This window comes from Roseateles sp. NT4 (assembly GCF_051857475.1).
GTDB lineage: Bacteria > Pseudomonadota > Gammaproteobacteria > Burkholderiales > Burkholderiaceae_C > Pelomonas.
On record NZ_JBPZGZ010000001.1, the window covers coordinates 1,176,231 to 1,288,602 of the forward strand.

Genomic DNA, 112,372 nt, shown 5'->3' on the forward strand with positions numbered 1-112,372 from the left:
CGCCGGTGGCGTGCTCATCGGCCGTCGCCAGCCCGAGGTGCCCAGCGACAGCCGGCTCGCCGGCGTCGAGGCGCGCTTTCAGGGCACGGGCGAGCTGGCACTGCTGGACCGCAGCGGCGGCCGCGTCATCGCGGCGCGCTCGGCGGTGCGCTGGCTGGTGGCGGCACCGCAGATCACCGGCCTGCGGCTGCGCGGCCGCGGCCGGGTCACGCTGCAAGGCTGGGTGATCTCGGCCGGGCGGGCCATAGAGGCCTTGCTGAACCAGCCGCCTTTTGCCAGCCTGTCCCTGCCCGTCGACGGCGACCAGCCCTGGTACGCCGGCGGTGAAGGCCCCGCCGCAGCCCTGGCCCGGGCCGAGCAGGGCGCGCCGCGGCGCTGGACCCGCCCCGACCGGCCCGACGGCCCCTTCGACGCCCTGCCCGCCAGCGCCGAGCGGGCCCGCGTTGCCGCCTTCCAGGCCGACCTGGACGACGACGCGCTGCGCCTGGTGAGCGACGCCACCCGGCCGCCCTCGCTGGTGCAGCGCCCGCACCTCTGGCCCGCCGAAGTGTCCGCGGATGGCAAGCGGCGGCCCTGGCAGCGCGCCACCGAGTGGGTGCAGGGCAGCCTGCTGATGAAGGCGTTGGATGTCGGCGCCGGACGCTATCTGGGCACCGCCGCGCTGCTGGACGACCTGCTGGTGCCCGCCGATCCCTTCCAGGCGCCGGGCGCACGCGGCTGGCTGGCGGCCGGCCTGTTTGCCGTCGGCCCGGCCATGCGCTTCGAGCTGCCCGACCCCGATGCGATGGAGCTGCGCCTGATCGAGCGGCTGATGCAGCTGCAGCCGGGCCTGCGCCGCCCGGCCGAGCTGGCGGTGCAGCGCCACGGCCTCACGTTGCGCGCCTTCGTCGCCACCGCGCTGGCCGCGCCGCCGCCCGACCTTCCCGCCGCGCCCCAGGTGCTGCTGGGCGATGCCGGCTGGCAGCGCGAGGACGAAGGCCCGAGCACGCGCTTTCGGCAGCAGTTGCGCATCACGACGCCGCCGCTGGCGACGCTGGTGGCGCTGGGCCGGCTGGAGGCCGACGGCTGGCGCACCCGCCACGACGCCGTGGACCTGACCACAGCCACGCCGGACGCCGACCCCGCCCAGCGCGCCGCCCCGCGCATGCTGGGCAACACCGAGACCCTCGCCGACGGCGGCTACGGCATCGTGCCGGACAGCGACATCGCCGCCGACGGCGCGCCCTGGACCTACCGCGTGGCCCTGGCCGACGTGTTTGGCCGCTTCGGCGCTGCTGCCGATATCGTCGTGCCGACACCGCCGCGGCCGCCCGTGCCGCAGCCGGTGCTGCGTTCCCACCTGGAACTGGCCGAGTGGGCCGCCGGCGACGCTCCCGCCGTGGCCGGCAGCGTGCGCTGGACGGTGGCGGTGCCGGCCCTGCACGAGATGACGGCGGGCTCGCGGCCGCTGGCTCGTGTCGTCATCGATTTCGACGGTGCACTGCAGGATGCGCTGGCCCCGCAGGACGGTGGCCTGCTGCACTTCGACTTCGGGCTGCCGGCCCTGCTGCCGATGGAAAGCCGCGCGCTGACCGCGACGGCGAATTTCGAGGATGACGAAGGCACGCCGGGCCCCACCGTGGCGCTGACCATCGCCATCCACGACCCGCGCTCGCCCCCGGTGCCGCAGACCGGTATCGCCATCGTCTGGAGCAGCCGCCCGGCGCCGGCCACCGATGTGGAATTTCGCCTGCGATTCACCGGCGTGCCCGGAGCCCGCTACCGCGCCTATCTGGCGGATGCGCGCGGCCTGGACATCGCGCTGATGGACGGCGAGCGGCCGCGCACGCGCGCCGAGGTGGCCGTCGACGGTGCGCAGCAGGGCCTGGCGGGCCTGGGCCTGCGCGACCGCTTCCGGCTGCTGACCGACACGCCGCTGCAGCCCGGTGGCGACGGCCGCGTGCTGTTCGACACGCGCCTGCCGCGGGCGCTGGAGACGGTGCAGTTCCTGCGCTTCGTGCCGCTGAGCAGCCAGGGCAACGAGGCGGCTTTCGAGAGCTGCCCGCTGCTGCCGGTGGCCGTGCCCAGCGACCGCCGCCCGCCCGCGCCGCGGGTCCAGACGCGTGTCGACCCGGTCAGCGGCGTGGCCACGGTCACCGTGACGGCGCTGGGGCTGGACCTGGTGGCGCTGCGCGCCGCCGAGCCGGGCCTGTTCAACGAACCGCCCGCGGACGACGCCCAACCACCCGAGTACCGCCTGCGGCGTGCCAGCGGCGGCGTGCCCGACGCGCTGTACGCCCGCGAGATCGGCCGCGGCGTGCTTCAGCGCGACGGCGACCAGTTCAGCGCCGCGGTCGACGATTCGCCGACGCCCGAGGGCCTGAGCGCCTATGTGCGCTACCACTACTGGGCCGAGGTGCGCATGCCGCCCGAGCGGCGCCTGCCGCCCGGTGTGGACGAGATTGCACTGCCCGCCGGCGCCATCGAGCCGCTGCAACCTGCGCAGCGGCAGAACGCGCCGGGCGCCTTCAGCAGCGCGTCGGCGCCAGCCATGGCGCTGTTCCTGCCGGCGGCTGTGCCGCTGCTGCCGGACGGCAGCGTGACGGCGACGGTGGGTGCTGGCGCTGCGGCCGGCAGCTGGCGGCTGACGCTGGCGATCCGCGGCGGCCCGGTGGCCCACCCGCGTGCGGTGGGCGGCTTCACGGTGCAACTGCATCTGAAGCTGGATGACGGCAACTGGACGCCCGAGGCCGACCCGGTGGCGCTGGAAAGCGGCGCGCTGGACCTCGTCATCGAGCGTGCCGAACCGGCGGTGCCACCCGTGCCGGTGTTGCAACTGGCCCTGGTGCTGGTGGACCCGGTGGGCCGCGAGGCGCCGCCGCTGAGGATGGAAGCAACGCCGGTGTGACAGCCCGGACGGACGGGGCGCGGGTTGACAGGGAGTTGGATTTAACCGACACCACGCCATCGCCAGCGACGCTATGGTGCCGCCGCCATGAGCTCCAAAGCTTCCCTCCGCCTCTGGGACATCTCTCCCACCGTCGCTCCCGACGCGCCCATCTTTCCGGGCGACGAGCCCTACAGCCTGCGCTGGACGGCGCAGCTGTCGCCCGGCTGCCCGGTCAACCTCAGCGCCATCACGATGAGCCCCCATGTGGGCGCGCACGCGGATGCGCCCCTGCACTACGCCAACGACGCGCCGGCCATTGCCGACGTGGCGCTGGACACCTATCTCGGCCGCTGCCGCGTCATCCACGCCATCGGCGCCACGCCGCTGATCACGGTCGAGCATCTGCAGCACGCTGAAGCTGACCTGCCGCCGCGCGTGCTGGTGCGCGTCTGCGAACAGGCCGACACGGTCTGGAACCCGGCCTTCACGGCCTATGCCCCCGAGGCCGTGGAATGGCTGGCTGCGCGCGGCGTGCGCCTGATCGGCATCGACACACCCAGCGTCGACCCGGCCGACTCCAAGGTGCTGGACAGCCACCAGCAGCTGCGCCGACACGACCTGCGCGTGCTGGAAAACCTCGTCCTCGACGACGTGCCCGCAGGGGACTATGAACTGATCGCCCTGCCACTCAAACTCCAAGGCGCCTGTGCCAGCCCGGTGCGCGCCATCCTGAGGGAATTGCCATGAACATCGATGACGCCAAGCGGCTCGACGCCGCCGACCCGCTGCGCAGCCTGCGCGACCTCTTCACCCTGCCCGAAGGCGTCACCTATCTGGACGGCAACTCCCTGGGTGCCCTGCCCAAGGCCACGCCCGAGCGCATCCAGCACGCGGTGGAGCAGGAGTGGGGCCAGGGGCTGATCAAGAGCTGGAATGCTGCCGGCTGGATCGACCTGCCGCGCCGCCTGGGCGACCGGCTGGCGCCCTGGCTGGGCGCGCGCCCGGGCGAGGTGCTGGTGGCCGACTCGACCTCGGTCAATCTCTACAAGGTGCTGCACGCCGCCCTGCAACTGCAGCAGGGCAAGCGCCGCGTGGTGGTCAGCGAGCGCAGCAACTTCCCGACCGACAACTACATCGCGCAGAGCGTGGTGCGCGCCCATGGCGGCGAGCTCATCCTGACCGAGTCGCCCGAGGACATCCCGCCGCTGCTGGACGAGCACTGCGCCGTGCTGATGCTGACGCATGTGAACTACCGCAGCGGCCGCATGCACGACATGGCCCTGCTGACGCGCTGGGCCCACCAGGCCGGCGCCCTCGCCGTGTGGGACCTGGCGCACAGCGCCGGCGCCGTGCCCATCGACCTGCTGGGCGCTGCTGCCGACTTCGCCATCGGCTGCGGCTACAAATACCTGAATGGCGGCCCCGGCGCGCCGGCCTTCGTGTGGATGCACCCGCGCCACGAGGGCCAGGTCTGGCAGCCGCTGACCGGCTGGCTGGGCCACGCCAACCCCTTCGACTTCGACAGCGAATACCAGCCCGCCCCCGGCATCCAGCAATACCAGTGCGGCACGCCGGCGGTGCTGGCCATGACCGGCCTGGACACGGCGCTTGACGTGTTCGACGCGGCCCAAAAGCTGGGCGGCATCAAGGCGCTGCGCAACAAGTCCCTGGCACTGACCGAGGCCTTCATCGACAAGGTGGAGGCCTGCGTGCCGGGCGCGGAGATCGCCACACCGCGCGACGCGGCCCAGCGCGGCTCTCAGGTGTCCTTCGCGCTGCCCAAGGGTGTGGACGGCTATGCGGTCATGCAGGCACTGATTGCCCAGGGCGTCATCGGCGACTTCCGCGCCGGCCAGCCGGAGCTGCTGCGCTTCGGCTTTGCGCCGCTGTACAACGGCTTTGCCGACGTGGCGCGCGCAGTCGATGTGCTGGTCGACATCCTCGACAAGAAGACCTGGGACGCACCCCAGTTCACGTCTCGCTCCAAGGTGACCTGAGCATGTCCGACGTTCAACACCACGGCGCCCAGCTCGATTTCTCCAAGGACATGAGCTATGGAGACTATCTCCAGCTCGACGCCATCCTGAACGCGCAGAAGCCGCTCTCGCCCGACCACAACGAGATGCTCTTCATCGTGCAGCACCAGACCTCGGAGCTGTGGATGAAGCTGATGCTTCACGAGTTGCAGGCGTCCATCGCCAATGTGGCCGCCGACCGCCTGCCCGAGGCCTTCAAGATGCTGGCCCGGGTGTCGCGCATCATGGAGCAGCTCGTCCACGCCTGGGACGTGCTGGCGACGATGACGCCACCCGAGTACAGCGCGGTGCGGCCTTACCTCGCCAAGAGCAGTGGCTTCCAGAGCGCTCAGTACCGGCGCATCGAGTTCATGCTCGGCAACAAGAACGCCGCGATGCTCAAACCCCATGAGCATCGGCCCGACCTGCTGGCCCAGGTGAAAGAGGCCTACGAGGCGCCGTCGCTCTACGACGAGGCCTTGAAGCTGATGGCCCGCCGCGGCATCGCCGTGCCGGCTGCCAACCTCGACCGCGACTGGACCCAGCCGCATGTGGCCGACGAAGGCGTCAAGCAGGCTTGGCTGACCGTCTACCGCGCCCCCGAGAAGAACTGGGACCTGTATCAGATGGGCGAGGAACTGGTGGACCTGGAGGACGCCTTCCGCCTCTGGCGCTTCCGCCATGTGACGACCGTGGAGCGCGTCATCGGCTTCAAGCGCGGCACCGGCGGCACCGGTGGCGTCAGCTATCTGCGCAAGATGCTGGACGTGGTGCTGTTCCCGGAGCTGTGGGCCCTGCGCACCGAGCTGTGAGATCAATCCCCTACGTCGCCTAGGGGCTTCCACATCTAAGCGGGAGGGAGCTCCGTTCCTGCCGGCTGAGACACATGTCGTGCCTCGCTCGCAACGAACTGGAGACCCCATGAACCTCATCGCCCGCACCCTGCTGGCCCTCGGCGTGGCCGCCACGGCCCAGGCCCACGCCGCCGCCGAAACCCTGTTCAACACGGCGCCCTTCCTCGGCTCCACCGCCAACCCGGCGGACGGCGTGCGCACCGTGTTTGCCGGCCAGCAGCGCAGCATCGCCACTTTCGACCCGACGACCGACCGCTTCGTCTTCGACCTCAGCAAGTTCAACGCGGGCAGCTCACTGAACTTCGCCAGCGCCACGCTGGCCGCACCGCCGGCAGCGGGCAGCAACGTCATCGTGCTGAACGAGTTCGACGACGACAACAACCCGGCCACGGCCTTTGGGGCCGGCAATGCCGCCAACCTGATCGCCAGCCTGGTGACGACGGACGGCGCCGGCTTCTTCATGTATTCCAACAGCGCCCTGGGCGTGAACCGGCTGGTCTATTCGAGCAACCTCAATGTCGCCACGGCCGACCTGTCCATCCTCGCCCGCATCGAAAGCCCCAAGGGTGCTGCCGCACCGGGCGCCCTGGCAGGTTTCGGCGCCGACAACTTCGTGGCGACCGTGCCGGAGCCCGGCAGCTATGCGCTGATGCTGGGCGGGCTGGCCGCCATGGGCTGGGTGAGCCGGCGCCGCGCGCAGCAAAACTGATCGACACTGCCGCGATGCCCGCAGCGCCCGCCGCCACCGACCGCCTGGCCTTCTGGCTCGGGCAGGTGGCCCTGGGCGACCAGCCCGCCTTCGAGCAGCTCTACCAGGCCACCAGCGCCCATCTGCTGGGCGTGGCCCTGCTGGTGCTCAAGCGCCGCGAGCGCGCCGAGGAGGTGCTGCAGGAGGCCTTCGTCAACATCTGGCACAACGCCGGTGGCTATGCGCAGACGGGTGCATCGCCCATGAGTTGGCTCATCACCATCGTGCGCAACAAGGCGCTGGACCATCTGCGCAGTGGCCGCCACGCCGATGCCCACGAGGCACTGGACGACCACGAGGCCCTGCCCAGCGACCGCCCTGACCCGCTGGCCCTGCTGGCCGAGGCCAGCGGCACGATGGGCGTACGCGCCTGCCTGGACAGCCTGGACGCGCCGCTGCGCCAGAGCCTGGCCCTGGCCTATTACGAAGGCCAGACCCATGACGAGGTGGCCCGCCACCTGCGCGCGCCGCTGGGAACGGTCAAGACCTGGCTCAGGCGCGGCATCGAGAGGCTGCGCGCCTGCCTGGATGGATTGGGGCGCCACCCATGAACTACCTGCGCCCCGAACTGCTGGACCGGCTGGCCGGCGCCCATGCGCTGGGCACGCTGAGCCCGCGCGCCGCGCGGCGCTTCGAGGCCGTGCTGCGCGACTCGCGCGAGGCCCGCGCGGCGGTGACGGCCTGGCAGGAGAAGCTGAACCAGCTGGCCGTCAGCGTGCCGCCCGTGCAGCCACGGCCGGCGGTCTGGCAAGCCATCCAGCGGCGCATCGCACCCACGCCGCAGCGCCGCCGTCAGCCCTGGTGGTGGCCACTGCTGGGGGCGGCCTTCGGTGTCGTGATGGCCGTGGGCATCGTGCGCCAGCAGCCGGAGTGGGTAGGCATCACGCCCGAGTCCGGCGAGACGCTGGCACCGGCCTATGTCGGCATCCTGACCAACGAGGCCAACGAGCCCGTCGTGCTGGCCTCGTCGCTTCGTCATGGCAAGGTTCTTACCTTGAAGATGCTCAAGCCCGTGAAGCCCCCGGAAGGCCAGGTCGCCCGGCTCTGGGCCATTCCGTCCGACGGCCGACCGCCGTTTGCCCTCGGCACCGTGCCTGCCGGCAGCAAGGCGCGCCTGGAACTGACAGCCACCAGCGAGGCCCTTTTCTCCAAGGTCGGCCGCCTGGCCGTCAGCTTCGAGCCCCCAGGCGGCGGCGACCAGCCCGGCGGTCCTTTCGTGCTGAGCGGGCATTGCGTCAAAGTGTGGGAGGCATTGCCTCCGGCATCCAAGCCCGCCGGCTCCTAAAATCCGGCACCGTTTCAGCCGACAAGGTCCGCCACCATGGACACACGTACCCACGAGACCCGCCTGCGCATCGAGCGCATTCGCGATGCCCTGATTGCCAACGGCGTGCATGCCGTGCTGGTGCCCTCCAGCGATCCGCATCTGTCCGAGTACCTGCCGGGCCGCTGGCAGGGCCGCGAATACCTGTCGGGCTTCACCGGCTCGGTCGGCAGCCTGGTCGTCACGCGCGACAGCGCCGCCCTCTTCGCCGACAGCCGCTACTGGACCCAGGCCGAGGCGCAGATCGCCGGCAGCGGCATCCAGCTCGAGAAGATGGCCACCGGCGCATCGACGATCTACATCGACTGGATCGCCAAGACCCTGAAGCCCGGCCAGGTGCTGGCCGTGGACGGCCAAGTGCTGGGCCTGTCGCTCGCCAATGCCTTGCGCACGGCCATGCAGCGCGCCGGCGTCAGCCTGCGCACCGACCTGGACCTGGTGCAGGCCGCCTGGGACGACCGCCCCGGCCTGCCGACCGAGGCCGTCTACGAACATGCCGCGCCCCAGGCCGCCGTGGCCCGCAGCGACAAGCTCGCCCGTGTGCGCGCCGCCATGGCGAGCATTGGCGCCACCCACCATCTCATCTCCACCGTCGACGACGTGGCCTGGCTGCTGAACTTGCGCGGCTCGGATGTGGAGTGCAACCCCGTCTTCATCGCGCACCTGCTGATCGACGCGACCGGTGGCCGCCTCTTCATCGCCGAGGGCAAGGTGCCGGCCGACGTGGCCGCCCGCCTGGCGGTCGACGGCATCCAGCTCGCGCCTTATGACCAGGCCGCCAAGGCCCTGGCCGCTTTGCCCGCCACGAGCAAGCTGCTGATCGACCCGCGCCGCGTGACCCTGGGCCTGCGCGAAGCCGTGCCGGCCACCGTGGCCGTCGTCGAGCAGATCAATCCCAGCACCCTGCTGAAGAGCCGCAAGACCGCCGCCGAGGCCGTCTTCGTCCGCGAGGCCATGGCCGAGGACGGCGCCGCCATGTGCGAGTTCTATGCCGACTTCGAGGCCTCCATGGCCCGCGGCGAGCGCTGGAGCGAACTGGACATCGACACCAAGCTGACCGCCGCGCGCCGCAAGCGCCCGGGCTTTGTCGGCCTGAGCTTCAGCACGATCGCCGGCTGGATGGCCAATGGCGCCCTGCCCCATTACCGCGCCACGCCCGAGTCCTTTGCCCAGATCGAGGGCAACGGCCTGCTGCTGATCGACTCCGGCGGCCAGTATGTCGGCGGCACGACGGACATCACCCGCGTCTGGCCCATCGGCACCGTCAGCGCGGCGCAGAAGCGCGACTACACCCTGGTGCTCAAGGGCACGCTGGCGCTGTCGCGCGTGCGCTTCCCGCGCGGCACGCTGAGCCCCATGCTGGACGCCATCGCCCGCGCGCCGCTGTGGGAGCACGGCCTGGACTACGGCCACGGCACCGGCCACGGCGTGGGCTACTTCATGAATGTCCATGAAGGCCCGCAAAGCATCAGCAAGGCGATTGCCGAGCCGGCCATGGCCATGGAGCCCGGCATGATCACCTCCATCGAGCCGGGCCTGTACCGGTCGGGCCAGTGGGGCGTGCGCATCGAGAACCTGGTGCTCAACGTTGCCGTCGACACGCCGGAAAAGAACGCCTTCGGCGAGATGCTGGAGTTCGAGACGCTGACGCTGTGCCCCATCGACACGCGCTGCATCGACATCGGCCTGCTGCGCGCTGACGAGATCGCCTGGCTGAACGACTACCACGCGACAGTGCGCGAACGCCTGTCGCCCAAGGTCAGCGGCGCGGCCCTGGCCTGGCTGGTCGAACGCACCCAGCCCCTTTCCGCATGAGGTGCCTGGCCGCGCTGCTGCTGATCGCGGCGGGCGCGGCCGGTGCACAGACGCGCTATGAAGGCCTGTGCGATGCATCGGCCGCGGTGGCGCTGGATGCCAGGCACTTCGTTGTCGCCGATGACGAACACAACAAGCTCAGCATCTACCGACGCGGCGAGGCCAAGGCCGTCGGCCAGGTCGAACTCGACGCCTTCCTGAAGACCGACAAGGAGGCCGACCTCGAAGCGTCGGCGCTGGTCGGCAACCGCATCTACTGGATCGCCTCGCATGCGCGCAACAGCGCGGGCAAGGTGCGTGAAGACCGGCAGCGCTTCTTCGCCACCGACATCCGCGGCACGACGGTCGAGCCCGTCGGCCAGCCCTACATGGGCCTGCTCGCCGATCTGCTGGCCGCGCCGGCGCTGGCACCGTTGAAGCTGTCCGACGCCGCCGGCCGCGCGGCCGAAGCGGCAGGCGGCTTCAACATCGAAGGCCTGGCCGCGGCGCCCGACGGCATCCTGCTGATCGGCCTGCGCAACCCGATTCCGCAAGGGCGTGCCCTCGTCATCCCGCTGCTGAACCCCGCCGAGCTGATCGCCGGCAAGGGCCCAGCGCGCTTTGGCAGCGCCATCCGCCTCGACCTGGGCGGCCGCGGCGTGCGTTCCATCGACCGCGTCGGCACCGGCTATCTCATCGTCGCCGGACCACCGGCCGATGAAGGCAGCTTCGCCCTCTTCCGCTGGAGCGGCAAGCCCAACGACACGCTGGTGCCGGTCAAGGCCGACCTCGGCACGCTGCGGCCCGAGGCGCTGTTTGCCTGGCCGGATGGGCAGCTCACGCTGCTCAGTGACGACGGCGGCGTCATGGTGGGCAAAAAGGCCTGCAAGGATGCGGACAAGAGCAAACGCTCCTTCCGCGCACTGGACATCAGGCCTTAGTCAGCCGCGGATGCCTGAAGGCCAGCCCGGCAAGCGCCGGCAGCAGCAGGGCCAGGGTCGAGGGCTCGGGAACGCTGTTCGTGACGAAGGCCGCACTGGTGTTCACCGGGTTCCACCAGATCGCATTGGTCTTGCCCTGGATGGAATAGGCGAAGGCGGTGATGGCGGGGTTGACGCGATCGAAGACGATGAGGAAATCGTTGACCGCGCCATCGCCGACGACAGCATTCGCGCCGCGCACGATGGCGCCAATGGCGGTCTGCGTCGTGCCCTGGTTGGCGATGCCAACTTCAGCCAGCGTGTACTGGTGGCCGGCAATCTCGATGTCGATGCTGAGGATGCTGGCGATGGGGTCGGCCTTGTTGACCGTGTCCCAGCTCAGCCGGGCATCGATCTCGCCGTTGAAGCCAGGGTATTGCGTGCCGGCATTGGTGAAGCCCGAGGCCTTGAGCTCCAGCGTCACGGGGGCGGCGAAGGCGGTGCCGCCGAGGCTCAGGGCAAGGACGACGGCAGCGCGGGTGAAGACGGATGAAGTGAAGGACATGGGGTGCTCCCGGTTGAAGACATGTCCAAGTTAGAGGCACTTCCCCGCCGCCTCTACCCCCGAGGCGCTGGGGCCTCGCCGGGGAACTGCGGAGCCGGATCGGGCACTACATGTGCGGGGGCGACGTTGTGCAGGGATCGGAGCGCCAGCTCGAGCGCGACATCCATCCCCCCGAAATTGGTGGGCCGAATCCCTACACCGCGGAAGCCGCGGCGTCGCCCTGCTGCACCGACGGATAGGCCCACACCAGGGTCGCGCTGACCAGCAGCTGAATCAGCACGCCGGCGAACACCGGCACGGCACTGTCCGCATGGCCAAGGAAGGGCGCGACCAGCTGCGTGCCCAGTGCACCGGCAGCCAGCAGGGCCAGCACCAGCATGGCGGTGGCGCGCCCCATCTGCGCAGGCGGCACGGCGAGTGCGTCGACAAAGGTGGCCGGGCCTCGGATGGCCAGGGCACCGCAGAAGCACATCCAGTAGGCCGCCACCACCGCATACGGCAGCCACCCGCTCCCTGCCATCAGCAAGGCAGCCGTGCAGGCCACCAGCTGCACCACGCTGCCCAGCCTGACGACACGCGCATGGCCCAGTCGCGCCGCCAGCTTGCCCGACTGCGAGGCGCCGATCATGAAGGAGCCCACGCCCAGCACCTGCAGCAGTGCGAAGGCCGCCGTGCCCAGGCCCAGGGTGTGCTGCAGCAGCTGCGGCGCGCTGGCCAGGAAGGTCAGCAACGCGCCGATGCACAGGGCATGCGAGCCCGCCAGACGCAGATAGCGGCGGTTGCGCAGGATGCCGAGATAACCCGCGTCGTGCTTCATGTCCAGGCCGGGCAGCTTGCGCGGCGCGATCTTCACCACCCAGGGCAGCACCAGCAGGGCCAAAGCCGCCAGCACCCAGAAGGTGCCGCGCCAGTCGGTCACGCGCAGCAGCAGCGCGCCCAGCACCGGCCCGGCGGCCGGCACGATGGCCTCGACCATGGAGATGGCGGCAATGCCGCGCACCACGTCCTTGTCTGCCAGCGTCGCGCGCACGACGGTGGGCGCAACGACGGTCGCCGCCGCGGCCGACACGCCCTGCAGCAGGCGCAGCGCCAGCAGGGTCTCGATGTTGGGCGCGAAGGCGCAGCCCAGGCTGGTCAGCACCAGCAGCGCCAGGCCGATCTCGATGGAGAGGCGCGGGCCGAGGCGGTTCAGCAACTCGCCCCACAGCAGCTGGGCGCCGGCCAGGCCGGCGAGGTAGACGGCGATGGTGGCCTGGGCCAGCGGCACGCTGATGCCCATGCCGGTCTGCAGCGCCGGCACGGCGGGCAGGTAAAGGTCCATCGCGGCCATGCTGACGCCGGTGACAAAGGCCAGCGGCAGGATGGTTCGTATGGATGCGGATGCGGGAAGGGAATGCATGCGGGAGCCTCTTCTTCACAGAGGGCGCCCTTGTTCATGCGTCATCGCCAAGCGTGGCGAGAGCCTCGTCGCTCCCGTCGCAGCACCCCTCGTCGTGACGGCGACGCGGCACTCGCCACGTCACGGTCAATATTCTAGGCAAGGCAAACTGCGGTGATGGACCAGGTGGATATTGCCGTCATCGGCGCCGGCGTCGTCGGCCTCGCGATTGCCCGCGAGCTGGCGCTGCGCGGGCGCGAGGTCGTCGTCATCGAGGCTGCGGGCGCCATCGGCACGGGCATCTCCTCGCGCAACAGCGAGGTCATCCATGCCGGCCTCTACTATCCGGCCGGCAGCCTGAAGGCGCGGCTGTGCGTGCGCGGCAAGCAACTGCTGTACGACTACTGCGTGGCGCGCGGCATCGCGCATCGGCACTGCGGCAAGCTGGTCGTCGCGACGCGCGAGGAGGATTTGCCGCGGCTGGAGAAGATCGTCGCCGGCGGTGCGGCCAACGGTGTCGCCGACCTGCGGCTGCTGAATCGCGCCGAGACGCTGGCGCTGGAGCCCGCCTTGAACGCGGCTGGCGCGTTGCTGTCGCCGTCGAGCGGCATCGTCGACAGCCACGGCCTGATGACGTCACTGCTGGCCGACGCCGAGAACGCCGGTGCGACGCTGGCGCTGGCGAGCCCTGTCACGGGTGGTGTGAGCGAGGGCCAAGGCTGGCGGTTGCGTGTGGGCCCGGACTTCGAACTGGGCGCACGCTGCGTCATCAATGCGGCGGGCCTCGTCGCAGGTCAGGTGGCCGAATCCCTGGGCGTACCCGGTCCACAGCTGCGCTTCGCCCGCGGCCACTATTTCTCGCTGGCGGGCCGAGCGCCCTTCTCACGGCTGATCTACCCGTTGCCGGTCGATGGCGGCCTGGGCGTGCATCTGACGCTGGACCTGGGCGGCCAGGCGCGCTTCGGGCCCGATGTGCAGTGGCTGCCCGACACCGATCCGGCGGCGCTGGACTACGCCGTCGATCCGTTGCTGGCGCCGGCCTTCGAGGCCGAGGTACGCAGCTACTGGCCCGGCCTGCCGGCTGGCGCGCTGCAGCCGGCCTACAGCGGCATCCGACCCAAGCTGACCGGCCCCGGCGAGGCGGCGGCAGACTTTCGCATCGATGCAACGACGCCGGGACTCGTGCAGCTCTTCGGCATCGAATCACCGGGGCTGACGGCCTCCCTGGCCTTGGCCGAAGAGGTCGCCAGCCGGCTTCAGGCCGTGACGCTGAGCTGAGCGTCCGAGCCGGAGGACTGCAGCCAGTTCTTGCTGAGCTGGTCGTAGAGCTTTTGCGCGAGCGCGGCGATGTCGCTGTTGGCACTGCCCTGGCTGCCGTCGGAACTCGCCGTCTGGGCGAGCTCCTTCAGCTGCCCCGCCAGCCTCTCGATCTGCGACACCGTGCCGTCCTGGTTGGCGTCCAGCGGGTCGTAGGTGGTCGAGGTGGAACTGGTGGAACTGCCGCCGGACGATGCTGCTGGCGGCGGGCCGTGCGGGCCCCCTTCATGCCGCTGCGGCTTGCCGGCTTCGAACTCGGCCTTCGACAACTGGCCGTCGCCGTCGGTGTCGAGCTTGGCGAACCTGTCGCTGTCCTCGCTGCCTTCATCGTTGGCCGCACCGCGCGACTGCGCGAATTCCATCGTCGAGGACGGCGGCGGCATCAGGTCGCGCATGCCCTGGCTCAGCTCCTCGCTGTTCAGGCTGCCGTCGCCGTTGCTGTCCATCTTCTTCAACAGTTCGGCGCTGTCACCCGCATGGCCGCTGAGCGGCCCCTTCTCCAGCATGGCCGCCAGTTCGGTGGCGTCGACACTGCCGCTGCCGTCGCTGTCCACCTTGGCGAACATCTTGGCTTCGTGCTCGGCGCGGCGGCTCGAACTGCTGTTTTGAGCGTTCTGCCAGGACCGGTCTGCACCTCCCAGGCCGCTGATCGTGCTCATTGGCTACTCCTTTCAAGGGTTGTGGATCGCCCCGCGGCCCTGTTGCGGCGGGACGATTCATTCTTGAAAGCGCCGGTAAGCCCTACGTATGCGCCATGTGTCGGGACAGACACAAAGCATGGTTCGAGAACCCGAACTGGCCCGTGATGTCGGCCCTGTTCGAGGCTTCCCCATGAGAGCCCATTTCAGCCCTTGGCCGACTGTTTGGCGATGATGACGTCGACCGCGTGTTCGGCCTGCTGCAGCGGCTGGCTCAGGGCCTGGGTCGTGTAGGCCGGCTTTGCCGGTGCCGGCGCACCAAGCACTTGGCCGCCGGTGTCGTGCGTGTCCACCGTCACATCCATGGACAGGCCGATGCGCAGCGGATGTTCGCGCAGCTCGGCCGCATCCAGCGCGATGCGCACCGGCACGCGCTGCACGACCTTGATCCAGTTGCCGGTCGCGTTCTGGGCCGGCAGCAGCGAAAAGGAGCTGCCCGTGCCCGGCGACAGGCCCAGCACCTTGCCGTGGTACTCGACCTTGCCGCCATAGGTGTCGGCTTCCAGCGTCGCCGCCTGGCCGACGCGGATGTTGCGCAGCTCCGACTCCTTGAAGTTGGCGTCCACCCAGAGCTGGTCCAGCGGCACGATGGACATCAGCGCCGTGCCGGGGATGACGCGGCTGCCGACCTGCACGCTGCGCTTGCCAACATAGCCCGACACGGGTGACACGACAGCATTGCGGCGCAGGGCCAGCCAGGCCTGCACATAGTCGGCCCGCGCGGCCAGCACGCTGGGATGCTGGGCCAGCGACACGCCCTGCACGCCGGCCTTGCTGGCGTCAACCTGGCGCAGGGCCACTTCGAGGGCGGCCTGGGCGCTCTTGACGGCCTGCTGGGCGTGGGCGATCTCCTCGGCCGACAGCGTGTTGTCGGCCGCCAGCGGCTGGCGTCGGGCCAGGTCGTCCTGGGCACGCTTGAGGTCCTGACGGCGCAACTCGACGGTGGCCTCGACCTGGGGCACGCCGGCATAGCGCTCGCGCAGCTGGCGCACCGCGCCGCCCAACCGCGCCTCGGCTTGAGCCAGGGCGACCTCGGCGTCCACCGGGTCGAGTTTGACCAGCTCGGCGCCGGCCTGCACCAGCTGGGTCTCGTCGGCGCGGATCTCCGCGACGTTGCCGGTGACCTGGGACGACAGTGTGACCAGGTTGCCGCCGACATAGGCGTTGTCGGTCTCCTCGCGCTTGGACAGCACCAGGGCCGAATAGACGGCGTAGAGCACACCGGCAACGACGAAGAGCGCCGTGATGCCGGCGAGGGCCCAGCGGCGCTTGCGCTCCAGCGGGGGCGGGGTGACGGGTTCGGTGGTGGACATGGTTCAGCTTCCGGAGATGGCGGTAGGCGCTTCGGCATGGAAGCCGCCGCCCAGGGCTTGTGTCAGCGCGACTTCGGTCTGCAGGCGCTGGCTTGTCAGTTGCAACTCGGCCTGGCGCTCGCGCAGCACGGCGAGGCTGGCCTGCACCGTGGTGGCGCGGTCGGCCAGGCCCTGGCGCTGGCGGGCCTGGGCGCTGCGCTGCTGGGCGTCGAGCAGCGTGGCGGCTTGGTGCTGCTGGGCGGCCTGGGCGGACAGGCCTTGCAAGGCGGAGGCAGCCTGCGCCACGTCACGCACGGCATCGAGCACGCGCTGGTCGTAGTCGGCGATCAGCTCGTCGCGCGCACTGCGGGCCTGGCCGAGCTGGCCCTTCAGCGTGCCGGTGCTGAACAGCGGCAGGGCCAGCGACGGACCGATCAGGAAAGTGCGGCTGGCGGTCTTCAGCAGCTTGGGCAGCGTCAGCGAGTCGAGGCCCAGCGAGCCGGCGAGGTTGATGTCGGGATAGAAGGCCGCCTGGGCCGCATCGACGCGGTTCATGGACGCCTCGACCCGCCAGCGCGCGGCCTGCAGGTCGGGGCGGCGGGCCAGCAGCTCGTAGCCGAGATGCTCGGGCAGCGTGGCCTGGCCGATCGGTAGCGCGCGGAGCTGCAAGGTGGCGAGCATGTCTTCGCCATGGCCCAGCAAGGCGCGCAGGGCTTCGCGCTGACCCATGGCGGCGGCCTCGGCCTCGGCGATGCGGGTGCGCAGCTCGGCCAGCCTGGTGGCTTCGGCGCGCGGCTCGTCGGCCGAGGCCAGGCCGTGGGCGACGCGGCGGTTCCTGTCGTCGACCAGGGCCTGCTGGGCCGTGGCCTGCTCGCGCAAGTTGGCGGCCAAGGCCCACTGGCCTTGCAGCTCGAAATACGTGCGCGCCACCGAGCCGGCCAGGGCCTGGCGCACCTGGGCAGCTTCGGCCTTGCGGGCGAACTCCTCGCCGGCGGCCGCGGCCACCTGGGCGCGGTTGCGGCCCCACAGGTCGAAGTCGTAGCGGGCCTGCAGCTTGACGTTGAAGTCGTTGAAGGTGCCGCCGCCTATCGGCGACGGGAACAGGCCGTTGGCCGAATAGCGCTGGCGGTTGGCGTCGGCCATCACGCCGGCCTCGGCACCGGCGGCGGCGCGCGTGACGACCAGGGCCGACTGCGCCGCGTTGACGCGAGCGGCGGCGGCCTCCAGCGACGGGCTGGCCTGCAGGGCGCGGTCGACCAGGGCGTCGAGCTGGGCGTCGCCGTAGCGCGTCCACCAGCGATCGCTGGGCCAGGCGCCGGCGCCCGCTTGTCTGATGTCGGCCGGCAGTTCGGCCGTTTTCACATCGGGCAGCGCGACGGCGTGCGGCTCGGGCGGAATGCTGATGCAGGAGCACAGCAGCAGGGCCGACAGCGTCGCCATCAGCACCGTCAGGGCGAAGGGGTGGTTGAGGGGATTCAGGCGGGGCAGCATGCGCATCACTCCAGCGCCGCGTGGTTGGCGGCGGGGTCGGGAAGGGAAGACTGAGCTTTAGGAGGACGGATCAGCAGCAGCAGCGGGATGATGACCAGCGTGACGAGGAACATCATCCAGAAGTCGTCGATGTAGGCCAGCATCGAGGCCTGCCGCGTGATCTCGGCGTTCAGCAGCGTGGCGCCCGCGACGCCGCCGGAGCCATAGACCGCGGTCACGGTCGGGTCCTGCAGCATGGGGTTGGCGATGTTGATGTGCTCGGTGAGGGACGCGTGGGCGACCTGCACATTGCGCGTCAGGAAGGCCTGCACCAGGGCGATGCCGACGCTGCTGCCGATGTTGCGCACCAGGCTGTAGATGGCGGTGCCGTCGGCACGCATGGCCGGCGACAACGTCGCGAAGGTGGCGGTGCTCAGCGGCACGAAGACCAGGCCCAGGCCGATGCCCTGGATGATGCCGGGCCAGACGATGTCGCTGCGCGACAGCACCAGGGTGTACTGGCTCATCTGCCACAGCGAGAAGGCCGTCAACGCAAAGCCCACGGCCAGCAGATAGCGCACGTCGACCCTGCCGACCAGCTTGCCGACCACCAGCATGGCCACCATGGTCCCGAGGCCGCTGGGCGCCGTGACGAGGCCGGCGATGGCCGCCGGATAGCCCATCAGGCCCTGCAGCATGGACGGCGTCAGCGCCCGCGTGGCGAACAGCACCATGCCGACGATGGCGATGAAGAGCAGGCCGGTCACGTAGTTGGCGTTCTTCAGCAACCGGTAGTCGAAGAACGACTGCCCGGCCGGCTGCAGCGCCGTGTGGGCGATGAAGTAGGCAAAGCTGATGGCCAGCAGCACGGCCTCGATCCACGTCTCGCGGGACGCGAACCAGTCGTTCTGCTCGCCGCGGTCCAGCAGCATCTGCAGGGCGCCGATGGCGAGGGACAACGTGGCGAAGCCGAACAGGTCGAAGCGCATCCGTCGCGCGGGCGCGGCGCCGTGGATGTATTTCCAGACGCCATAGAAGGCCATGGCGCCGACCGGCACGTTGATGAAGAACACCCAGCGCCAGTTGTAGGCGTCGGTCAGCCAGCCGCCCAGCGTCGGGCCGAGGATGGGCCCGATCATGACGCCCATGCCCCAGACGGCCATGGCCTGGCCATGCTTCTCGCGCGGGTTGATGTCCAGCAACACCGCCTGCGACAGCGGCACCAGGGCCGCACCGAACACGCCCTGGATGAAACGGGCGAGCACGATCTCGGTCAGGTTGCCGGCCATGCCGCACAGCACCGAGGCGATGGTGAAGCCGCCGATGGAGGCGAGGAAGATGGTCTTCTGGCCGAAGCGGTCGCAGAGCCAGCCCGTCAGCGGCATGGTGATGGCCGAGGCGACGATGAAGGACGTCAACACCCAGGTGATCTGGTCCTGCGAGGCCGACAGATTGCCCTGCATATGCGGCAGGGCGACGTTGGCGATGGTGCCGTCCAGCGCCTGGATGATGGTCGCCAGCATGATCGACACGGTGATCATGACGCGGTTGGGTTCGGGCGCCACCGCGGCGGTGCCCTGAACGGTGGCAGTCGTCACAGGCTGGCCTCGACCATGGCCTGCAGCTCCTCCAGCAGCTCGGTGGCGGCCTGCAGGCGCGCCTTGTCGATACCGCCGAGCAGCTCCTTGCGGTAGGCATCGGCGGCCGTCTTGACCTTCGCGTAGAGGGCCTGGCCGGCCTCGGTCAGCACGACGTACTTGATGCGCCGGTCGGTCTCCGAGGGCACGCGCTCGACCAGGTCTGCCTTCACCAGGCGGTCCACGATGCTGACGACCGAGGGGCCTTCCACGCCGAGGCGGTTGGCCAGCTCGATCTGCGACAGCGACTCCTTGGACTTGGCGATGTTGGCGATGGCCATCCAGCCCGACTGGCCGACGCCCAGATCCTTCAACCGGCGATCGATGGCCTGGCGCCAGATGCGCGCCGTGTTGTGCAGCGCCATCGAGAAGCGTTCTTCGGTCGAGGCCATGGATTTGTCACCTATTCGTTCGCCAACTAATCGTTAGCTGGCTAATGAATTCTAGGCGATGTGCCAAAGCCGATTCAAGCCGGCCAAGAAAAAGCCCCGCCGAGGCGGGGCCCATGCGTTCAGTGCCGCAGCCGGATCAGATCGCGAAGGCCGCGTCAGCCGCGGCCGTCATGCGCGGCCACAGGGCCAGGCCGCCACTGAGACTCCAGGCCTGCTCATGGCCCAGGCGGCGCAGGGCCTGGGCGGCCTGGGCGCTGCGGTTGCCGCTGCGGCAGAAGAAGACGATGGGGGTGCCGGCCGGCAGGGCCATCCAGCGCGCCAGCGCATTGGGCAGGCCGGACAAGGCCACGGCCTCCAGGCGCACCGCGGCGCCCAGTTCGGGCGTCTGGCCCAGGCGCTGCTCATAGGGTTCGCGCACGTCGACGAGCAGCAGGCCCGGATGCTCCCGCGTCATCTGCGTCAGCGAACTCATGCTGAGCTCGCTGGACGCCAGCGGGCAGGCGCTGTCGACCCGCGCTCCGCAGGCGACGGTCTGGTATTCGGTCAGGGCCAGGCCCTGTTCGAGCAGGGCCTTGGCGGCCGCGAAGCCGGCGTCGTCGACGCGGCCGCTGAGCACATCGGCCAGCAGCGGCTGGGCCGCGCACTCCACTGCCAGCGTGCTGGCGAAGCGATCGTCATAGTCATGCCCCGGCAGCAGCAGCGTCTGCGGGCCGACGGTCAGTTCCAGCCGGCGCAGCGAATGGCCGTAGTCCTGCGGCGCGCTCTGCTCGAAGTCGCTGCGGCCCAGCGCCCCGGGCATGACGGTGTCGCCGACAAAGGCCAGGCGCAGGCTGGCGCCGTCATGCAGCAGATAGGCCGTCGAATCCTGGGTGTGGCCGGGAATGGGCATGCGACTGAGCTTCAAGGCACCGAGCTCGATGGCCTGTGCGCCGCGCGGCCAGCCCAGGCCGTCGACATCGCCACGCGCGCGCCCGGCGGCGGCGAGCAACTCGGGCGCGGACGAGGCGTGGTCGCCATGGCTGTGGGTGTCCAGCACGGCGGCAAGTTCGTATTCCTGACAGTTCAGCCACTGGGCCAGCCGCTCCGTCAGTTCGGGCAGCGGGTCGATGACGACGGCGCGGCGGCTGGCGGCATCGGCCAGCAGATAGCAGCAGGCGCCGTCGACGACAAAGCGTGTCAGGCCGTCGGCCGGCAGGGCCTGGCCCGGGGCGCTCGGGTCCAGGCAGCTTTCGCGCAGCGACTCGCCGCAGATGCGGATGCGCGCGCAGGCCTCGTCGACGAAGCCGGCGTCGGCCACCGGGCCGAAAGACAGCCGCACGGCGGACGCGGTCTGCCAGGCCGGCAGGCCCATGGCTTCGAGCACATAGCTGGGCTGGGCCTTGGAGGCGCTGCAGGCCGAGCCGCCGCTGACGCGAAGTTCGGCGGCGTCAAAGAGATCCAGCAGCAGCTTGGAACTGATGCCGGGCACGGCGAAGTTCAGCGTCGTCGGCAGGCTGAGTTCGGGTGGTGCGTTGAACACGAGGCCGGGGAAGGCCTGCTGCAACGCCGCGGCCAGGCGGTCACGGAAGGCCACCAGCGTGGCGTGGTCGCGGAAGACGCGGCCCTCTTCCAGTGCCGCCAGCACGGCGCCCAGCGCCGCGATGCCGGACATGTTCTCGGTGCCCGAGCGCAGCGCACCTTCCTGACCGCCACCGGCCAGCAGGGGCGTGAAGGGGGCGCCTTCGCGCACATAGAGCAGGCCGATGCCTTTGGGCGCGTAGAGCTTGTGACCGGAGAAAGGCGCGTAGTCGATGCGGCGCTCAGCCAGGCGCAGCGGCAGCTTGCCCAGGGCCTGCACGCCGTCCACCATCCACAGCGCCGGGCTGCCGGCCAGCACCTGCTCGATGCCGTCCAGGTCGCTGATGACACCGGTCTCGTTGTTGGCGGCCATGGTGCAGACCAGGCCGGCGCGTGGCGCATGCTCGCGCAGCCAGGCAAGGTCGTGGCGGCCGTCGCGGCCGACCGGGATGGCCAGCACCTGCAGGTTCAGGCCCAGCAGCGCATTCCAGTGCTTGATGGCTTCGGGCACGGCCTTGTGCTCGGTGGCGCCGTAGAGCAGCAGCTCGGGGCGGGTCGGTGCCTCACGCAGGGCACTGAGGGCGGACAGCACGGCGGTCTGGATGCCCTCGGTCGCGCCACTGAGGAAGAGCAGCTTGCCGCTGCTGGCGCCGAGCACGCGACGGGCCCGGGCGCGCACGCCGTCCATCAGCGCCCTCGCCTTCAGGCCGGTGCTGTGGATGCTGCTGGGGTTGCCGAAGTCCTCGGCCATGGCGGCCATGGCGGCCTCGCGCGCCTGAGGCAGGACGGGCGTGGTGGCATTGGCGTCGAGATAGATTTCCATGGTGCGGAGCGGCGGTTGGAGGCGTTGGTGGCTATTGTTGCCAGCATCGGCTGGAAATGGGTTGCGCCAGATGCACGCAATGCCGCTCGCTTGAGCATGCAATGCTCCGTATCATCGAATTCATGAAATTAGATTCCATAGACCTGCGCATCCTCGACATCCTTCAACAGAATGCCGAGCTGCAGACGGCAGAAATCGCGCATCAGGTCGGCCTGTCGACGACACCCTGCTGGCGGCGCATCCAGCGCCTGAAGGAGGCCGGCGTCATCACCCGCCAGGTGGCGCTGCTGGACGCGCAGAAGGTCAATGTCGGCGTGACGGTGTTTGTCTCGGTGCGCACCAGCACGCACAGCCAGGACTGGTTCGAGACCTTCAAGGCGACGGTGCAGGCCATTCCCGAGGTGGTCGAGTTCTACCGCATGAGCGGCGAGGTCGACTATCTGCTGCGGGTCGTGGTGCCCGACATCGCCGCCTATGACCGCGTCTACAAGCGGCTGACCGCCAGCACGGAGCTCCGCGACGTCAGCTCCAGCTTTGCGATGGAGGAGCTCAAGCTGACGACGGCCCTGCCGCTGGGGTATGTCGGTTGACACCCCTTTGGCTACGAGGTGTTGCAAATTGCGGGCAGCCGCAGTACACCGTCCAGGCACTGCGGCGTTAAGTTCACCGCATTCGATCGCTAGCGAGCCCGCCATGAAGACCCTAGTCCGCGCCTCTGTTGTTGTCGCCCTGCTGGCTGCCCAGGGCCTGGCAAGCGCCGGCCCCCGCTACTACCACCATCACCACCACCGCGGCCCCGGTCTCGGCGGCCTGGTTCTGGGCCTGGCCGTGGCTGTGCCGCTGATCGCCCTGGCCAACCATGCGGACCGCGAGGTGGTCTATGTGCCGCCCCCTCCTCCTCCGCCGCAACCGGTCTACGTCCAGCCGGCTCAACCCGTCTATGTGCAGCCCGCGCCGTCGCGTGCCGTGCCCATCATCTATCCGCGCAACGGCCAGAGCGCTCCGCAACTGGAAGCCGACAGCCGTGAATGCAACCGCTGGGCCACGACCCAGCAGGCGGCCATGTCCGACGCTGGCGTATTCCAGCGCGCCGTCGAAGCCTGCATGGACGGCCGCGGCTACACGATGCGTTGAGCGTCACGACGCGCTGACCCGATTGAACAAGGACCTGGCGGCTTGCGCTTCCAGGTCCTTGTTGCATCAGGGGCTGACGAAGCCGGGACCAACGGCCTAGACTCGGGGCATGCCGGACTACCTCAACACCTATGTCGAAGAGGAAGAGCTGCTCACCTACCAGGGGGCGGATTTCGACGAGGTCTGTCTGGCCGGTCGGTCGGGCGAACCCGGCGCCCAGGTCTGGTGTTGGACGCGACGCGAGGCCGATGGCAACAAGGCATGCTGGCTTCGGCTGATCGTTGCCGTCGACGACAAGGACTCTCCAGCCACCGTCGAGCGCGTCCGAGGCGCCCTGAACCCCCAGCCGGTGACGGATCCCCATCGACCGCTCTGGATGCATTGAGCTCGCTCGGGGCCAGCCCGCCCTGCTCACGGCCAAGTAAAAAGGACCTGGGAGCTTTCGCTTCCAGGTCCTTGCTTATTTGGGGTGGCTGATGGGACTCGAACCCACGACGACAGGAATCACAATCCTGGACTCTACCAACTGAGCTACAGCCACCGCAGAGCCAAAAAGTATAACCTAAAAATCAGGGCGCGCTGGCGGCCGATGCGGGAGCTTCCACCTTGATGACCGCCTTGTACTGCGACTTCAGCGCAGCCAGATAGGCCTGGCCTTCGGCACGGGCCCAGGCGCCGGTGTATTGCAGATTGGCGCGCCTGTCGTCGATGATGGTCGGGTCAGGCGGTTGCAGCTTGTTGATGCGCACGATCAGGTAGCCACCGTCTTCGGCGCTCACACCGACTGCGGTCGGCAGCTTGCTGGCATCGGCACCGAGCACGGCTTCGAGCTGGGCACGCGTGAGATTCGAGGGCTTGGCACGCGACACAGACTCCGCAGCCTCCAGGCCGGCCGTATCGGCCGGGTTGGCCTTGAGCACCGCCAGGCGCGCCTCGCCAGCCTTCTTGGCCTGCTCGCCGGCAAGCTTGCGGACCAGTAGCGCGCGCGCCTTGTCCTTCACATCGGCCAGAGGCGGCACGCGGACCGGGTTGTGCTGGACGATGCGGGCCGACACGAGCTGGTTCGGGCCGGTCTCGACAGCTTCGGTGTTGCGCTTGTTGCGCAGGGCGTCATTGCCGAAGACAGCTTCCAGCAGCTTGGGCGAGGCGAGCGGGCCGGTGGCACCCAGCATGGGCTGGCGCTGCACGGTCGCCGTCTGCAGCTGCAGCTTGAGCTTGTCAGCCACCGGTTGCAGGCTGTCGGACTGTTCGTAGACAAGATTGCCGAACTGCTCGGCGACCTCGGAGTAGCGGCGCTGGGCAAGCTGCTTGCGCACCTCGGCCTCGACCTCGGCACGCACGGCCTCGAAAGGCTTCTTGTCGCCGCCGCGGGTGCCGGTCAGCTGGATGATGTGATAGCCGAAATCGGTCTCGACCAGGTTGCTGATCTCGCCCTGCTTCATCGCATAGACCGCAGCGTCGAACTCGGGAACCATGGCCTTGGGGCCAAAGAAGTCGAGATCACCACCGTTGGCGGCCGAGCCCTTGTCGTCGGAGTTCTTCTTGGCCACGTCGGCAAACGAGGCCGGGTTCTTGCGCACTTCGGCAAGCAACTCCTCGGCCTTGGCCTTGGCCTTGGCACGTTCCGCGGCCGGCGCGCTGCGCTCGGACTTGACGAGGATGTGGCTGGCGCGGCGCTCCTCGGCAACGGCGTAGCGCGAGGCGTTCTGCTTGTAGTAGTCCTGCAGGTCGGCGTCGGTGAACTTGACGTCCTTCTTCAGCGCCTCCAGGTCGAGCATGACGTACTGGATCTTGGCCGACTCGGGCAGCTGGAACTTGGCCGCGTTCGCCGGCTCCTTGTAGAAGGCTTCGATGTCGGCGTCGCTCGGGTTGATCTTGGCGGCGAAGTCCTTGATGTCGAAGCGCTGCAGTTGCACTTCGCGCTGCTGCAACAGTGCGTCGAAGGCCAGCTTGGCATTCGTCGCGGCGACCACACCGGAGGATTCAACACCCGACGTGACCTGGCGCAGCGACAGGTCCTGGCGCAGCTTCTCGACGAAGATGGCCGAGTTCATGCCCTGGGCGGACAGGATGGCCTTGTTGACCGACCCGTCGGGGTTGCGCATGAAAGCGAACTGCGGGTCGCGCTGGAACAGCGTGGCAAGGCGCTCGTCACTGACAGTGAAGTGCTGGTGGGTGGCGGCCGCCTGCATCGTGCGCTCGGTGACCAGGCCTTCGAGGGCCTGACGCTTCACTTCCGGCGTGTCCAGCAACTTGGCGTCCACGCCCGGGTTCTGCCGGCGGATGCGCTCGGCCTGGTCGCGCTGCGCGACGTCCCATTCAGCCTGGGTGATCTTGCGGCCATCCACGCTCGCAACGCCGGCATTGGCACCCCCCATCATGCTGGTATAGCCCTGCATGCCGACAAAGGCGAAGGACGGCAGGATCAGCAGCAGCAGGATGAACTGGAACAGGCGGTTGTGCGTACGGACGAATTCAAACATCTCGGAGCCTTGAGGATCAAACGCGACGAAGGCGAACCGAGGTTCGCCTTCGAGGGGAGTCGCATTCTAAATGCGAGGCGGCTGATGCCGCCCTGGGGTCGGGTGGTGGGCGCTGACGGGCTCGAACCGCCGACAATCTCCGTGTAAGGGAGGTGCTCTACCAACTGAGCTAAGCGCCCGGGAAAACCGGGACCGGCTGAACCTTCAGTTCACGGCGTCCTTGAGCGCCTTGCCGGGTTTGAACTTGGGCACCTTGGCCGATTTGATCTTGATCGTGTCGCCGGTGCGCGGATTGCGGCCGGCGCGCGCAGCGCGCTTGGTGATGCTGAAGGTGCCGAAGCCCACCAGCGAGACGGTGCCGTTCTTCTTCAGCGTCGTCTTGACGCCGCCGATCACGGCCTCGAGCGCGCGGCCTGCCGCAGCCTTGGAGATGTCGGCCTGCTTGGCGATGTGCTCGATCAATTCGGACTTGTTCACTCGTGCCCCCTCATGACGATTCAGCGGACTGTTGAGCCCTGCACCCAGATTGGCTGCAAGACTGCGATGCAGATGTCGTTCCCGCGCACTGCGCAGCCTGTGACAGGCCGACGACAAGCGGCCAAGGTGCGCGCGGGGAAGCGGATTCTAGACGCGCGTCCGGTGGTGGTCAGGGCGGGAAAAGTCCCGATACAACTCGGTGTCCGGCGTGAGCCGGAACGGCGTCCTAGCGGGCCTTGGCGCGGATTTCCGGCAAGGCCTTCTGCAGGTAATAGACCATGGACCAGATGGTCAGCACCACGGCGGCGTAGATCAGCCAGGTGCCCCACAGCCGCGTCGGGATGAGGCCGAAGAGCTGGCCGTCATAGAGCAGGAAGGGGATGGCCACCATCTGCACGGTCGTCTTGAGCTTGCCGACCATGTGGACGGCGACGCTGCGCGAGGCACCGATCTGGGCCATCCATTCACGCAGGGCCGAGATGGCGATTTCGCGGCCCACGATGACCAGGGCGACAAAGGCGTTCACCCGGCCCAGTTCCAGCAGGATCAGCAGCGCCGAGCAGACCAGGAATTTGTCGGCCACCGGGTCGAGGAAGGCCCCGAAGGACGACGTCTGGTTGAGCTTGCGCGCCAGATAGCCGTCCAGCCAGTCGGTCAATGCAACAACGACGAAGAGCACCGTCGCGAACAGGTTCTGGTGCGCCGGTGTCATCTCCAGATAGAACACCCCGACGATCAGCGGGATGGCCACGATGCGGGCCCAGGTCAGCAGAGTCGGCAGCGTCAGGAACATTTCAGTGCCTGCTCGGCCGTCCGGAAGGCACTGACGCCCCCTCGGGGGGCAGCTATCGAAGAGAGCGTGGGGGCCAACATGCTCCGCATTGTGCCCATGTCCCCGCCCTCTTCCTGTGCATCGGGCGCGATTGTGGTTGCCAGCCCTCAGTTCAGGCTGAGCGGCTTGAAGCGCCGGTCTTCTTCGAAAAGAAAGGTTTCGGTGAACTTCCAGGGCTCGGGCATGCGGCGCACGTCGCCAAAGGGCGCCGCGCGGTGGACGGCGTCGATGGCCAGCTGCAGGGTTTCGGGCGCAAACCTGGGTTTGCGAACCACGTTGACCCGGCGCACGCTGCCGTCGGCCTTCACTTCGATTTCCAGCACCACGACGCTCAGCACATGCGAGGGTGCCTTGGTCATGAAGCTGCCATCAGGATTGGCCATGACGAGGCGCTCGGCGGCCTGGCGACGCAGTTCGTCCTGGGTGCGGACCGGCTTGGGGGGCGGCAGTCCGGCGGGTTTGGGCGCCGCCACCACGGTGGGCGACGGCTGCGGCGCAGGCTCAAGAACCACGGCGCGCGGAACGCCATCGGTCGGTATCGCGGGCGCCGGTGCACGCGGCGTTGCCGCGCAGCCGGCCAGCAGCGGACCGATCAGCCAGCGGGCAGCGCGCTTCAAACGGTGCATGGTGGGCACGGCGTTCTCCTCAGGCTTGGATTGTTCTGTCTCGTGCTCGAAGCCAAGTGCGACGGATTTCTCGACTGCACACCGTCATCTGTAGCTCAGTGCAACGCGCGGTAAATCTCTTCGGCAAGGTCTCGCGTTTTGCACTTCAGTGCAGCGCGCGGTAGATTTCCTCGGCCAACTCGCGCGAGATGCCCTTCACACCACACAACTCGTCCACGCTGGCCCCGGCCACCCCCCGCACACCGCCAAAGCGCTGCAACAACTGGGCACGCTTCTTGGGCCCGACACCCGGCACATCTTCCAGGCGCGAGCCTCCGGTGCGCGTCGCCGCGCGCTTGGCGCGCATGCCGGTGATGGCGAAGCGATGGGCCTCGTCACGGATCTGCGCAATCAGCATCAGCGCAGCAGAGTCACGGCCAAGATAGACCTTCTCGCGGCCATCGGCAAACACCAGTTCTTCCAAACCCACCTTGCGCCCCTCGCCCTTCTCGACGCCGGCGATCAGGCTCAGGTCCAGCCCCAGTTCCTCGAAGACCTCGCGCGCCATGCTGACCTGGCCACGGCCACCGTCCACCAGCACCAGGTCAGGCAGCCGGCCGGTGCCCAGCTGGGCAGCCTCGGCCATCTTGCTGTAGCGCCGCGTCAGCACCTGGCGCATGGCCGCATAGTCGTCGCCGCCGGTGATGCCTTCGATGGTGTAGCGCCGGTACTGGCTGCTCTGCATCTGGTGGCCTTCGAAGACGACGCAGCTGGCCATCGTCGCCTCGCCGGCCGTGTGGCTGATGTCGAAGCATTCGACGCGGAACTTGTCGATCTCGGGCGGCGCCAGGTCCAGCGCGTCCACCAGCGCCCGCGTGCGGGCCTGCTGCGAGCCTTCCTCGGCCAGCAGCCGGGCCAGCGCCAGCTCGGCGCCCTTGATGCACATCTCCTGCCAGATGCGCCGCTGACCGCGCGGCTGGGCCTGCACGGTCACGCGGCTGCCGGCCTGGGCGGCCAGGGCCTCGGCCAGCCCTGCATCCACCACCTCGCTGACGATGATGAGGCCGGGCACCGGGGACGCGAGGTAGTGCTGGGCCATGAAGGCCTCCAGCACCTGTCGCTCAGGCGACAACTTCTCCTCGTCATCGAGCTGGATGGCCGTCGCATCGTCGACATGCTTGGGGAAGAAGGCGCGGTCGCCCAGATGCCGGCCGCCACGCACCATGGCCAGGTTGACGCAGGCCTTGCCGCCCTGCACCTTGACGGCCAGGATGTCGACGTCGCGGTCGCGGCCCGTCGCGCTGCTCTCCTCGATGACCTGCTGCTGCAGCACCTTGGACAAGGCCTGGATCTGGTTGCGCACCTCGGCCGCCAGCTCGTAGCGCTGGGCTTCGGCGTAAGCCATCATCTGCTCCTGCAGCGAGGCCATCACTTCATCGGTCTCGCCGCGCAGGAAGCGCTCGGCGCTCTGCACATCGCGCGCGTATTCGCCGGTCTGCCCGGCCGGCACGCAGGGGCCGGAGCAGCGCTTGATCTGGTGCAACAGGCAGGGTCGGCTGCGGTTGTTGAAGACGCTGTCCTCGCAGGTGCGCAGCTTGAACACCTTCTGCATCAGCTGGATGGACTCCTTCACCGCCCAGGCGCTGGGAAAGGGGCCGAAGTAGCGATGCCGCTTGTCCACCGCACCGCGGTAATAGGCCATGCGCGGCCAGGCATGCGAGGTGATCTTCAGATAGGGATAGCTCTTGTCGTCGCGGAACAGGATGTTGAAGCGCGGGTTCAACGTCTTGATCAGGTTGTTTTCCAGCAGCAGGGCCTCGGCCTCGGTGCGGACGACCGTCGTCTCCATGCGGGCGATGCGCGCGACCATCATGCCGATGCGCGAGCCGCCATGGTTCTTCTGGAAATAGCTGCTGACGCGGCGCTTCAGGTCCTTGGCCTTGCCGACATAAAGCACTTCGTCGCGGGCATCGAAATAGCGGTAGACGCCCGGCAGGGCCGGCAGCGCATTGACTTCGGCGGTCAGGCGCTCGCGGGCCTCGCGCGCGGCGGCTTCCATCTCGGCGGTGCGCTTTTTCTCGGCAGCCTCGACGGTGGCGCGCTCATCCTGCTCGGCAGGTTCGGTGGGTGACGGGGTCGGGGTCGACATGCACAGGATTTTGGCCTGGGACAATCCACCTCCATGCTTTGGGACCTCTTTTGCCGCGTCATCGACAACCATGGCGACCTGGGCGTGTGTTGGCGGCTGGCGCGCGACCTGGCCGCGCGCGGCCAGCAGGTACGGTTGTGGGTCGACGACGCCGCAGCGCTGGCGTGGATGGCGCCCGAGCGGCCCGACCGGCGCCACGGCGTTGAGATCCGCCCCTGGCCCGAGGGCGACGTGGAGGCCGACCCCGGCGACCTGGTCATCGAGGCCTTCGGCTGCGAACTGCCGGCGTTCTTCGTCGCCCGCATGGCCGCCCGACAGCCCACACCGCGCTGGATCAACCTTGAATATCTCAGCGCCGAGGACTACGTGGAGCGCAGTCATGGCCTGGCCTCGCCCCAGTTCCATGGCCCCGGCGCGGGCCTGACCAAGCATTTCTTCTACCCCGGCTTCACCCCACGCACCGGCGGACTGCTGCGCGAGCCGGGCTTGCTGGATCGCATCGCGAATTTCGATGGCCACGCCTGGCTGGCCGCGCGCGGCTGGGCGCCTGAAGAGGGTGAGCGTGTCGTCAGCCTGTTCGCCTATGCCAACGAACGCTTGCCGGCCCTGCTGGCTGCCCTGGCCGAACAGCCCACGCTGGTGCTGGCCTGCCCCGGGCCGCTGCAGCCCCTGATCGCCGCCCGCCCCAACCTGCGGTCCATCGCCCTGCCCTATCTGCCCCAGGACGACTACGACCGACTGCTCTGGGCCTGCGACCTGAATTTCGTGCGCGGCGAGGACTCCTTCGTGCGCGCCCAATGGGCCAGCAAGCCCTTCGTCTGGCACATCTATCCGCAGCACGACGACGCCCACCACGCCAAGCTGGAGGCCTTCATGAACCGCTCTGACCTGCCCCAGGCTTGGCGTGCGGTCTGGCGCGGCTGGAACGGCATGACCGCCCTGCCCGCCTCGTTGACCGGCCTGGATGAAGCCGTTGTCCATGCGCCAGGCTGGCGTGCGCAATTGGCAGCGCAACCCGATCTGCTGACGCAGCTGCGGGGATTCTTAGGGGTTTCCAGCTAGAATGTCGGGCTTTGCCGCGCCAAACCGGGATCAAATCCGCTGGAGTCTGGTGCGCAGCTCCTGACTCAATCTCGAGAGAAGACCCCCATGAAACTCGCTCAAGAAATCCGCGCCGGCAACGTGATCATGCAGGGCAAGGACCCGATGGTCGTCCTGAAGACCGAATACAGCCGTGGTGGCCGTGGTGCCGCCACCGTGCGCATCAAGATGAAGAACCTGCTGAACGGCGCCGGCGCCGAGCTGGTCTTCAAGGCCGACGACAAGATGGAGCAGATCATCCTCGACAAGAAGGAGTGCACCTACTCTTACTTCGCCGACCCGATGTATGTCTTCATGGACACCGAGTACAACCAGTACGAAGTCGAGTCCGAGAACATGGGCGACGCCCTGTCGTACCTGGAAGAGAACATGGCCGCGGAAGTGACCTTCTACGACGGCAAGGCCATCTCCATCGAACTGCCCACCAGCGTCGTGCGCGAGATCGAGACCGAGCCGGCCGTCAAGGGCGACACCTCGGGCAAGGTCATGAAGCCCGCCCGCCTGAAGGGCACCGGCTTCGAAGTCGCCGTGCCGCTGTTCGTTGAAAACGGCGACAAGATCGAAATCGACACCCGCACCCACGAGTACCGCAAGCGCGTCTGAGTCACGCTTCGGCCTCAAGCAAAAACGCCCGCTGATGCGGGCGTTTTGTTTTATTCGGCGTCGTCGGAGAGGTCCGGCACTTCCAGCTCGGCATCGATCTCGCTGTCGAAATCGGCGGCGCTGCCCTTGACCGGGATCCAGGGGCGGTCCAGCGGGCGGTAGACGCGGCGCTGCAGGCGCGCCAGGCGGTCCGAGCGCTCGATGGCGTTCATCACCTCTTCGGGAGCGATCAGCATGGCGAAGGGGTCAGCCAGATTCGGGGTGGTGGACAGCATGGTGGGCCTCGTTGTTTGACGATGACTCCACTGTAGGCAGCCGGGCCTTTTCGAAATAGTCGGCTCAGCGCGCTAGCTGCTGTAAGACTTTTCCCTACACGCCTGCTTGCGCGAGAACTATTTGGCAGTGCTGGCGCCCTGCTGGCGCTCCTGCATGACGCGGCGCAGTTCCCTGGCCATCTGATCGCGGCCGCCGCGCTGCGCGAAGTCAGCCGCCGTCAGCTCCTGCTCGTTGGCCGCACGCGGCTCGGCGCCAGCCTTGAGGAGCAGGGGCACCAGGTCGCTGTTGCCATAGCGCGCCGCCATCATCAGCGGCGTCGTGCCGTTCTCGGAGCGGGCATTGAGTTCGGCCCCCTGGGCGATCAGGAAGGCGGCCACGCCGTTGTCCGGCCCGCTGCAGGCGTAGTGCAGGGGTGTCCAGCCCGCGCGGTTGACGGCGGCGCCGCGCTTCACCAGGGCCTCAGCCGCCGGCAGCGAGCCGCGGATGGCGGCAATCATCAGCGGCGTCTCGCCCTGGGCATTGGGCTCGTCGACCTGGGTCAGCGGCGAGGCCAGCAGGCTGTCCAGCGCACGCAGGGAGTCCTCCCGCAGCGCAATGAAGACGGCCTTGCGGCCGCGCGAATCGGCCTGGTTGGGGTCCACGCCCTTGAGCATCAGGCTCAGCACGGCACGGCCGTCGTTCATTTCAGCGGCGATGACGAGTTCGTCGATGGGCGCCGCCTGGGCCGCCAGCGAACCCAGCAGGGCGAGTGCGATCAGCCCGCGTTTCATGCCGTTGCGGGCAGGCCGAACAGACGCCGCGTGTTCGCCGTCGTCAGCGCCGCCAGCTCCTCGACCGGCAGGCCCACGGCGTCGGCCACGGCCTTGCCGACATGGGGCACATAGGCCGGCGAATTGGTCTTGCCGCGGAAGGGCACGGGCGCCAGATAGGGGCTGTCGGTCTCGATCAGCACGCGGTCCAGCGGCAGCAGCTTCAACAGGTCGCGCAGGTCCTGGGCGTTCTTGAAGCTGACGATGCCCGAGAAGGAGATGTAGTAGCCGCGCTCCACCGCAGCGAGGGCGACGTCCGCCTTCTCGGTGAAGCAGTGGAAGACGCCGCCGGCCTGCTCGCCGCCCTCCTCGTCCAGCACGCGCAGTGTGTCGGCGGCACTGGAGCGGGTGTGGATGACCAGCGGCTTGGCCGCCTGCTTCGCGGCGCGGATGTGGGTGCGAAAGCGCTCGCGCTGCCACTCCATGTCTTCGATGCTGCGGCCGTTGAGGCGGTAGTAGTCCAGCCCGGTCTCGCCGATGGCGACGACGCGCGGCAGCGCGGCCAGGCGCACCAGTTCGGCCACGTCGGGCTCGCGCATGTCCTCGGTGTCGGGATGCACGCCCACGGTCGCCCACAGCTGGGCATGTTCCAGCGCCAGGCCATGCACGGCCTCGAACTCCTCCATCTGCGTGCAGATGCAGATGGCCTGATCGACCTGGGCGGTGCGCATCTCGGCCAGGATGGCCGGCAGGTTCTGCTTCAGCTCGGGGAAGCTGAGGTGGCAGTGCGAATCGACAAACATCAGAGGGTTTGCGTGGGCTTGCTCGACGAGATGGCCGTGCCCAGGATTTCCTCGATGCGGACGCGGATCAGCCGCGTCTTCTCGTCGCCCGGGAAGCGCACGCCGACGCCCTGGGTGCGGCCGCCCGATGCATTCGCCGGCGTCAGCCAGGCCACCTTGCCGGCGACGGGATAGCGCTGGTTGTCTTCGGGCAAGGCCAGCAGCAGGTAGACGTCCTCGCCGAGCCGGTAGTCGCGCGTCGTCGGCACGAACAGGCCGCCTTCCGTGAAGGCCGGAATGTAGGCGGCGTAGAGGGCCGACTTCTCCCGGAAGACGAGCTGGATGACGCTGGGCCGTGCCCCGGATGCAGCCCCCTGCCCGCCCACCGTGGGCAAGGGCAGGTTGCCGCCCATCTGGCTGGGCTGGAAATTCGGAGACTTGGAAGTGGGCTCGCTCATGAAGGCCAAGTGTAGTCAGCGCGCAGCCGCCGCGATGGCAGTCTGGGCTTGGGCCACCAAAGCTTCGATCCAGAGGCTGGCGTTCAGGGGGTGATCGGCATGGCGAGCGGCGCGGCGCAGCTCGGCATCCCAGCCCAGCAGCGGCGCGGCGCGCCTGGGCGCCGGCAGGGAAGCCGCGGCGAAAAACTGGCCCGGCCGGCCGTGGCTGCGGCGCACCAGGTCATGGCACAGGCGCTGCAAGGCATCGATGACGCGCGGCGGTGCCCAGTCGGACAGGGCTGCCACCTCACCTCGCGCCACCCGCTTGGGAAGTGCCTGCCAAGCCGCATCGGTCAGGCCGGCCTCATGCCAGGCCAGTGCCTGCTGGGGCCGGCCGCCGGTGGCATCGAGCAGGCCTTCGGCGCCGTCCACGCCCTTGCTCGCCAGCCAGGCCAACGCCGCGGCGCGCTCCGGCAACGGCAGTGGCAAAGGCTGGCAGCGGCTGCGGATCGTGGGCAGCAGGGCCGCGCTGTCATGGCTGGCCAGCGCAAAGCGCAGCAGGCCTGACGGCTCCTCCAGCGTCTTCAGCAGCGCGTTGGCGGCGATGCCGTTCAGCGCCTCGGCCGGGAAGATGACGACCACCTTGGCCTTGCCACGCGCCGAGGTCGCCTGGGCGAAGGCCAGCAGATTGCGCACCGCCTCGACCTTGATCTCCTTGCTGGGCTTGGCCTTGCCAGCCTTGGGCGCATCGGGCTCCTCGAAAGGCAGGCCCAAGGACTCGCGGGCCGAGGCGTCCAGGGCCTCGGGCATCAGCAACTGGAAGTCGGGATGGGTGCCGCTGGCGAACAGCTTGCAGCTGGCGCAATGGCCGCAGGCGGGCTGGGCCTCGGCACGGTTCTCGCACAACCAGCTCTGGGCCAGTTTGACGGCCAGTTCGAGCTGGCCGACACCGGCCGGCCCCTGCACCAACAGGGCATGCGAGCGCGCCCGCGCCAGCGCGTCGGCCAGGGGTGCCTGCAGCCAGGGAAGATCGGCGTTCAGCATGTCGGATAGCGGGCCGCGAGGACGGCCAGCACCTGGGCGCCGACCTGTTCGACGGTGCCGCTGGCGTCGATGCGCACGATACGGCCAGGCGCCTTGGCCGCCCGGTCGGCGTAGCCGGCGCGCACGCGCTCGAAGAAGTCCAGGTCCTGCTGCTCGATGCGGTCGGCCTCGCGGGCGCTGGCGCGGCGGGCAGCAGCCTGTTCGGAAGGCAGATCGAACCACAGCGTCAGCTCGGGCTCGGTGCCTTCCTGCACCCAGTCGGCCAGCGGGTCCAGCACCGACAGCGGCAGGCCTCGCCCGCCGCCCTGGTAGGCGAAGCTGGCATCGGTGAAGCGGTCGCAAAGCAGGGTCTTGCCGGCAGCCAGCGCCGGCTTGATGACCGCCTCGACATGGTCGCGGCGGCCGGCAAACATCAGCAGCAGCTCGGTCAGCGAGCCCATGGGCTGGTTCAGCACGATGTCGCGCAGGGTCTCGGCCAGCGGCGTACCGCCGGGCTCGCGGCTCAGCTGCACATCGGCGCCGCGGGCGCGGAACCAGTCGGCCACCGCCTGGATGTGGGTGGATTTGCCGGCACCGTCGATGCCCTCGAAAGAAATGAACCGACCTGTCACTTGCCGCCGCGCTGGTATTTGTTGACCGCGCGATTGTGCGCGGCGAGGTCTTCGCTGAATTCGCTGCTGCCGTCGCCCCGGGCGACGAAATACACCGCCTTGATGGCCGCCGGGTTCAGCGCCGCCTGCAGCGAGGCCGCGCCGGGCATGGCGATGGGCGTGGGCGGCAGGCCGCCACGGGTGTAGGTGTTGTAGGCGGTGTCGGCCAGCAGGTCTCGCTTGCGCAGATTGCCGTCGAAGGCCTCGCCCAGGCCGTAGATGACGGTGGGGTCGGTCTGCAGCGGCATGCCGACGCGCAGGCGGTTGACGAAGACGGCGGCGACCTTGGAGCGGTCCGAGGACACGCCGGTTTCCTTCTCGACGATGGAGGCCAGGATCAGCGCCTCGTCGGCCGACTTCAGCGGCAGGTCGGAGGCCCGTTTGCTCCAGGCGGCGGCCAGCCGGCCCTGCATGGCCGCGTGGGCGCGCTTGAGCACGGTCAGGTCGCTGACACCGCGGCTGTAGGCATAGGTGTCGGGGAAGAAGCGGCCCTCCGGCGCCACGCCGGGCTCGCCCAGGGCCGCCATGATGTCGGCGTCGCTCATCTGCGCGGTCTTGGCCTTCAGCTGGGGTGCCGCGGCCAGCGCCGCCCTCACCTGGCGCCAGTTCCAGCCCTCGATGAGGCGCAGCTGCTCCATGACCTGGTCGCCGCGCACCATCTTGTCCAGCAACTCGCGCGGCGTGATGCCCGCGTGAACCTCATAGCTGCCGGCACGGATCTGCTTGGCCTGACCCGACCACTTGAACCATTGGTAGAGGAAGCGGCCATCGGTTTGCACGCCCGCCGCCACCCAGGCACGGGCCACCTCGGCCGGGTTGGTACCGGGCTCGATGGACAGCTCCACCGAAGGCGCGGCCAGGCTCAGCGGGCTGCGCAGCCACTGCCAGGCGGCACCCGCGGCCAGGCCGGCGATCAACAACAACGCGAGCAGCGCCCGCAACAACCACTTCATGCCCTGTGAAAAGCCCGGTCAAAAGGGGGCCGATGATAATTCCCGCCATGCCTCAGACCTCTCAACTCCGTCTCGCTGACTGGGGTGTCATCCGCGCCCAGGGCGCCGACGCCGCCAGCTTCCTGCACAGCCAGCTGACCCAGGACTTCGCCCTGCTCGACCGCGAGCACGCGCGACTGGCCGGTTTCTGTACCGCCAAGGGCCGGCTGCTGGCCACGCTGGTGGGCTGGAAGCAAGCCGAGGACGAGATCCTGCTGGCCCTGCCGGCCGAGACCTTGGCGGCCACGCTGAAGCGCCTGTCCATGTTCGTGCTGCGCGCCAAGTGCAAGCTCAGCGATGCGAGCGCCGAGTTCGCGGCCTACGGCCTGCTGGGCGCGCCGGCCGCTGAAGCCTGGACGCTGGTGCGTGACGGCGATGCGGTTCAGATCGCGCTGCCGGGCTCGGGGCGCGCGCTGCGCGTGCAAGCCGTGGACGCGCCCGCACCGGCGGGTGAGGCCATCTCCGCCGACGACTGGGCGTTCGCCGAAGCCGAGGCCGGTGTGGCCTGGGTGCGCGGCGCCACTGTCGAGGCCTTTGTGCCGCAGATGATCAATTTCGAGGTGCTGGGCGGCGTCAACTTCAAGAAGGGCTGCTACCCGGGCCAGGAAATCGTCGCCCGCAGCCAGTACCGTGGCACGCTGAAGCGCCGCCTGCAGGTCTTCGAAACCGACGCTGTTGCCACGGTCGGCCAGGAGATCTTCCACAGCGCCGACCCCGAGCAGCCGGCCGGTGTCGTGGCCGGCAGCGGCGCCAGCAACGGCCGCACGGCCATCGCCGCCGAGATCAAGCTCGCCGCCCTGGAAGGCGGCAGCCTGCATCTGGGCAGCGCCACCGGCGCCCAGCTGCAGCCGCGCACCCTGCCCTACGAGATTCCGCCGCAAGACTGATCTCATGCAGCTCTACGTCTACTACCGCGTCGCCGCCGATCACGTCGACGAAGCCCTCATCGCCTTCCGCAAGGCGCGCGTCGAGGCGCCCATCGAGCTGCTGCAACGCCCCGAACCCAATGCCGAGGGGCAATGGACGTGGATGGAGATCTACCCCGAAGGCTGGGGCCACCGCGAGCCGCAGGTGGCCGCCGCGATGGCGCCCTGGCTGGCCGGCGAACGCAAGGTCGAGCGCTTCGAGATGCTGGGCTGAGCCCTCATTGCGGGGGGCAGGGCTTGCCCTGAAACCCTGGTCTGGCGTCGCGCAAAAGGCTACCCTCGACCCGGACTCGGGGTTCAGGCGGCATGGGGCAGACGCTTCGCTGGTTCATTGCACTCTTCACGCTCAGCGCGGCAGCTTGCGCATGCGCAGCCGCGGACGACTTCGATGCCCGCCTCGCACAGGGCGCGCAGTGGCGTCGCGCCGGCCAGACACATCAAGCCCTGGCCTTGATCACGGCCACCGCCAAGGCCGCTGAAACCCCGCAACAACGCATGCGGGCCGCTGCGGAACTGGGCCTGACGCTGGCCCAGGAACGCCGCTTCGGTGAGGCTCGCGCAGCCCTCACCCTGGCCTACGGGCTCGCCGAGGGCGAGTCGCGTGCAGCCTATGCGCTGGAACTGGGCACGCTGGCCGCCCGTGAACACGACGATGCCGCCGCAGCCCGCTACTTGACCGAGGCTGCGCAAACGGGCGATGCACGCGTGCGCCTGGCGGCGGCCCTGAACCTGGCGCGCACCCGGCCCGATGCGGAGCGCCTGCCCGCGCTGCGGGCCCTGTCCGCAGCCGTCATGGCCCAGGGCGACGCCGCGCTGCTGGTCAGCCTGGGTCATCAGGCCCGGGCCCTCGGCGCCACCGAGCTGGCCTGGCGCAGCCTGGAGCAGGCCCGCCACGCGGCCGCGGCGGGCAGCCGCGCCCAGCTCGACGCGCTGGATGGCCTGGCCGGCCTCTACGAATCGCAGGGCCGCTTCACCGAAGCGCTGAGCCTGGACCGCACCGGTCTCGCCGCACTCGTCGGGCAGCCCGTCGGCGGCACCGGCGAAATGGCCATAGAGTTCGAATGGCGCAATGCGCGCCTCTACAAGGCCCAGGGCCAGGGCGATGCCGCGCTGGCCGCCTATCAGCGCGCCGCCGACCGGCTGGAGGCGCTGCGTGCCGACATCCCCATCGAACTGGAAGATGGCAGTTCCTCCTACAGCCGCTGGTTCGAGCCCATCTACCTGGGCCTGACCGAAAGCCTGCTGGACGCGTCCGACGGCCTGCCCCCCGAGCGCGCGGGCGCGCTGCTGCGCCGGGCGCGCGACGCGATGGAGCTGCTGCGCCAGACCGAGATGCAGGACTTCCTGGGTGACCGCTGTGCTGTCGACGCGGTCAAGGGCGGCAGCGCCACCGTCATTCCCGCGGGCACGGTGGTCATCCACGCCGTGCTGCTGCCGCAGCGGCTGGAGCTGCTCGTCGAGTCGGCCCAGGGCTTTCGCCGTGTCAGCCAGCCCTTCACGCGCGAAGACATGCGGGGCCAGGCCAGCCGCTTCGCCGCCGAGCTGCGCAACCAGGGCGCCGGCTTCCTGACGCTGTCGCAACGCCTCTACGACCGGCTGCTGCGCCCGCTGCAAGCCACGCTGGAGGAGCTGCACGCCGACACTCTGGTGCTGGTGCCGGACAGCGCCCTGCGCATGGTGCCTTTCGGTGCCCTGCACGACGGCCGGCGCTTCGCCATCGAGCAATACGCCCTGGGCGACGTCGCCGGGCTGTCCATGACCAACACCACGGCCCCTCACACCCAGCTCAACAGCAATCTGCTGGCCGGCGTGGCCGACTTCGGCCCGGTGGTCGACAAACTGATGCTGACCCGCACCGGCCGGGAGCTGGCCGCCCAGACCGATGGCACGCCGCGCTCGGTGCAGGCCTCCCTGGCCCTGCCCGGCGTGAACCGCGAAATCCTGACCCTGGAAAAGCTGCTGCCGGGCGAGCGGCTACTGAACTCGGCCTTCACCGTCGACGCCTTCAGCCGCGCCGCGCGCTCGGGACGCTATCGCATCATCCATGTGGCCTCGCACGGCGTGTTCGGCGGCGACGCCCACAGCAGCTTCATGCTGGCCTACGACGACTTGATCACCCTGGACAGCCTGCAGCTGCTGCTGGGGGCCGAGAGCCTGCGCCGCCAGCCGCTGGAGCTGCTGACCCTGTCGGCCTGCGAGACCGCCGAGGGCAATGAGCGCGCGCCGCTGGGCATCTCGGGCGCCGCCATCCGCGCCCGTGCCAAAAGCGTGCTGGGCACGCTGTGGCCGGTGGACGACGACGCCGCGGTGGAGCTGATGCAGCGCTTCTACGGTGGCCTGGCCGAAGGGCGCACGAGCAAGGCCCAGGCCCTGCGCCAGGCCCAGCGCGAGCTGCTCGCCAAGCCCCAGTTCGCGCATCCCTTCTTCTGGGCGCCCTTCACGCTGATCGGGAACTGGCTGTGATGCGCAAACTCCCCCTGGCCCTGGCCTGCGCCGCCCTGCCCGCGCTGGCGCAGATCCGCACCGACGGCAGCCTGGGCCAGGCTGCCCAGACGCTGCAAGGCCCCAGCTATCTGATCACCCAGCAGTTGGGCAAGCTCTCGGGCAGCAATCTCTTCCACAGCTTCCAGACCTTCAACCTCGGCACGGGCGAATCGGCCACCTTCACGACCAGCACGCCCGGCATCGCCAACGTCATCAGCCGCGTCACCGGCGGCGATGCCTCGCTGATCTACGGCAAGCTGAGCCTGCAGGCGGCATCGGGCACGCCCAACTTCTACTTCATCAACCCGGCCGGTGTGCTGTTCGGGGCCGGCGCCAGCATCGACGTCCCCGGCGCGTTCCACGTCAGCACGGCCGACTCTCTGCGCTTCAGCGACGGCAGCCGCCTGCATGCCGATGCGTCCAAGGCCAGCACGTTCTCGTCGGCCGCACCCGAGGCCTTCGGCTTCCTGGGCGGCAACCGCGGCCTCATCGCCACGACCGATGGCGCCGTCATCGCCAGCAACCCGCAGCAGGCCATCAGCCTGGTCGCCGGCGACATCTACCTCGACAACGCCAAGATCGTGGGCAGCGGCAGCATCCGCCTCGCAGCCGTGGGCGCCCAGGCCCTCGACCTCGGCCTGAACGGCGACATGCCCGCCCTCGGCGGCCAGATCCAGCTTGCCAACAGCGCCCTGATCGGCGCGTCCAATCTCGGTGCCCAGGACGCCGGCCTCATCAGCCTCAACGCCGGCAGCATCGTGCTGGACAGCGGTGCCAGCGTATCCAGCTTCACGCAAGCCGGCACCACCGGCAAAGGTGCCGCCATCCTGCTGCAGGCCACCGACATGCTCAGCGTGAGCAATGGCGCCAACCTCTACACCTCCACCCTTGGCGCAGGGGCCGGCGGCACCCTCACCGTCAAGGCCGGCACTGTGCAGCTCGACGGCGGCGGCTATCTCTACACCGACACGCGGGCCGGCAGCAGCGGCAAGGGCGGCACCCTCATCGTCAACGCCCCGCAGGGCCTGTTCCTGTCCGGCGGCGCCAGCATCAGCTCGGACGTCAACGGCAGCGGCAGCGGCGGCGACATCGCGCTGACGGCCGGCAACATCGACCTGGCCAGCAAGGCCTATGTGTCCAATGCCGCCAAGTCGGGCTCGGGAGACGCCGGTTCCTTGCTGCTGACAGCGAGCAGCGGCATCCGCCTCGATGGCGGCGCCCAGCTGCTGTCCTTCACCCGGACCGCCGGCCTCACCGGTCCCATCCAGATCCAGGCCGGCGCGGGCCTGGAGCTGGCCGGCTCGGCTTCCATCGCCAACGTCGCCATCGGCCCCGGCGCGCTGGCGGGTGGCGTGAGCTTCAGCCTGGGCGGCGACCTGACCCTGGGCAGCGGCACCAGCATCGCCACCAGCGGCCTGGATGGCGGCAACGCCGGCAGCATCGCCATCGCCGGGCGCAACCTGAGCCTGCGCGGCGGCGCCTACATCTCCAGCGGCTCGCTGGACAAGCTGGGCTCGGCCGGCAGTGTGAAGTTGACCGCGACCGGCAGCGTCAGCCTCGACGGCGAGTCCTTCGTCTCGGCCAACACCTATTCCGACACCGATGGCGGTGCCATCCAGCTGCGCGCCCAGACCCTCAGCCTGAGTGGCGGCAGCTTCCTGACCAGCACCGCCTTCGACGGCCGCGGCAATGCGGGTGGCATCGACGTGGCGGCCGGCAACCAGATCACGATGTCGGGCGGCTCCTCCATCGGCTCGGGCACGCAGGCGGCCGGTCGCGGCGGCCTGGTCAAGGTGGCGGCGCCCAGCATCAGCCTCAGCGGCCAGTCACTGATCTACACGACGGCCGCCACGGCGGGTGCGGGCGACGCCGGCAACGTCGAGATCAGCGCCCCCACCCAGCTCAAACTCAGCGAGGGCAGCCTGGTCGACAGCAGCAGCTATTCGCGCCTGGGCAATGCCGGCAGCATCTCGGTGACGGCGGGCAGCATCGCGATGGACCATGCCTCCATGGCCAGCCGCAGCGCCCTGCCCGAGGGCAGCGGCCAGGGCGGCGCCATCCGGCTGCAGGCCAGCGGCGCGGTCAGCCTGGCCAACGACAGTCTGATCAGCACCAGCACGCTGTCGGGCGGCGATGCGGGCTTGATCCGCGTCGAGGCGGCTTCGATGCAGCTGGACCATGCCAGCCTGCTCAGCCTGGCCGGCACGGGCAGCCGCGGCCGCGGCGGCAATGTGGAGCTGCAATTGAGCGGCGACTTCAGCGCCCGCTCCGGGTCGCTGGGAACCACCACCTTCGGCAGCGGCGCCGGCGGCACCGTCAGCCTGCAGGCGCATGACATCAGCTTCGACGGCGCCCTGTCCGGCATCAGCGCGGCCGCGACGGCAGCTTCGGGCGGGCAGGTCGGCAGCATCGCCGTGCAGGCCAGCGGCACGTTCAGCCTGAGCAACGGCGCCGGCCTGGACATCAGCAACTTTGCAACGGTGGCCAACCCCGCGGCCCTGCAGCCCACGCGGCTGAGCGTGCGCGCCGATCAACTGGCCATGAGCGACGCCACCATCTCGGCGGACGCCGGCGGCAATGTGGCCGCCAGCCGTGTCGACATCGCCACCACCGGCGCCGCCAGGCTGGTGCGCAGCGCCATCACGACCGAAGCCAATGAAGGCAACGGCGGCCCCGTCGCACTGGACGCCGGCCGCCTGCTGGTGCTGGACAACAGCATCCTGACCACCTCGGTGCTGGGCCGCCAGGGCAACGGCGGCGACATCGACATCAAGTCCGACATCGCCCTGCTGCGCACCGGCTTCATCCAGGCCAACACGGCCGCGGCCCAGGCCAGCGGCGGCCTGATCCGGGTGAATGTGGGCAAGCTCATCGCCAGCGGCAACAGCCTCTTCGTTGGCGGCAGCCAGCCGCTGCAGCCCCGCGCCGGCGTGTTCGGGCTCAACGTCATCCAGGCGGCGGCGCCCGAAGGCGTCAGCGGCATCATCGCCATCACCAGCCCGGTGCTGGACCTCTCCGGCAGCCTCAGCGCGCTGGAGGCCCGGCCCATCGACAGCGGCGGCCTGGGCCGCAACCCTTGCCAGGCCAGCAGCGGCAGCTCGCTCGCGGCGGGCGGGCGCGGCGGCCTGCCGGGGTCGACGCGCGGCCTGGTGGGTCTGGATGCCCTCGCGGCTAACGAGGCCCGCCCGGCAACGGTCCTCGCCCTCTCCCCCTTCGCACCGGGAGCCTGCCGATGATGCGGGCTGCCGCACTGTTGTTGCTGAGCACCGGCGCGCTGGCGGCCGAGCCACCGCTGCCGCCCCTGCCCGCCGACCTGACCCCGGTGGTGCCCGCGCCGCTGCAGGTGCGCATCGACGCCATCGAATTCCGCGGCAATCGCGCCATCACCACCGCCGAGCTGCAGGCCCATGCCGCGCCGCATGCAGGCCGGCTCAACGGGCTGGCCGAGCTGGAGGCCCTGCGCCAGCAGCTGACGCGGCTGTACGTGGACCGCGGCTATGTCAACTCCGGCCTGCTGCTGCCGCAGCGCGTGACCGACGGCGTGCTGGTCTTCCAGGTCGTCGAAGGTCGGCTCAACGCCGTGCAGCTGCGCGGCATGGACGGCCTGGATGAGCGCTATGTCAGCGCCCGGCTGCTGCGCCCCGACGACGCCATCCTGGACATGGGCCAGCTGCGCGACCGCTACCAGCTGCTGCTGGCCGATCCGCAGATCGCGCGCATGAATGCCCGTCTGGTGCCCGGCCAGCAACTCGGCGACGCGAGTCTCGAAGTGGATGTGCAGCGCGGGCGCCCCTGGGAGCTGAGCGTCTTCGCCAACAACTACCGGCCCGCCTCCATCGGCTCGGCCGCGGCCGGCGTGGCCGGCACGCTGCGCAATCTCAGCGGCCGCGGCGACCAGGTCGACCTATCGCTGCAGACGCCCATGGAGCGTGGCGGCCAGGGTGGCCATGGCCGTCTGGACTGGCAGCTGCCGCTGGTGAGCTGGGGCCTGGCCGGCACCCAGGTCCAGCTGGGGCTGGAGCGCGGCAGCTCCTCCGTCATCGAAGAGCCCGTCGACCAGCTCGACATCCGCAGCCGGCTGTCCAGCCGCGAGCTCGGCATCAGCCAGGTCTGGTCCGAGACGCTGGAGCGCAAGTTCGACAGCGGCCTGACCTGGCTCAGCCGCGACAACCGCACCAGCCTGCTGGGCGAGCCTTTCTCCTTCACGCCTGGCGTGCCAGACGGTGAGCTGCGCGAAGCCCTGTGGCGCGCCTGGACGGGGGGCGCCTGGCGCAGCGAAACCCAGGTGCTGGCCCTGCGCGCCAGCTACGCCTGGGGCCACACCAATGTGCAGGACGTGGCCGGGCTGCCGCCCTCGCCTCTGCCCGCCAAGCACTTCGGGCTCTGGGTCGCGCAGGCCAGCTACACGCGGCAGGTCTTCGACCGTGCAGCTCAACTGGGCGCCCGCCTGAACCTGCAATGGACGAGCGACCATCTGCTGCCGCTGGATGCCCTGGCCCTGGGCGGCTTCGGCACGGTGCGCGGTTTCCGCCAGAACCAGCTGGTGCGGGACCGCGGCGCCTTTCTCAACCTGGAGCTGGAAATCCCGCTGCGCCAGGAGACCACCAACGGCTGGGCATTCAGCCTGACGCCCTTCCTCGACCTGGGCCGCGCCGCCAATGTCGGCGAGGCCGGCGCCACGCTGTCGTCGCTGGGCGTGCAGGCCCGCGCGCGCTGGCAGGGCTGGACGCTGGACCTGGGCCTGGCCCACCGCCTGCAGGGCGCCAAGGTCGGGTCGACGCTGCAGGACCGCGGCGTGCTGCTGCAGCTGGCCTACAAGCTGTGATCAGTCGTCGGCGCGAATCAATCGCTCCCAGAATCTATCGCCATGACGAACGGCCAGGAAGGCGCAAACCGCTGGCATGCCGATGAACAGCAGCGTCGTGAGCATCGGGCCGAGACCACCCAGCTTGATCCAGACCACAGCAGCGGCGACCACGCCCGCCAGCCCGCCGCACACCGCCCTGACCTTGACCACGAGGGGTTCGGGTTGCGGGTCGGGAAGAAACAGCTTTTCTTCCTCTGGCCGCGGCGTGGTCATAGCGCCCTGACCATCTCCACATGCGCAATGCCTGCCTCTTCAAAGGGCTGGCCGCGGCGCTGGAAGCCGGCGCGCAGATAGAAGTTCTCGGCCGACAGCTGGGCATGCAGCAGCACCTCGCGGTAGCCCTGCTGCTTCGCCTCGGCCATCAGCGCGTCCAGCACCTGGCGGCCGATCTGGGTCCCGCGCATGGAGCGCTGCACGGCCATGCGGCCGATCTTGGCGACACCGGGCACATGCTCCAGCATTCGGCCCGTCGCCAGGGGCACGCCGAAACGGTTGCGGGCCAGGGCATGCAGGCAGCTGGCGTCGGCGGCATCCCATTCCATGTCGGCCGGGATGCCCTGCTCCTCGATGAAGACCTGGCGCCGGATGGCGCCAGCGGCCTCGCCGTGCTCCTTCCACGAACCGACGCTGACATCGACAACGCTCTGGCCGTTCTCGAAACCATTGATGACGTCCCGCAGCGCATCGGGCAGTCGCTGCGGCGTCTGCGCGACCGGGTCGGCGAAGACGTAGACCATGTCGGCTTGCACCAGCAGCTGGTCGCCGCGGAAGAAGGCACCGTCGACCTTCATCGAGCTGTTGCCGAACTCGCGGCAGCGCACGGCGATGTCCAGCCGGTCGTCATAGCGGGCCGAGGCGAAGTAGTCCAGCGCGGCGCGGCGCACGAAGAGGTCGCCGCCCAGATGCTTCATGGTGTCGGCATAGGGCAGAGCCAGGGCGCGCCAGTAGCCGCTGATGGCCGTGTCCATATAGGTCAGGTAGTGGCCATTGAAGACGATGCCCTGGGCATCGATCTCGGCCCAGCGCACGCGCAGCGGCTCGAGGAAGCGGAAGTCCTGGCGTTTCATGGTTGCAGATGCTCCCGGATCGCGGACGCGCAGAAATCCAGGGCCGTCAGGGCCTCGGGCAGGCTGCGGCCCATCTTGATGAAGTCGTGGGTGACGCCGCGCGTCAGTTCGAGCTGCACCGGCACACCGGCGGCGCGCAGCACGTCGGCATAGGCCAGGCCTTCGTCCACCAGCGGGTCGGCCTCGGCCAGCAGCACGGCGGCGGGTGCCAGGTCGGCATGGTCCTCGGCCTCCAGCGGCGCGAAGCGCCAGTCGCTGCGCTGGTCGGCGTCGATGTAATGGCTGAAGAACCACTCGATGGACTTGGCATCGAGCAGAAAGCCCTCGGCGAAGCGGCGGTGCGAATCGTGGCTCATGTGCGCCGCGGTGCCGGGCGTGATGAGGAGCTGCAGGGCCAGCGGCAGCTTCTTCTCGCGGGCAAAGAAGGCGGTGCTGGCGGCCAGGGTGCCACCGGCGCTGTCGCCGCCGATGCCCAGACGGCTGCCGTCCAGGCCGAGCGTCGACGCTTTCTCATGCAGCCAGGCCAGGCCGGCCCAGGCGTCGTCGACGGCGGCCGGGAAGCGATGCTCCGGGGCCAGCCGGTAGTCCAGCGCGAGAACGGCCGCCCCACTGCGCAGGGCGAGCTGGCGGCACAGGCTGTCGTGGGTCTCGAGATCGCCGATGGTGAAGCCGCCACCATGCAGATAGAGCAGCACGGGCAGCTTGTCGGCGCTGGGCGCGTACAGGCGAGCCGGGCGGCCGGCGGCCTCGAGGTCTTCGACACGGGCCAGCGGCGCGCGCGGCAGGTCCAGGATCTCGGCGCCCATGCGGTAGGCCAGGCGGGCATCACGCGGCGTCAGTGAGTGAAAGGGAGGCCGCTTGGCGCGCTGGATGCGCGTCAGCAGCTCGGCCATGCGGGGGGTCAGCGCGGGATTCTTGTCGGTCATCGCGACCGCATTGTCTGCGGCGGCACATAGGGGTCGCGCAGCGGCGCCTGGAAGGCCTTCTCGTCGGTCGGCGCCACGCTGCCCGGCAGCTGCGGCGTGCCGGCGCGATCCACGGCGACAAAGGGCTTGCCCTCCAGCGCCCGCCGTTCGGGACCGAGGTCGGCCGCCGCGCGCAGGGCCAGCGTGTTGGCGTAGAAGGCCTTGAGGTCGGCCAGCTGCGCGATGCGGGTCGCATCGGTCAGATAGCTCATGTGGCCGCCCGCGTAGTTGCGGATCTTCACGCGGCTGGCATCCACGCGCGCCAGGTCGGTCTCGGTCAGGTGGAAGGGCGTGGCCAGGTCGTGATAGCCGCTGATGGCCAGCACACGCAGCCGCGCGTTCTGGGCCAGGGCCGCGGACAGGTCGGGCAAGGTGTCGGGCAACTGCCGGCCGGCGTGGCTGAAGTCCCAGAAATTGATGGCATTGCTCAGCACCACATAGGTGGAGCTGTTGCGGTAGCCGAGCTGGTCGCGCAGATGGGCGGCGATGCCGGTGGCGAAGCTGTCGCCGATCCAGGTGCTGGAGACATCGCCCTCGGAGGCCAGCTGGCTGCCGACGGCCGCCTTCATGCGGCCGTCGTAACGGCCCAGCTGCTGGCCGGCGATCAGCCAGATGCGGAAGTTGTCGGCCGACACGTTCAGGCTGTTCTGCCAGCGCGTCGCGGGCAGGCCGGTCAGGTCGGCCAGGGGTTGCCAGATCGTCGGCGTCGGCGCGCCGGCCAGCCAGGCCTGCAGGGCCGGGGTGTAGACCTGGTCGGCATAGCTGCGCGCCTGCGCGGCCCAGGCGTTGATGTCGGTCGGCACCGGTTGGGTCAAGGCATGGAAGGCGCCGACCGCGGCAAAGCTCGGCAGGTAGCCGCCGCAACCCTGGCCGTTGGTGATGCCGCAATTGCTGTTGTAGTCCATGGCCGGGGACTGCAGCACCAGGCCGTCGAGCATGACGCCGGCTTCCTGCAGCCGGCGCGCCAGCACGGCCGTGCGCGGGCCGCCATAGCTTTCACCGTAGAGGTATTTGGGCGAGGCGCCGCGGTTGTTGGCAGCGAGGTAGCGCTGGATGGCGTCGCGGAACAGGGCCGCGTCGGCATCCACGCCCCAGAAGCTGCGGTTGGTGAAGGGCGAGATGGCCTGCGAGTAGCCGCTGCCGACGGCGTTGATGAAGACCATGTCGGTCTGGCCCAGCAGATGCTCGGCGTTGTCGATCATCGCGAAGGGTCGCACGGCGGTCGTGTCGGGCGCGTTGCTGACAAGGCGCTTGGGGCCGAAGCTGCCCAGCTGCAGCCAGACCGAGGCCGAGCCCGGGCCGCCGTTGTAGAAGAAGGTGACGGGCCGGGTCGCCGCGTCCGCACCGGGCAAGGTGTAGGCGACGTAGAAGATGGAGGCTTCGGCGGCGCCGTTGGGATCCCGGGCGATCAGGTGGCCGGCGGTGGCCGTGTAGCTGATTGTCTGGCCGTTGGCCGTCAACGTCTGCGTGCTGACCGCGGCAGCCTCCACGGCGCCGGTCAGCGAGGCGTTGTCGGCCGAGGAATAGACCGTCGTGTCGGTCAGGCCGGTCTGGGGGTCAACGGGCGGTGGCGGTGTCGTCGTCGACGAGCCCCCTCCTCCTCCGCCACCGCAGGCGGTCAGGACCAGGGAGAGCAGCAGGGTGGTGGCAGTCGCGCGCATGACGGCAAGTCTAGACACGCCGCACTACCATGAGGAAAGACATTGTGTGGAGCGCGCCATGGCCCAGATTCTTTACCTGACCCGCATCGAGCTCGAGTTCGGCGCCAGCCGCCTGCTGCCGGCCGAGTGCGAGCGCATCGGCATCCAGCGACCGCTGGTGGTGACCGACGCTGGCGTGCGCGCCGCCGGCGTGCTGGACCAGGCCCTGGCCGCTTTCGACCTGAAGCCGCCCATCTTCGACCGCACCCCCGCCAACCCCACCGAGGCCGCCGTGCGCCTGGCCGTGCAGGTCGCCAAGGAATTCGACTGCGACGGCATCATCGCCATCGGTGGCGGCTCCAGCATGGACCTGGCCAAGGGCGTGGCCATTGCCGCCACGCACGAAGGGCCGCTGACGCATTACGCGACCATCGAAGGCGGGGCCGGGCGCATCAGCGCCCAGGTGCTGCCGCTGATCGCCGTGCCGACGACGGCCGGCACCGGCAGCGAGGTCGCGCGGGGCGCCATCATCATCGTGGACGACGGCCGCAAGCTGGGCTTCCACAACTGGGAGCTGCTGCCCAAGGCCGCCATCTGCGACCCGGCGCTGACGCTGAAGCTGCCGCCCGGCCTCACCGCGGCGACCGGCATGGACGCCATCGCCCACTGCATCGAGACCTTCCTGGCGCCGGCCTTCAACCCGCCGGCCGACGGCATCGCGTTGGAGGGCCTGCGCCGCGGCTGGCAGAGCATCGAGGCCGCCACCCGCGACGGCGGCGACCACGACGCCCGCCTGGACATGATGTGCGCCAGCGTGCATGGCGCCATGGCTTTTCAGAAGGGCCTGGGCGCTGTGCATTCGCTGAGCCATGCCCTGGGCGGGCTGAACCCGCGCCTGCATCACGGCACCTTGAACGCCGTCTTCCTGCCGGCCGTCATCCGTTTCAATGCCGAGGCCGACAGCGTCAAGCGCGAGCACCGCATCGCGCGCCTGGCGCAAGCCATGGGTCTGGCCGGCAACGATGCCGACGCCGTGGCCGACGCCATCACGGCCATGAACGCCCGCCTTGGGCTGCCCGCCGGACTGGCGGCCATGGACGTCGGCCCGGAGCTGGACGACCGCATCATCGAACGCGCCCTGGTCGACCACTGCCACAAGACCAATCCGCGCATCGCGACCGCCGAGGAGTACCGGGCCCTGCTCGCGGCGTCGCGCTGAACATCGTTGCCAACGCTGTCAGCGTGACCGAATTCCCAGTTTGAAGCCGACACGGCTTGTAACGCCGCACTAGCATTCTTTGTTGCCCGCGCACCTGCGCGGCGTCGAGAGAAGAGGACTGGAGAGATCATGAACAAGCTATCCATCGGCAAGCGGCTCGCGGCCGGCTTTGCGCTGGTGCTGATACTGGCTGCCTGCGTGATTGCGCTGGCTTCGTGGCGGCTGGCTTCGACGGCGGCGGCCACGCGCCAGATGATGGACGAGCCGCTGGTCAAGGAAAGGCTGATTGCGGACTGGAACCGCAACATCAACAGCGGCGTGCGCCGCACCATGGCCATCGCCAAGAGCTCGGACGCTTCGCTGGTCGAGCTGTTCAAGGAAGACCAGGCCCAGTCCACCAAGACCTCCAGCGAGATGCAGGACAAGCTGAAGACGCTGATCCGCTCGCCCGAGGAACAGGCGCTGTTCGACGAGGTCGGCAAGGCTCGCAAGGTCTATATCGATTCGCGCGACGAGATCGTCAAGCTGAAGAAGGATGGCCAGGCCGAGGCGGCGGACAAGCTGCTGATGGATGTGTTCGTGCCCGGCTCCAAGGTCTATCTGGCGCGCATGCAGGACTTCCTGGACCACCAGCGCAAGGCCATCGACAAGACCGCCGCCGACATCGACACCGCCAACAGCAACGGCCGCGCGCTGCTGCTGGTGTTCGGCCTGGTCATGCTGGGCCTGGGCGTGGGTGCGGCCTGGAGCATCACGCGCAGCATCACGGTGCCGCTGGCCGCTGCCAACGAACTGGCCGAGCGCGTGGCCGACGGCAATCTGATGCGCTCGGGCCAGGGCATGGTGGCGCGTGACGACGAAATCGGTCAGCTGCAGAAGACGCTGCGCCGCATGCGCGAGACGCTGTCGCAGACCATCGGCAGCATCCGCGATTCCGCCGAGTCCATCGGCACGGCTTCGGCCGAGATCGCCAGCGGCAACCAGGACCTGAGCGCGCGCACCGAGAAGGCCGCGTCCAGCCTGGAGGAGACGGCCAGCGCCATGGAGCAGTTGACCGGTACCGTGCAGAACTCGGCCGCGTCCGCCGGCCAGGCCAACTCGCTGGCCGTGTCGGCCGCCAGCGTGGCCCAGCGCGGCGGCGAGGTGGTGGCCCAGGTGGTCAACACCATGGACGAGATCAACACCAGCTCGCGCAAGATCGCCGACATCATCGGCGTCATCGACGGCATCGCCTTCCAGACCAACATCCTGGCGCTGAATGCGGCCGTGGAAGCGGCGCGCGCGGGCGAGCAGGGCCGCGGCTTTGCCGTCGTCGCGGGCGAGGTGCGCTCGCTGGCCGGCCGCTCGGCCGACGCCGCCAAGGAGATCAAGAGCCTGATCGGCAGCAGCGTCGAGCGCGTCGAAGCCGGCTCGCGCCTGGTGGCCGAGGCGGGCAAGACCATGGACGAACTGGTCGGCGCCGTGCAGCGCGTCAAGGACATCATGGGCGAGATCACGACCGCGACGGCCGAACAGTCCGACGGCATCGCCCAGGTCAACATCGCCATCGCCCAGCTCGACCAGGTCACGCAGCAGAACGCCGCGCTGGTGGAGCAGTCGACCGCCGCGGCCGAGAGCCTGCGCGAACAGGCGACGACGCTGAATGGCGCCGTCGGCACCTTCCAGGTCGCGCGGCGTTAGGGCCTGTTAACGCCGTGGCAACGGGTCGCGTTGTGGCCAGGAAGGCCGCAGGCACGACAGCAGACCGCAAGCTGGGTGTCGACCCAGCGAGGCTGAGCCCGGACACGGGCAGGCCTGTGGCCTGACCGTGCCTGGCGAAGGGCCAAGCCTTAGCTTGGCGCGGCCTGCAAGGCCTGCAACACGGCATGCGGCCTTTCTGGCCACAACCCTTCGGGCAGGCCCGACGCAAGGGGCCACTCGTTGTTGCAGCCCTGGCCCGCACACGAGTGCGGGCGGCGCGCTGCGTCTAGATTGGCCCCTTGCGGCGGGCCTGCGCGACCCATTGCCGCGGCGTTAACAGGCCCTTAGTCGCCCCCGCCACCGCAGCTGGAGCCGCAGCTCGACCCGCAGCTGCTGCCGCCGCCATCCGAGCTGGCGTCGCAGCTGCTGTCCGAACTCCAGCTGCTGCCGCAACTGCTGCCGCTGTCGCTGCTCTGGCGCCGGCGCAGGGCCGTCGTCAGTTCTGACTGGGTCATCAGACCGAGCGCCACCAGGCTGGCGCCGCCGATGGCCGCGTGCATGACCACATCCCCGCTGGGCTGGCCGAAGCCGTCGATCTGGCGGTGCGCCAGCGTGCCCTTCTGATAGCCGTAGGCCCACCCCGTGGGCAGGCGCAGCAGGCCATCCAAGGCGAACAGCAGCGGCAGCTTGGGCCCCAGCAGTTCCAGGCCTTCGCTGCGGCAGGCGCCCGTCCAGGTGCGGGCCATGCAGTCTTCCACCGGCGCGCTCAGCTCGGCATTCTCGCGGTGCTCGACGACGCGGCCGAAGTAGCGCTGCTGCCAGGTGGCCAGCCCGGCCGGATCCAGCTTCAGCCAGACATGCCAGACCGAGTCGGCCGCCTTGCTGGGCAGGGCGCAGGCCCCCTGCTCCTTCTGCAGCCGGCAGGCCTCGAAGAACTGCGCCAGGCCCAGAGAGCAGCGCAGCCAGGCGCCGTCGTCGGTGGCCAGGCCGGGGAATTCTTCGGGCGCGTGATGGGCCCAGGCGGCGCGGACGGCCGGCGGAATCTGGGCGGCCGCCACCGTGGCCGGCGGGCAACGCCTGCGCAGCGCCTCCCGGCGGCTGGGTTCCCGATGCCGCGCCCACCAGGCGCCAAGGCGGTAGGCGAGACTGAACTTTGTAGTTGTTGTTGTGTTGTTCATGGCGTCAGTGTGTGACCTCAGTATGACGCGCCCGTGACAACCGACAAGACCAAGAAAAAGGCCCGCCAGAGGCGGGCCGTAAAAGTCAGGAGTTGACGTTCTGACTGTGATTAACCGTGATCAACCGTGCTTCGCGTCGAAGAACTGCTCGTCTTCCGTCGAGCCTTTCAGGGCGGCCGTGGAGGCATTGGCCTCGATGGTCGTCGTGATGGCATCGAAGTAGCCGGTGCCGACTTCGCGCTGGTGCTTGACAGCGGTGAAGCCCTTCTCGGCAGCGGCGAATTCGGCTTCCTGCAACTCGACGAAGGCGCTCATCTGGTTGCGGGCATAGCCGTAAGCCAGGTTGAACATCGAGTAGTTCAGGCTGTGGAAGCCGGCCAAGGTGATGAACTGGAACTTGTAGCCCATGGCACCCAGCTCACGCTGGAACTTGGCGATCGTGGCGTCGTCCAGGTTCTTCTTCCAGTTGAAGGACGGCGAGCAGTTATAGGCCAGCAGCTTGCCGGGGAACTTGGCGTGGATGGCGTCGGCGAAGGCCTTGGCGAAGGCCAGGTCGGGCTTGCCGGTCTCGCACCAGATCAGGTCGGCATAGGGCGCATAGGCCAAGCCGCGGCTGATGGCCTGGTCCAGGCCGTTCTTGGTGCGGTAGAAGCCTTCCACCGTGCGCTCGCCGGTGCAGAAAGGCTTGTCGTTGTCGTCGATGTCGGCGGTGACGAGGTCACCGGCTTCGGCGTCGGTGCGGGCGACCAGCAGCGTGGGCGTGCCCATCACGTCGGCGGCCAGGCGGGCGGCGACGAGCTTGGCGACGGCTTCACGGGTGGGCACCAGCACCTTGCCGCCCATGTGGCCGCACTTCTTGGCGCTGGCCAGCTGGTCTTCGAAGTGCACGCCGGCGGCGCCGGCCTCGATCATGGCCTTCATCAGTTCGAAGGCGTTCAACACGCCACCGAAGCCGGCTTCGGCGTCGGCCACGATGGGGGCGAAGTAGTCGATGTCGTCCTTGCCTTCGCTCCACTGGATCTGGTCGGCGCGCTGGAAGGTGGCGTTGATCTTCTTGACGACCTTGGGCACCGAGTCCACCGAGTACAGCGACTGGTCGGGGTACATCTCGCCATTGCTGTTGGCGTCACCGGCGACCTGCCAGCCGGACAGGTAGATGGCCTTCAGGCCGGCCTTGACCTGCTGCATGGCTTGGTTGCCCGTCAGCGCGCCCAGGGCGTTGACGAAGGGTTCGCTGTTGACCAGACCCCACAGCTTTTCGGCGCCGCGCTTGGCCAGCGTGTGCTCGATGGCGATGGAACCGCGCAGGCGCACGACGTCGGCGGCGGTGTAGCCGCGGGTGATGCCCTTCCAACGGGGGTTTTCGGCCCAGTCTTTTTCGAGGGCAGCGATCTGTTGTTCACGGGTGAGGCGGGTCATGCAGTACTCCTTTGAAACATCGAAAACCGATGCCTCAAGACTAGGGCCTGGCGATCTGCCACGCAAGCAAAAGTCTTATAGAAGACAAAAAACTTATTCCATAAAAAACAATGACTTATGTTTTAATTTTCAAATCGCGAAAGTCAATTCACCATAATGAGAAATCTTGCGGCGCTGCAGCATGCGTGAATTTCTCGATGTGAAAAGTGACTTCCGAATCGTGAGAGCGCGCCACTTCAGAATGCGTTCAACCGTGACCATCCGCCACTGAACCATGACTCTGCTGCTGACGCCGCGCCTGCGCCTGGAACCCCTGGAAGACCGCCATTTCGAAGGGCTGCATCGCCTCAACAGCGATCCCGTCGTCATGCGCTACATCACCGGCCGGCCCGACACGCGCGAGGACACCCAGTCCATGATCGACCGTGTGAAGGCCCGCTGGGCCGAACTGGGCTACTCCTGGTGGGGCTTCATCCGCCAGGACAACGGTGACCTGGTCGGCACCGGCTGCATCCAGCACCTGAACCGCGACCCGGCCGGTCCGCTGGAGACCGGCTGGCGGCTGCGCCAGGATGCCTGGGGCCAGGGCTATGCCAGCGAGGCCGCCCGCCACATGGTGGGCTGGGCCTTCAAGACGCTGCAACCGGAATTCATCTGCGCCGTCTGCCAGCCCGAGAACACGCCCTCCTCCACCGTCATGGAGAGGCTGGGCATGAGCTTCACCGGGCTGGGCCGCTGGTATGACATGGACTGCAAGCGCTACGACATCACGGCCGCACAATGGCTCGCAAGCCCTGCCAAAACGAAGTACGACGCTGAGGCATAGTTCGACCTGCTTTCAACCCCTTTGCATGGAGGAATCATGGCCAATACCGAACAACGCGGCAACAAGATGACGAAGAAACCGAAGAAGGACGCCGGCCCCGGCAAGGCAGCAGCGGGCTCGGATCGTCCTGTGGCGCCGATGACGGCTGTCATGCCCAAGGGCAAGGAAGCCAAGCTGAAGGGCAAGTAAGCCCTGGGGCCTGTTAGCGCCGCGGCAACGGGTCGCTAACACGCCCAACTGGCCGGCTGCGGACTCAGATGCCGCCGATGAAGTAGCGCTTCAGGCCGGCCAGCACCATCTCGACCGCGATCGCGGTCAGCACCAGGCCCATCAGCTTCTCGATGGCCGACACCACCGAGTCGCCCAGCAGCTTGCGGATGCGGTCCGCCAGCACCAGCACGAGGCCGGACACCAGCATGGCCGTGCTGAGAGCGCCAATCCATTCATAGATGCGGTCGGGCTGGCGGGATGCCAGCAGCAGCACCGTGGCCATGGCCGACGGGCCGGCCAGCAGCGGGACGGCCAGCGGGAAGATCAGCGGCTCCTTGCCCGGCTCCAGCCCATAGGCCGACTCCGCCGAGCCGCCGAAGATCATGCGGATGGCGATGATCATCAGGATCACGCCGCCCGCCACCTCCAGCGAGCGCTCGGACAGGTGCATGACCTGCAGAAAGCCCTCGCCGACGAACATGAAGGCGAACAGCACGCAGAAGGCGATGCCCACCTCGCGCATGGCCACACGCGTGCGACGCTCTTTCGGCACCGCCCGCATGATGGGAATGAAGATGGGCAGGCTGCCGAGCGGGTCGAGCACCAGCAGCAGCAGGATCAGGGCGGAGAGAAAGCTGTGGTCCATCCGCCCGGATTGTCAGCGAGCCACTCAGAAGCGGTAGTGGGCCCGGGCGTAGTAAGACGCACCATTCAGGCCGAACTGCACGCTGTCGTAGTAGAAGCCGTTGTCGGTCTCGAACGGATCCTGGCGGGTCGGCTTGACATTGAAGACGTTGTTGCCGCCCACGCTGAACTTCAGCGCCGGCGTCGCCTGCCAGCTCATGCCCAGGTCCATGGAGGTCTTGGGCTTGTAGTGCAGATAGACGCCATCGGAGAAGCCACCCTGGGTCTGGCTGCCGAAGTGGATGACCTTGGCCTCGCCCGTCCAGGCGCCCTGGCTGTACTCGAAGCCCAGCGTCGCCTTGGAGCGCGGACCGCCCTGCTCCATGAACAGGCGTTCGCGCTCGGACAGCAGCACGTCCTCGAAGCCCTTCAGCGCAGCCGGCGCATTGATGCCCGTCACCTTCGTGTTGCTCACGTTCAGGGCCAGGAAGGTGTTGAGTTGGCCGGCACCCAGCTTGGCGCGGGTGGACGCGGTCAGGTCCAGGCCGCGGGTGCGGGTGTTGACCGAATTGACGAAGAACTGCGCCTGGCCGACGCCCAGGCCTTGCAGGATGGCGCCCAGGGCCGGGTAGTTGTCTTCGTCGAAGCGGCCCGACAGCACGATGCGGTCCTTGATGTTGATCTGGTAGAGGTCAACGGTGAAGGCCGTGTCGGTGCTGGGCTTGACCGTGAGGCCCAGCGTGAAGTTCTTGGACTTTTCCTGCTTCAGGGCCGGCACACCGGCGGCGGCCGTGATCTTGCTGCCGTTGGGCGCCAGCACCACGTCCAGCGGCTTGCCGCTGATGAAGTCGGTGAAGGTCGACGAGAAGTAGAGCTGCTGCAGGCTGGGTGCGCGGAAGCCCGTGCTGGCGGCGCCACGCAGCAGCACTTCCTTGCTGACCTTGAAGCTGCCGGCCAGCTTGGCCGTCGTCGACGAGCCGAAGTCGCTGTAATGCTCGGCACGCACGGCGGCGTCCACGGTCAGCGATGGCGTCAGGGTGGCTTCCCAGTCGGCGTAGAGGGCCTCGCTGCTGCGGCTCTTGTTGGTGGCATCGCCCGGCTGGAAGCCCGGGAAGCCCTGGCTGCCGGCATTGCCGCCGAAGCCCACGCCGTCGGCGTCGTTGTAAGAGCCGAGTTCGCCGGCGACGATGTTGTACTTCTCCTTGCGGTATTCGGCACCGAAGGCGATGTTGCTGCCGCCGAGCAACTCGGGGAAGAAGCGGCTGACGTCGAGGTTGGTCGTGGCCTGGCTGAAGCCGAAACCGCCGGCATCGAAGCTGGTCGCGCTGACACCCTTGCCGCCGGCCAGCAGGTCCTTGTTGGCAATGGACGCGTTCAGCGTGTTGCTGATGTTGTAGCGCATCTTGTTGGAGCCGTAGGTCTGCGACAGGTCGGTATCCCAGCCGGCCAGGTTCGACTTCCAGCCGACGATGAGGTAGCGGTCCTCGATCTTGCCGTTGATGAAGGGCACGAAACCGTCGGGATACATCGCGGCCGAATTGCGGCTGGGGATGTCATCCGAACCGACACCGCCGCGCGCCCATGCGCCGGAGGAGGCATCGCGGTTCTGCGCGCCGGCGGTCACATAGAGCTTGTTGTCGCCACCGGCCGGGAACTCGCCATTCAGATAGACCGTCTTGTTCTTGACCGCGGTGTCGCCAATGGTGCGGGGGCCGACGTTCTCGTCGTTGGGATCGTTGCGGTTGGAACGACCACGGTCCTGCCATTCGCCGGTGATGCCCAGGCTGCCGTCGGCGATCTTGACGCCGCAATAGGCCGAAGCGAGGTAGTTCTTGCCGTCGCCCGCCGAGTACTGGCCGTAGCCGGCCACGGCCTCGCAGCCCTGCTTCTTCTTCAGTTGCACGTTGATGACGCCGGCGATGGCATCGGAGCCGTATTGGGCCGCGGCGCCATCGCGCAGCACCTGCACGTTGTCGATGGCCAGCAGCGGCAGGGAGTTCATGTCCGTGCCCGTCGCGCCGCGGTTGCGGGCGCCGAACAGGTTGACCAGGGCCACCGTGTGGCGGCGCTTGCCATTGACCAGCACCAGGGTCTGGTCCGAGCCCAGGCCGCGCAGGGCCGCGGAATCGATCAGGTCGGCGCCGTCGGCGCCGGTCTGGCGCGTCGAATTGAACGACGGCGAGATGTACTGCAGCGACTGGGCCAGGTCGAATTGACCCCCGCCCTCAGCGATCTTGCCCATGGAATAGATGTCCACCGGCACCACGGTGTCGGTGCTGGACGCAGCCGGCAGGCTCTTGCGCGAGCCGACGACCGTCACGCGTTCCAGGCTGCTGTCCTGGGCGATGGCCGAAGCGGTGGCGAAGAGGGTCAGCGCAGCGAGCGCGGTCGGCAGCAGGCGGGTGGCATGCATGGGAACTCCGTGTGCATTTGTGATGGCGGCGGAGTTTGCCCCTGGCGAAGGGGCTCCAGAGGGCGGGTGTTGTGGCTCGCCGACAGGTTTGATACCAATGAAACGATCAAAGCTACGGTGCAACCCGAATGCGCTGACGCGCAGGCGACAGGACCTAGCCGCGCGGGTGGTGCTCGGCGTGCAACGCTTTGAGGCGCTCGCGCGCCACATGGGTGTAGATCTGGGTCGTCGACAGGTCGGCATGCCCCAGAAGCAGCTGCACGGCGCGCAAATCTGCACCATGATTGAGCAGATGCGTCGCGAAGGCATGGCGCAGCGTGTGCGGCGACAGCGGCGCCGTGATGCCGGCCACCAGCGCATGTCGCTTGATCAGGGTCCAGAACATCTGCCGCGTCATGCCGGCGCCGCGGGCCGTCACGAACAGATCGTCGCTGCTCTGGCCGGCCAGGATCTCGGCGCGGGCCTCGCGCAGATAACGCGCCATCCAGTCACGCGCATGCTCGCCAAAAGGCACGAGGCGGCTCTTGCTGCCCTTGCCGGTGACATGCAGCACGGCGTCCTTGAAGGCCACATGGGCGCTCTTCAGCGTGACCAGCTCGGACACGCGCAGGCCGCTGGCGTACATCAGCTCCAGCATGGCGCGGTCGCGCAGGCCCAGGGCCGTGTCGACGTCGGGCGCGGCCAGCAGGGCCGACACCTGGGCCTCGCTGAGCAGCTTGGGCACGCGCAGCGGCTGCTTGGCGGCGGTGAATTTCAGGGTCGGATCGGCCCGGATGCGGCCTTCCCGCAGCGCCCAGCGGAAGTAGCGCTTGAAGACCGACAAGCGTCGGTTCGCACTCGTTGCCTTGCCTGCGGGCTTGGCAGCGGCGTACTCGAACAGCTTGAGTTCGGTACAAGCGTCCAGCGGGGCAGGCGCCAGCCAGGCCGCCAACGCGGCCAGGTCGCGCCGGTAGGCCGCCTGGGTGTTGGCGCTCAGGCCGTCTTCCAGCCAGAGCGCCTCGATGAAACTCTCGATGCCGGGATCAATCAAGTTTCAGTTTTTGCTGGGCAACGACCTTCTTGTAGACATCGAACTCGGCCGCGATCTGGGCCGCGAACTGCTCGGGCGTGTTGGCCACGATCAGCGAGCCGGTGTCCTCGATGCGCTTCTTGACGTCAGGAATCTCCAGCGCCTTGCGCACGGCGGCATTGACCTTGTCGACGATATCGCGCGGCAGACCCTTGGGACCGTGGATGCCGTAATAGGCCAGGCGGTTGACGGCCTCCAGGCCGACTTCCTTGAAAGTCGGCACATTGGGCAGCGCCGCCAGACGCTGGGGGGCGGCCACGACGATGGGGATGAGGCGACCGTCCTTGATGAAGGGCAAGGCCGACGGCAGGTTGTCGAAGATCATCGGCACCTGGCCGGCCACCGTGTCGTTCAGGGCCGGACCGGCGCCGCGGTAGGGAATGTGCAGCACGAAGACGCCGGCCAGCGTCTTGTAGAGCTCCATCTGCAGATGGCCGATGCCACCCGTGCCCGAGGTGGCGTAGCTGTGCTTGGCCGGGTTCTTCTTGAGCTCGGCGACGAAGCTCTTGTAGTCGCGCGCCGGAAAGCTCGGATGCACGGCGATGACGTTGGGCGTCGCCGCGACATTGATGATGGGCGTGAAGTCGGTCAGTGGGTTGTAGGCGATCTTGGGGTTGATCGCCGGGTTGGCCGCCGTCGTCGACACCGTGGCCACGCCGAGCGTGTAGCCATCAGGCGCGGAGCGCGAAATCTCGGTCGCGCCCACCGTGCCACCGCCGCCGGCCTTGTTGTCGACCACCATGGTCTGGCCCAGGATGGCGTTCATGCGTTCGGAGACGATGCGGGCAATGATGTCCGTCGTGCCGCCGGGTGCAAACGGCACGATCAGGCGGATTGGCTTGGTCGGGTAGCCCTGGGCCCAGGCGAGATTCGCCAAGGGGCCGAGACCGTAGAGAGCGGCGGCCTGCAGGACGGAACGGCGTTGCATGAAGTCTCCTTGGTGTTGGTGGCCCGATGCTAGCCCGGCTGGCCCAGCAAACCGGCGCGCAGCTTGGCGTCGCTGTTGTTGTCGCCCAGGAAGACTTTCAGGAAGGCCGTGTAGAAGTCCTGGCCCTCGACGGGCTTGCCCCAGACCTTGCCATTGACCGACAGGATGGTGCCGCCCTGGTCCGGCAGGTAGTCGATGCGCAGCAGGTCGCCCTTCTTGACGCGGCCGACCTCGGCAATGGCCGTGTTGAACTGCTTGACACGCTCCGCCACGGCCGCTTTCTCGGCCTCGGTGGAATTGCGGTTGACGCCCTTGCTGATGGCCTTGACGAACTCCTGTGTCGACACGTCCTTCACCAACGGAATGACGATGCGCATCTCCAGCCGCTTGGGGCCGGTCTCGGCGTAGATGGCGTCGGGTGCGGTCGACTTTTGCGGCAGGTACAGCGCGGCCAGGTAGAGCGGATAGATGGCGACCTGGCGCTTGCCGGTGCCGTTCAGCACCAGGGCGCTGCCGCCCAGCTGCAGGGTGTCGGGGAAATCCTGGCCTTCATAACGCACCGCCTGGGCGGGCAGGGAAGCCGCGGCGGCCAGGGCGAAGGCGGCCAACGAAACCAAGGGGCGGCGGATCGACAGGGTCATTCAAGAGCTCCAACGGACAGCGGGTCGGACGATAACGCGGCCGGGACGGCCACCGCGGACAAGGCCCAGGCGATGTGCTCGGCAACCACCGCTTCGGCCCCCTGCCCGGCCTGCTGCAAGGCGGCGCGCAGTTCGGCGTCGTCGCGGACGCGAAGCGCATTGCCCGCCGCGACGGCCAGATTGCGCTGCCAGCGCGCGAAGCCGATGCGGCGGATGGCCGAGCCCTCGGTGCGGCGCAGGAATTCGCTCTCGTCCCATCCGAGCAGCGCGGCAATCGGCGCGCCTGCCATGCCGGGCCGCACGTCGAAATCCGCCAGCACGGCCGCCTGGGCGAACTTGTTCCAGGGGCAGACCAGCTGGCAGTCGTCGCAGCCGTAAATGCGATTGCCCAGCAGCGGCCGCAACTCGACGGGGATGGGACCGTCGTGCTCGATGGTCAGGTAGGAGATGCAGCGCCGCGCGTCGACGCGGTAGGGCGCGACGATGGCCGCTGTCGGGCAGACGTCGATGCAGGCCCGGCATTCGCCGCAATGCGCCGTCACCGCGTCCGTCAGCGGCAGGGCCAGATCGATGAAGAGTTCGCCGAGGAAGAACATCGACCCCGCCTCGCGGTGCAGGGTCAGCGTGTGCTTGCCGCGCCAACCCAGGCCCGAGCGGGCCGCCAGCTCCACCTCCAGCACCGGCGCCGAATCGGTGAAGACGCGGTAGCCCAGCGGGCCGACTTCGGCCTCCAGCCTCTCGGCGAGCTTCTGCAGGCGCTGGCGCAGCACCTTGTGATAGTCCCGGCCGCGGGCATAGATGGAGATCTGGGCCTGTTCCGGCTTGGCCAGCCCGGCCCATTCGACGGCCTGCCAGCCGGGTTCCGTTTCCTGGGGCAGATAGTCCATGCGCGCCGTGACGACACGCAGCGTGCCCGGCACCAGCTCGGCCGGGCGGGCCCGCTTCATGCCATGGGCGGCCATGTAGTGCATGCGGCCGTGATGGCCGGCGTCCAGCCAGGCCTGCAGACCCGGCTCGGCGCTGCTGAGGTCCACATCGGCCACGGCGATCTGTGAGAATCCGAGCCCATGCGCCCAGCCGCGCAGTTTCTCCATGAGCGCGGCAGTATCGACAGTGGACGGGACCTCTTGCATTTGCCTGCGATTTTAGAAACTGAAGTGCTGTGGCCCGACGAGGCCGCGGCCCAAGCCACCGCCGAACGTCTCGCGGCGGTGCTGCTCCCCTCCCCCAACGCCGTGATTGAGCTGCACGGCCCGCTGGGCGCCGGCAAAACCACCTTTGTGCGCCTGCTCCTGCGCGCCCTGGGTGTCGAGGGCCGCATCAAGAGTCCCAGCTATGCCGTCATGGAAAGCTATGAGCTGCCCGGCGATGCCGGCACCGCCAGCCATTTCGACTTCTACCGCTTCGGCGACCCACGCGAATGGGAAGACGCCGGCTTTCGCGACGTCTTCGCCGCGCCCGGCCTCAAGCTCTGCGAATGGCCCGAGAAGGCGGCCGGGCAGTTGCCGCCGGCCGACCTGCAACTCTTCATCGAACTGATGCCCGATGACAGCCGCCAAGTGCGCGCCTCCGGCGCCGCCACGCTCGTGAAGGCTCTCGCATGAGGCGCCGCGAAACCCTGGGCCTCGTCGCCCTGCTGCTGAAGGCCGGCGACACCCTCGCCGCCACCAGCGAAGCCAGCATTGTCGCCGTGCGCGTCTGGCCGGCCCAGGAATACACCCGCGTCACCCTCGAATCCGACAAGGCGCTGTCGGTCAAGCACTTCCTCGTCGATTCGCCGCACCGCCTCGTCATCGACGTCGATGGCCTGGAGCTGAGCCCCGGGCTGCGCGAGCTGATCGGCAAGGTCAAGGCCGACGATCCCTACATCAGCGGCGTGCGCGTCGGCCAGAACACGCCGACCGTCGTGCGCATCGTGCTGGACCTGCGCCAGCCCGTGGCGCCGCAGATCTTCACGCTGGCGCCGGTGGCGGCCTACAAGCACCGCCTGGTCTTCGACCTCTACCCCAAGTTCGCGGCCGACCCGCTGGTGGCCTTGGCCAACGAACGCGCCAAGCCGCCTGCCCCACCGCCCTCGCCTGCGCAGCGTGCGGAACAGGCGGCCAGCGCCGTCAACGATGCGCTGGGCGAGCTGATCCAGAAGATCGAGCGCCCACCCGCGCCGGCGCCCGCAGCCTCGGCGCCTGTGCCGCCGCCCGTGGCCGCCGCATCCAAACCTGCGCCGCCACCTGCACCCACGGCCGAGCAAAAGATCGACCGCCTCATCATCATTGCGCTGGACCCCGGCCATGGCGGCGAGGACCCCGGTGCCGTCGGCCCCTCGGGCCTGCGCGAGAAGGACGTCGTGCTGGCCGTCGCCCACAAGCTGCGCGAGCGGCTGACGACCAACCCCAACATCCGCGTGCTGATGACGCGCGACGCCGACTTCTTCGTGCCCCTGCACGAGCGCGTGCGCAAGGCGCGGCGCGTGCAGGCCGACCTCTTCGTGTCCATCCACGCCGACGCCTTCATCACGCCGCAGGCGCGTGGCGCCTCGGTGTTTGTCCTCAGCGATGGCGCCGCCACCAGCGCCGCGGCGCGCTGGATGGCCGACAAGGAGAACGCGGCCGACATGGTGGGCGGCGTCAACGTCGGCGCCGCCACCAAGGACGCCAATGTGCTGCGCGCCCTGCTGGACATGAGCACCACGGCCCAGATCAAGGACAGCCTCAAGCTGGGCGGCGAGGTGCTGGGTCAGATCGGCAAGGTCGGGAAGCTGCACAAGGCCCGCGTCGAGCAAGCCGGCTTCGCGGTACTGAAGGCGCCCGACATCCCCAGCATCCTGGTCGAGACGGCCTTCATCTCCAACCCCGAGGAAGAGAAGAAGCTGCGCGATCCGGACTATCAGGATCAACTGGTGGACGCCCTGGCGTCGGGTATCGCCAGGTATTTTGCGAAGAGCCCGCCGATGGCGAGGAAGCGGAGTACGACGATGTGATGGCGCGGTTTTGCGAAGAGCCGTACTGACTCGGTGCATTGCCGGGAGTCCGTCCCGGCGGCCGGGTAACTTTCTTCTGCGGCGCCAGAAGAAAGTCACCAAAGAAGAGGCGCTGAGTTCACACCAGCACCACAGGCCTGCGCTGCGCATGACAACAGCCGCTTGTTGAGCGGGAAGAAGCGACCCGCTTCGCTCTCGCTGCTGACCCTATCACCAGCGCCATCCATCGCACCACCTGCCCGATGAACGCGCGGCTGCACGCCGGGCTCATGAGAAATGCCAAATGCAGCGTCGCTCGGGCGACGCGGCTGTTCGGTATTTCCTGATGAGCCCGGCGTGCAGCCGGCGTTAACGGTGGTAAAGCGGCGAGCAGTGATGCTCGTTGCAGGGACAGCAGCGAGAGCGCAGCGGGTCGCGTGTAGGCATGACGCAGTTCGGAGCATCGCGAGCGCATGCCGCCACTGGAGTGCGGATTGCATTGAGCGCTCCTCTTTTGGTGACTTTTCTCTGGCGCGTCAGAGAAAAGTTACCCGCCATCGCGGGGCGGATTCCCGCGGCACTGCACGCGAGTCATGAGGACGGTGGCAGAGAGCCCTGAACTAGCCCGCTCTTTGCCAGCGCAAGCCAAACGGCAGTTCTAGCGGGCCGAAGAGGAAATGCAGCACGCGGCGCCGACCCGTCGCTGAGGTGGCCTTGCTGGACGCATGCAGCACCAGCGGCCGCATCAACAGCGCGTCGCCGGCGCGGGCGTCTGCGGCGACCTCGCCGGCACGAGCCCGCCACTGCCGCGCGGCCTCCTCGCCCAGCACCCCATCGAGATGCGACCCCGGCACGAACCGCAGCCCGCCCTCGGCCTGGGTCGCATCATCCAGATGCAGACGAACCGCCATCATCTGCCCCAGAACCTCCGCCGGCGCCAACACGAAATGTCGACCGGCCTTTACGGACCAGGCGCTCAGCGCCACATGCTCGACGCGCCCAGCAACGGGGATGGCCAGGTCCTGATGCGGCGTGACCAACCAGTTGCGCTCCGAGGACTTCTCGAACAGCGTGCATTGCACCGCGACCGGCGGCAACAGACTGCTCAATTGGGGCTGCTCGCGCAGCCACTCAGCCAGCACCTGGCACCAGTGCTGCTCCAGCAGCTCGCGCTGGCCCGCCGAACCGGCTGGCAGCGCCGAGAGTTCGGCAACCAGAGCCTGCCGCCGCTCCCGCGACAGCAGGCCAGGGATGAGGCGAAAGCCTTCAGGCAAGGCGTCGTCGTTCAGAACCGGCATGGCCGGCCTTATACCGCCAGGTCAGCAGCACTTCCCGACGCGCGCGCTGTAGCGCGCCGCCTGCCTCTCCCTGAAGAACTCCTCGTAGCTCATGGCCGGCCGGTCGGGATGAGTGGCCTGGTGGTGGGCCAGATAGCTGCCGTAGTCCGGCACACCCACCATCAGGCGCAGGCTCTGCGTCAGATACCGGCCTGCCTGGGCCAGTTCGCGGCCCAACTCAAGCACGTTGCCCCGCTGGCAACAGCACAAAGGCTGTTTCCTGTGCCGTGGCCTTGCCGGTGCGGCGCGCCGCGACGATGGCCTTGACGCTGTAGATCAGCACGCTGATGACGACGCCCATGAACAGCGCACACAGCGCTGCGTCCAGGCGGTCATTGAAGACCACGCGCGACATCGCGTCCAGCGACTTGGCCGGCGCCAGCACCTTGCCCTCGGCGATGGCCGCGGCGTATTTGTCGGCATGGGCCAGGAAGCCGAGCTTGGGGTCGGCGGAGAAGATCTTCAGCCAGCCGGCCGTCATCGTGCAGGCCAGCAGCCAAGCGGCCGGCACGGCCGTGACCCAGGCGTAGCGGTCTTTCTTCATCTTGAAGATGACGACGGTGCCCAGCAGCAGGGCCACGGCGGCCAGCATCTGGTTGGCGATGCCGAACAGCGGCCACAGCGTGTTGATGCCGCCCAGCGGGTCGACGACGCCCTGGTAGAGGAAATAGCCCCAGGCCGCCACGCACAGGCCGGTGGCGACGAGGTTGGCCACCCAGCTCTCGGTGCGCTTGAGCGACGGCACGAAGCTGCCCAGCAGGTCCTGCAGCATGAAGCGGCCGGCGCGGGTGCCGGCGTCCACGGCGGTCAGGATGAAGAGAGCCTCGAACAGGATGGCGAAGTGGTACCAGAAGGCCATCAGCGCCTTGCCACCCACCACCTGGTGCAGGATCTCGGCCATGCCGACGGCCAGCGTCGGCGCACCGCCGGCACGGGCCAGGATGGTCTTCTCGCCGACGTCAGCGGCAGCTTGCGTCAGCATCTCGGGCGTGATGACGAAGCCCCAGGTCGACAGCGTCTGCGCCACCGTGGCCGCATCCTTGCCGACGACGGCCGCCGGGCTGTTCATTGCGAAGTAGACGCCCGGCTCGATGCAGGAGGCGGCGACCAGGGCCATCACGGCCACAAAGCTCTCGGCCAGCATGCCGCCGTAGCCGATGTAGCGGGCGTGGGTCTCGTTCTCCAGCAGCTTCGGGGAGGTGCCGGACGAGATCAGCGCATGGAAGCCCGACACGGCACCGCAGGCGATGGTGATGAAGAGGAAGGGAAACAGGCTGCCCGCCCAGACCGGACCCGAGCCGGCGGCAAACTGCGTCAGCGCCGGCATCTTCAGCGGCGGCGCGACGACGATGATGCCGATGGCCAGCGCAATGATGGTGCCGATCTTCAGGAAGGTGCTGAGGTAGTCGCGCGGCGCCAGCAGCAGCCACACCGGGATGCAGGCCGCCACGAAGCCGTAGCCGATCAGCAGCCCCACCAGCGTCGTCGGCTGCAGCGTGAAGAGGGGCGCCAGCGTCGGGCTCTCGCTGACGGCCTGGCCACCGAAGATGGCCGCCATCAGCAGCACGAAGCCGATGACCGACACCTCACCGATGCGGCCCGGGCGGATGAAGCGCAGATAGACCCCCATGAAGAGGGCGACGGGAATCGTGGCGGCCACCGTGAACAGGCCCCAGGGCGAATCGGCCAGCGCCTTGACGACGATCAGGGCCAGCACCGCCAGGATGATGATCATGATCATGAAGGCGCCGAACAGCGCGATCAGGCCCGGCACCGTGCCCATCTCCTGCTTGACGAGGTCGCCCAGCGAGCGGCCGTCGCGCCGCGTGGAGATGAACAGCACGATGAAGTCCTGCACCGCGCCGGCGAAGACCACGCCGGCCAGGATCCACAGCAGGCCGGGCAGATAGCCCATCTGCGCCGCCAGCACCGGGCCCACCAGCGGGCCGGCACCGGCAATCGCCGCGAAGTGGTGGCCGTAGAGCACGTGCTTGTTGGTGGGCACGTAGTCCAGGCCGTCGTTGTACTTCCAGGCCGGCGTCTGGCGCTTGGCGTCCAGCCCCAGCACCTTGTCGGCGATGAAGAGGCTGTAGTAGCGGTAGGCGATCAGGTAGGTGCACAGGGCGGCGGCCACGACCCACAAGGCGCTGATCGTCTCGCCGCGGCTCAGGGCCACGGTGGCGAGGGATGCGGCACCGAGGATCGCGACACCCGCCCAGGCGAGGTGACGGCGCAGGTTCTGCATGGGGCTTGTCTCCGATGCGGTGCGCACGTCGAAGGGGCGGCGCTACCGTGCGGTAAGTCTCGGAAAACGGCCGCCCCGCGGCATCGGTCAAGCCACGCGGGCCCTGCACGCGGCATTACCTAGGGGTCAACCCGGATCACACCCGCTTACGAATGGCTGAACCCCGGGGTCAACGACGCGCGACACCAGGCGTTGTTCAGACACCGAAGGCCAGCCGTTTTGGCCTCGTAGGAGACCTCAAATGCTTCGTCCCGTCATCGCCGCCCTGCTCACCGGTGCCGCCCTCTTCGGCGCCTCTGCCGCCCAGGCCGGCACCCACTGGTCCATCGGCATCAGCCTGCCGCCCGTCGGCGTCGTGGTGGCCGACAGCCCGCGCTACTACGCGCCGGCCCCGGCGCCGGTTTACTACGAACCCGCGCCCGTCTACTACGAACCGCCTCCCGTGCGCTACGCGCCGGCGCCTCGCTATGTCGAGCGCGACGTGTACTACGCACCGGCCCCGCGCGTGGTCTACGAGCGCCGCTGGGACGGCCGCGACGACCGCTGGGACCATCGCGGCTGGGACCATGACCGCCGCGACCACGGCGACCGTCGGGGTCACGACCGCGACGACTACGGCCCGCGCCGCGGTCACTGAAAACGCGACCCCTCGTCCAAGGGTTACCTTGGCCGGTCCCCCGAGGGGACGGTGATGCTTGTCGGTTCGACCGACAAGCACATCACCAAGGCGGGCCGGCTAGGGAGCGGCCCGGCGCTCGGCCCGCTTCGCAAGCCGCACAGCATCCACCGCCTTGACTAGCCCCGCTGTGTCTGCTGGCGGATCTCCGCCACCAGCTGTTGCAGGTCCGGCAGGTCAAAGGGCTTCAGCAAGGCTCTCACGTTCGGGCCGAAGTCCGACAGGTCGGACTTCATCGCATAGCCCGACGCAAACACCAGCCACGCCTTCGGCGTGATGCGCAGGATGGCGCGGGCCAGATCGGTGCCCGACATCCGCGGCAGGCTGACGTCGGTGAAGACGAGATCGAAGCGCTCGGGTGAATACGCCGCCAGCGCCTCTTCGGCCGTGGCGCAGCTCTCGGGGGCCATGCCCGCCTCTTCAAGGAGGTAGGCGATCTGCTCGCGCAAGTCGTCGTTGTCCTCGACAAACAGCACTCGCAAGGCGGGCGCCGTGGGTTCTGCCGGGCGGCGCGTGAGCGCCAGTTCGGCCACCGCACGGGCCAGCAGATGCGGCGACACCGCCTTGGGCAGGCAGCGCTGGAAACCGGCCTCGAGCGCGGCCTCGCGATCGGTGGCGCGCACATAGGCGGTGACCGCCGCCGCGGGCAGATCGCTGGCCGTCAGGCCCAGGCTCTGCCTGACATGCCGGATCAGGTCATAGCCGCCCATGCCGGGCATGCCGAGATCACTGAGCAGCACATCAAAACTCTGCTCGCGCAGCAGCGCGAGGGCGGCCTCGCCCGAGTCGGCCGTGACGACCTGGGCACCGCGTTCCGACAGCAGCCGGGCATGGACCTCGAGCACGTCGGGGTGGTCGTCGACCAGCAGCACCCGCACGCCGGAGATGAGCGGCTCGACACCACCGGCTTCGGTCTCGAAGCCCGCTGTCTGCGAGGGGCCGGCACGCGGCAGGCGCACGCTGAAGGTGGAGCCCTGGCTGCGGCCGGCGCTGTGGGCCGACACCTCGCCACCATGCAGCTCGACGAGGTTCTTGACGATGGACAGTCCCAGGCCCAGGCCACCATGGACGCTGGAGGCCGTGCCGTCGGCCTGGGTGAAACGGTCGAAGAGCTGGGGCAGGAATTCGGGGTCTATGCCCTGGCCGGTGTCGCTGACGCCGACCTCGACGACCGTGCCGTTCAGCCGCGTCGACAGCGTGACGCTGCCGCCCGCCGAAGTGAACTTCATCGCGTTGGTGACGAGATTCATCACAACCTGCGTAAGCCGGCGCGAGTCGCCGAAGACCTCGGCGGGCTCGGCGGCAAGGTGCAGCACGATCTCGATCTCGCGGGACTGGGCGGTGGGCCTCGCGGTCTCTGCCGCAGCCGTGACGAGGCCGTTCAGGTCCACCCGCTCGACATTCATCAGCTGCTTGCCGGCGACGATGCGGCTCATCTCCAGCAGGTCGTCGACCAGCACGGCCTGAGCCTGGGCATTGCGCGCAATGGCCTGGATGCCGCGCTGCTGCATGGCCGGCTGCACGCCGGGGTGCACCAGCACATTGACCCAGCCGAGGATGGCGGCCAGCGGCGTGCGCAGTTCGTGGCTGATGGCGGCGACGAACTCCTCCTTGGCGCGCCCGGCCTGGTCGGCTGCCCCGCGCGCGGCCTGCTCGGCGGCCAGCAGCTGTTCGCGGCGCAGCTGCAGTTCGCGGCGATCGGTGATGTCGTGGAAATAGACGGACAGGCCGTCGTGCGAGGGGTAGCAATGGCATTGCAGCCAGCGCTCGGGCGCACCCGGCGCCACCGCCTCGAAGGACACGGCCTGTCCCTTGCTGCGGGCGCTGTCGAAACCGGCCTCGAAATCGCCGTCCGCGCCGAAGACCTCGGCGCTGCGGCGCCCGTTCAGCTCGACGGCGTGACGGCCGAGCAGGCGGGCCCCCTGCTCGTTGACATAGCCGATGAGGCCGTCATGGTCGACGACGAGCAGGCCATCGGTGATGCTGCTCATCATGGCCCGCAGGCGCCGGTCGGCGACATGGAAGGCCTCGGTACGCTCGGTGACGCGGCGCTCCAGCGTCTCGTTGAGCTCGCGCAGCAGTTCCTCGGCGCGGCGCCTCTCCTCGACCTCGGCCTGCAGGGCCATGTTGGCCCGCTGCAGCTGGCGGGTCTTGCGGTCCAGCTCGGCGAACACGGAGACCTTGGAGCGCAGCACCGCCGGGTTGACCGGCTTGTGCAGATAGTCGACGGCACCCGACCCATAGCCCTGCAGGCGGTACTGGTCCTGGTCGAAATAGGCGGTCAGGAAGATGATGGGCAGGTGGGCGTTGCGCTTGCGCTCCTTGATCATCTGCGCCAGCTCGATGCCGTTCATGTCGGGCAGCTGGATGTCCAGCACCATGACGGCGAACTCCTGGCTCATCAGCGCCAGCAGCGCCTGGTCGGCCGACAAGGCACGCACGATGCGGTAGGTCGGGTCGGCCAGCACGCTCTCCAGCACCAGCAGATTGGCCGGCTCGTCATCGACGATGAGGATGTTGGTCAGCTCTTCAGCGACCACCATTTGTTCCGCCGCACCGGTCGTTTGCATCGTCATCAACGGTACAGCCAAACACGCATCAGCGACAGCAGCTGAGCCGTGTTGACGGGCTTGGAGATGTAGTCACTGGCGCCGGCTTCCAGGCATTTCTCGCGGTCGCCCTTCATGGCCTTGGCCGTCAGCGCGAGGATGGGCAGGTTGCGGAACTCGGCATGGGTGCGGATCTCGCGCATGGTCTCGTAGCCGTCCATGTCCGGCATCATGATGTCCATCAGCACCAGGTCCAGGTCGGGCGTGTGCTGGATCACGTCGATGGCGGCACGGCCGCTGGTGGCCGTCATGACCTGCATCTCCTGGTTCTCCAGCAGTGTCGTCAGCGCAAAGATGTTGCGGGCATCGTCGTCCACCACCAGCACGCGGCGGCCGCGCAGCATCTCGGCGGCGCCATGCAGCTTCTGCAGCACGTCCTGCTTGTGCTGGGGCAGCTCGGTGACGACGCGGTGCAGGAAGAGCGCCGTCTCGTCCAGCAGCCTCTCGGGGCTCTGCACATCCTTCAGCACGACGCTCTTGGCCAGGGCGCGCAGCTGCTTCTGCTCGGCGCCGGTCAGGTCCTTGCCGGTGAAGACGACGACGGGCACGCCCGCCAGGCTGGGGTCGGCATGCAGCTCCTCCAGCAGCGCGAAACCGCTGACGTCGGGCAGGCGCAGGTCGAGCACGATGCAGTCGAAGGCCTGGTCGCGCAGCATCTCCAGCGCCTGCGCACCGGTGCCGACGGCCACCAGGTCGATGTCGTCATGGTCCAGCAGCTCGACGATGGCCTGGCGTTCGATGTCGTTGTCCTCGATGACGAGCAGGCGCTTGGTGCGCGGCACCGTGAAGTCGCGGATGCGGTCCAGGGCGGCCTCCATCTCCTCGCTGGTCGATGACTTCACCACATAGCTGAAGGCGCCATGGGCCAGGCCATGGTTGCGGTCCTCCTCGGCGACGCTGAAGATCTGCACCGGGATGTGGCGGGTCAGCGGGTCGAGCTTGAGCTGATTGAGCACCGTCCAGCCCAGCATGTCGGGCAGGAAGATGTCCAGCGACACGGCGGTCGGCTTGAAGCGCCGCGCCAGCTCCAGGCCCAGGCTGCCCTTGAGCGCCACCAGGCCCTTGAAGCCGCGGTCACGCGCCAGGCCCAGCACGATGCGCGCGAAATGCGGGTCGTCCTCGATGATGAGGAGGACCGACTCACCGTCGACGATGTTGTCGCGGTCGTCGGCCACCTGGGTCTCGCGCACCAGCGGCAGGTTGTTGCGCGCCGGCGCCGTCGGGCGGCTGTGCATGGGCAGCGGCGTCATGCTGGCGCTGTCGGCACCGGCAAACTGCAGTGGCAGGAAGAGGGTGAAGGTGCTGCCTTGGCCGTGCATGCTGGTCAGCTTGATCTCGCCGCCCAGCAGGGCCGCCAGCTCGCGGCTGATGGCCAGGCCCAGGCCGGTGCCGCCGTATTTGCGCGACGTGCCCGCGTCGGCCTGCTGGAAGGCCTCGAAGATCAGGCGCTGCTTCTCGGGCGCCACACCGATGCCGGTGTCCTCGACCGCGAAGGCCAGCACCTGGGGCGCCTTGGACAGCACCGGGTGGTCGCTGCTCCACCCTTCGTTGGCGATGCTGACGCGCAGCTCGACATGGCCATGGGCCGTGAACTTGACGGCGTTGGACAGCAGGTTCTTCAGGATCTGCTGCAGGCGCTTGGTGTCGCTTTCCATGCTGCGCGGCAGGTCGTCGGCGAACAGCAGGCGCAGCGGCAGGTTCTTGGCCTCGGCCACCTGGCGGAAGTTGCGGTCGATGTTGTCGCGCAGCGAAGCGAAGGAGATGTCCTCGATTTCGACCGTCACCGTGCCCGACTCGATCTTGGACAAGTCCAGGATGTCGTTGATCAGATGCAGCAGGTCGGAGCCCGACGAGTTGATGTTGCGCGAGAACTCGACCTGCTTGGGCAGCAGATTGCCTTCGCTGTTGCCGGCCAGCTGCTGGCTCAGGATCAGGATGGAGTTCAGCGGCGTGCGCAGCTCGTGCGACATGTTGGCGAGGAACTCGGACTTGTACTTGGACGTCAGCGCCAGCTCGGCCGCCTTTTCTTCCAGCGCATGGCGGGCCTGCTCGACCTCGGCGTTCTTGCGTTCGACCTCGGCGTTCTGCTCGGCCAGCAGCCTGGCCTTGGTACCCAGCTGCTCGTTGGTCTCCTGCAGTTCGCTCTGGCGCGACTGCAGCTCCACCGTCAGCTGCTGCGACTGCGACAGCAGCGACTCGGTACGCATGGTCGCCTCGATGGTGTTGAACACGGCGCCGATGCTTTGCGTCAGCAGCTCCAGGAAGGCCAGCGACGCGCTGGTGAAGGGTTGCAGCGTGGCCAGTTCGATGACGGCCTTGGTCTGGCCTTCGAACAGCACCGGCAGCACGATGACGCTGACGCGCGTGGCATGGCCCAGGCTGGACGAGATGGCGACGAAGTCCGACGCAATGTCGGCCAGCAGTGTGCTGCGCTTTTCCAGCGCGCATTGACCCACCAGGCCCTCGCCCATCTCGATGGTGGGCGCCAGGCGCACGGTGCCCGATTGGGCATAGCTGGCCAGCAGGCGCAGCTGCGAGCGGTTGTCGCTGCCGGCGGCCGTGACGTGATAGATGGTGCCCTGGTGGGCCTGCACCAGCGGCGCCAGCTCGGTCAGCAGCATCTGGGACACGGTCTGCAGCTCGCGCTGGCCCTGCAGCATGCCGGTGAACTTGGCCAGGTTGGTCTTCAGCCAGTCCTGCTCGCGGTTGCGCTCGGTGGTCTCGCGCAGGTTGGAGATCATCGTGTTGATGTTGTCCTTGAGCTCGGACACCTCGCCCTTGGCTTCCACCTGGATGGCGCGTGTCAGGTCGCCCTTGGTCACGGCCGTCGCCACCTCGGCGATGGCGCGCACCTGGGTCGTCAGGTTGGCGGCAAGCAGGTTGACGTTGCCGGTCAGGTCCTTCCAGGTGCCCGACGCACCCGGCACATGGGCCTGGCCGCCCAGGCGCCCGTCCACCCCCACCTCGCGGGCGACGTTGGTCACCTGCTCGGCGAAGGTGGCCAGCGTGTCGGTCATGTTGTTGATGGTGTCGGCCAGGGCCGCCACCTCGCCCTTGGCCTGCACCGTCAGGCGTTGCGTGAGGTTGCCGTTGGCCACGGCCGTCACGACCTTGACGATGCCGCGCACCTGTTCGGTCAGGTTGGAGGCCATGAAGTTGACGTTGTCGGTCAGGTCCTTCCAGGTGCCGCCCACACCGGCCACCTTGGCCTGGCCGCCCAGCTTGCCCTCGGTACCCACCTCGCGGGCCACGCGCGTGACCTCGCCGGCAAAGGCGTTGAGCTGGTCGACCATGGTGTTGATGGTGTTCTTCAGCTCGAGGATTTCGCCGCTGACGTCCACCGTGATCTTGCGGTTCAGGTCGCCGCGGGCCACCGCCGTGGTCACTTCGGCGATGTTGCGCACCTGGGCCGTCAGGTTGGCGCCCATGGTGTTGACCGAGTCGGTCAGGTCCTTCCAGGTGCCAGCCACGCCGGGCACCACGGCCTGCACGCCCAGCCGCCCTTCGGTGCCCACCTCGCGGGCCACGCGCGTCACTTCCGAAGCGAAGGAGCGCAGCTGCTCCACCATGGTGTTGATGGTTTCCTTCAGCTGCAGGATCTCGCCGCGCACGTCGACGGTGATCTTCTTGGACAGGTCGCCGTTGGCCACCGCGATGGTCACCTCGGCGATGTTGCGCACCTGGCCGGTCAGGTTGGAGGCCATGGAGTTGACGTTGTCGGTCAGGTCCTTCCAGGTGCCGGCCACGCCGGGCACCTGGGCCTGACCGCCCAGCTTGCCTTCGGTGCCCACCTCGCGGGCCACGCGGCTGACTTCGGAGGCGAAGGCGCCGAGCTGCTCGACCATGGTGTTCATGGTCTCCTTGAGCTGCAGGATCTCGCCCTGCACGTCCACGGTGATCTTGCGGCTGAGGTCGCCGCGGGCGATGGCCGTGGCCACGTCGGCGATGTTGCGCACCTGGCCGGTCAGGTTGGACGCCATGGAGTTGACGTTGTCGGTCAGGTCCTTCCACGTGCCGGCCACGCCGGGCACGACGGCCTGGCCCCCGAGCTTGCCGTCGGTGCCCACCTCGCGGGCCACGCGCGTCACCTCGGAGGCGAAACCGTTGAGCTGGTCCACCATGGTGTTCAGCGTGTTCTTCAGCGCCAGGATCTCACCCTTGACCTCCACGGTGATCTTGGACGAGAGGTCGCCCCGCGCGATGGCGGTGGCCACGTCGGCGATGTTGCGCACCTGGCCGGTCAGGTTGGACGCCATGAAGTTGACGTTGTCGGTCAGGTCCTTCCAGACGCCGGCCACGCCCGGCACGGCGGCCTGGCCGCCCAGCTTGCCTTCGGTGCCCACCTCGCGCGCCACCCGGCTCACTTCCGACGCGAAGCCATTGAGCTGGTCCACCATGGTGTTCAGGGTGTTCTTCAGCTCGAGGATCTCGCCCTTCACGTCCACGGTGATCTTGCGGCTCAAGTCGCCGCGCGCCACGGCCGTCGCCACGTCGGCGATGTTGCGCACCTGCCCCGTCAGGTTGGAGGCCATGGAGTTGACGTTGTCGGTCAGATCCTTCCACGTGCCGGCCACGCCCGGCACCTGGGCCTGGCCGCCGAGCTTGCCGTCCGTGCCCACCTCACGGGCCACGCGGCTCACCTCGCCGGCAAAGCCGTTGAGCTGGTCGACCATGGTGTTGATGGTGTTCTTCAGCTCCAGGATCTCGCCGCGCACGTCGACGGTGATCTTCTTGGACAGGTCGCCGTTGGCCACCGCCGTCGTCACGTCCGCGATATTGCGCACCTGGGCCGTCAGATTGGTGGCCATGGCGTTGACCGAGTCGGTCAGGTCCTTCCAGATGCCGGCCACGCCGCGGCCTTGCGCCTGGCCGCCGAGCTTGCCGTCGGTGCCCACCTCGCGGGCCACGCGCGTCACCTCGGAGGCGAAGCCGCTGAGCTGGTCCACCATGGTGTTGATGGTGTTCTTCAGCTCCGAGATCTCGCCGCGCACGTCCACAGTGATCTTCTTGGACAGGTCGCCATTGGCCACCGCCGTCGTCACCTCGGCAATGTTGCGCACCTGGCCCGTCAGGTTGGAGGCCATGAAGTTGACGTTGTCGGTCAGGTCCTTCCAGGTGCCCGCCACGCCCGGCACCTGGGCCTGGCCGCCGAGCTTGCCGTCGGTGCCCACCTCGCGGGCCACGCGGCTCACCTCGCCGGCAAAACCGTTGAGCTGGTCCACCATCGTGTTCATGGTGTTCTTCAGGGCAAGAATCTCTCCCTTCACCTCCACGGTGATCTTCTTGGAGAGGTCGCCGTTGGCCACGGCCGTCGCCACGTCCGCGATATTGCGCACCTGACCGGTCAGGTTGGACGCCATGGAGTTGACGTTGTCGGTCAGGTCCTTCCAGGTGCCGGCCACGCCGGGCACCTGGGCCTGGCCGCCGAGCTTGCCGTCCGTGCCCACCTCGCGGGCCACGCGCGTCACTTCGGACGAGAAGCCGTTGAGCTGGTCCACCATGGTGTTGATGGTTTCCTTCAGCTCCAGGATCTCGCCCTTCACGTCCACGGTGATCTTGCGCGAGAGGTCGCCGCGCGCCACGGCCGTCGTCACGTTGGCGATATTGCGCACCTGTGCCGTCAGGTTGGTGGCCATGGCGTTGACCGAGTCGGTCAGGTCCTTCCAGGTGCCCGCAACGCCGGGCACGACGGCCTGGCCGCCCAGGCGGCCGTCCGTGCCCACCTCGCGGGCCACGCGCGTCACTTCCGACGCGAAGGAACGCAGCTGGTCCACCATGGTGTTGGTGGCTTCCTTGAGCTGCAGGATTTCACCGCGCACGTCGACGGTGATCTTCTTGGACAGGTCGCCATTGGCCACGGCGATGGTCACGTCCGCGATATTGCGCACCTGGGCCGTCAGGTTGCCGGCCATCTGGTTGACGGAGTCGGTCAGGTCCTTCCAGACACCCAGCACGCCCTTGACCTGGGCCTGGCCGCCGAGCTTGCCCTCGGTGCCCACCTCGCGGGCCACGCGGGTCACTTCGCTGGTGAACACCGACAGCTGCTCGATCATGGTGTTGACCAGGCGCGCCGAGCGCAGGAACTCGCCCTTCAGCTCACGGCCGTCGACCTCCAGCTCCATGGACTGGCTCAGGTCGCCCTTGGCCACGGCGCCGATGGTGCGCGCAATCTCGGCCGTCGGCCGCACCAGGTCGTCGAGCAGCGTGTTGATGGACTCGACCTTGGTGGCCCAGCCGCCGATCGATCCCGGCAACGACATGCGGTGCTTGAGCCGCCCTTCCTTGCCCACCGTGGCCGAGAGGCGCGCCACTTCGGTGGCGATGCGCGCCTCCTGGGCCGTGATCTGGTTGAAGGCCGCGGCGATCTGGCCATCGACGCCTTCCCAGTCATTGGGCAGGCGGATGGAGAAATCGCCGTCGCGGAAAGCCGTCATGGCCGCCAGCAGCTGGCGCGAATGCGGGGACGCCAGTTCACGAGAGGCGGCAGCGCTGCCATCGACCGGCTGGGATGCCGCCTTGGGGGTGACGCGCTTCCTGCGTGGTTGCTGCGCGATATCGACACTCATGAGCCCGCCCGATCCAGAAGTTGAGAGTCATTTCACTCCCCGCGCAGCGTGCCATCCCTCACCGGTGCGCCGGGTGAAAAGTGCCCGCTTCTAGCATGGCAACCTAGGGGGATCAAGTCCCCCGTCAGGGCCGCTCGCGTCGGCTTCCGCGAGTCATTTCGCGCGGGTCATTTCACGCCGGCTTCGCGGCCGTGTTCGACGGCATAGCGGATCAGCTCCGCCTGTCCGTCCAGCTCCAGCTTGCGCTTGATGCTCTGGCGGTGGGCCTCGACGGTGCGCACCGACAGATCGAGGTCGCGGGCAATCTGCTTGCTGGAAGCGCCCTGCCCCAGCAGGCTCAGGATCTCGCTTTCGCGCGGCGTCAGGACGGGCTTGGGCGCCTGGCCGCGGAACAGTCGGCCCGACACGGCTGCACTCAGGAAGGTGCCTCCCGCAGCCACCGCGTCGATGGCCGACACCACCTCGGTCGCCGGCGCGTCCTTCAGCACATAGCCGCGCGCGCCGGCCGTCAGCGCGCGCTGCACATACTCGGGGTTGTCATACATGCTGAACATCAGCAGCTTGATGGCCGGCCGCGCGGCCAGCATCTCGGCGCCCAGCGCAATGCCGTTGCCGTCCTTCAGCCCCACGTCCATCAGCACGACGTCGGGTGCCGTGCGCGTGAGTTGCTCCAGCGCCTCGATGCGCCCGCCCGCCTCGCCCACCACTTCGAAGCGCGGCACCGCGGACAGCCGCACGGCCAGGCCTTCGCGCACCATGGGGTGGTCGTCGACAAGCAGGATGCGGATGGGCGGCGATGTCATGCCGACAGTTTGACCGTGAGCCGGCTGCCGAGTCCAGGCGACGTGACGAGGCTGAGCCGCGCACCCAGGGCCGCGGCGCGCTCGCGCATGCTGCGCAAGCCCAGGCCCTGGTCGGCCACGGCCTGCGCCGCCTCGGCGTCAAAACCCTGGCCATCGTCCTGGACCTCCAGCGTGACGCCGCCGTCCGGGTCGAAACGCAGCACCAGGCTCACCGTCGTCGCATGCGCATGCCGGGCCGCGTTGTTCAGGGCTTCCTGGGCGATGCGGAACAGCGCCGTCTTGACCGCCTCGGGCAGGTCGATCTCCTCGCCTTCCACGCCGGCCTGGAAATGCGTGCCGCCGGCCGCGTCGAATTCGTCGGCCAGGTGCTGAAGCGCGGCAGCGAGGCCAAGCGTGTCCAGCAGCGCCGGTCGCAGCGCATGTGAGATATGCCTGACCTCGGCCAAGGTGCCGTTGAGCTGCTTCAGCGCCAGCTCCTGCAGCCGCGCGGCGCCCTGGGGCTCGTGCTGGGCCGATTCGATCAACAGCTTGGTGGCCACCAGGGCCTGGCTGACGCCGTCATGCAGCTCGCGCGCCAGGCGGGCGCGTTCGTCCTCCTGGCTCTGCACGACCTGGCGTGCCAGGGCGCGCAGCTTGGCTTCGGCACTGCGATGCTCGCTGAGATTCAACGCCAGAGCGCCCGCGCTGATCAGCGCAACGCCGAAGACGGCCACCGCGCCTACCCACAGCATGGTGGCCGTGATGTTCTGGCGCGCCCCGCGCTCCAGCTCGGTCATGGTGGCCTCGATGCCGTCCATGTAGAGGCCGGTGCCCAGCATCCAGTCCCATTGCGGCACGGCCACCACATAGCCCAGCTTGGGCGCCAGCAGGCTGCTGGAGGGCTTGCGCCACAGGTATTCGACATAGCCGCCGCCGGCCTTGGCCTGGGCGATCAGCTGCTGGATGGTGGGCCGGCCTTGCGGGTCGCGCAGTTCCCACAGGTTCTGGCCGATCAGCTCGGGCTGGCGCGAGTGCATCAGCACGCGGCCGTCGAGGCCGTAGACGAAGAAATAGCCATCGCGACCGTAGTCCAGCGAGGACAGGATGGCCAGCGCCTTCTCGGGCCCGCCCGGCTGGCCGAGCAGGGGCTGGATGGTGCTGACGGCCAGGTCGACGTAGTGCTTGAGTTCGGTGCGCCGCGCGTCCATGTAGCTGGCGCGTACCAGCGCATGCTCGCGCGCCGCCAGCTCGCTTTCCTGCTGCCGCACGGCCAGCGCAATCAGCGCCAACGAGGCCAGCAGCGGCAGCAGGGCCAGCAGGAACAGGCGGCCCCGCAGGGACAGGGCCGCCCAGGCTTTCATCAGCGACCGAGGGTTGCCGCAGCCGGTGCCGCCTTGCGCTGGATGGGCTTCCAGCCTTCCAGGCGCTTCAGCACGTCGGCAATCGCCGCGTCCAGCTGCGTGTCGTCACCCCGGTTGACGGCGGCCGGGTCGAGTTCGACGTCCATGTCCGGCGCCACGCCCTCGTTCTCGATGCGCCATTCGCCGTCCGGCGTGTAGAAGCGGAAATAAGGCACCGTGACGAAGCCACCGTCGATCAGCGGCGGGTTCACCGAGATGCCGATCAGGCCGCCCCAGGTGCGCTTGCCGATCAGCGGGCCCAGGCCCACGCGCTTGAAGGCATAGGGCATGAAGTCACCACCCGAGCCGGCGTCCTGGTCGATCAGCATGGCCTTGGGGCCGTAGATGGCACCGCCCGGCGTGTCGAAGACCAGGCCGTCGCGGTCCTTCCAGCTGCCCAGATACGGCCGGGCCAGCAGCTCGGTCACGTAGTTGGCCGCCTGGCCACCTCCGTTGCGGCGGTCGTCGACGATCAGTGCCTGCTTGTCCACCTGGGCGAAGAACATGCGGTTGAAGTGCTCGAAGCCCTGGCCCGCGGTGTCGGGCATGTAGACATAGGCGATCTTGCCGCCGCTCTTCTGCGCGACCTTCTGGCGGTTGCCCTCGATCCAGGCCCAGCGGCGCAGCAGCGATTCGTTGGCGATGGGCTCGACGGTGATGTCACGGCGACCCTTGCCGGCCGCGTCATGGGCAACGGACAGCACCACCTGCTTGCCGACCGTGTTCTCGAGCAGCGCATAGACATTGGTCTTGTCATCGAGCTCGTGGCCGCCGATGGCCAGGATGTAGTCGCCCTCCTTCACGCCCAGGCCCGGCACGCTCAACGGCGACTTCAGGTTGGGGTTGAGGCGGTCGCCGGCATACAGCTTGGCGACGCGATAGCGGCCATGCTCGATCGTGAAGTCGGCGCCCAGCAGGCCGACGGCCACCGTGGCTTCTTGGTGCACGTCGCCGCCACCAGTGCGGTTGTGGCCGACCTGCAGCTCGGCAATCATCTGCACCAGCAGGTCGTTCAGGTCCTCGCGGCGCTGCACATGGGCCAGCTGCGGCAGGTAGCGGTCATAGACGGCCTGCCAGTTCAGGCCATGCATGGCAGGGTCGTAGAAGAAGTCCTTCTCCATCCACCAGGCCTCGTCGAAGATCTGCTTCCACTCGGCCTTGGGGTCGACACGGGCGCGCAGGCCGGAGGTGTCCAGCGGCTTGCTCTCGCCCTTGTCGTTGGCATCACCCACTTCGAGCTTGCCGCCGGCCACGGTCAGCAGCAGCTTCTTGCGGTCCTCGCTGAGCGAATAGTCCGCAATGCCGGTGCGCAGCAGCTTGGCCTTTCGCTCCTCGAAGTCGAAGCGCCACAGCTCGGCCGTCGCGCGGCGCTCGGCCTGCGGGCTTTCGGTGCTGGCGCCCGGCTGCGGGTGCTGCAGGTAGTACAGCGCGCCATCGGACGCGACGCCCAGGTTGTCGTAGTTGCGCTCGGCCACCGGCAGGGCCACGACGCGGTCGGCCAGGCCTTCGAGGTCGACCTTGATGGGTTTGACGGGCTCGGCCTTGGGTTTCTCGTCCTTCTTGGCGTCGGCCTTCTTGTCGTCGGCCTTCTTGTCGTCGGCCTTTTTGTCGTCCTTCTTGGCCTCGTCCTTCTTGGCGTCGTCCTTTTTCTCGTCCTTCTTGCCGTCCTCGTCACCGGCCTTGGGCGCCAGCGGCGATTTGCCATCGGCGGCCAGCACCAGGGCATAGAGGCCGACGCGGCGCGGGCGCTCCTGGGTCGACAGGTCCAGGCCCACGGCCGTCGGGCCGCTGTTGATGGAGGCCGTGAAGTAGAGGTAGTCGCCCTTGGCCGAGAAGGTCGGGCTGGAGGCGTGGGACAGGCCGTCGGTGACGGCGTGGTTGCGTCCCGTCGTCAGGTCGTGCAGCCAGACGCGGCCGAAATAGTTGTCGCCCGAGCTCGTGAAGGCCAGCCAGCGGCTGTCCGGCGAGATGGAGGCATCGATGCCGCCCCGACGCACATCGGTCGCGATCTTGACGAGCTGGCCGCGCTGCGGACCGGCTGCCAGGCCCATGCGGTAGAGGTTGAGGTGGTTGTCCACCAGGATGAGCTGGTTGCCGTCGGGCGACCAGTCCGCCAGCGTGAAATAACCCTCCTTGGGCAGCAGGAAGTGCTCCTTGGCGCCCAGACCGTTCTGGGCCACCAGCACCACCTCGTGGCGCATGCCCGGTGCGTCGGAGACATAGGCGATGCGCTGGCCGTCGGTGCTCCACACCGCGTCCTTCTCGCGCACGCCGGCGGTCTCGGTCAGGTTGCGCACCGTGCCGTCCTTGACCGGCACCGTGAAGACCTCGCCGCGGGCGCTCACGACCACGCGCTTGCCGGTGGCCGACAGGCGGGCCGAGCCGATGCTCTTGCTGGCGTCCTTCCACTGCGGGCGGGCTTGCGGCGTGATGCTGGTGAGCTGGATGTCCAGCACGCGCGGCTGGCTCACACCAGCGCCCGACAGCTCGATCTGCTTGATGCGGCCACCCGATTCATAGACCAGGGTGGTGCCGATGGCGTCGACGCTGCGCACATCCCACTGCGTCTCCTTGGTCAACTGGCGCAACGCCTTGGTGCCGGGATTGAAGGCGAACAGGTTGGCGGCGCCATCCGCGCGGTCGGAGATGAACACCACCTCGCCGCCAGCCCAGACGGGCGCCGAATCGGTTGCGTTGACGTGGGGGATCTCCTGCCACTTCTGGCTGGCCATGTCCATGACCCAGACCGGCGGTGTCGAGCCGCCGCGGCTCTGGCGCCAGCCGCTCGCGCCGGCATAGGCGGCGTTGTAGGGGCGGTAGGCCAGCTGCTTGCCGTCGCCCGACCAGGCGCCCTCGTAGGCCACGGCCTTCATGACCTGCTTCTCGTAGCCGCCGTCCACGCTGACCTCGTAGAGCTGGTTGCTGCGGTTGTTCAGCACCTCGCGCGGCGAGGCAAACAGCACGCGCTTGCCGTCAGCGCTCCAGCCGCTGACGACGTCGGCGCTGGGATGCCAGGTCAGGCGCTTGGGATCACCGCCGTCCAGGCCGATGACATAGACATCGGTGTTGCCGTCGTAGCTGGCCGAGAAGGCGATGCTCTTGCCGTCCGGCGAGAAGCGCGGCGCGAATTCGCTGGCCGCATGGCTGGTCAGGCGGCGGGCGTTGCCACCATTGCGGTCGGCCAGCCAAAGGTCGCCGGCGTAGACAAAGGCCAGGTGGTCCTTGGACACGGCCGGCTGGCGCAGCATCAGGGTCGGCTCGGCAGCATTCGCCGCGGCCGGAGCCAGGCCGGAGATCATCCAGGCGCAGGCCAAAGCCAAGGTATGACGGGACAGGGACATCGGGATCTCCGACAGAGTCGCAAAACCCGCGACTCTAGTACCCCGCGCCGCCCGGGAGGAAAGTCAGCAGCATTTGCCGCCCGTCGCTCACGGCTTCCTGTCCGCCTGGACTCTCCTTGACCATCTCTCCGTTGGCTATGACCGCTTCGGTTACATCGCTGCGATCAAGGGCAAACCCGACATGACAGCCACGCGTTTCAGCAACTGCCCAGGTGTCGACCAGAATCCGTCGCATGAAGCGCTTTTCACTTGCGACAGCCGTTGGCGTCTGGGCGCTGGCATCGGCCGCTTTTGCCGCCGACGGCGCAGAGGCCCGATCAGCACGAGAGTCGGCCAACACCCGTTTCCAGCGTTTTTCCGTCGACATGCTCTCCGGCACTTGGCATGGCTTGTTGCAGATGCGCGCGCCACTGCCCGTGGCAAGTGACACCGGCCTGCCGGACGAAACGCCCGTTGAACTGCTGATCCAGCACACCGATCGAAAACTGCGTGTGTTGCTGCGACAGCAGGGTCAATGGATGGAGGCAATGCCGGGCGGATTTCAGGTCGTGCCGATGTATTCGAATCTGGTGCTGCTCGGCGCGCAGAGCGAAGGCAATCCGACCCCGCTGTGGATTGAATCTTGGACGCTGCAGATGGCGGCGCTGAACGACGACTGTGCGCTGGTGGAATGGACCCGTGCGGTCACGAATGTCCCGGCCGCCTCTGGCAAGACACCGGCGTTCACGTCTGCAGCCAGCGGCACCATGTGCAGGGCCAGCGCAGTGCCGTGAACGAGGAAATCGGCCTGTTCAGCCCGGCTGGCGTTTGAACTTGGCCTTGAGGCCGCCGCCGATGATGACCAGGCCCGGAATGAGGATCATGGCCCAGATGATCTTGTCCAGGTTGGTCTTGACCCAGGGCACGTTGCCGAAGACATAGCCGATCAAGGTGATGCCGCAGACCCACAGCACGCCGCCGCCCACGTCGTACAGCGTGAACTTGCGCCGCGTCATCTGGGCCACGCCGGCCACGAAAGGCGCGAAGGTGCGCAGGAAAGGCATGAAGCGGGCCGCCACCAGGGTGATGCCACCGTATTTCTCGTAGAAGGCATGGGCCTTGTCGAAGGCCGCCTTGTTGAAGAAGCGCGAGTCCTCCCATTGGAAGACGCGCGGCCCGAAATAGCGGCCGATGGTGTAGTTGCTCTGGTTGCCCAGGATGGCCGCGGCGGTCAGCAGGGCCATGGACAGGCCCAGGTCCATCAGGCCCACGCCGCACATGGCGCCAACGACGAAGAGCAGGGAGTCGCCGGGCAGGAAGGGCATCACGACGACGCCGGTCTCCACGAAGATGATCAGGAACAACAGCGCATAGACCCAGGCGCCATAGGCCTGGACGAAGTTGGCAAGGTGCTGGTCGACGTGCAGGACGAAGTCGAGGAGGAAGGTCAGGAAATCCATCGGGGCATTATCCAGAGGGCTTTGCCATGGCCGCCGATAATCCCGGGGATGGATTTGCCCCTGCCCGAAGTCTCTGCTCCCCGCGCCATCCGCGAACTGCCCGACGAGCTGATCAGCCAGATCGCCGCGGGCGAGGTCGTGGAGCGACCCGCTTCGGTCGTGCGCGAGCTGGTGGACAACGCGCTGGACTCCGGCGCCCGCAATGTGCTGGTCAAGCTGATGGCCGGCGGCGTGCGCAGCATCGTCGTCGAGGACGACGGCTGCGGCATCCCGGTCGCCCAGCTGCCGCTGGCCCTGAAGCGCCACGCCACCAGCAAGATCGCCTCGCTGCACGAACTGGAATCGGTCGCCACCATGGGTTTTCGTGGCGAAGCCCTGGCCGCCATCGCCTCGGTGTCGGAAATGGCCATCGCCAGCCGCACCGCTGATGCCACCCACGCCCACCGCATCGATGCCCGCAGTGGCGAGCTGTCCGCCGCCGCCCGCTCGCGGGGCACCAGCGTCGAGGTGCGCGAACTCTTCTTCGCCACGCCGGCCCGCCGCAAATTCCTCAAGACCGATGCGACCGAGCTGGCCCATTGCGTCGAAGCCGTGCGCCGCCATGCGCTGGCGCGGCCCGATGTCGGCTTTGCGATCTGGCACGAAGGCAAGCTCGTCGACCAATGGCGGGCCTCGTCCAGCGACCAGCGCATCGGTGACGTACTGGGCGAGGATTTCATTGCCGAGAGCCGCGCCTTCGACTACAGCGCCGGCCCGCTGGCCCTGTCCGGCCGCGCCGGCCTGCCCGAGGCGGCGCGCTCGCGGGCCGACCAGCAATACGTCTGGGTCAACGGCCGCCATGTGCGCGACAAGCTCATCAGCCACGCCATCCGCTCGGCCTACGAGGATGTGCTGCACGGCCAGCGCCAGCCCAGCTATGTGCTCTTCATCGAGATCGCACCCGAGCTGGTCGACGTCAACGTGCACCCGACCAAGATCGAGGTGCGCTTTCGCGACGGCCGCGCCATCCACCAGAGCGTGCGGCGCGCCTTCATCGACGCGCTGGCGCAGTCGCGCGCCGACACCGCCGAAGTCGAATCCACGGTGACGGCGCTGGCTTTCGAGCCGACGGTGCCGGCCACCCTCTATGTCTCCGAGCCGCGCCCGGCCTACCAGCCCCAGGTCCAGGCTTTCGTCGCGCCGGTGCCGGCCACGGCCGAACAGGTCCGGCTGTCCCTCGTGCAGCATGAGGCGCTGTGGAACCCGGCCGAGGCCCCCGCCCCTGCCCCTGCCCCTGCCCCTGCCCCTGCCCCTGCCCCTGCCCCTGCCCCTGCCCCTGCCCCTGCCCCATTCTCCGCCGCGCCATCGGCGCCGCCCCTCACGCTGAAGGCCAGCCTGCCCGACCAGGACTGGCCGCTGGGCCGGGCCATCGCGCAGATCCAGGGCGTCTACATCCTGGCCGAGAACAAGCAGGGCCTGGTCATCGTCGACATGCATGCGGCCCATGAGCGCGTCGTCTACGAGCGCCTGAAGGCCAGGATGGGCGCGACGCAGATCGAGAGCCAGCCCCTGCTGATCCCGGTCAGCTTTGCCGCCACGGCCGAGGAAGTCGCCGCCGCCGAGCAGCATGCCGAGACCCTCGCCAAGCTGGGCCTGGACGTCTCGCCGCTGTCGACCCGCACGCTGGCCGTGCGCTCCCGCCCGGCCCTGCTCGCCGCCAGCGACCTCGTCGCCCTGACGCGCGAGCTGCTGGCCGAGATGGCCCAGTTCGACGCCAGCTCGGTGCTGGAGCGCGCCCAGCATGAGATCCTCGCCACCATGGCCTGCCACGGCGCCGTGCGCGCCAACCGCCAGCTCAACATCGACGAGATGAACGCCCTGCTGCGCGACATGGAAGCCACCGAACGCGCCGACCAATGCAACCACGGCCGCCCGACCTGGCGCCAGCTCGACATGCGCGAGCTGGACGCCCTGTTCCTGCGCGGCCGCTGAAGAAAGAAGAAGACCGAAATGGCCACCATCACCCTGAAGGGCAAGCCCAAGCCCGCCGCCAAGACCCGCAATGCCGACGGCGAGAAGCGCGCCCCGGTGCGCGGCAAGGGCGTCTCCAAGCCGCGCACGACGCTGGCCAAGGCCCAGGCCGACCGCGCCGAGCGCGAGGAGCAGTTCCAGAAGGCGCAGCAGCAACGGGAACGTCCCGCGCCGCAGCGCGAAGAGCGGCCGGCCCGACCCAAGACCGGCGGCGCCTTCAAGCCCGAGCGCCCGCCTCAGCCGCGTGGCGACGCACCGCAGCGCGCGGAACGCGGCCCGCGTGCGCGGCCTGACGAGCGCGCTGAGCGCGGGCCCCGCAGCCACCCGGACGAACGCCCACGCGACGATCGCCCGCCGCGCATCGACCAGCGCCGCTCGTCCAACCGCGGCCCCGGTTTCGAGCCGCCACAGCGCCCGCAGCAACGCCTGAACCCGGCCCGCGAAGTCGCGCCCGAGGATGGCGAGCGCCTGTCCAAACGCATGGCCGAGCTCAAGCTCGCCTCGCGCCGCGAGGCCGATGAATGGATCGCCGCCGGCTGGGTGCGCGTCAATGGCAAGGTCGCCGTATTGGGCCAGCGCGTCCTCCCCAACGTGCAGATCGACATCGATCCGGCTGCCCGCCAACAGCAGGCCCAGCTCGTCACCGTGCTGCTGCACAAGCCCATCGGCTATGTCTCCGGCCAGGCCGAGGACGGCTACGAACCCGCGGTGGTGCTCTTCCAGCCCGAGAACCGCTGGACGGAAGACGCCTCGGGCATCAAGCCCAACGCCGGCCACCATCGCAACCTCGCGCCCGCCGGGCGGCTGGACATCGATTCCACCGGCTTGCTGGTGCTGACCCAGGACGGCCGCATCGCCCGCGTGCTGATCGGCGACGACTCCGACGTGGAGAAGGAATACCTCGTCCGCGTCGAGTTCGTCGGCCTGCCGGGCTCCGAGCCTGTGCCCGAGGGCACGCTGCCCAATGCCGCGCTGTCGAACAACAAGCTGGCCCTGCTCAACCACGGCCTGGAGCTGGACGGCGAACTGCTCAAGCCTGCCAAGGTCAGCTGGCAGAACGAGCAGCAGCTGCGCTTTGTGCTGCGCGAGGGCAAGAAGCGCCAGATCCGCCGCATGTGCGAGTTGGTCGGCCTCAAGGTCGTCGGCCTGAAGCGCGTGCGCATCGGCCGCATTCCGCTCGGCCATCTGCCTGTTGGCCAATGGCGCTACCTGGCACCGTGGGAAAAATTCTGAAACTTAGCCACAGAGGCACACAGACACAGAGGAGTCCGAGAGTGCGGCCGCGCTTCTCTGTGCCTCTGTGCCTCTGTGGCTGTATTCGGCTCTTGCCATGAGCACCGCTGCACTTCCCATCTGCTTGGCCGGACCGACCGGTTGCGGCAAGACGGCAGCGGCGCTCGCGATTGCGGAGGTGCTGCCCGTCGAGATCATCAGCGTCGACTCGGCCCTGGTCTACCGCGGCATGGACATCGGCACCGCCAAGCCCACGACCGCCGAGCAGGCCGCGGTGCCGCACCACCTCATCGACATCCTCGACCCGACCGAGAGCTACTCGGCGGCCGAGTTCGTGCGCGACACCAAGCGCCTCGCGGCCGAGATCGCCGCGCGCGGCAAGCTGCCCCTGCTGGTCGGCGGCACCATGCTGTACTTCAAGGCCCTGTTCGACGGCCTGTCGGCCCTGCCCCAGGCCGACGCGGAACTGCGCGCCGCCATTGATGCGGAGGCCGCTGAACGCGGCTGGCCGGCCATGCATGCCGAACTGGCAAAGCTGGACCCCGAGACCGGCGCCCGCCTGGCGCCCAACGACAGCCAGCGCATCCAGCGTGCCCTCGAGGTCATCCGCCTCACCGGCCAGCCGCTGAGCGCCCTGCACGCGGCCTCTCGTGACGAAGGCGTGGACTGGCCGCTGTTCTCGCTGGAACCCACCGACCGCGCCTGGCTGCACGAGCGCCTGGCCCAGCGCTTTGACGTCATGCTGGCGCAAGGCCTCATCGAGGAAGTGAAGACGCTGCGCGCCCGCGGCGACCTCAGCCTGGCCCTGCCCTCCATGCGCTGCGTCGGCTACCGCCAAGCCTGGGAGGCGTTGGACAGCAAAGACTTCTCCGATCTGCGCGAGCGCGGCATCGCCGCCACCCGCCAGCTCGCCAAGCGCCAGATCACCTGGCTGCGCAGCATGCCCCAGCGCCGCGTCATCGCCTGCGACGGCCCCCAACCCATTGCCGAGTTGCTGGCCGGCCTGCAGCGACTGCTCGGCTAGTTTTCAATCTTTGCTTGCGCACTGCCGAAAGCCTCGCTAAAGTGATATCACTTTGATTCACTTTTGAGACAGGTTTCATCATGCCCAACCCCGCCCCGTCGCGCACCCTCGTGACCGAGAAGCCGGCCCGCGCCGGCAATGGCTATCTGATGGCCCTCGTCGGCCTGTCCCTGGGCGGCATGGGCCTTTTCGCCCTGGTCCGTGGTCTGCCGGTCTACGGCATTCCGCTGGGGCTGGCCGGCCTGTTCGTGATGGGCGGCCTCTACCTGCTCAACCCCAACCAGGCCGCCGCGCTGACGCTGTTCGGCGCCTATACCGGCAGCGACCGCGGTGCCGGCCTGCGCTGGGCCAACCCGCTGTCGGTCAAGAAGCGCGTCTCGCTGCGCGATCGCAACCTGAATGCGCCGGTGCTGAAGGTCAACGACCAGCGCGGCAACCCCATCGAGATCGCCGCCGTCATCGTCTGGCAAGTGCGCGACACGGCCCAGGCCCTGTTCCAGGTCGATGACTACGAGGCCTATGTGCGCGTGCAGGCCGAGGCCGCCATCCGCCATCTGGCCACCTGCTATGCCTATGACCACTCCGACGAAGCCGACACGAACAGCGTGACCCTGCGCGGTGGCCAGGACGCCGTGGCGCAGGCGCTGCGTGCCGAGCTGCAGGCCCGCTTCCACGACGCCGGCGTCGACGTGCTGGACGCCAAGATCAGCCACCTCGCCTATGCCCCCGAGATCGCCCAGGTCATGCTGCGCCGCCAGCAGGCCGAGGCCATCATCGGCGCCCGCGCCAAGATCGTGCAGGGCGCCGTCACCATGGTCGAAACCGCGCTGCAGGGTCTGAGCGAGCGCCAGATCGTCGTGCTGGACGACGAGCGCAAGGCGGCCATGGTCAGCAACCTGCTCGTGGTGCTGTGCTCGGATCGCGAGACCCAACCCGTGGTGAACACGGGCACGCTGTACACCTGATCCTGCAGGCATGGCCAGCCCCGACAAGAAATCCTTCCCGCTGCGCATCGACCCGGCCCTGTGGGCCGAGGTGGAGCGCCTCGCGGCGACGGAGTTGCGCAGTGCCAATGCCCAGGCTGAACTGCTGCTGCGCGAAGCCCTGGCCCGGCGCGGTGTCAAGCTCGCACCGCCCCAGGGTCGGGCCAGCGCCTCGCGCAAGGACCCAGAATCCGGATCATGAGTCTTTTGAGTGCGCGCCGCCTCGCGAAGTCCTACGGCGAGGTGGCGGTTTTTTCGGATGTGGACCTGGACCTGGACGCGGGCGAGATCGTTGCCCTGCTGGGCGAGTCGGGCAGCGGCAAGTCCACGCTGTTGAACTGCCTGGCCGGCCTCGACGAGGCCGACGCCGGCACCATCACGCTGGCTGGCCAGGACCTGCGCGCCCTGGACGACGAAGCCCGCTCCGCCCTGCGCCGTCGCGAGCTGGGCTTCATCTTCCAGGCCTTCCATCTGCTGCCCCACCTCAGCGTGGCCGACAACGTCGCCCTGCCGCTGCGCCTGCTGGGCCAGCGTGATGACGAACGGGTGAAGCAGATGCTGTCCGCCGTCGAACTGGGCGCCCTGGCGGCACGCATGCCTCGGCAACTGTCCGGCGGCCAGCTGCAGCGCGTCGCCATTGCACGGGCCCTGGTCCATCGCCCTCGCCTGGTTCTCGCCGACGAGCCTACCGGCAACCTCGACCCCCGCCATGCCGGCGAAGTGCTGGAGCTGCTCAGGCGCTGCACGCAGGAGGCCGGCGCGGCCTGCCTGTTGGTCACCCACTCCGAACGGGCAGCGGAAGCGACTGACAGGCAGTTGCGCCTGGACGCGAGCGGGCTGCATCCCGCATGACCCTCTGGCGATCGTTCACCTGGCCTGCCTGGCGCGACCAGCCCGGCCGCGTCGTGCTGGCCGTCATCGCCGTCATGCTGGGCGTGGCCCTGGCCTTCGGCGTGCATCTGCTCAACGGCGCGGCCCTGGCCGAGTTCGCGCGTGCGGCGCGAGGTGTCAACGGCCAGCCCGACCTGGTGCTGAAGGCCCGCGCCGGCGCGCTGGTCGATGCCGATCTGGTCGCGCTGTTGAACCGCCCGGAAGTCACCGCCGCCAGCCCCGTCGTCGAGGCCATGGCCCTGTGGCCCGGCCAGGTCGGACCCCAGGGCCGCGGCCTGTCCATCCATCTCATCGGTCTGGACCCCCTGGCCCTGCTGGGCTCGACCGCCGCCGGCCACCCGCTGGCGCCCGAGCTGACGCCGCAGGTCGAAGGCGGCATGGCGGCGCTGCTGCAAGCCAACGCCGTCCACCTGAACGCCGCCGCCCGCAAGCTGCTGCCCGCCGATGCCAAGACGCTGAAGCTGCGCCTGCCCGGCAATGGCACGCCGCGCGACATCGAACTCGCCATCGGCGGGCGCGTTGTGGCCGACAACACGCCGCTGGGCGTGCTGGACATCGCCGACGCCCAAGCCCTTTTCGGCCGCCTCGGCAGCCTGGACCGCATCGACGTGCAGCTGGCGTCCGGCGTCGACGCCAAGGCCTGGGCTGCCAGCCTGCCGGCGCGCTGGCAGGCGGAACCGCCCGACGACGCCGGCGCCCGCCTGAACGACATGACGCGCTCCTACCGCGTCAACCTCGGGCTGCTGGCCCTGATGGCCTTGTTCACCGGCAGCTTCCTCGTCTACGCGGTGCTGTCCCTCGCCACCGCCCAGCGCCTGCCGCAATGGGCGCTGGTCGGCGTGCTCGGCGTGTCGGCACGCATGCGCTGGCGGCTGATCCTGACAGAAGGCCTCGTCATCGGTGCGGTCGGCACGGTGCTCGGCCTGCTGCTGGGTGTTGGCCTGGCCGCGGGGGCGCTCAAGCTGATGGGGAGCGATCTGGGTCTGCACGGCGCCAGCGATTCGTCAGTGGACCTGCTGTTCAACCAGCCCCTGCTGCTGCCGGCCTTTGTCTACGGCGCCCTGGGCTTGGCCGCAGCCCTGGTGGCGGCACTGGCCCCGGCGCTGACGGTGAGGCGCATTGCACCGGCCCTGGTGCTCAAGGGCCTGGGCCTGCCGGCCGGGCGCACGCTGCCGGCCTGGGCCGGCCTCGCGCTGCTGGCCCTGGGCGCAGCACTGGCCTGGCTGCCGCCCATCTGGAACGACACGCCGGTGGCGGCCTATGCGGCCATGTTCTTCCTGATGATGGGCGGCCTGGCCCTGGTGCCGGCCCTGGTGCAGGGCATGACGGCCCTGCTCACCCGTCTGCCCGCGAGCGCTCTGCTGCTGCTGGCCCGCGAACGCAGCCGCGACCAGGCGACCGAGGCGCGCCGCTCCCTCGCCGGCGTCCTCGTCGCCCTGGCCCTGGCCGTGGCCATGACGGTCATGATCGGCAGTTTCCGCGAATCGCTGATGCGCTGGCTGGACCAGGCCCTGCCCGCGGATCTCTATGTGCGCAGTTCGCTGCGAGCCGCCAACGGCATGCCCGCACCGCTGCCGCCGGCCCTGCTGCAGGCCATATCGCAACGGCCCGAGGTGGCGCGCACCTCGCCGCAGATCACCGCGCGCCTGCGCCTGGCCGCCGGTGGCCAGACCGTGGCCCTCACGGCCCGCGACATCCAGGCCGGCGGCCTGCCTCTCATCGAACGCTGGTCCGGCGCGACGGCGCCGGGCACCCTGCCCATCTGGGTCAACGAAGCCGCGCGGGACCGTGACGGGCTCAAGCCCGGCCATGTGCTGCAGGGCGAACTGATGGAAAGCGGCCGCACGTTGAAGCTGCAGGTGCAGGGCGTCTGGCGCGACTACTCGCGCCAGAACACGGCGCTGTGGATGGCCCTGGACGACTACCGCCGCGCCAGCGGCGACGCCAGCACCGCCGAGCTGGCGCTGTGGCTGGCGCCGGGCCAGTCGCTGGACGCCACGCGTGACGCCGTGCGCCAGCTCGGTGGCGACAACATCGAGATGGCCGCCGCGGGCGAGCTGCGCGCGCTGTCGCTGAAGATCTTCGACCGCAGCTTCGCCATCACCATCTGGCTGCAGGCCGTGGCCCTGGCCGTGGGCCTGTTCGGCGTCATCGCCAGCCAGTCGGCCCAGGCGCTGGCGCGCAAGCGCGAGTTCGGCCTGCTGCGGCATCTGGGCCTCTCCAGGCGCCAGCTGATGCGGCTGCTCCTCATCGAGGCCAGCCTGCAGGGCGGCGCCGGCGCCATCGCGGGCCTGGCGCTGGGTCTGGGCCTGAGCGCCATCCTGGTCTACGTCGTCAATCCGCAGAGCTTTCACTGGAGCATGGAGATGCACCTGCCGCTGTTGCGCCTGGCCGTCCTCGTCGGCCTGGCCTTTGCCGCGGCCGTCGGCGCCTCGCTGCTGGCCGGCCGCCGCGCCCTCGGCACCGACGCCGTGCGCGCCGTGAGGGAGGACGCATGATGAAGCGCCGCACCCTCTTGCTCGCGGGACTGCCCCTGCAGGTCCGTGCCGCCGCGGCGGGCCTGCAGTTCCCGGCCGATTTCGGCGCCCATCCGCGGCAGAACATTGAGTGGTGGTATCTGACGGGGTTGCTGGGCGACGGCGCCCCGCCGCGCTTTGGCTATCAGCTGACCTTCTTCCGCCTGCCCGGCCCGGCTGCCGCCGGCCATCCCAGCGGCCTGGCCGCCAGGCAGTTGATCCTCGGCCATGTGGCCCTGTCCGACATCGGCGCGCAGAAGCAACGCCATGCCCAGCGCCTGCTGCGCACCCTGCCCGGCGCCGTCCAGGCGCAGACGGGGGACTGCGACGTGAAGCTGCGCGACTGGACGCTGAAGCGCACGGACGATGGCTATCGCGCGGCCTTCAGCGGCCCTGGTTTTGCGCTGGACCTGAACCTCGCCACTTCTGAGGCGCCGCTGCTGCAGGGCGACGCCGGCCTGTCGCGCAAAGGGCCTGACCCTGCACAGTTCAGCCGCTACTACACCCGCCCCCAGCTTGCCACCCGGGCGACGCTGACACTGGACGGCCGGAAGATGCCGCTGACAGGACGTGCCTGGCTGGACCATGAATGGAGCGACAGCCTGCTCGGCCAGGCGGTCGGCTGGGATTGGTTGGGCATCAATCTGCACGACGGCCGGGCCCTGACGCTGTTCCAGCTGCGCCGCAAGGACGGCAGCCGGGAGTGGGCGGGCGGCAGCCTGCGCACGCCCGGCCAGCCCGACCGCAGCTTCGCGCCCGAGGAGATCGCCATGACGCCGACGCGGCACTGGACCAGCCCGGCCACGGGTGCCCGCTACCCGGTGGAATGGCGGCTGAACAGCCCCGCCGGAGAGATGCGGCTGAGCGCCTGGTTCGACGCCCAGGAGATCGACGCCCGCCACGCCAGCGGCATCGTCTACTGGGAAGGCGCCGCCCAGCTGTTCGACGCCCAAAAGCGGCCACTCGGCGCCGGCTATCTGGAATTGACCGGCTATGCGGGGCGGCCGCCATTGCCGTGACCCACAATGCGCGCCGAATGCCTTCACGCCAACCCACCCGTCCGACCTTTGGTTGGGACAACTTCTCCGGCGATCGGCCCGCAGGGCTGGCCGCCGTCGATGACCTGCCCCACACGCGGCTGCTGACCAGCGGCCGCGCAGCCCTGTTCGCCGCCATGAGGGCCCTGGGCGTGCAGGCCGGCGACAGCGTGCTGGCCCCCAGCTACCACTGCCCGACCCTGGTGGCGCCGCTGCGCGCGGCGGGTGCGGCCGTCCAGTTCTATCCCCTCGGCCCCGATGGCCTGCCGGTGCTCGACGCCATCACGCCGGCACCGCGCACCCGCGCCATCGTCGTGGCCCAGCTCTTCGGCCTGCCACGCTCGCTCGCGGCCGTGCGCGCCTGGTGCGATGCGCGCGGCATCGCCCTGGTGGAGGACTGCGCCCACAGCTTCTTCGGCCAGGCCGGCGAGCGACCGGTGGGCCATTGGGGCGACCTGGCGACAGCCAGCGTCTCCAAGTTCTTCCCCGTCTCGGAAGGCGGGCTGCTGGCCTCGGCCAAGCCGCTGCCGGCCCAGGCGCTGCAGCCGGCGGGGGCCAAGCAGCAGCTCAAGGCCTGGGTCGATCTGCTGGAGCGCTCCAGCGAGCAGGGCCGTCTCACCGGCTTCAACCTGGCGCTGAATGGCCTGTTCCGTCTGAAGAACGGGCCTCCACGCGCGGCTCCTCCAGCCGCTGCGCCAGCGCCCGAACCGACCGAAGCGCAAATGATGGCCGACTGCGACCTCGGCCGCAGCGAGCAGGCCATGCCCGGCCTGAACCGGCGCCTGCTCGGCCTGCCGCGCGCACGCATCGTCGCCCGCCGGCGCGCCCACTACGAACACCTGCATCGCTCGACTCAGGCCCTGCGCGGCGCGCGGCCGCTGTTCGGCCCCCTGCCCGCCCAGGCCGCGCCCTATGTGATGCCGCTGTGGGTGGACGAACCCGAGCCCGTCTACGCCGCCCTGCGCGCAGCCGGCTGCGCCGTGTTCCGCTGGGACCGCGTCTGGCCCGGCGTGCCTGATTTCCACAACGACCATGGGGCGCGCTGGCGCCACCATGTGCTGCAACTGCTCTGCCACCAGGACCTTGACGACGCGATGCTGGCCCGCAGCTGTGCCGTGCTGACCGACAAGCTGTAACCCATGAGCTCCACGACCGAACGCCCGGCCTCCAAGCAGGCCCGCTCCCTGAGCGGCCTGGCCCCCTTTCTGAGGCCCTACCGCGGCCGCATCGCCCTGGCCATGGTGACCCTGCTGCTGGCGGCTCTCGCCACGCTGGCCTTCCCGATCGCGCTGCGCGGCCTCATCGACGCCGGTTTTGCCGCTGGCAATGCGGGCGAGCGCCTGATGGCCCTGCGCGAGCATTTCCTGGCCATGTTCGCCGTCGGTGCGGCCCTGGGCCTGTTCTCGGCCTCGCGCTTCTACATGGTGACCTGGCTGGGCGAGCGCGTGACGGCCGACCTGCGCAACGCCGTCTACACCCATGTGCTGCGCCAGAGCCCCGAATTTTTCGAAACGACGCAGACCGGCGAGGTGCTTTCCCGCATCACGACCGACACCACCGTCGTGCAGACCGTCGTAGGTTCCAGCCTGTCCATGGGCCTGCGCAACCTGGTCATGGGCGTGGGTGCCCTCGTGATGCTGGTCGTCACCAACCCCTATGTGATGGGCCAGGTGCTGGGCATCCTGGTGCTGGTCGTGGCGCCGGCCCTCTACTTCGGTCGCCGCGTGCGCAAGCTGTCGCGCGCCAGCCAGGACCGCGTCGCCGACACCTCGGCCATCGCCGCCGAGGTGCTGAACGCCGTCACCGTGGTGCAGAGCTACACCCAGGAAGGCGCCGAGGCCAAACGCTTCGCCAACGCCAGCGAGGCCGCCTTTGACACGGCCCGCAAGCGCACCCGCATCCGCAGCTTCATGGTGGCCTTCATCATCACGGCCGTCTTCGGCGCCATGCTGTGGGGCCTGTACCAAGGCACCCAGGCCGTCATCGCGGGCAAGATCTCGGCCGGTCACCTGGGCCAGACCGTCGTCTACGTGACCTTGCTGGTCAGCAGCGTGGCCGTGCTGGCCGAGGTCTGGGGCGATGTGCTGCGCGCCGCTGGCGCCACCGAGCGCCTCATCGAGCTGATGGAGGCCCGCTCGCCGGTGGGCGAACCCGCCCAGCCCCGCGCCCTGGGCGTGACGACGGGCGGCAGCCGCGTCGAGTTCGATGCCATCCAGTTCCACTACCCCTCGCGTCCTGCCACGGCAGCACTCGACAAGCTCAGCCTGGACATCGCACCGGGCGAGACCGTCGCCCTCGTTGGTCCCAGCGGCGCCGGCAAGAGCACGGTGCTGCAACTGCTGCTGCGTTTCTATGACCCGCAGTCGGGCTCCATCCGCCTCAACGGCGTCGAGACCCGCGAGCTCAGCCTGAAGGACCTGCGCGCCAGCATCGGCCTGGTGCCCCAGGACAGCGTCATCTTCTCGACGACGGCGATGGAGAATATCCGCTACGGCCGCCCCGAAGCGACGGACGAAGAGGTCATCGCCGCCGCCAAGGCCGCCTTTGCCGACGACTTCATCCGCGCCCTGCCTGAGGGCTATGCCAGCTTCCTCGGCGAGCGCGGCGTGCGCCTGTCCGGCGGACAGCGCCAGCGCATCAGCATCGCCCGCGCCATGCTGAAGAACCCGCCGCTGCTGCTTTTGGATGAGGCGACGAGCGCGCTGGACGCCGAGAGCGAGCGCGTCGTGCAGGCAGCATTGGAAGCCGCCATGCAGCACCGCACGACCCTGGTCATCGCCCACCGCCTGGCGACGATCCAGAAGGCCGACCGCATCGTGGTGCTGGACGCGGGGCGAATCGTCGACATCGGCCGGCACGAGGAGCTGGTAGCGCGGGGTGGGCTGTATGCGAAGCTGGCGGCGATGCAGTTTGGCCTGCAGCCCGGCTGAAGCCCGGGCTGCCACCCTGGGGAGGGTTTGACATGAAGAACGCCTGGCTTCGCCGTGTCATCGGCGCGCTGGCCCTGAGCGCATTCGCGTTCGCGCATGCAGAAGAATCACCGCCGCCGCGCCTGGCCATCGCCGACGCGATGAAGCCGGCGCAATTCGTGCAGGCCGAGATCTCGCCCGACGGGCGCCACATCATCGCGCTGGCGAACTCCAGCATCGGGACCGTCGTGGTGCTGATCGGCACCGAGGACCTTTCGCGCAAGGCCATCATCACCGGCAAATGGGAGCGCGATGGCGGCTATATGTTCTCGCGCTATCCGCACCAGCTCGGCTGGATCACGTCGACGATCTTCGGCGTCAACTACGGGGCCGTGGCCTCGTCCCATGACTTAACGGGCAAACGGCTGGCCGACATCGGCACCCATCTGCTGACCAAGGCCGTGCCGGCGGACCCGCAATCCACGCTGGTGGTGGCCTACGACGACTTCAAGCACCGCAAGCTGGCCGTGTACGACGCCCGCAACGGCAAAAGCCGCGGCCTGACCTATCCGATGTCGGGCGAGCTGCTGGACTGGGCCCTGGACGCCCAGGGCCGGTTGCGCGTGGTGACGCTGGCCAACTCGGAGTTCTGGAACGACCGCACCCTGCTGTCCAACTGGTACCGCGGCCCGACTTCCGACGAATGGATCAAGCTGGACGAGCACCAGGTCGCCGATGAACGCTGGAGGCCGCTGGCTGCCGCTTCTGACGCCGACGAACTGACGGTGCGATCCCGCGAGGGCCGCGACACCTGGGCGATCTTCCGCTACGACCCCGTGGCCCGGCAGCGCGGCGAGATGCTGGCAGGCGACGACAAGGTGGACATCAACTACGCCGACACGGATGCCGCCGGCGACGGCGCCTACCGCCGCCTGTTCAAGGGCGGCCTCAAGCCCACGGCCCAATGGCTGGACAAGCGCTGGGCGGCCCTGCAGGCTGCCGTGGACGAGGTGCTGACCGGCAAGGTCAACCGGCTCTCCGGCAGCGACCCCAAGGGCCGCGTGCTGGTGCACTCCTACAGCGACGTGGATCCCGGCGTTTGGTATCTGCTGGACGTGGCGACCATGAAGATGCGCCTGCTGCTGGAGGCCATGCCCGGCATCGATCCGGCACAGATGCGGCCGCTGGAGGCGATCAGCTACGCCTCCCCCGACGGGCTCAGCATCCCGGCCTTTCTGACGCGGCCTGCGGGCGACGCGGGCCCCTGGCCCCTGGTCGTCATGGTGCATGGCGGCCCCTTCGTGCGTGACCACTGGGGCTGGGATGCCTACGCGCAATTGCTGGCCAGCCGGGGCTATGCCGTGCTGCAGCCGCAGTTCCGCGGCTCCACCGGCTTCGGCAAGGCCTTCGAGGCGGCCGGCTATGGCCAATGGGGCCTGGCCATGCAGGATGACATCACCGCCGGCGTGCAGCACCTCATCCGCAGCGGCTTCGCCGACCCGCGCCGCATCTGCATCTATGGCGGCAGCTACGGCGGCCACGCGGCCGTCTGGGGCTTGATCAAGACACCGGAGCTCTACCGCTGCGGCATCAGCTACGCGGGGGGTTTCCGACATCGCCCAGCTCTACTCGGACTTCTCCGATTCCACCAAGATCTCGCGCGAGGCCACCCGCCGGCTGGTGGGCGACGAGCAGCGCGACCGCGCACAACTGGACACCGTCTCGCCGTTGAAGCATGCCGCCAGGATCAAGGCGCCGCTGCTGATCGCCCACGGCGAGGACGATGCCCGCGTGCCCATCGGCCACAGCGAAAGGCTGATGAAGGCCATGGACAAGGCCGGGCGCCCCTATGAATGGCTGCCACTGAAGCACCAGGGCCATGGCATGAGCTATGCCAACGTCGACGTCTTCGTGGCACGGATGCTGGAATTCCTCGACAAGCACATCGGCGACAAGGCCGCCACCCCACCCACCGAGGCGCGCTGAGCCGCCAGGGATAATTCCGCCATGCCCCAGACCGCCCCGTCCCAATATGAAGACTTCATGCGCCATGTGTTCGAGCATGGCGTGCAGAAAAGCGACCGCACCGGCACCGGCACGCGCAGCGTGTTCGGCCACCAGATGCGCTTCGACCTCGCCCAGGGCTTCCCGCTGGTGACGACCAAGAAGGTGCACCTGAAGTCCATCGTGCTGGAGCTGCTGTGGTTCCTGCGCGGCGACAGCAACGTCAAGTGGCTGCAGGAACGCGGCGTGACGATCTGGAACGAGTGGGCGCGTGAGGACGGCGACCTCGGTCCGGTCTACGGCGTGCAATGGCGCAACTGGCCGACGCCGGACGGGGGTCATATCGACCAGATCGCCGACGTGGTGAAGACGCTGAAGTCCAACCCTGACTCGCGCCGCATCATCGTCAGCGCCTGGAACGTGGCCGACCTGCCCCAGATGGCCCTGATGCCCTGCCACGCCTTCTTCCAGTTCTACGTTGCTGAAGGCAAGTTGAGCTGCCAGCTCTACCAGCGCAGCGCCGACATCTTCCTGGGCGTGCCCTTCAATATCGCGTCCTATGCGCTGCTGACCATGATGCTGGCCCAGCAATGCGATCTGCAGCTGGGCGACTTCATCTGGACCGGCGGCGACTGCCACATCTACGACAACCACGTCGAGCAGGTGCAGACCCAGCTTGCCCGCGAGCCGCGTGCCTACCCGACCATGACGATCAAGCGCCGGCCGGCGAGCATCTTCGACTACGAGTACGAAGACTTCGAGCTCAGCGGCTACGACCCGCATCCGGCCATCAAGGCGCCGGTCGCCGTATGAGCAAGATCACTCTGGTGGCGGCTGTCGCGAAAGACGGCGCCATCGGCCGCGACAACGCCCTGCTCTGGCATCTGCCCGAGGACATGGCCCGCTTCAAGGCGGTGACAGCAGGCAAACCCGTCGTCATGGGCCGCAAGACCTGGGATTCGATTCCGGCCAGGTTCCGTCCCCTGCCCGGCCGGCGCAACCTCGTCGTCAGCCGCTCGGTCAGCGAACTGTCCGGTGCTGAGGTCTTCGCCAGCCTGGACGCGGCCCTGGCCGCCTGCGCTGCCGAACCCGAGACCTGCGTCATCGGCGGCGGCGAGATCTATGCGCAGGCCTTGCCGCGGGCTGACAAGCTGGCGCTGACCGAGGTGGATGTCGTCTTTCCAGATGCGGACCGGCATTTCCCGGCCTGGCCGCGCGATCAATTCATCGAAGCGAGCCGAGAGACGCGCAGCAGCGCCAACGGCATGGCCTTCGACTTCGTCGATTACCTACGCAAGAAATAGAGGAACACCACCATGTCCGGAAAAGGCTTTCACGTCCACGGCCCCCACGAGCACGAGCTGGAGCATGCGGCCCATCACGAGCCCAAGGGTTTTGCCGGCAAGCTGGCCGTCATCACGGCCATCCTGGCCACGGTCGGCGCCTTCTTCTCCTACACGGGCGGCGTGACCCAGGTCAATGCGGCCCTGTACAAGAACGACGCGGCCATCAAGAAGACCGAGGCCAGCAACCAGTGGGCTTTCTACCAGGCCAAGAGCAGCAAGCAGAACCTCGCCGAACTGGCCCTGGACCTCAGCACCAGCGAGGAACAGAAGGCCAAGTACCGCGAAAAGATCGCGCGCTACGAGAAGGAAAAGAACGAGATCAAGCTCAACGCCGAGAAGCTGGATGAAGAGTCCAAGCATTTCGACGAAGAGAGCGCCCATCAGATCCACCTGCACCACCGCTGGGCCCAGGCGACGACGGCCCTGCAGGTCTCCATCGCCCTGGCTGCCATCACGCTGCTGACCAAGAAGCGCTGGATGGAGTGGGCGACGATTGCCGCCGGCCTGGTCGGCGTGGCCCTGGGTGGCGCGGCCTGGATGCATATCTGATGGCGTAACGATCGCCTGCGCCGGCTAATTGATGCGCCGGCGCATCGTCCCTAGGCTGCGCTCCGAATCAACTTCGGAGACAGCCATGGGATTTGTCAGTCAACTGCTGGGCGCATCGCTGCTCGCTCTCGCCGCGGGCTCCTCGCTGGCGCAGGCCCCGGCTCCCGTGAAGAACGTCGTCCTCGTCCACGGCCTCTATGCCGATGGCTCGAGCTGGGCTCAGGTGATCCCGCTGCTGCAGAAGGCCGGACTGAACGTGACGGCCGTGCAGAACCCGACCACTTCGCTGGCCGACGACGTCGAGGCCACGCGCCGCGCCCTGGCCCAGCAGGACGGCCCCACGGTGCTGGTCGGCCATTCCTATGGCGGCATGGTCATCTCCGAGGCCGGCGCCGACGCCAAGGTCGCGGCCCTGGTCTATGTGGCGGCCCGCGCGCCCGATGCCGGCGAGGACTACCCGGCCCTGGCCAAGACCTTCCCCGCGGCACCGGCCGGCAAGGGCCTGGTCTGGAGCAGCGACGGCTTCGGCAAGCTCAGCGAGGAAGCCTTCGTCAAGGATTTCGCCGGCGACCTCGACCCCCATCTGGCCCGTGTCTACTACGCCGCCCAGCAGCCGGTGGCCCGCGCCGTCACGACGGCCAAGACGACGGTCGCCGCCTGGCGCTCCAAGCCGTCCTGGTATGTGGTGTCCAGGCAGGATCGCACCATCGACCCCGACTTCCAGCGCTTCATGGCCAAGCGCATGGGTGCGAAGACGACGGAGGTCGACGCCAGCCATGTGTCCATGATCTCCAAACCCGAGGACATCGCCCGGGTGATCCTGGCGGCCACTCAGGCGCGCTGAAGGATGGCTACGATGCCCTGACATGCTCAACCGCATCGACGAAGAGATCACCTTCCGCAAGCTCGAGATCCTGCTCGCCTTCATGGAGAGCGGGAACCTCGCGCGCGCCGCCGAGCGCCTGGGCATCAGCGCCGTCAGCGTGCACCGCGCCCTGCATTCGCTGGAGACCGGCACGCGCTGCAGCCTGTTCCGCCTGGAAGGCCGCAACCTTCAGCCCACTGATGCCGCGCATGCCCTGGCCGACGTGGCCCGCGAGGTGCTTCAGACCATGTCCCACGGCATCCGCGCCACGCGCGAGATCGCCGGCTACGCGGCCGACCGCATGCGCATCGGCTCGCTGTATTCGCTGACCAGCGTCACCGTGCCGGCCCTCATCATGGGGCTGCGCCTGCGCAAGCCCGACATCCAGACCGAGCTGGTGCTGGGCTCCAACAACGACCTGCTGCGCAAGCTGCGCGAGGGCAGCGTGGACGCCACCGTGATGGGCTTCCCCGACGGCGCGGGCGACGTGGAATCCCAGCTGCTGTTCGAGGACGACATCTTCTTTGCGGCACCGGCGGAATCACCGCACGCCCAGCAATCGGAGATCGACCTCAGCGCCTGCGCCGACGAGCGCTTCGTGTCGCTGAACGAAGGCTATGTGACCCACGACCGCTTCGTCGACGCCTTCCGCGTGGCGGGCTTCGAGCCCAATGTGGTCATGACCACCAACGACATCTTCTCGCTGATGAACCTGGTGGGCGGCGGCATCGGCTGCACCCTGCTGCCGGGCCGCATCCGCAGCGTGCTGCCGCGCAATGTGGCCCTCGTGCCGCTGCAGCCGCGCTTTCAGATGCGGCAGAAGATCAGCGTGTGCTTCCTGCGCACGCGGGAACGCGACCCCAATCTGCTGTCGCTGCTGGCGGCCTGCCGCGGCCATGCGGCGGAACTGCAGGCGGCTCCACCACGAGGTTGAGATCCGGGTCGCGTCGGCTGCATTGCAGCGAACGCGTTTGCATTTTGGAAACATTTCCAAGTCACATTGGCGCTCAATGCCGGCGTTAGCCACGCCGTCAACGACCGCACCTGACCTGGATATGCTGCAACCGCCCCACCACCTCGAGACCAAGACCTTCTCGCCTGCCTTGCAGATCAACCGGGCGGCGCGTCTCGAGACAGTGGTATTGGAGGGGGGTGCCAAGGTCTTCGTCATCGACGACTTCGCGCAGGACCCCGACGCGCTGGTGGAACTGGCGCGCGAGATGGCGGGCCGTTTCCAGGCCGTCCCGGGCCACCCCTACCCCGGCCCCCAGCTGGGTCTGCCTGACGACGCATCGAGCGAGCTGCGCAATTTCTTCGAGCAGCAGATGCGCGCACGCCTGGGCGTCAGAACCTTGCTGGGCATGTTCGCGCGCTTCGGCCGCGTCACCCAGGAGGCCATGACACTGGATGCCCGCCAGCGCGTCTGCCACCGCGACGACGCGGGCGTACCGGCCGGTGAGATGGTGGCGGCATGCGTCCACTACCTGTTCCGGGACGAGACGCTGGGCGGCACGGTGTTCTTTCGCTCGTCCATGTCCCGCGACAACACGGCCATGTTCTGGCGCGACGCCAACACGCTGGCCCCCGCTGTTTTCGGCGAGAAATACGAGATCCCGCAGGGCTATATGACGCAGAGCAACCGCTTGTTCGAGGTCATCGGCCGCGTGCCCGCGAAATGGAACCGCGCCGTCTTCTACGACGGCGGCATCTTCCATTCCGGCGACATTGGCCGTGCACCACCGGCTGCCTACCGCGAGGATCCGGGCCGGCTGACCGTCAATGCCTTTTTCAGGGGCCTTCGCCACGTGGCTTGATAGCCGCGTTCAAGGTCTCGGACAGGAAGCAGTCGTCGAGTCACCTGTCGACATGGCAGCAACGACCACTCTCGGGCGGCGAGGGTGCGCGACACGCACCTCACCCCGACATCTCTGCAGCGGAAGCTGCAAGCAACCGTCCGATCGCTCAAGCGTCATCTGGGTATCACTGAATGAGCCGTCCTGCCGGAGGCATCAGGGCAGTTCCCGCAAGTACTCCCAGGACCGTTTCAAGTGGTCCATGAACCACCTGCCCGCGGGCCCGGGCGGTTCGGAAGCCGGGTGATACGCGGACATGGTCAACATGAAGCCCGTCCGCGGCATGTCGTCCACATCGAGGACAACCAGGGTGCCATCAGCGATGTCCTTCTCGACCATGTGCAGTGGCATGCCGCCCCAGCCGACGCAGTCCTTCAGGAAGGCGTACTTGGTCGACAGGTCGGCTAGGCGCCAGGTCGACGGCGACACCACGCCGTAGTCGCGTCCTGCCATCAGGTCTGATCGGTCGGTGAGCACCAGCTGGACGTGCTTCGCCAGCTCGCTCCGGGGAATCCGATCTGCCCATGCCGCGAGCGGATGGTTCGCGGCGGCGACCGATACCAGGGGCAATTCGCCCAAGCGCTCGCTCACCAGCGACGGGAACGTCAATGCAGGCAAGGTCGAGAGAATGCCCAAACTGCACCGCCCATCCAGCACGGGCTGGTAAGCCGCTCCCAGGCCCTCCACGAACAGGCGCAACGGCGTAAGGGGGAATTGGCTCGCAAATGCCTTTGCGGCAGCGCTGACGAGCGCAGTGGGGAAGAACACGTCGACCACCACCGAGAGCTCGGTCTCCTGGCCTGCCGCCATCAGCTTGGCTCGGGCCTTCAGCGTATCCACGCCGGACACGATGTTGCGGGCGTCGGCCAGCAGAAGCACACCCTCCGCGGTGAGCTTCGGAAACCGGCCTGAGCGGTCGAAGAGCACCACGCCGATTTGCTCCTCCAACCCGCTGACCCACCCGCTCACCGCTGACTGCACGCGATTGAGCTTGCGTGCGGCGGCGGAAAAGCTGCCCTCGTCCACCGCGGCGATGAACGTCCTGAGCTGGTCCAGGGAAACGCCGTCGAGCAATTGAGACTCCTTCCATCTCTCCAACAGATGGATCGAATCTCAATATACCGGCTTCTCAGAATGGAAGCAGGTCTACATCATTCGTTCCCATGTAGCCATCGCTGCAAAGGATAGGAGGCAGCAGGGACCCATCTCTGTTTTCGCCCCAGTTCCTGCAAGCCACCCTCAAAGGACACGTCCCATGCGCAAGACCCTCTCCGCAGCCGCACTGGCCGCCGCCACCTCACTCGTCGGCACCGCTCACGCGGAAGTCGCCACCTACAGCATCGACCCCACGCACACCTTCGTGACCTTCGAGGTCACCCACTTCGGCACCTCGACCAACCGCGGTCGGTTCGACAAGAAGGAAGGCACGGTGCAACTCGACAAGGCAGCCAAGACCGGGAAGGTCGAACTGACGCTCGAGACCGGCTCCATCGACACCGGTACGGCCGCTTTCGACAAGCACCTGCAGAGCGACAACTTCCTCAACGCCGCTGTGTTCCCGACGGCGAAGTTCGTCGCCAGCACGTTCAGCTTCAACGGCGACAAGGTCAGCGAAGTGGCGGGGCAACTCACGCTGCTGGGCAAGACCCTGCCGGTCGTGCTGAAGGCCTCCAGCTTCAACTGCTACACGAACCCCATGCTCAAGCGCGAGGTTTGTGGCGGCGACTTCGAGACCACGATTCAACGCAGCCAGTGGGGCATGGGCTGGGGCGTCAACTTCGGCATCCCCGACACCGTGAAGCTCGCCGTGCAGGTCGAAGCCGTCAAGCAGTAAGCCCGCTGCGAACCAACTCCCCCCCACCCACTTCGAGACCCTTCATGAAACTCCTCCATCTTGACTCCAGCGCGCTCGGCGCCGCGTCCGTCAGCCGCCAGCTGACCGCTGAAATCGTCGCTCGCCAAAAGGCGCTTCACCCCGGCATCCTGGTCACCTATCGCGATCTGGCGGCCGACCCCGCCTTGCACCTCACCGGCGCCCACATGGCCGCGCGCATGGGCGCCACCAGCGACGACGTCACCATCAACGCCGACCTGGTCAAGGGCAACGCCTACATGGATGAGCTGTTCGCGGCGGACGTCCTCGTCATCGGCGCTCCCATGTACAACCTGTCGATTCCGACGCCGCTCAAGGCCTGGATCGACCGCGTCGCCGTGGCCGGCAAGACTTTCCAGTACACCGCGACCGGGCCGCAAGGGCTGCTCAAGGGCAAGAAGGCCTTCATCGCGTCAGCACGCGGCGGCGTGTACTCGGCCGGCAGCCCGGCTGCAGCCCTCGAGCACCAGGAAAGCTACCTCACAGGACTGCTGGCCTTCCTTGGCGTGACCGACGTGAAGGTCGTGCGCGCCGAAGGCATCGCGTTCGGGCCGGAAGCCAAGGACGCTGCCATCGCGAAGGCCCTCCAAGACATCGAGGCGATTGCGGCCTGAAGGGCACGCGCTTCGCACATCTCAAATCCCCATCGAAAGAATCATCATGACCTCCTACTCCATCATCGGTTCCGGCAACGTCGGCACCGCCCTGGCTCGCCACTTCGCCCGCAGCGGCATCTCCGTGCGGATCGCCAACACGCGCGGCCCAGAGTCCATTGCATCCCTTGCTGCTGAACTCGGCGACAAGGTGATTCCCGTCGCGCTGCAGGACGCTCTTACGGCCGACGTCGTCATCCTGGCTGTGCCGTTCCGAGCTCACGCGGCGGTCGGCGGTGCCCTCCAGAACTGGTCTGGCAAGGTCGTTGTCGACGCGATGAACACTTACGGCATCTCGCCGGAAGAGTTGAAGGGGCAGGCTTCCACTGACGTGGTGGCTGCCGCCTTCCGGGGTGCGAAGGTCGTCAAGACGCTGAACCAGCTGCCGGCCAAGCTGCTCGCACAGGACCCCGCAGTCAACGGCGGTCGGCGCGTCATGTTCGTGTCCAGCAACGACCGGCGCTGAGGCTGCGATGTCCAAGCTGGCCGCAGACCTGGGCTTCGCGCCGGTCCCCCTGGGCAAGGTGAACGAAGGCGGAAGGCTGATCGGCATGGGCGGACCGCTGATCCTGCAGAACCTCATCAAGCTGAGCTGACTGCCGGCCAAGGGCGTCTCGCCTCTGCTCACTTCGGATTAACCATGCCCCGCTCCATCATCAGCGTCGCCCGGCTCGGCACCCCCTGGGAAACCATCGACCCATTTCTCGTTTGCGCCTATCACCTCGACCACTATCCACCTGGGAACGCTGACTTGGGGCCTGGCAAGGCGCCATCCGCCGAGCCCTGGCGCATGTACTTCGGGCAGACGGTGCCAGGCTTCCCCGCACACCCGCATCGCGGTTTCGAGACCATCACCATCGTCCGCCAGGGCGTCGTCGACCACTCCGACTCACTGGGCGCCACAGCCCGGTATGCCGCGGGCGATGTGCAGTGGCTGACTGCGGGGCGTGGTGTCGTGCATGCGGAGATGTTCCCTTTGCTGGACCCCCTTAAGCCGAACACGCTGGAGCTGTTTCAGATATGGCTGAACCTGCCGGCGCGCGACAAGATGGCTGAGCCCAGCTTCAAGATGTTCTGGGCCGAGGACATCCCGAGGCATGTTGAAGCCGGCGTCGACGTCACATGCATCGTCGGCACCTTGCACGGAGTGGACATGCAAGAGCCGCCGTCACCGCCCTCAAGGTCATGGGCGTCAGACCCTAGTTCGGACTTGGCCGTGTGGACGTTGAAGGTGGCGCCGGGTGCGAGGTGGCAGCTGCCGGCTGCCTTGGGTAGCGGCACGCGCAGGCAGCTCCTCTTCTTCAAGGGCTCCACGCTGACCATCGACGGTGTGTGCGTCGACGCGCGTTCTGCTATCGAGGTCGACTGCTCCGCCGTGGTCGAGCTGGTAAATGGGTCCAACGAAGCCGAGGTACTGCTGCTCCAAGGCCGCCCGATTGAAGAACCCGTCATGCAGTACGGGCCGTTCGTGATGAACACGCTAGACGAAATCCGACGTGCCTACGAAGACTACCGACACACCCGGTTCGGAGATTGGTCTTGGGGCGTCTACGACCCGAACCATGGCTCGAAGCGGGGAAGGTTCGCTTCAACCGATTGACTTTCGAGGACCGTGGTCAAGCGACTGCACCCATGGGCGAAGCTGCCGGTCGGTGCCAGAAGTGCTCAATGACTGGTCCGGACGGCTGCTGTCGCTGCTGTATCGGCATGTGAATGACTCAGCTCAGCCTTTTGCGGTCCATCGAGCCTTGCCACGAACGTCGACAAAAAGAAGCCCCGGCACCAGGCCGGGGCTGAATGCCTTCGCTTTCGCGCTAGGCGCCTGCTCAGGGAGGAAAAGCAGGGATTGCCAATGTATGGCCCGCCAACGCGAATTGAAGGAATGCGTTTGTTTCATTGGTTTCGACGGCGTGGCCGTCAGCCGCGCTTGACGGCCGGCGTGCCTGCTTCTTTTGGGCTGCGGTTCTTTTCGCGTTTGGCTTCCCCACGCCTGCTGCAGTCCCTGCACAAGAAGGCGAGCCAGAATCCCGCATGAAACTCGCAGTCGCTGTCCATTTCGACGGTGTGCAGGCGCAAGCCGCCGCCGTCGCCTTCGAGGCCTGGGATGCGCCGGAAGCGGCCAAGACCTACCTCACGCAAATCACCCATGTCGAGAAGGCAAGACGCGGTGAACTGGACCTGCGCGAATTGCCCTGCGTGATGCAACTGCTGCGGGAACATCGGCTGGAGCCCGAACTCGTCCTCATCGACGGTTGCGTCCACCTGGACGCCGATGAAACACCCGGCCTGGGCCAGCACCTGTTTCACGCCCTGGGCAGCCTGACGCCCGTCATCGGCATCTCCAAGACAAGCCGACCCGGCCTGTCAACGCAATTCGAGGTGATGCGGGAAGAGGAGGCGAAGCCACTGATCGTGACCTGCGCAGGCATCGACATCGGCGCCGCCAAGGCGCGCCTGCGCGCGATGCACGGCAGGAAGGTCGTTCCCACGCTGATGAAGCTCGCAGTTCGCCTGGCCAAGCAAAAGGACTGAACCCATCGCATCGGTTCCGGCCTCGGCAGCCGGCCTGCGCCGATCAGTTCACCAACGAGAAGGTGACATAACCGGCGCCTTCCTCCGCCAGATGCTTGATGCCCGAGGTGCCGGCACTGAGCCCGATGAACCTGAGCTGCCGTTGCGTTTCCCTGGCGTGTTTCGCAAGCGCCAATGCGGCGGTCATCCGGTCGTTGGCGTGCGGCGCCAGATCGTTGTAGACCAGTTCGAGATTGGCGCCGGCCGTCATGAGCGAGCTCAGGAAGGCGGGTTGGAGCGTGTTTTGGTGCACGTCGTCTCTCCTAGGTTTGCCACCAGCATAGTCCTGCAGCGGATGCACGTCGGCCAAAGCCGCTCCGGTTCGACGACTTCACGTTCGCTCGTGGAACGCAGAAAGAGGCTTCACTTTCCAGGCTGAACCTTGTCCAAAGATCGCGCCGCATCGGCTGCACTCTTCGGAAGTGGTGGCAATGACTGCGTCACAGCCGGGACAAATTCCTTGCGTCGCCGTCTGTCGATGCCCCACTTCCTCGGCCGCGCGCTCCGCCTTGAGTTGATCCTGCTGGATTTGCAGCACTCTGCCGGCCTTCTGCATTCCGCAGCCGACACCCAGCATTCCCGCAATCAAGAAACCGGCGCCCACATGGAACGCGTCATCAATCGTCAGATAACCCTGGTGGTAAAGGAAAAGCATCAAAGGCTCCCCCACACCCGCACAGGCGCCTCCTAGAAACAGCGTCGGCTTCCACGACGTCAATCGGTCCAGATGCCCAAGAGCGAAACCCACGGCAAGGCTGAGGAAGATGTAGAAAAGAGTGGGCCAGGGAAACATCGTGGATGGAGCGCGCTGCCCATGAAGTAGGAGGTGGCGCTGTGCTCTCAACATCGTAGTCAGCCTTCTTGGGAGCAGGGTTAACCCCTGACCTTTGCATCCAGCGTAAACGTCGCCTGGCCGGGTTGATTGACCACCGGGGGGGCCGCTTCCACACTGCGGCCGCATACCGTCACTCATGGCGGACTCTGGAGACAAGCATGACCCTGACCCGACGCGACTGGCTGGCCGCAACTGCCGCCGCAACCGCCTGGCCCACCGCCTTCGCCCAGGCCGGCAGCCTGAAGATCTCCCACCAGTTCCCCAGCGGCACGCTGGAGCAGGGCGACTTCCGCGACCGCCTGTGCCGCAAGTTCGCCGCCGAGATCGACAAGCGCAGCAGCGGCGCACTGAAGGCCTCGGTCTACCCGGGCTCTTCGCTGATGAAGACCAATGCCCAGTTCTCGGCCCTGCGCAAGGGCGCGCTGGACATGAGCCTGGTGCCGCTGTCCTATGCCGGCGGCGAGGTCGCTGAGACGAACGCCGGCCTGATGCCGGCCCTGGTGCCCAGCTACGAGCAGGGCGCAGCCTGGAAGACGGCCGAGGTCGGCAAGCTGCTGTCCAAGGTGCTGGACGACAAGGGCGTCATCGTCGTCAGCTGGGTCTGGCAGGCCGGCGGCGTGGCCAGCCGCGCGCGGCCGCTGGTGACGCCGGACGATGCCAAGGGGCTGAAAGTGCGCGGCGGCAGCCGTGAGATGGACATGATGCTGAAGCAGGCCGGCGCCTCCGTCATCACCCTGCCCTCCAACGAGATCTATGCCGCCATGCAGACCGGCGCCATGGACGCGGCCATGACGTCCTCCACCAGCTTCATCTCCTTCAAGCTGGAAGAGATCGCCAAGCACCTGACCTCGGGCCGCCAGCGCACCTACTGGTTCATGTTCGAGCCGCTGATGATCTCCAAGGAGGTCTTCAACAAGCTGCCCAAGGCCCAGCAGGACATCGTCATGGCCGTCGGCGCCGAGATGGAAGTCTTTGCCCGCGACGCCGCCAAGGCCGACGACAAGGCCGCCGCCGAGATCTATGCCAAGGCCGGCGCCAAGGTCTACGACATGGACGAGCCGACGCTGAAGAAGTGGCAGGCCATCGCGCGCGACACCGCGTGGAAGGACTTCGGCGAGAAGAACGAATCCTGCGCCGCCATCCTGAAGGCTGCCCAGAAGCTGCTCTGAGGCCACCATGAGCCACGGTTTCGAACTGAAGCCGGCGACAGCCGGCATCGACCCCGACACGCCCGCGCTGCTGCAGCCCGTTGCGAAGGCCCTGCACTGGGTCAACCAGGCCATGGTGGTGCTGGGCATGCTGGCCCTGCTGGTGGCCTCCTGCGTGCTGACCTACAGCGTGTTCTCGCGCTACCTGATGAAGGCGTCGACCGACTGGCAGGACGAGGCCGCCGTGTTCTGCCTCGTCGGTGCCACCTTCATGTGCGGCGCCTTCGTGCAGCAGCTGCGCGGCCACGTCGGCATCGAGGCCATGGCCGGCCTGCTGCCGCGTTCGGTCAACCGGCTGCGCCTGGCCCTGGTCGACCTGATGTGCACGGCCTTCTGCGCCTTCTTTGCCTGGAAGTCCTGGACGCTGTTCCACGAGGCCTGGGCCGAGGGCCAGACGACGTCGTCCTCCTGGGCGCCGCCGCTGTGGATTCCCTATGCGCTGATGGCCCTGGGCATGACGCTGCTGAGCCTGCAGCTGCTGGTGCAGCTCACCGCCCGCATCAACGGCCTGTTCAAACCCCAACAAGGAGCAGTGGCATGAGCATGCTTGTACTCGGCTCGCTGTTCGGCGTCGTCACGCTGCTGTTCATGTTCTCGGGCGCGCCGATCGCGTTCGCGCTCGGCAGCGTGGCGGTGCTCTTCATGGCCATCTTCATGCCGGCCTCGGCGCTGGACACCGTCACGCAGAACGTCTACGAGGAGATGGCCAGCATCACCCTGCTCTCCATCCCGCTCTTCATCCTCAAGGGCGCGGCCATCGGCAAATCACGCGCCGGCCAGGACCTGTATGCCGCCATGCATGTGTGGATGGGCCGCATCCCCGGCGGCCTGGGCATCGCCAACGTGTTCGCCTGCGCGCTGTTCGCCGCCATGGCCGGCTCCAGCCCGGCCACCTGCTCAGCCATCGGCAGCGCCGGTATCCCGGAGATGCGCAAGCGCGGCTACTCGCCCGGTTTCGCGGCCGGCATCATCGCGGCCGGCGGCACCCTGGGCATCCTGCTGCCGCCGTCCATCACGATGATCCTGTACGCGGTGGCGGCCGAGCAGTCGCTGGGCCGCCTCTTCCTGGCCGGCATCTTCCCGGGCGTGCTGCTGGTCGTGCTGTTCGCCGTCTACGCCGCCATGCGCTACCGCAAGGAACATGCGCTGGCCGAGGCCGAGTTCAAGCGCACGGGTGCTGCCTCGGCCCTGCTGGCCCAGGAGACCTTCACCCACCGCCAGAAGTTCGAGATGCTGCCGCGCGTTGTGCCCTTCGTGCTGCTGCTGATCGGCGTCATGGTGGCCCTCTACGGCGGCTTCGCGACACCGTCGGAAACGGCGGGCCTCGGCGCCCTGCTGGCCCTGCTGCTGATCGCCACCATCTACGGTGTGTGGCGGCCCAAGGATGTGGCCCCCATCCTCACGTCGACGCTGAAGGAGTCGACCATGCTGATGTTCATCATCGGCATGTCGCTGCTGTTCAGCTATGTGATGAGCTATCTGCACATCAGCCAGGCGGCGGCGGAGTGGATCGTCGGCATGCAGCTGTCCAAATGGGTGCTGCTCGCCGCGGTGCTGCTGATGGTCATTGGCCTCGGCTTCTTCCTGCCGCCGGTCAGCATCATCCTGATGACGGCGCCCATCATCCTGCCGCCGCTGAAGGCTGCCGGGTTCGACCTGATCTGGTTCGGCATCCTGATGACCATCGTCATGGAGACCGGCCTCATCCACCCGCCTGTGGGGCTGAACATCTTCGTCATCAAGAACATCGCGCCCGACATCGAGCTGCGCGACATCATCTGGGGCGTCCTGCCCTTCGTGATCCTGATGCTGCTGGCGGTGCTGCTGATCTGCATCTTCCCGAGCATCGCCACGGCTCTGCCCGACATGGTGATGGGTGCGAAATGAAGCCCTTCGTCCAAGGAGTACCTTGGCCGGTCCCCCGCGGGGACGGCGATACATGCGGCATTGAACCGCATGCACATCGCCAGAGCGGGCCGGCTAGGGAGCGGCCCGTCGCTCGGCCCGCAAACACCATGTACCGCCAATGCGGCATAGGCAAACCAGGAGCACCACGATGAACGCTCCCGCCTGGAATCTGCGCGACCGCCAGCGCCGCGAGCGCCTGGCCCGCGCGGCCGAGATCGCCGGCGTACGCGGCCGTCACGTTGCGACCGAAGCCGCTGTGCGCCTGCTGGAGGCCGTCATCGAACCCGGCGACCGCGTCTGCCTGGAAGGCAACAACCAGAAGCAGGCCGACTTCCTGGCGCAGTCGCTGACCCAGGTGGACCCACAACGTGTGCGCGACCTGCACATGGTGCAGTCGGTGCTCGCCCTGCCCGAGCACCTCGATGTATTCGAGAGCGGCATCGCCAAGCGCCTCGACTTCAGCTTTTCCGGCCCCCAGGGCGCCCGCCTGGCCAAGCTGGTGAGCAGCGGCGGCATCGAGATCGGCGCCATCCACACCTACCTGGAACTCTTCGCCCGCTACTTCGTCGACCTGACGCCCAAGGTCGCCCTCGTCGCCGCCCACGCGGCGGACCGCCAAGGCAATCTCTA

At 68.3% G+C, this 112,372-nt stretch carries 99 protein-coding genes, 2 tRNA genes and 2 pseudogenes (2 of these 103 only partly in view); 56 read left to right on the forward strand and 47 right to left on the reverse strand.

From position 1 onward, the window contains the following. The 9 genes from ACS5PN_RS05440 to ACS5PN_RS05480 form a co-directional block, all read left to right on the forward strand. A protein-coding gene (locus ACS5PN_RS05440; RefSeq protein ID WP_439462918.1) for a hypothetical protein crosses the window boundary here: on the forward strand, positions 1-2,887 show its 3' portion. It extends 239 nt beyond the left edge of the window; the window shows 2,887 of its 3,126 coding nt (coding positions 240-3,126); its start codon lies off the left edge, out of view; the stop codon is at positions 2,885-2,887. Between the two features lie 87 nt (positions 2,888-2,974). Next, the gene (gene kynB / locus ACS5PN_RS05445; RefSeq protein ID WP_439462919.1) at positions 2,975-3,616 is read left to right on the forward strand and encodes an arylformamidase; all 642 of its coding nucleotides are present in this window, start codon (positions 2,975-2,977) and stop codon (positions 3,614-3,616) included. Beyond that, positions 3,613-4,866: a kynureninase gene (gene kynU, locus ACS5PN_RS05450; protein WP_439462920.1), complete on the forward strand. Its 1,254-nt coding sequence runs from the start codon at positions 3,613-3,615 to the stop codon at positions 4,864-4,866. Before kynB ends, kynU begins: the two co-directional genes overlap by 4 nt. A 2-nt stretch (positions 4,867-4,868) precedes the next feature. Continuing rightward, positions 4,869-5,696 carry a tryptophan 2,3-dioxygenase gene (gene kynA, locus ACS5PN_RS05455; RefSeq protein ID WP_439462921.1) on the forward strand — a complete coding sequence of 276 codons (828 nt, stop codon included), beginning with the start codon at positions 4,869-4,871 and terminating at the stop codon, positions 5,694-5,696. Between the two features lie 109 nt (positions 5,697-5,805). Further along, positions 5,806-6,447 carry a PEP-CTERM sorting domain-containing protein gene (locus tag ACS5PN_RS05460; RefSeq protein ID WP_439462922.1) on the forward strand — a complete coding sequence of 214 codons (642 nt, stop codon included), beginning with the start codon at positions 5,806-5,808 and terminating at the stop codon, positions 6,445-6,447. A 14-nt stretch (positions 6,448-6,461) separates the two neighbouring features. After that, positions 6,462-7,037, forward strand: a complete 576-nt coding sequence (locus ACS5PN_RS05465) for a sigma-70 family RNA polymerase sigma factor (RefSeq protein ID WP_439462923.1) — start codon at positions 6,462-6,464, stop codon at positions 7,035-7,037. Beyond that, entirely contained in the window at positions 7,034-7,771 is a 738-nt protein-coding gene (locus ACS5PN_RS05470; protein ID WP_439462924.1) for an anti-sigma factor, read from the forward strand. The genes ACS5PN_RS05465 and ACS5PN_RS05470 overlap by 4 nt, the downstream gene beginning before the upstream one ends. 36 nt (positions 7,772-7,807) lie before the next feature. Further along, the gene (locus ACS5PN_RS05475) at positions 7,808-9,625 is read left to right on the forward strand and encodes an aminopeptidase P family protein (RefSeq protein ID WP_439462925.1); all 1,818 of its coding nucleotides are present in this window, start codon (positions 7,808-7,810) and stop codon (positions 9,623-9,625) included. Next, positions 9,622-10,545: a DUF3616 domain-containing protein gene (locus tag ACS5PN_RS05480; RefSeq protein WP_439462926.1), complete on the forward strand. Its 924-nt coding sequence runs from the start codon at positions 9,622-9,624 to the stop codon at positions 10,543-10,545. Before ACS5PN_RS05475 ends, ACS5PN_RS05480 begins: the two co-directional genes overlap by 4 nt. Here the strand turns inward: ACS5PN_RS05480 and ACS5PN_RS05485 are convergent. Continuing rightward, on the reverse strand, positions 10,535-11,089 hold the full coding sequence (locus tag ACS5PN_RS05485; RefSeq protein ID WP_439462927.1) for a PEP-CTERM sorting domain-containing protein: 555 nt from the start codon (positions 11,087-11,089) through the stop codon (positions 10,535-10,537). The two genes, ACS5PN_RS05480 and ACS5PN_RS05485, sit on opposite strands and share 11 nt — an antisense overlap. A 193-nt stretch (positions 11,090-11,282) precedes the next feature. Continuing rightward, a complete protein-coding gene (locus ACS5PN_RS05490; RefSeq protein ID WP_439462928.1) occupies positions 11,283-12,488 on the reverse strand; it encodes an MFS transporter in 1,206 nt (401 codons plus the stop codon). 156 nt (positions 12,489-12,644) lie between these two features. On the opposite strand from ACS5PN_RS05490, the gene ACS5PN_RS05495 reads away from it, so the two are divergent. Beyond that, complete coding sequence (locus tag ACS5PN_RS05495; protein ID WP_439462929.1) at positions 12,645-13,745, forward strand: NAD(P)/FAD-dependent oxidoreductase; 1,101 nt, start codon at positions 12,645-12,647, stop codon at positions 13,743-13,745. Here ACS5PN_RS05495 and xopAW read toward each other — a convergent pair. The 6 genes from xopAW to ACS5PN_RS05525 form a co-directional block, all read right to left on the reverse strand. Beyond that, positions 13,724-14,443: a XopAW family type III secretion system calcium-binding effector gene (gene xopAW / locus ACS5PN_RS05500; protein WP_439462930.1), complete on the reverse strand. Its 720-nt coding sequence runs from the start codon at positions 14,441-14,443 to the stop codon at positions 13,724-13,726. The genes ACS5PN_RS05495 and xopAW overlap by 22 nt on opposite strands. 185 nt (positions 14,444-14,628) lie before the next feature. Further along, positions 14,629-15,795 (reverse strand): HlyD family secretion protein, encoded by a 1,167-nt coding sequence (locus ACS5PN_RS05505; RefSeq protein WP_439462931.1) that lies wholly within the window; start codon positions 15,793-15,795, stop codon positions 14,629-14,631. A gap of 3 nt (positions 15,796-15,798) precedes the next feature. Next, complete coding sequence (locus ACS5PN_RS05510) at positions 15,799-17,271, reverse strand: efflux transporter outer membrane subunit (RefSeq protein WP_439462932.1); 1,473 nt, start codon at positions 17,269-17,271, stop codon at positions 15,799-15,801. Next, the gene (locus ACS5PN_RS05515) at positions 17,271-18,785 is read right to left on the reverse strand and encodes a DHA2 family efflux MFS transporter permease subunit (protein WP_439463695.1); all 1,515 of its coding nucleotides are present in this window, start codon (positions 18,783-18,785) and stop codon (positions 17,271-17,273) included. The genes ACS5PN_RS05510 and ACS5PN_RS05515 overlap by 1 nt, the downstream gene beginning before the upstream one ends. Before the next feature lie 53 nt (positions 18,786-18,838). After that, entirely contained in the window at positions 18,839-19,273 is a 435-nt protein-coding gene (locus ACS5PN_RS05520) for a MarR family winged helix-turn-helix transcriptional regulator (protein WP_439462933.1), read from the reverse strand. Positions 19,274-19,409: 136 nt separating this feature from the next. Further along, positions 19,410-21,653 carry an aminotransferase class V-fold PLP-dependent enzyme gene (locus ACS5PN_RS05525; protein ID WP_439462934.1) on the reverse strand — a complete coding sequence of 748 codons (2,244 nt, stop codon included), beginning with the start codon at positions 21,651-21,653 and terminating at the stop codon, positions 19,410-19,412. A gap of 122 nt (positions 21,654-21,775) precedes the next feature. On the opposite strand from ACS5PN_RS05525, the gene ACS5PN_RS05530 reads away from it, so the two are divergent. From ACS5PN_RS05530 to ACS5PN_RS05540, 3 genes are all read left to right on the forward strand, one after another. Next, positions 21,776-22,243 (forward strand): Lrp/AsnC family transcriptional regulator, encoded by a 468-nt coding sequence (locus ACS5PN_RS05530; protein WP_439462935.1) that lies wholly within the window; start codon positions 21,776-21,778, stop codon positions 22,241-22,243. Positions 22,244-22,346: 103 nt separating this feature from the next. Continuing rightward, positions 22,347-22,787 (forward strand): hypothetical protein, encoded by a 441-nt coding sequence (locus ACS5PN_RS05535; protein WP_439462936.1) that lies wholly within the window; start codon positions 22,347-22,349, stop codon positions 22,785-22,787. 109 nt (positions 22,788-22,896) lie between these two features. Next, positions 22,897-23,172 carry a hypothetical protein gene (locus ACS5PN_RS05540; protein WP_439462937.1) on the forward strand — a complete coding sequence of 92 codons (276 nt, stop codon included), beginning with the start codon at positions 22,897-22,899 and terminating at the stop codon, positions 23,170-23,172. Positions 23,173-23,252: 80 nt separating this feature from the next. Here the strand turns inward: ACS5PN_RS05540 and ACS5PN_RS05545 are convergent. From ACS5PN_RS05545 to uvrC, 7 genes are all read right to left on the reverse strand, one after another. Then, a tRNA-His gene (locus ACS5PN_RS05545) sits at positions 23,253-23,328 on the reverse strand. Positions 23,329-23,356: 28 nt separating this feature from the next. Beyond that, positions 23,357-25,270, reverse strand: a complete 1,914-nt coding sequence (locus tag ACS5PN_RS05550; protein WP_439462938.1) for a SurA N-terminal domain-containing protein — start codon at positions 25,268-25,270, stop codon at positions 23,357-23,359. Positions 25,271-25,373: 103 nt separating this feature from the next. Continuing rightward, positions 25,374-25,449 (reverse strand) — tRNA-Val (locus ACS5PN_RS05555). A gap of 25 nt (positions 25,450-25,474) precedes the next feature. Further along, a complete protein-coding gene (locus tag ACS5PN_RS05560; RefSeq protein ID WP_056201680.1) occupies positions 25,475-25,747 on the reverse strand; it encodes an HU family DNA-binding protein in 273 nt (90 codons plus the stop codon). 226 nt (positions 25,748-25,973) lie between these two features. Continuing rightward, positions 25,974-26,540, reverse strand: a complete 567-nt coding sequence (gene pgsA, locus ACS5PN_RS05565) for a CDP-diacylglycerol--glycerol-3-phosphate 3-phosphatidyltransferase (RefSeq protein ID WP_439462939.1) — start codon at positions 26,538-26,540, stop codon at positions 25,974-25,976. A gap of 146 nt (positions 26,541-26,686) precedes the next feature. Then, entirely contained in the window at positions 26,687-27,205 is a 519-nt protein-coding gene (locus ACS5PN_RS05570; protein WP_439463696.1) for a hypothetical protein, read from the reverse strand. Between the two features lie 145 nt (positions 27,206-27,350). After that, positions 27,351-29,333 carry an excinuclease ABC subunit UvrC gene (gene uvrC / locus ACS5PN_RS05575; protein WP_439462940.1) on the reverse strand — a complete coding sequence of 661 codons (1,983 nt, stop codon included), beginning with the start codon at positions 29,331-29,333 and terminating at the stop codon, positions 27,351-27,353. A gap of 33 nt (positions 29,334-29,366) precedes the next feature. Here uvrC and earP point away from each other — a divergent pair, with 33 nt between their 5' ends. After that, complete coding sequence (gene earP / locus ACS5PN_RS05580) at positions 29,367-30,395, forward strand: elongation factor P maturation arginine rhamnosyltransferase EarP (protein ID WP_439462941.1); 1,029 nt, start codon at positions 29,367-29,369, stop codon at positions 30,393-30,395. An 87-nt stretch (positions 30,396-30,482) separates the two neighbouring features. Next, positions 30,483-31,037, forward strand: coding sequence for an elongation factor P (efp, locus tag ACS5PN_RS05585; RefSeq protein ID WP_439462942.1), 555 nt, complete (start codon positions 30,483-30,485; stop codon positions 31,035-31,037). 50 nt (positions 31,038-31,087) lie between these two features. On the opposite strand, the gene ACS5PN_RS05590 is transcribed toward efp, so the two are convergent. The 7 genes from ACS5PN_RS05590 to mltG form a co-directional block, all read right to left on the reverse strand. Continuing rightward, positions 31,088-31,312, reverse strand: coding sequence for a hypothetical protein (locus tag ACS5PN_RS05590; protein ID WP_119046008.1), 225 nt, complete (start codon positions 31,310-31,312; stop codon positions 31,088-31,090). Between the two features lie 117 nt (positions 31,313-31,429). Further along, entirely contained in the window at positions 31,430-32,083 is a 654-nt protein-coding gene (locus tag ACS5PN_RS05595; RefSeq protein ID WP_439462943.1) for an ankyrin repeat domain-containing protein, read from the reverse strand. Then, positions 32,080-32,865, reverse strand: coding sequence for a TatD family hydrolase (locus ACS5PN_RS05600; RefSeq protein ID WP_439462944.1), 786 nt, complete (start codon positions 32,863-32,865; stop codon positions 32,080-32,082). Before ACS5PN_RS05600 ends, ACS5PN_RS05595 begins: the two co-directional genes overlap by 4 nt. After that, positions 32,865-33,257: a PilZ domain-containing protein gene (locus tag ACS5PN_RS05605; protein ID WP_439463697.1), complete on the reverse strand. Its 393-nt coding sequence runs from the start codon at positions 33,255-33,257 to the stop codon at positions 32,865-32,867. Before ACS5PN_RS05605 ends, ACS5PN_RS05600 begins: the two co-directional genes overlap by 1 nt. A gap of 60 nt (positions 33,258-33,317) precedes the next feature. Continuing rightward, positions 33,318-34,325 carry a DNA polymerase III subunit delta' gene (locus ACS5PN_RS05610; protein WP_439462945.1) on the reverse strand — a complete coding sequence of 336 codons (1,008 nt, stop codon included), beginning with the start codon at positions 34,323-34,325 and terminating at the stop codon, positions 33,318-33,320. Next, positions 34,319-34,936, reverse strand: coding sequence for a dTMP kinase (tmk, locus tag ACS5PN_RS05615; RefSeq protein WP_439462946.1), 618 nt, complete (start codon positions 34,934-34,936; stop codon positions 34,319-34,321). The genes ACS5PN_RS05610 and tmk overlap by 7 nt, the downstream gene beginning before the upstream one ends. Then, positions 34,933-35,928: an endolytic transglycosylase MltG gene (gene mltG, locus ACS5PN_RS05620; protein ID WP_439462947.1), complete on the reverse strand. Its 996-nt coding sequence runs from the start codon at positions 35,926-35,928 to the stop codon at positions 34,933-34,935. The genes tmk and mltG overlap by 4 nt, the downstream gene beginning before the upstream one ends. 47 nt (positions 35,929-35,975) lie before the next feature. On the opposite strand from mltG, the gene ygfZ reads away from it, so the two are divergent. The 5 genes from ygfZ to ACS5PN_RS05645 all read left to right on the forward strand — a co-directional run bounded on the left by ygfZ (position 35,976) and on the right by ACS5PN_RS05645 (position 44,202). Then, positions 35,976-36,854 carry a CAF17-like 4Fe-4S cluster assembly/insertion protein YgfZ gene (gene ygfZ / locus ACS5PN_RS05625; protein WP_439462948.1) on the forward strand — a complete coding sequence of 293 codons (879 nt, stop codon included), beginning with the start codon at positions 35,976-35,978 and terminating at the stop codon, positions 36,852-36,854. Positions 36,855-36,858: 4 nt separating this feature from the next. Beyond that, positions 36,859-37,107, forward strand: coding sequence for a DUF4936 family protein (locus tag ACS5PN_RS05630; RefSeq protein WP_439462949.1), 249 nt, complete (start codon positions 36,859-36,861; stop codon positions 37,105-37,107). Between the two features lie 236 nt (positions 37,108-37,343). Continuing rightward, the gene (locus ACS5PN_RS05635; protein WP_439462950.1) at positions 37,344-39,356 is read left to right on the forward strand and encodes a CHAT domain-containing protein; all 2,013 of its coding nucleotides are present in this window, start codon (positions 37,344-37,346) and stop codon (positions 39,354-39,356) included. Beyond that, positions 39,356-42,613, forward strand: a complete 3,258-nt coding sequence (locus ACS5PN_RS05640) for a two-partner secretion domain-containing protein (protein ID WP_439462951.1) — start codon at positions 39,356-39,358, stop codon at positions 42,611-42,613. The genes ACS5PN_RS05635 and ACS5PN_RS05640 overlap by 1 nt, the downstream gene beginning before the upstream one ends. Next, positions 42,610-44,202, forward strand: coding sequence for a ShlB/FhaC/HecB family hemolysin secretion/activation protein (locus ACS5PN_RS05645; RefSeq protein WP_439462952.1), 1,593 nt, complete (start codon positions 42,610-42,612; stop codon positions 44,200-44,202). The genes ACS5PN_RS05640 and ACS5PN_RS05645 overlap by 4 nt, the downstream gene beginning before the upstream one ends. Here the strand turns inward: ACS5PN_RS05645 and ACS5PN_RS05650 are convergent, their stop codons facing one another. The 4 genes from ACS5PN_RS05650 to ACS5PN_RS05665 are packed head-to-tail and all read right to left on the reverse strand — an operon-like array spanning position 44,203 to position 47,937. Next, positions 44,203-44,457: a hypothetical protein gene (locus ACS5PN_RS05650; protein WP_439462953.1), complete on the reverse strand. Its 255-nt coding sequence runs from the start codon at positions 44,455-44,457 to the stop codon at positions 44,203-44,205. Beyond that, positions 44,454-45,311 carry a YbgC/FadM family acyl-CoA thioesterase gene (locus ACS5PN_RS05655; protein ID WP_439462954.1) on the reverse strand — a complete coding sequence of 286 codons (858 nt, stop codon included), beginning with the start codon at positions 45,309-45,311 and terminating at the stop codon, positions 44,454-44,456. Before ACS5PN_RS05655 ends, ACS5PN_RS05650 begins: the two co-directional genes overlap by 4 nt. Then, complete coding sequence (locus ACS5PN_RS05660; protein ID WP_439462955.1) at positions 45,308-46,237, reverse strand: alpha/beta hydrolase; 930 nt, start codon at positions 46,235-46,237, stop codon at positions 45,308-45,310. Before ACS5PN_RS05660 ends, ACS5PN_RS05655 begins: the two co-directional genes overlap by 4 nt. Then, positions 46,234-47,937 carry a S10 family peptidase gene (locus ACS5PN_RS05665; RefSeq protein WP_439462956.1) on the reverse strand — a complete coding sequence of 568 codons (1,704 nt, stop codon included), beginning with the start codon at positions 47,935-47,937 and terminating at the stop codon, positions 46,234-46,236. The genes ACS5PN_RS05660 and ACS5PN_RS05665 overlap by 4 nt, the downstream gene beginning before the upstream one ends. A 58-nt stretch (positions 47,938-47,995) precedes the next feature. Between ACS5PN_RS05665 and ACS5PN_RS05670 the strand changes: the two genes are divergently transcribed. Continuing rightward, complete coding sequence (locus ACS5PN_RS05670) at positions 47,996-49,135, forward strand: iron-containing alcohol dehydrogenase (RefSeq protein ID WP_439462957.1); 1,140 nt, start codon at positions 47,996-47,998, stop codon at positions 49,133-49,135. Between the two features lie 129 nt (positions 49,136-49,264). Next, the gene (locus ACS5PN_RS05675) at positions 49,265-50,815 is read left to right on the forward strand and encodes a methyl-accepting chemotaxis protein (protein ID WP_439462958.1); all 1,551 of its coding nucleotides are present in this window, start codon (positions 49,265-49,267) and stop codon (positions 50,813-50,815) included. A 344-nt stretch (positions 50,816-51,159) separates the two neighbouring features. On the opposite strand, the gene ACS5PN_RS05680 is transcribed toward ACS5PN_RS05675, so the two are convergent. Both ACS5PN_RS05680 and aceA read right to left on the reverse strand, forming a co-directional pair. Next, complete coding sequence (locus ACS5PN_RS05680) at positions 51,160-51,993, reverse strand: hypothetical protein (RefSeq protein WP_439462959.1); 834 nt, start codon at positions 51,991-51,993, stop codon at positions 51,160-51,162. Between the two features lie 120 nt (positions 51,994-52,113). Continuing rightward, positions 52,114-53,412, reverse strand: a complete 1,299-nt coding sequence (aceA, locus tag ACS5PN_RS05685) for an isocitrate lyase (protein WP_439462960.1) — start codon at positions 53,410-53,412, stop codon at positions 52,114-52,116. A gap of 274 nt (positions 53,413-53,686) precedes the next feature. On the opposite strand from aceA, the gene ACS5PN_RS05690 reads away from it, so the two are divergent. Together ACS5PN_RS05690 and ACS5PN_RS05695 are read left to right on the forward strand one after the other, a co-directional pair. Beyond that, positions 53,687-54,238: a GNAT family N-acetyltransferase gene (locus tag ACS5PN_RS05690; RefSeq protein ID WP_439462961.1), complete on the forward strand. Its 552-nt coding sequence runs from the start codon at positions 53,687-53,689 to the stop codon at positions 54,236-54,238. A 36-nt stretch (positions 54,239-54,274) separates the two neighbouring features. Beyond that, the gene (locus ACS5PN_RS05695) at positions 54,275-54,427 is read left to right on the forward strand and encodes a hypothetical protein (protein ID WP_439462962.1); all 153 of its coding nucleotides are present in this window, start codon (positions 54,275-54,277) and stop codon (positions 54,425-54,427) included. Positions 54,428-54,491: 64 nt separating this feature from the next. Here the strand turns inward: ACS5PN_RS05695 and ACS5PN_RS05700 are convergent, their stop codons facing one another. The 6 genes from ACS5PN_RS05700 to queG all read right to left on the reverse strand — a co-directional run bounded on the left by ACS5PN_RS05700 (position 54,492) and on the right by queG (position 61,217). After that, positions 54,492-55,094, reverse strand: coding sequence for a MarC family protein (locus ACS5PN_RS05700; RefSeq protein WP_439462963.1), 603 nt, complete (start codon positions 55,092-55,094; stop codon positions 54,492-54,494). A 24-nt stretch (positions 55,095-55,118) separates the two neighbouring features. After that, complete coding sequence (locus ACS5PN_RS05705) at positions 55,119-57,485, reverse strand: TonB-dependent receptor plug domain-containing protein (RefSeq protein WP_439462964.1); 2,367 nt, start codon at positions 57,483-57,485, stop codon at positions 55,119-55,121. Between the two features lie 154 nt (positions 57,486-57,639). Beyond that, complete coding sequence (gene xerD / locus ACS5PN_RS05710; RefSeq protein ID WP_439462965.1) at positions 57,640-58,515, reverse strand: site-specific tyrosine recombinase XerD; 876 nt, start codon at positions 58,513-58,515, stop codon at positions 57,640-57,642. After that, a complete protein-coding gene (locus ACS5PN_RS05715) occupies positions 58,508-59,482 on the reverse strand; it encodes a tripartite tricarboxylate transporter substrate binding protein BugE (protein WP_439462966.1) in 975 nt (324 codons plus the stop codon). Before ACS5PN_RS05715 ends, xerD begins: the two co-directional genes overlap by 8 nt. 29 nt (positions 59,483-59,511) lie before the next feature. Then, complete coding sequence (locus tag ACS5PN_RS05720; protein WP_439462967.1) at positions 59,512-60,123, reverse strand: chalcone isomerase family protein; 612 nt, start codon at positions 60,121-60,123, stop codon at positions 59,512-59,514. After that, positions 60,120-61,217 (reverse strand): tRNA epoxyqueuosine(34) reductase QueG, encoded by a 1,098-nt coding sequence (gene queG, locus ACS5PN_RS05725; protein WP_439462968.1) that lies wholly within the window; start codon positions 61,215-61,217, stop codon positions 60,120-60,122. The genes ACS5PN_RS05720 and queG overlap by 4 nt, the downstream gene beginning before the upstream one ends. Positions 61,218-61,280: 63 nt before the next feature. Here queG and tsaE point away from each other — a divergent pair, with 63 nt between their 5' ends. Continuing rightward, positions 61,281-61,727 carry a tRNA (adenosine(37)-N6)-threonylcarbamoyltransferase complex ATPase subunit type 1 TsaE gene (gene tsaE, locus ACS5PN_RS05730; protein ID WP_439462969.1) on the forward strand — a complete coding sequence of 149 codons (447 nt, stop codon included), beginning with the start codon at positions 61,281-61,283 and terminating at the stop codon, positions 61,725-61,727. Next, positions 61,724-63,100, forward strand: a complete 1,377-nt coding sequence (locus ACS5PN_RS05735; protein ID WP_439462970.1) for an N-acetylmuramoyl-L-alanine amidase — start codon at positions 61,724-61,726, stop codon at positions 63,098-63,100. Before tsaE ends, ACS5PN_RS05735 begins: the two co-directional genes overlap by 4 nt. 599 nt (positions 63,101-63,699) lie before the next feature. Here the strand turns inward: ACS5PN_RS05735 and ACS5PN_RS05740 are convergent. From ACS5PN_RS05740 to ACS5PN_RS05750, 3 genes are read right to left on the reverse strand one after another with little or no spacing between them, the layout of a single operon-like run. Next, positions 63,700-64,377, reverse strand: a complete 678-nt coding sequence (locus ACS5PN_RS05740) for a phytanoyl-CoA dioxygenase family protein (protein WP_439462971.1) — start codon at positions 64,375-64,377, stop codon at positions 63,700-63,702. Between the two features lie 21 nt (positions 64,378-64,398). After that, the gene (locus ACS5PN_RS05745; protein ID WP_439462972.1) at positions 64,399-64,602 is read right to left on the reverse strand and encodes a YbdD/YjiX family protein; all 204 of its coding nucleotides are present in this window, start codon (positions 64,600-64,602) and stop codon (positions 64,399-64,401) included. Beyond that, positions 64,595-66,661 (reverse strand): carbon starvation CstA family protein, encoded by a 2,067-nt coding sequence (locus ACS5PN_RS05750; protein ID WP_439462973.1) that lies wholly within the window; start codon positions 66,659-66,661, stop codon positions 64,595-64,597. The genes ACS5PN_RS05745 and ACS5PN_RS05750 overlap by 8 nt, the downstream gene beginning before the upstream one ends. Positions 66,662-66,902: 241 nt before the next feature. Between ACS5PN_RS05750 and ACS5PN_RS05755 the strand changes: the two genes are divergently transcribed. Further along, positions 66,903-67,298, forward strand: a complete 396-nt coding sequence (locus ACS5PN_RS05755) for a hypothetical protein (RefSeq protein WP_439462974.1) — start codon at positions 66,903-66,905, stop codon at positions 67,296-67,298. Positions 67,299-67,456: 158 nt separating this feature from the next. Here the strand turns inward: ACS5PN_RS05755 and ACS5PN_RS05760 are convergent, their stop codons facing one another. The 6 genes from ACS5PN_RS05760 to ACS5PN_RS05785 all read right to left on the reverse strand — a co-directional run bounded on the left by ACS5PN_RS05760 (position 67,457) and on the right by ACS5PN_RS05785 (position 82,270). After that, positions 67,457-69,880, reverse strand: coding sequence for a response regulator (locus ACS5PN_RS05760; RefSeq protein WP_439462975.1), 2,424 nt, complete (start codon positions 69,878-69,880; stop codon positions 67,457-67,459). Positions 69,881-69,912: 32 nt separating this feature from the next. After that, positions 69,913-76,380 carry a HAMP domain-containing protein gene (locus ACS5PN_RS05765; protein WP_439463698.1) on the reverse strand — a complete coding sequence of 2,156 codons (6,468 nt, stop codon included), beginning with the start codon at positions 76,378-76,380 and terminating at the stop codon, positions 69,913-69,915. 299 nt (positions 76,381-76,679) lie between these two features. Further along, the gene (locus tag ACS5PN_RS05770; protein WP_439462976.1) at positions 76,680-77,315 is read right to left on the reverse strand and encodes a response regulator; all 636 of its coding nucleotides are present in this window, start codon (positions 77,313-77,315) and stop codon (positions 76,680-76,682) included. After that, positions 77,312-78,655, reverse strand: a complete 1,344-nt coding sequence (locus ACS5PN_RS05775; protein ID WP_439462977.1) for a cache domain-containing protein — start codon at positions 78,653-78,655, stop codon at positions 77,312-77,314. The genes ACS5PN_RS05770 and ACS5PN_RS05775 overlap by 4 nt, the downstream gene beginning before the upstream one ends. Continuing rightward, entirely contained in the window at positions 78,655-82,035 is a 3,381-nt protein-coding gene (locus tag ACS5PN_RS05780) for a S41 family peptidase (RefSeq protein ID WP_439462978.1), read from the reverse strand. Before ACS5PN_RS05780 ends, ACS5PN_RS05775 begins: the two co-directional genes overlap by 1 nt. Positions 82,036-82,069: 34 nt before the next feature. Then, complete coding sequence (locus ACS5PN_RS05785) at positions 82,070-82,270, reverse strand: hypothetical protein (protein ID WP_439462979.1); 201 nt, start codon at positions 82,268-82,270, stop codon at positions 82,070-82,072. Between ACS5PN_RS05785 and ACS5PN_RS05790 the strand changes: the two genes are divergently transcribed. Continuing rightward, entirely contained in the window at positions 82,269-82,808 is a 540-nt protein-coding gene (locus ACS5PN_RS05790; RefSeq protein WP_439462980.1) for a hypothetical protein, read from the forward strand. The genes ACS5PN_RS05785 and ACS5PN_RS05790 overlap by 2 nt on opposite strands. 18 nt (positions 82,809-82,826) lie before the next feature. Here ACS5PN_RS05790 and ACS5PN_RS05795 read toward each other — a convergent pair whose 3' ends face one another. Then, positions 82,827-83,474: a DedA family protein gene (locus ACS5PN_RS05795; protein WP_439462981.1), complete on the reverse strand. Its 648-nt coding sequence runs from the start codon at positions 83,472-83,474 to the stop codon at positions 82,827-82,829. 48 nt (positions 83,475-83,522) lie between these two features. On the opposite strand from ACS5PN_RS05795, the gene mutL reads away from it, so the two are divergent. From mutL to ACS5PN_RS05885, 18 genes and pseudogenes are all read left to right on the forward strand, one after another. Next, complete coding sequence (gene mutL, locus ACS5PN_RS05800) at positions 83,523-85,445, forward strand: DNA mismatch repair endonuclease MutL (protein ID WP_439462982.1); 1,923 nt, start codon at positions 83,523-83,525, stop codon at positions 85,443-85,445. A gap of 18 nt (positions 85,446-85,463) precedes the next feature. After that, positions 85,464-86,717, forward strand: coding sequence for a pseudouridine synthase (locus ACS5PN_RS05805; RefSeq protein WP_439462983.1), 1,254 nt, complete (start codon positions 85,464-85,466; stop codon positions 86,715-86,717). Positions 86,718-86,814: 97 nt separating this feature from the next. Continuing rightward, positions 86,815-87,741 (forward strand): tRNA (adenosine(37)-N6)-dimethylallyltransferase MiaA, encoded by a 927-nt coding sequence (miaA, locus tag ACS5PN_RS05810; protein ID WP_439462984.1) that lies wholly within the window; start codon positions 86,815-86,817, stop codon positions 87,739-87,741. Between the two features lie 80 nt (positions 87,742-87,821). Next, positions 87,822-88,706, forward strand: coding sequence for an SPFH domain-containing protein (locus tag ACS5PN_RS05815; RefSeq protein ID WP_439462985.1), 885 nt, complete (start codon positions 87,822-87,824; stop codon positions 88,704-88,706). Between the two features lie 10 nt (positions 88,707-88,716). Next, entirely contained in the window at positions 88,717-88,926 is a 210-nt protein-coding gene (locus ACS5PN_RS05820; protein ID WP_439462986.1) for a hypothetical protein, read from the forward strand. Then, positions 88,923-89,576, forward strand: coding sequence for an ABC transporter ATP-binding protein (locus tag ACS5PN_RS05825; protein WP_439462987.1), 654 nt, complete (start codon positions 88,923-88,925; stop codon positions 89,574-89,576). Before ACS5PN_RS05820 ends, ACS5PN_RS05825 begins: the two co-directional genes overlap by 4 nt. Continuing rightward, positions 89,573-92,113, forward strand: coding sequence for an FtsX-like permease family protein (locus ACS5PN_RS05830; RefSeq protein WP_439462988.1), 2,541 nt, complete (start codon positions 89,573-89,575; stop codon positions 92,111-92,113). Before ACS5PN_RS05825 ends, ACS5PN_RS05830 begins: the two co-directional genes overlap by 4 nt. Continuing rightward, positions 92,113-93,150 carry a lipocalin-like domain-containing protein gene (locus ACS5PN_RS05835; protein ID WP_439462989.1) on the forward strand — a complete coding sequence of 346 codons (1,038 nt, stop codon included), beginning with the start codon at positions 92,113-92,115 and terminating at the stop codon, positions 93,148-93,150. The genes ACS5PN_RS05830 and ACS5PN_RS05835 overlap by 1 nt, the downstream gene beginning before the upstream one ends. 17 nt (positions 93,151-93,167) lie before the next feature. After that, complete coding sequence (locus ACS5PN_RS05840; RefSeq protein WP_439462990.1) at positions 93,168-94,304, forward strand: DegT/DnrJ/EryC1/StrS family aminotransferase; 1,137 nt, start codon at positions 93,168-93,170, stop codon at positions 94,302-94,304. A 3-nt stretch (positions 94,305-94,307) separates the two neighbouring features. After that, entirely contained in the window at positions 94,308-96,098 is a 1,791-nt protein-coding gene (locus ACS5PN_RS05845; RefSeq protein WP_439462991.1) for an ABC transporter transmembrane domain-containing protein, read from the forward strand. Between the two features lie 1,259 nt (positions 96,099-97,357). After that, positions 97,358-97,819, forward strand: a pseudogene (locus ACS5PN_RS05850) (alpha/beta fold hydrolase); the annotation flags it as partial. After that, positions 97,722-98,063, forward strand: a pseudogene (locus ACS5PN_RS05855) (alpha/beta hydrolase family protein); the annotation flags it as partial. The pseudogenes ACS5PN_RS05850 and ACS5PN_RS05855, both read left to right, overlap by 98 nt. A 21-nt stretch (positions 98,064-98,084) precedes the next feature. Further along, positions 98,085-98,894: a thymidylate synthase gene (locus ACS5PN_RS05860; protein ID WP_439462992.1), complete on the forward strand. Its 810-nt coding sequence runs from the start codon at positions 98,085-98,087 to the stop codon at positions 98,892-98,894. Then, the gene (locus ACS5PN_RS05865; RefSeq protein ID WP_439462993.1) at positions 98,891-99,385 is read left to right on the forward strand and encodes a dihydrofolate reductase; all 495 of its coding nucleotides are present in this window, start codon (positions 98,891-98,893) and stop codon (positions 99,383-99,385) included. Before ACS5PN_RS05860 ends, ACS5PN_RS05865 begins: the two co-directional genes overlap by 4 nt. A 12-nt stretch (positions 99,386-99,397) precedes the next feature. Next, complete coding sequence (locus tag ACS5PN_RS05870; RefSeq protein ID WP_439462994.1) at positions 99,398-99,976, forward strand: DUF4337 domain-containing protein; 579 nt, start codon at positions 99,398-99,400, stop codon at positions 99,974-99,976. Between the two features lie 85 nt (positions 99,977-100,061). Further along, positions 100,062-100,820 (forward strand): alpha/beta fold hydrolase, encoded by a 759-nt coding sequence (locus ACS5PN_RS05875; RefSeq protein ID WP_439462995.1) that lies wholly within the window; start codon positions 100,062-100,064, stop codon positions 100,818-100,820. Between the two features lie 22 nt (positions 100,821-100,842). Then, positions 100,843-101,775, forward strand: a complete 933-nt coding sequence (locus tag ACS5PN_RS05880; RefSeq protein ID WP_439462996.1) for a LysR family transcriptional regulator — start codon at positions 100,843-100,845, stop codon at positions 101,773-101,775. Between the two features lie 121 nt (positions 101,776-101,896). After that, a complete protein-coding gene (locus tag ACS5PN_RS05885; protein WP_439462997.1) occupies positions 101,897-102,655 on the forward strand; it encodes a DUF6445 family protein in 759 nt (252 codons plus the stop codon). A 195-nt stretch (positions 102,656-102,850) separates the two neighbouring features. Here the strand turns inward: ACS5PN_RS05885 and ACS5PN_RS05890 are convergent, their stop codons facing one another. Next, a complete protein-coding gene (locus ACS5PN_RS05890; protein WP_439462998.1) occupies positions 102,851-103,768 on the reverse strand; it encodes a LysR family transcriptional regulator in 918 nt (305 codons plus the stop codon). A 181-nt stretch (positions 103,769-103,949) separates the two neighbouring features. Here ACS5PN_RS05890 and ACS5PN_RS05895 point away from each other — a divergent pair, with 181 nt between their 5' ends. The 6 genes from ACS5PN_RS05895 to ACS5PN_RS05920 all read left to right on the forward strand — a co-directional run bounded on the left by ACS5PN_RS05895 (position 103,950) and on the right by ACS5PN_RS05920 (position 107,752). After that, complete coding sequence (locus tag ACS5PN_RS05895; protein WP_439462999.1) at positions 103,950-104,528, forward strand: YceI family protein; 579 nt, start codon at positions 103,950-103,952, stop codon at positions 104,526-104,528. Positions 104,529-104,572: 44 nt separating this feature from the next. Beyond that, complete coding sequence (locus ACS5PN_RS05900) at positions 104,573-105,181, forward strand: FMN-dependent NADH-azoreductase (RefSeq protein ID WP_310260530.1); 609 nt, start codon at positions 104,573-104,575, stop codon at positions 105,179-105,181. Positions 105,182-105,227: 46 nt separating this feature from the next. Then, positions 105,228-105,686 carry an NADPH-dependent F420 reductase gene (locus ACS5PN_RS05905; protein WP_439463000.1) on the forward strand — a complete coding sequence of 153 codons (459 nt, stop codon included), beginning with the start codon at positions 105,228-105,230 and terminating at the stop codon, positions 105,684-105,686. 7 nt (positions 105,687-105,693) lie between these two features. Next, the gene (locus ACS5PN_RS05910) at positions 105,694-105,816 is read left to right on the forward strand and encodes a hypothetical protein (RefSeq protein ID WP_439463001.1); all 123 of its coding nucleotides are present in this window, start codon (positions 105,694-105,696) and stop codon (positions 105,814-105,816) included. Positions 105,817-105,860: 44 nt separating this feature from the next. Beyond that, positions 105,861-106,820, forward strand: a complete 960-nt coding sequence (locus tag ACS5PN_RS05915; RefSeq protein ID WP_439463002.1) for a pirin family protein — start codon at positions 105,861-105,863, stop codon at positions 106,818-106,820. A 431-nt stretch (positions 106,821-107,251) separates the two neighbouring features. Next, the gene (locus ACS5PN_RS05920) at positions 107,252-107,752 is read left to right on the forward strand and encodes an endonuclease V (RefSeq protein ID WP_439463003.1); all 501 of its coding nucleotides are present in this window, start codon (positions 107,252-107,254) and stop codon (positions 107,750-107,752) included. A gap of 43 nt (positions 107,753-107,795) precedes the next feature. Here ACS5PN_RS05920 and ACS5PN_RS05925 read toward each other — a convergent pair whose 3' ends face one another. Both ACS5PN_RS05925 and ACS5PN_RS05930 read right to left on the reverse strand, forming a co-directional pair. Further along, positions 107,796-108,044 carry a hypothetical protein gene (locus ACS5PN_RS05925; RefSeq protein WP_439463004.1) on the reverse strand — a complete coding sequence of 83 codons (249 nt, stop codon included), beginning with the start codon at positions 108,042-108,044 and terminating at the stop codon, positions 107,796-107,798. 78 nt (positions 108,045-108,122) lie between these two features. Beyond that, complete coding sequence (locus tag ACS5PN_RS05930; protein ID WP_439463005.1) at positions 108,123-108,584, reverse strand: hypothetical protein; 462 nt, start codon at positions 108,582-108,584, stop codon at positions 108,123-108,125. 200 nt (positions 108,585-108,784) lie between these two features. Here ACS5PN_RS05930 and dctP point away from each other — a divergent pair, with 200 nt between their 5' ends. The 4 genes from dctP to mdcA form a co-directional block, all read left to right on the forward strand. After that, a complete protein-coding gene (gene dctP / locus ACS5PN_RS05935) occupies positions 108,785-109,795 on the forward strand; it encodes a TRAP transporter substrate-binding protein DctP (protein WP_439463006.1) in 1,011 nt (336 codons plus the stop codon). Positions 109,796-109,802: 7 nt separating this feature from the next. Further along, positions 109,803-110,375 (forward strand): TRAP transporter small permease, encoded by a 573-nt coding sequence (locus ACS5PN_RS05940; RefSeq protein ID WP_439463007.1) that lies wholly within the window; start codon positions 109,803-109,805, stop codon positions 110,373-110,375. Beyond that, positions 110,372-111,721 carry a TRAP transporter large permease gene (locus ACS5PN_RS05945; protein ID WP_439463008.1) on the forward strand — a complete coding sequence of 450 codons (1,350 nt, stop codon included), beginning with the start codon at positions 110,372-110,374 and terminating at the stop codon, positions 111,719-111,721. The genes ACS5PN_RS05940 and ACS5PN_RS05945 overlap by 4 nt, the downstream gene beginning before the upstream one ends. A 169-nt stretch (positions 111,722-111,890) precedes the next feature. Then, positions 111,891-112,372: the 5' end (the start) of a malonate decarboxylase subunit alpha gene (mdcA, locus tag ACS5PN_RS05950; protein ID WP_439463009.1), read on the forward strand. 1,183 nt of this gene lie beyond the right edge of the window; only the first 482 of its 1,665 coding nucleotides appear in the window; it begins with the start codon at positions 111,891-111,893; the stop codon falls past the right edge of the window.

What these genes read in the sequence shown, in the direction of transcription:
- kynB (WP_439462919.1), top strand. Translation starts at nt 2,975, where the DNA reads ATGAGCTCCAAAGCTTCCCTCCGCCTCTGGGACATCTCTCCCACCGTC.
- kynU (WP_439462920.1), top strand. Translation starts at nt 3,613, where the DNA reads ATGAACATCGATGACGCCAAGCGGCTCGACGCCGCCGACCCGCTGCGC.
- kynA (WP_439462921.1), top strand. Translation starts at nt 4,869, where the DNA reads ATGTCCGACGTTCAACACCACGGCGCCCAGCTCGATTTCTCCAAGGAC.
- ACS5PN_RS05460 (WP_439462922.1), top strand. Translation starts at nt 5,806, where the DNA reads ATGAACCTCATCGCCCGCACCCTGCTGGCCCTCGGCGTGGCCGCCACG.
- ACS5PN_RS05465 (WP_439462923.1), top strand. Translation starts at nt 6,462, where the DNA reads ATGCCCGCAGCGCCCGCCGCCACCGACCGCCTGGCCTTCTGGCTCGGG.
- ACS5PN_RS05470 (WP_439462924.1), top strand. Translation starts at nt 7,034, where the DNA reads ATGAACTACCTGCGCCCCGAACTGCTGGACCGGCTGGCCGGCGCCCAT.
- ACS5PN_RS05475 (WP_439462925.1), top strand. Translation starts at nt 7,808, where the DNA reads ATGGACACACGTACCCACGAGACCCGCCTGCGCATCGAGCGCATTCGC.
- ACS5PN_RS05480 (WP_439462926.1), top strand. Translation starts at nt 9,622, where the DNA reads ATGAGGTGCCTGGCCGCGCTGCTGCTGATCGCGGCGGGCGCGGCCGGT.
- ACS5PN_RS05485 (WP_439462927.1), bottom strand. Translation starts at nt 11,089, where the DNA reads ATGTCCTTCACTTCATCCGTCTTCACCCGCGCTGCCGTCGTCCTTGCC.
- ACS5PN_RS05490 (WP_439462928.1), bottom strand. Translation starts at nt 12,488, where the DNA reads ATGCATTCCCTTCCCGCATCCGCATCCATACGAACCATCCTGCCGCTG.
- ACS5PN_RS05495 (WP_439462929.1), top strand. Translation starts at nt 12,645, where the DNA reads ATGGACCAGGTGGATATTGCCGTCATCGGCGCCGGCGTCGTCGGCCTC.
- xopAW (WP_439462930.1), bottom strand. Translation starts at nt 14,443, where the DNA reads ATGAGCACGATCAGCGGCCTGGGAGGTGCAGACCGGTCCTGGCAGAAC.
- ACS5PN_RS05505 (WP_439462931.1), bottom strand. Translation starts at nt 15,795, where the DNA reads ATGTCCACCACCGAACCCGTCACCCCGCCCCCGCTGGAGCGCAAGCGC.
- ACS5PN_RS05510 (WP_439462932.1), bottom strand. Translation starts at nt 17,271, where the DNA reads ATGCGCATGCTGCCCCGCCTGAATCCCCTCAACCACCCCTTCGCCCTG.
- ACS5PN_RS05515 (WP_439463695.1), bottom strand. Translation starts at nt 18,785, where the DNA reads ATGATCACCGTGTCGATCATGCTGGCGACCATCATCCAGGCGCTGGAC.
- ACS5PN_RS05520 (WP_439462933.1), bottom strand. Translation starts at nt 19,273, where the DNA reads ATGGCCTCGACCGAAGAACGCTTCTCGATGGCGCTGCACAACACGGCG.
- ACS5PN_RS05525 (WP_439462934.1), bottom strand. Translation starts at nt 21,653, where the DNA reads ATGGAAATCTATCTCGACGCCAATGCCACCACGCCCGTCCTGCCTCAG.
- ACS5PN_RS05530 (WP_439462935.1), top strand. Translation starts at nt 21,776, where the DNA reads ATGAAATTAGATTCCATAGACCTGCGCATCCTCGACATCCTTCAACAG.
- ACS5PN_RS05535 (WP_439462936.1), top strand. Translation starts at nt 22,347, where the DNA reads ATGAAGACCCTAGTCCGCGCCTCTGTTGTTGTCGCCCTGCTGGCTGCC.
- ACS5PN_RS05540 (WP_439462937.1), top strand. Translation starts at nt 22,897, where the DNA reads ATGCCGGACTACCTCAACACCTATGTCGAAGAGGAAGAGCTGCTCACC.
- ACS5PN_RS05550 (WP_439462938.1), bottom strand. Translation starts at nt 25,270, where the DNA reads ATGTTTGAATTCGTCCGTACGCACAACCGCCTGTTCCAGTTCATCCTG.
- pgsA (WP_439462939.1), bottom strand. Translation starts at nt 26,540, where the DNA reads ATGTTCCTGACGCTGCCGACTCTGCTGACCTGGGCCCGCATCGTGGCC.
- ACS5PN_RS05570 (WP_439463696.1), bottom strand. Translation starts at nt 27,205, where the DNA reads ATGCACCGTTTGAAGCGCGCTGCCCGCTGGCTGATCGGTCCGCTGCTG.
- uvrC (WP_439462940.1), bottom strand. Translation starts at nt 29,333, where the DNA reads ATGTCGACCCCGACCCCGTCACCCACCGAACCTGCCGAGCAGGATGAG.
- earP (WP_439462941.1), top strand. Translation starts at nt 29,367, where the DNA reads ATGCTTTGGGACCTCTTTTGCCGCGTCATCGACAACCATGGCGACCTG.
- efp (WP_439462942.1), top strand. Translation starts at nt 30,483, where the DNA reads ATGAAACTCGCTCAAGAAATCCGCGCCGGCAACGTGATCATGCAGGGC.
- ACS5PN_RS05590 (WP_119046008.1), bottom strand. Translation starts at nt 31,312, where the DNA reads ATGCTGTCCACCACCCCGAATCTGGCTGACCCCTTCGCCATGCTGATC.
- ACS5PN_RS05595 (WP_439462943.1), bottom strand. Translation starts at nt 32,083, where the DNA reads ATGAAACGCGGGCTGATCGCACTCGCCCTGCTGGGTTCGCTGGCGGCC.
- ACS5PN_RS05600 (WP_439462944.1), bottom strand. Translation starts at nt 32,865, where the DNA reads ATGTTTGTCGATTCGCACTGCCACCTCAGCTTCCCCGAGCTGAAGCAG.
- ACS5PN_RS05605 (WP_439463697.1), bottom strand. Translation starts at nt 33,257, where the DNA reads ATGGGCGGCAACCTGCCCTTGCCCACGGTGGGCGGGCAGGGGGCTGCA.
- ACS5PN_RS05610 (WP_439462945.1), bottom strand. Translation starts at nt 34,325, where the DNA reads ATGCTGAACGCCGATCTTCCCTGGCTGCAGGCACCCCTGGCCGACGCG.
- mltG (WP_439462947.1), bottom strand. Translation starts at nt 35,928, where the DNA reads ATGAAGTGGTTGTTGCGGGCGCTGCTCGCGTTGTTGTTGATCGCCGGC.
- ygfZ (WP_439462948.1), top strand. Translation starts at nt 35,976, where the DNA reads ATGCCTCAGACCTCTCAACTCCGTCTCGCTGACTGGGGTGTCATCCGC.
- ACS5PN_RS05630 (WP_439462949.1), top strand. Translation starts at nt 36,859, where the DNA reads ATGCAGCTCTACGTCTACTACCGCGTCGCCGCCGATCACGTCGACGAA.
- ACS5PN_RS05640 (WP_439462951.1), top strand. Translation starts at nt 39,356, where the DNA reads ATGCGCAAACTCCCCCTGGCCCTGGCCTGCGCCGCCCTGCCCGCGCTG.
- ACS5PN_RS05645 (WP_439462952.1), top strand. Translation starts at nt 42,610, where the DNA reads ATGATGCGGGCTGCCGCACTGTTGTTGCTGAGCACCGGCGCGCTGGCG.
- ACS5PN_RS05650 (WP_439462953.1), bottom strand. Translation starts at nt 44,457, where the DNA reads ATGACCACGCCGCGGCCAGAGGAAGAAAAGCTGTTTCTTCCCGACCCG.
- ACS5PN_RS05655 (WP_439462954.1), bottom strand. Translation starts at nt 45,311, where the DNA reads ATGAAACGCCAGGACTTCCGCTTCCTCGAGCCGCTGCGCGTGCGCTGG.
- ACS5PN_RS05660 (WP_439462955.1), bottom strand. Translation starts at nt 46,237, where the DNA reads ATGACCGACAAGAATCCCGCGCTGACCCCCCGCATGGCCGAGCTGCTG.
- ACS5PN_RS05665 (WP_439462956.1), bottom strand. Translation starts at nt 47,937, where the DNA reads ATGCGCGCGACTGCCACCACCCTGCTGCTCTCCCTGGTCCTGACCGCC.
- ACS5PN_RS05670 (WP_439462957.1), top strand. Translation starts at nt 47,996, where the DNA reads ATGGCCCAGATTCTTTACCTGACCCGCATCGAGCTCGAGTTCGGCGCC.
- ACS5PN_RS05675 (WP_439462958.1), top strand. Translation starts at nt 49,265, where the DNA reads ATGAACAAGCTATCCATCGGCAAGCGGCTCGCGGCCGGCTTTGCGCTG.
- ACS5PN_RS05680 (WP_439462959.1), bottom strand. Translation starts at nt 51,993, where the DNA reads ATGAACAACACAACAACAACTACAAAGTTCAGTCTCGCCTACCGCCTT.
- aceA (WP_439462960.1), bottom strand. Translation starts at nt 53,412, where the DNA reads ATGACCCGCCTCACCCGTGAACAACAGATCGCTGCCCTCGAAAAAGAC.
- ACS5PN_RS05690 (WP_439462961.1), top strand. Translation starts at nt 53,687, where the DNA reads ATGACTCTGCTGCTGACGCCGCGCCTGCGCCTGGAACCCCTGGAAGAC.
- ACS5PN_RS05695 (WP_439462962.1), top strand. Translation starts at nt 54,275, where the DNA reads ATGGCCAATACCGAACAACGCGGCAACAAGATGACGAAGAAACCGAAG.
- ACS5PN_RS05700 (WP_439462963.1), bottom strand. Translation starts at nt 55,094, where the DNA reads ATGGACCACAGCTTTCTCTCCGCCCTGATCCTGCTGCTGCTGGTGCTC.
- ACS5PN_RS05705 (WP_439462964.1), bottom strand. Translation starts at nt 57,485, where the DNA reads ATGCATGCCACCCGCCTGCTGCCGACCGCGCTCGCTGCGCTGACCCTC.
- ACS5PN_RS05715 (WP_439462966.1), bottom strand. Translation starts at nt 59,482, where the DNA reads ATGCAACGCCGTTCCGTCCTGCAGGCCGCCGCTCTCTACGGTCTCGGC.
- ACS5PN_RS05720 (WP_439462967.1), bottom strand. Translation starts at nt 60,123, where the DNA reads ATGACCCTGTCGATCCGCCGCCCCTTGGTTTCGTTGGCCGCCTTCGCC.
- queG (WP_439462968.1), bottom strand. Translation starts at nt 61,217, where the DNA reads ATGGAGAAACTGCGCGGCTGGGCGCATGGGCTCGGATTCTCACAGATC.
- ACS5PN_RS05735 (WP_439462970.1), top strand. Translation starts at nt 61,724, where the DNA reads ATGAGGCGCCGCGAAACCCTGGGCCTCGTCGCCCTGCTGCTGAAGGCC.
- ACS5PN_RS05740 (WP_439462971.1), bottom strand. Translation starts at nt 64,377, where the DNA reads ATGCCGGTTCTGAACGACGACGCCTTGCCTGAAGGCTTTCGCCTCATC.
- ACS5PN_RS05750 (WP_439462973.1), bottom strand. Translation starts at nt 66,661, where the DNA reads ATGCAGAACCTGCGCCGTCACCTCGCCTGGGCGGGTGTCGCGATCCTC.
- ACS5PN_RS05755 (WP_439462974.1), top strand. Translation starts at nt 66,903, where the DNA reads ATGCTTCGTCCCGTCATCGCCGCCCTGCTCACCGGTGCCGCCCTCTTC.
- ACS5PN_RS05760 (WP_439462975.1), bottom strand. Translation starts at nt 69,880, where the DNA reads ATGGTGGTCGCTGAAGAGCTGACCAACATCCTCATCGTCGATGACGAG.
- ACS5PN_RS05765 (WP_439463698.1), bottom strand. Translation starts at nt 76,380, where the DNA reads ATGACGGCTTTCCGCGACGGCGATTTCTCCATCCGCCTGCCCAATGAC.
- ACS5PN_RS05770 (WP_439462976.1), bottom strand. Translation starts at nt 77,315, where the DNA reads ATGACATCGCCGCCCATCCGCATCCTGCTTGTCGACGACCACCCCATG.
- ACS5PN_RS05775 (WP_439462977.1), bottom strand. Translation starts at nt 78,655, where the DNA reads ATGAAAGCCTGGGCGGCCCTGTCCCTGCGGGGCCGCCTGTTCCTGCTG.
- ACS5PN_RS05780 (WP_439462978.1), bottom strand. Translation starts at nt 82,035, where the DNA reads ATGTCCCTGTCCCGTCATACCTTGGCTTTGGCCTGCGCCTGGATGATC.
- ACS5PN_RS05790 (WP_439462980.1), top strand. Translation starts at nt 82,269, where the DNA reads ATGAAGCGCTTTTCACTTGCGACAGCCGTTGGCGTCTGGGCGCTGGCA.
- ACS5PN_RS05785 (WP_439462979.1), bottom strand. Translation starts at nt 82,270, where the DNA reads ATGCGACGGATTCTGGTCGACACCTGGGCAGTTGCTGAAACGCGTGGC.
- ACS5PN_RS05795 (WP_439462981.1), bottom strand. Translation starts at nt 83,474, where the DNA reads ATGGATTTCCTGACCTTCCTCCTCGACTTCGTCCTGCACGTCGACCAG.
- mutL (WP_439462982.1), top strand. Translation starts at nt 83,523, where the DNA reads ATGGATTTGCCCCTGCCCGAAGTCTCTGCTCCCCGCGCCATCCGCGAA.
- ACS5PN_RS05805 (WP_439462983.1), top strand. Translation starts at nt 85,464, where the DNA reads ATGGCCACCATCACCCTGAAGGGCAAGCCCAAGCCCGCCGCCAAGACC.
- miaA (WP_439462984.1), top strand. Translation starts at nt 86,815, where the DNA reads ATGAGCACCGCTGCACTTCCCATCTGCTTGGCCGGACCGACCGGTTGC.
- ACS5PN_RS05815 (WP_439462985.1), top strand. Translation starts at nt 87,822, where the DNA reads ATGCCCAACCCCGCCCCGTCGCGCACCCTCGTGACCGAGAAGCCGGCC.
- ACS5PN_RS05820 (WP_439462986.1), top strand. Translation starts at nt 88,717, where the DNA reads ATGGCCAGCCCCGACAAGAAATCCTTCCCGCTGCGCATCGACCCGGCC.
- ACS5PN_RS05825 (WP_439462987.1), top strand. Translation starts at nt 88,923, where the DNA reads ATGAGTCTTTTGAGTGCGCGCCGCCTCGCGAAGTCCTACGGCGAGGTG.
- ACS5PN_RS05830 (WP_439462988.1), top strand. Translation starts at nt 89,573, where the DNA reads ATGACCCTCTGGCGATCGTTCACCTGGCCTGCCTGGCGCGACCAGCCC.
- ACS5PN_RS05835 (WP_439462989.1), top strand. Translation starts at nt 92,113, where the DNA reads ATGAAGCGCCGCACCCTCTTGCTCGCGGGACTGCCCCTGCAGGTCCGT.
- ACS5PN_RS05840 (WP_439462990.1), top strand. Translation starts at nt 93,168, where the DNA reads ATGCCTTCACGCCAACCCACCCGTCCGACCTTTGGTTGGGACAACTTC.
- ACS5PN_RS05845 (WP_439462991.1), top strand. Translation starts at nt 94,308, where the DNA reads ATGAGCTCCACGACCGAACGCCCGGCCTCCAAGCAGGCCCGCTCCCTG.
- ACS5PN_RS05860 (WP_439462992.1), top strand. Translation starts at nt 98,085, where the DNA reads ATGCCCCAGACCGCCCCGTCCCAATATGAAGACTTCATGCGCCATGTG.
- ACS5PN_RS05865 (WP_439462993.1), top strand. Translation starts at nt 98,891, where the DNA reads ATGAGCAAGATCACTCTGGTGGCGGCTGTCGCGAAAGACGGCGCCATC.
- ACS5PN_RS05870 (WP_439462994.1), top strand. Translation starts at nt 99,398, where the DNA reads ATGTCCGGAAAAGGCTTTCACGTCCACGGCCCCCACGAGCACGAGCTG.
- ACS5PN_RS05875 (WP_439462995.1), top strand. Translation starts at nt 100,062, where the DNA reads ATGGGATTTGTCAGTCAACTGCTGGGCGCATCGCTGCTCGCTCTCGCC.
- ACS5PN_RS05880 (WP_439462996.1), top strand. Translation starts at nt 100,843, where the DNA reads ATGCTCAACCGCATCGACGAAGAGATCACCTTCCGCAAGCTCGAGATC.
- ACS5PN_RS05885 (WP_439462997.1), top strand. Translation starts at nt 101,897, where the DNA reads ATGCTGCAACCGCCCCACCACCTCGAGACCAAGACCTTCTCGCCTGCC.
- ACS5PN_RS05895 (WP_439462999.1), top strand. Translation starts at nt 103,950, where the DNA reads ATGCGCAAGACCCTCTCCGCAGCCGCACTGGCCGCCGCCACCTCACTC.
- ACS5PN_RS05900 (WP_310260530.1), top strand. Translation starts at nt 104,573, where the DNA reads ATGAAACTCCTCCATCTTGACTCCAGCGCGCTCGGCGCCGCGTCCGTC.
- ACS5PN_RS05905 (WP_439463000.1), top strand. Translation starts at nt 105,228, where the DNA reads ATGACCTCCTACTCCATCATCGGTTCCGGCAACGTCGGCACCGCCCTG.
- ACS5PN_RS05910 (WP_439463001.1), top strand. Translation starts at nt 105,694, where the DNA reads ATGTCCAAGCTGGCCGCAGACCTGGGCTTCGCGCCGGTCCCCCTGGGC.
- ACS5PN_RS05915 (WP_439463002.1), top strand. Translation starts at nt 105,861, where the DNA reads ATGCCCCGCTCCATCATCAGCGTCGCCCGGCTCGGCACCCCCTGGGAA.
- ACS5PN_RS05920 (WP_439463003.1), top strand. Translation starts at nt 107,252, where the DNA reads ATGAAACTCGCAGTCGCTGTCCATTTCGACGGTGTGCAGGCGCAAGCC.
- ACS5PN_RS05930 (WP_439463005.1), bottom strand. Translation starts at nt 108,584, where the DNA reads ATGTTTCCCTGGCCCACTCTTTTCTACATCTTCCTCAGCCTTGCCGTG.
- dctP (WP_439463006.1), top strand. Translation starts at nt 108,785, where the DNA reads ATGACCCTGACCCGACGCGACTGGCTGGCCGCAACTGCCGCCGCAACC.
- ACS5PN_RS05940 (WP_439463007.1), top strand. Translation starts at nt 109,803, where the DNA reads ATGAGCCACGGTTTCGAACTGAAGCCGGCGACAGCCGGCATCGACCCC.
- ACS5PN_RS05945 (WP_439463008.1), top strand. Translation starts at nt 110,372, where the DNA reads ATGAGCATGCTTGTACTCGGCTCGCTGTTCGGCGTCGTCACGCTGCTG.